95 protein-coding genes, 1 tRNA gene, 1 pseudogene and 1 riboswitch (1 of these 98 running past the window's edge) are annotated in these 115,343 nt (G+C 63.7%); of the genes and pseudogenes, 47 read left to right on the top strand and 50 right to left on the bottom strand.

Annotation, left to right across the window (positions count from 1 at the left end; translation table 11 throughout):
* The 4 genes from pabB to CKW22_RS01270 all read right to left on the bottom strand — a co-directional run.
* Positions 1–1,257, bottom strand: the 5' portion of a protein-coding gene (pabB, locus tag CKW22_RS01285) for an aminodeoxychorismate synthase component I (protein ID WP_095063640.1). It extends 87 nt beyond the left edge of the window; only the first 1,257 of its 1,344 coding nucleotides appear in the window; it begins with the start codon at positions 1,255–1,257; its stop codon lies beyond the left edge, outside the window.
* Positions 1,258–1,415: 158 nt separating this feature from the next.
* A complete protein-coding gene (locus CKW22_RS01280) occupies positions 1,416–2,396 on the bottom strand; it encodes an alpha-L-glutamate ligase-like protein (protein ID WP_033699074.1) in 981 nt (326 codons plus the stop codon).
* Positions 2,396–3,931 carry an inactive transglutaminase family protein gene (locus CKW22_RS01275; protein ID WP_033699073.1) on the bottom strand — a complete coding sequence of 512 codons (1,536 nt, stop codon included), beginning with the start codon at positions 3,929–3,931 and terminating at the stop codon, positions 2,396–2,398. The genes CKW22_RS01280 and CKW22_RS01275 overlap by 1 nt, the downstream gene beginning before the upstream one ends.
* A gap of 5 nt (positions 3,932–3,936) precedes the next feature.
* The gene (locus tag CKW22_RS01270) at positions 3,937–4,473 is read right to left on the bottom strand and encodes an ATP-dependent zinc protease (RefSeq protein WP_033699072.1); all 537 of its coding nucleotides are present in this window, start codon (positions 4,471–4,473) and stop codon (positions 3,937–3,939) included.
* Between the two features lie 293 nt (positions 4,474–4,766).
* Between CKW22_RS01270 and CKW22_RS01265 the strand changes: the two genes are divergently transcribed.
* From CKW22_RS01265 to prpD, 6 genes are all read left to right on the top strand, one after another.
* Complete coding sequence (locus CKW22_RS01265) at positions 4,767–5,483, top strand: GntR family transcriptional regulator (RefSeq protein WP_050506083.1); 717 nt, start codon at positions 4,767–4,769, stop codon at positions 5,481–5,483.
* Positions 5,480–6,370 carry a methylisocitrate lyase gene (prpB, locus tag CKW22_RS01260; RefSeq protein WP_047581107.1) on the top strand — a complete coding sequence of 297 codons (891 nt, stop codon included), beginning with the start codon at positions 5,480–5,482 and terminating at the stop codon, positions 6,368–6,370. The genes CKW22_RS01265 and prpB overlap by 4 nt, the downstream gene beginning before the upstream one ends.
* A 111-nt stretch (positions 6,371–6,481) precedes the next feature.
* Positions 6,482–7,609 (top strand): 2-methylcitrate synthase, encoded by a 1,128-nt coding sequence (gene prpC, locus CKW22_RS01255; RefSeq protein ID WP_033699070.1) that lies wholly within the window; start codon positions 6,482–6,484, stop codon positions 7,607–7,609.
* A gap of 77 nt (positions 7,610–7,686) precedes the next feature.
* Positions 7,687–10,275, top strand: coding sequence for a Fe/S-dependent 2-methylisocitrate dehydratase AcnD (acnD, locus tag CKW22_RS01250; RefSeq protein WP_095063639.1), 2,589 nt, complete (start codon positions 7,687–7,689; stop codon positions 10,273–10,275).
* 59 nt (positions 10,276–10,334) lie between these two features.
* Entirely contained in the window at positions 10,335–11,525 is a 1,191-nt protein-coding gene (prpF, locus tag CKW22_RS01245) for a 2-methylaconitate cis-trans isomerase PrpF (RefSeq protein ID WP_033699067.1), read from the top strand.
* A 68-nt stretch (positions 11,526–11,593) separates the two neighbouring features.
* Entirely contained in the window at positions 11,594–13,078 is a 1,485-nt protein-coding gene (gene prpD / locus CKW22_RS01240; protein ID WP_033699065.1) for a 2-methylcitrate dehydratase, read from the top strand.
* 128 nt (positions 13,079–13,206) lie between these two features.
* On the opposite strand, the gene acnB is transcribed toward prpD, so the two are convergent.
* Positions 13,207–15,816 (bottom strand): bifunctional aconitate hydratase 2/2-methylisocitrate dehydratase, encoded by a 2,610-nt coding sequence (acnB, locus tag CKW22_RS01235; RefSeq protein WP_033699063.1) that lies wholly within the window; start codon positions 15,814–15,816, stop codon positions 13,207–13,209.
* 404 nt (positions 15,817–16,220) lie between these two features.
* Between acnB and CKW22_RS01230 the strand changes: the two genes are divergently transcribed.
* Positions 16,221–16,700 (top strand): DUF1289 domain-containing protein, encoded by a 480-nt coding sequence (locus CKW22_RS01230; protein WP_162181144.1) that lies wholly within the window; start codon positions 16,221–16,223, stop codon positions 16,698–16,700.
* 66 nt (positions 16,701–16,766) lie between these two features.
* Here CKW22_RS01230 and queD read toward each other — a convergent pair whose 3' ends face one another.
* A complete protein-coding gene (queD, locus tag CKW22_RS01225; RefSeq protein WP_033699061.1) occupies positions 16,767–17,123 on the bottom strand; it encodes a 6-carboxytetrahydropterin synthase QueD in 357 nt (118 codons plus the stop codon).
* Positions 17,124–17,247: 124 nt separating this feature from the next.
* Here queD and CKW22_RS01220 point away from each other — a divergent pair, with 124 nt between their 5' ends.
* Positions 17,248–17,853 (top strand): hypothetical protein, encoded by a 606-nt coding sequence (locus CKW22_RS01220; protein WP_033699060.1) that lies wholly within the window; start codon positions 17,248–17,250, stop codon positions 17,851–17,853.
* A gap of 15 nt (positions 17,854–17,868) precedes the next feature.
* On the opposite strand, the gene CKW22_RS01215 is transcribed toward CKW22_RS01220, so the two are convergent.
* Positions 17,869–18,948, bottom strand: coding sequence for a hypothetical protein (locus tag CKW22_RS01215; protein ID WP_095063779.1), 1,080 nt, complete (start codon positions 18,946–18,948; stop codon positions 17,869–17,871).
* Between the two features lie 155 nt (positions 18,949–19,103).
* On the opposite strand from CKW22_RS01215, the gene CKW22_RS01210 reads away from it, so the two are divergent.
* The 5 genes from CKW22_RS01210 (at position 19,104) to CKW22_RS01190 (ending at position 23,091) form a co-directional block, all read left to right on the top strand.
* A complete protein-coding gene (locus CKW22_RS01210) occupies positions 19,104–19,409 on the top strand; it encodes a PepSY domain-containing protein (RefSeq protein ID WP_033699059.1) in 306 nt (101 codons plus the stop codon).
* Entirely contained in the window at positions 19,409–19,723 is a 315-nt protein-coding gene (locus CKW22_RS01205; RefSeq protein ID WP_033699057.1) for a PepSY domain-containing protein, read from the top strand. The genes CKW22_RS01210 and CKW22_RS01205 overlap by 1 nt, the downstream gene beginning before the upstream one ends.
* On the top strand, positions 19,724–20,392 hold the full coding sequence (locus tag CKW22_RS01200) for a response regulator transcription factor (protein ID WP_033699056.1): 669 nt from the start codon (positions 19,724–19,726) through the stop codon (positions 20,390–20,392). It abuts the gene before it with no gap.
* Positions 20,389–21,708, top strand: coding sequence for a sensor histidine kinase (locus CKW22_RS01195; protein WP_033699055.1), 1,320 nt, complete (start codon positions 20,389–20,391; stop codon positions 21,706–21,708). Before CKW22_RS01200 ends, CKW22_RS01195 begins: the two co-directional genes overlap by 4 nt.
* Positions 21,709–21,933: 225 nt before the next feature.
* Positions 21,934–23,091 (top strand): HPP family protein, encoded by a 1,158-nt coding sequence (locus CKW22_RS01190; protein ID WP_033699054.1) that lies wholly within the window; start codon positions 21,934–21,936, stop codon positions 23,089–23,091.
* Here CKW22_RS01190 and CKW22_RS01185 read toward each other — a convergent pair.
* A complete protein-coding gene (locus tag CKW22_RS01185) occupies positions 23,065–23,931 on the bottom strand; it encodes a LysR family transcriptional regulator (protein ID WP_033699053.1) in 867 nt (288 codons plus the stop codon). The two genes, CKW22_RS01190 and CKW22_RS01185, sit on opposite strands and share 27 nt — an antisense overlap.
* A 180-nt stretch (positions 23,932–24,111) precedes the next feature.
* On the opposite strand from CKW22_RS01185, the gene CKW22_RS01180 reads away from it, so the two are divergent.
* A complete protein-coding gene (locus CKW22_RS01180) occupies positions 24,112–26,001 on the top strand; it encodes a propionyl-CoA synthetase (protein WP_033700162.1) in 1,890 nt (629 codons plus the stop codon).
* Positions 26,002–26,035: 34 nt separating this feature from the next.
* Here CKW22_RS01180 and zapE read toward each other — a convergent pair whose 3' ends face one another.
* Together zapE and CKW22_RS01170 are read right to left on the bottom strand one after the other, a co-directional pair.
* Positions 26,036–27,109, bottom strand: a complete 1,074-nt coding sequence (gene zapE, locus CKW22_RS01175; RefSeq protein WP_095063638.1) for a cell division protein ZapE — start codon at positions 27,107–27,109, stop codon at positions 26,036–26,038.
* Positions 27,110–27,223: 114 nt separating this feature from the next.
* Positions 27,224–27,466, bottom strand: coding sequence for a hypothetical protein (locus CKW22_RS01170; protein ID WP_033699049.1), 243 nt, complete (start codon positions 27,464–27,466; stop codon positions 27,224–27,226).
* A gap of 272 nt (positions 27,467–27,738) precedes the next feature.
* Between CKW22_RS01170 and CKW22_RS01165 the strand changes: the two genes are divergently transcribed.
* Positions 27,739–27,813: transfer RNA gene (locus tag CKW22_RS01165), tRNA-Gln, on the top strand.
* Positions 27,814–27,939: 126 nt separating this feature from the next.
* Here CKW22_RS01165 and CKW22_RS01160 read toward each other — a convergent pair.
* Genes CKW22_RS01160 through CKW22_RS01150 form a run of 3 tightly spaced genes read right to left on the bottom strand, consistent with a single transcriptional unit; the run spans position 27,940 to position 33,067 of the window.
* Entirely contained in the window at positions 27,940–30,327 is a 2,388-nt protein-coding gene (locus CKW22_RS01160; protein ID WP_095063637.1) for a response regulator, read from the bottom strand.
* Between the two features lie 13 nt (positions 30,328–30,340).
* Entirely contained in the window at positions 30,341–30,802 is a 462-nt protein-coding gene (locus tag CKW22_RS01155) for a response regulator (protein ID WP_033699046.1), read from the bottom strand.
* Positions 30,803–30,817: 15 nt separating this feature from the next.
* Entirely contained in the window at positions 30,818–33,067 is a 2,250-nt protein-coding gene (locus tag CKW22_RS01150) for an ATP-binding protein (protein WP_033699044.1), read from the bottom strand.
* Positions 33,068–33,362: 295 nt separating this feature from the next.
* On the opposite strand from CKW22_RS01150, the gene CKW22_RS01145 reads away from it, so the two are divergent.
* From CKW22_RS01145 to CKW22_RS01115, 7 genes are all read left to right on the top strand, one after another.
* Positions 33,363–33,890, top strand: a complete 528-nt coding sequence (locus tag CKW22_RS01145) for a spore coat U domain-containing protein (protein ID WP_047581096.1) — start codon at positions 33,363–33,365, stop codon at positions 33,888–33,890.
* 30 nt (positions 33,891–33,920) lie between these two features.
* Positions 33,921–34,457 (top strand): spore coat U domain-containing protein, encoded by a 537-nt coding sequence (locus tag CKW22_RS01140; RefSeq protein WP_095063636.1) that lies wholly within the window; start codon positions 33,921–33,923, stop codon positions 34,455–34,457.
* Between the two features lie 18 nt (positions 34,458–34,475).
* The gene (locus CKW22_RS01135) at positions 34,476–35,009 is read left to right on the top strand and encodes a spore coat protein U domain-containing protein (RefSeq protein ID WP_033699041.1); all 534 of its coding nucleotides are present in this window, start codon (positions 34,476–34,478) and stop codon (positions 35,007–35,009) included.
* A 3-nt stretch (positions 35,010–35,012) separates the two neighbouring features.
* Positions 35,013–35,516: a spore coat U domain-containing protein gene (locus CKW22_RS01130; RefSeq protein WP_033699040.1), complete on the top strand. Its 504-nt coding sequence runs from the start codon at positions 35,013–35,015 to the stop codon at positions 35,514–35,516.
* A gap of 39 nt (positions 35,517–35,555) precedes the next feature.
* Positions 35,556–36,332, top strand: coding sequence for a molecular chaperone (locus CKW22_RS01125; protein WP_095063635.1), 777 nt, complete (start codon positions 35,556–35,558; stop codon positions 36,330–36,332).
* A gap of 108 nt (positions 36,333–36,440) precedes the next feature.
* Positions 36,441–38,738 carry a fimbria/pilus outer membrane usher protein gene (locus CKW22_RS01120; protein ID WP_218192456.1) on the top strand — a complete coding sequence of 766 codons (2,298 nt, stop codon included), beginning with the start codon at positions 36,441–36,443 and terminating at the stop codon, positions 38,736–38,738.
* Positions 38,735–39,703, top strand: a complete 969-nt coding sequence (locus tag CKW22_RS01115) for a spore coat U domain-containing protein (protein ID WP_047581089.1) — start codon at positions 38,735–38,737, stop codon at positions 39,701–39,703. The genes CKW22_RS01120 and CKW22_RS01115 overlap by 4 nt, the downstream gene beginning before the upstream one ends.
* A gap of 16 nt (positions 39,704–39,719) precedes the next feature.
* Here CKW22_RS01115 and CKW22_RS01110 read toward each other — a convergent pair whose 3' ends face one another.
* From CKW22_RS01110 to CKW22_RS01095, 4 genes are all read right to left on the bottom strand, one after another.
* Positions 39,720–40,868 (bottom strand): M14-type cytosolic carboxypeptidase, encoded by a 1,149-nt coding sequence (locus tag CKW22_RS01110; RefSeq protein ID WP_033699037.1) that lies wholly within the window; start codon positions 40,866–40,868, stop codon positions 39,720–39,722.
* A 171-nt stretch (positions 40,869–41,039) separates the two neighbouring features.
* A complete protein-coding gene (locus tag CKW22_RS01105; RefSeq protein ID WP_033699036.1) occupies positions 41,040–42,086 on the bottom strand; it encodes an NAD(P)-dependent alcohol dehydrogenase in 1,047 nt (348 codons plus the stop codon).
* A gap of 133 nt (positions 42,087–42,219) precedes the next feature.
* On the bottom strand, positions 42,220–42,462 hold the full coding sequence (locus tag CKW22_RS01100; RefSeq protein ID WP_033699033.1) for a hypothetical protein: 243 nt from the start codon (positions 42,460–42,462) through the stop codon (positions 42,220–42,222).
* Positions 42,455–43,222, bottom strand: coding sequence for a VacJ family lipoprotein (locus CKW22_RS01095; protein ID WP_033699031.1), 768 nt, complete (start codon positions 43,220–43,222; stop codon positions 42,455–42,457). Before CKW22_RS01095 ends, CKW22_RS01100 begins: the two co-directional genes overlap by 8 nt.
* A 168-nt stretch (positions 43,223–43,390) precedes the next feature.
* Between CKW22_RS01095 and CKW22_RS01090 the strand changes: the two genes are divergently transcribed.
* Together CKW22_RS01090 and CKW22_RS01085 are read left to right on the top strand one after the other, a co-directional pair.
* Positions 43,391–44,101, top strand: a complete 711-nt coding sequence (locus CKW22_RS01090) for a response regulator (RefSeq protein WP_095063633.1) — start codon at positions 43,391–43,393, stop codon at positions 44,099–44,101.
* Positions 44,098–45,453 (top strand): ATP-binding protein, encoded by a 1,356-nt coding sequence (locus CKW22_RS01085; protein WP_033699028.1) that lies wholly within the window; start codon positions 44,098–44,100, stop codon positions 45,451–45,453. The genes CKW22_RS01090 and CKW22_RS01085 overlap by 4 nt, the downstream gene beginning before the upstream one ends.
* 14 nt (positions 45,454–45,467) lie before the next feature.
* Here CKW22_RS01085 and CKW22_RS01080 read toward each other — a convergent pair whose 3' ends face one another.
* A complete protein-coding gene (locus CKW22_RS01080; protein ID WP_033699026.1) occupies positions 45,468–45,932 on the bottom strand; it encodes a DUF1348 family protein in 465 nt (154 codons plus the stop codon).
* 162 nt (positions 45,933–46,094) lie between these two features.
* Positions 46,095–46,898 (bottom strand): 2,5-didehydrogluconate reductase DkgB, encoded by an 804-nt coding sequence (dkgB, locus tag CKW22_RS01075; protein ID WP_033699024.1) that lies wholly within the window; start codon positions 46,896–46,898, stop codon positions 46,095–46,097.
* Positions 46,899–47,136: 238 nt separating this feature from the next.
* Here dkgB and CKW22_RS01070 point away from each other — a divergent pair, with 238 nt between their 5' ends.
* Complete coding sequence (locus CKW22_RS01070; RefSeq protein ID WP_160015145.1) at positions 47,137–51,186, top strand: leucine-rich repeat domain-containing protein; 4,050 nt, start codon at positions 47,137–47,139, stop codon at positions 51,184–51,186.
* Positions 51,187–51,286: 100 nt separating this feature from the next.
* Positions 51,287–56,524, top strand: coding sequence for an NEL-type E3 ubiquitin ligase domain-containing protein (locus CKW22_RS01065; protein WP_095063631.1), 5,238 nt, complete (start codon positions 51,287–51,289; stop codon positions 56,522–56,524).
* 72 nt (positions 56,525–56,596) lie between these two features.
* Here CKW22_RS01065 and CKW22_RS01060 read toward each other — a convergent pair whose 3' ends face one another.
* Together CKW22_RS01060 and CKW22_RS01055 are read right to left on the bottom strand one after the other, a co-directional pair.
* Positions 56,597–57,091, bottom strand: a complete 495-nt coding sequence (locus tag CKW22_RS01060; RefSeq protein ID WP_033699021.1) for a DUF934 domain-containing protein — start codon at positions 57,089–57,091, stop codon at positions 56,597–56,599.
* Positions 57,075–58,727, bottom strand: a complete 1,653-nt coding sequence (locus CKW22_RS01055; RefSeq protein WP_047581084.1) for a nitrite/sulfite reductase — start codon at positions 58,725–58,727, stop codon at positions 57,075–57,077. Before CKW22_RS01055 ends, CKW22_RS01060 begins: the two co-directional genes overlap by 17 nt.
* Positions 58,728–58,942: 215 nt before the next feature.
* Here CKW22_RS01055 and CKW22_RS01050 point away from each other — a divergent pair, with 215 nt between their 5' ends.
* Positions 58,943–60,019 (top strand): ABC transporter substrate-binding protein, encoded by a 1,077-nt coding sequence (locus CKW22_RS01050; RefSeq protein WP_095063630.1) that lies wholly within the window; start codon positions 58,943–58,945, stop codon positions 60,017–60,019.
* A 297-nt stretch (positions 60,020–60,316) separates the two neighbouring features.
* On the opposite strand, the gene CKW22_RS01045 is transcribed toward CKW22_RS01050, so the two are convergent.
* On the bottom strand, positions 60,317–60,535 hold the full coding sequence (locus CKW22_RS01045) for a DUF2970 domain-containing protein (RefSeq protein ID WP_033699015.1): 219 nt from the start codon (positions 60,533–60,535) through the stop codon (positions 60,317–60,319).
* A 107-nt stretch (positions 60,536–60,642) separates the two neighbouring features.
* A complete protein-coding gene (gene metH, locus CKW22_RS01040; RefSeq protein ID WP_095063629.1) occupies positions 60,643–64,350 on the bottom strand; it encodes a methionine synthase in 3,708 nt (1,235 codons plus the stop codon).
* A gap of 165 nt (positions 64,351–64,515) precedes the next feature.
* Between metH and CKW22_RS01035 the strand changes: the two genes are divergently transcribed.
* From CKW22_RS01035 to CKW22_RS01015, 5 genes are all read left to right on the top strand, one after another.
* Positions 64,516–66,816, top strand: a complete 2,301-nt coding sequence (locus CKW22_RS01035; protein WP_095063778.1) for a fatty acid cis/trans isomerase — start codon at positions 64,516–64,518, stop codon at positions 66,814–66,816.
* A gap of 153 nt (positions 66,817–66,969) precedes the next feature.
* Positions 66,970–68,004 (top strand): acyltransferase, encoded by a 1,035-nt coding sequence (locus tag CKW22_RS01030; protein ID WP_033699011.1) that lies wholly within the window; start codon positions 66,970–66,972, stop codon positions 68,002–68,004.
* Positions 68,005–68,062: 58 nt separating this feature from the next.
* Positions 68,063–68,647 (top strand): Fe-S biogenesis protein NfuA, encoded by a 585-nt coding sequence (gene nfuA / locus CKW22_RS01025; protein WP_012271640.1) that lies wholly within the window; start codon positions 68,063–68,065, stop codon positions 68,645–68,647.
* Positions 68,648–68,853: 206 nt separating this feature from the next.
* Complete coding sequence (locus CKW22_RS01020; protein ID WP_033699010.1) at positions 68,854–69,462, top strand: SCO family protein; 609 nt, start codon at positions 68,854–68,856, stop codon at positions 69,460–69,462.
* Positions 69,462–69,950 carry a copper chaperone PCu(A)C gene (locus CKW22_RS01015; RefSeq protein WP_033699009.1) on the top strand — a complete coding sequence of 163 codons (489 nt, stop codon included), beginning with the start codon at positions 69,462–69,464 and terminating at the stop codon, positions 69,948–69,950. The genes CKW22_RS01020 and CKW22_RS01015 overlap by 1 nt, the downstream gene beginning before the upstream one ends.
* A 33-nt stretch (positions 69,951–69,983) precedes the next feature.
* Here the strand turns inward: CKW22_RS01015 and CKW22_RS01010 are convergent, their stop codons facing one another.
* From CKW22_RS01010 to CKW22_RS00975, 8 genes are all read right to left on the bottom strand, one after another.
* Positions 69,984–70,211: a hypothetical protein gene (locus tag CKW22_RS01010; protein ID WP_033699008.1), complete on the bottom strand. Its 228-nt coding sequence runs from the start codon at positions 70,209–70,211 to the stop codon at positions 69,984–69,986.
* 74 nt (positions 70,212–70,285) lie between these two features.
* Positions 70,286–71,119, bottom strand: coding sequence for an AraC family transcriptional regulator (locus CKW22_RS01005; protein ID WP_033699007.1), 834 nt, complete (start codon positions 71,117–71,119; stop codon positions 70,286–70,288).
* A complete protein-coding gene (locus tag CKW22_RS01000; protein ID WP_047581077.1) occupies positions 71,116–71,430 on the bottom strand; it encodes an AzlD domain-containing protein in 315 nt (104 codons plus the stop codon). The genes CKW22_RS01005 and CKW22_RS01000 overlap by 4 nt, the downstream gene beginning before the upstream one ends.
* On the bottom strand, positions 71,427–72,128 hold the full coding sequence (locus tag CKW22_RS00995; RefSeq protein WP_033699003.1) for an AzlC family ABC transporter permease: 702 nt from the start codon (positions 72,126–72,128) through the stop codon (positions 71,427–71,429). The genes CKW22_RS01000 and CKW22_RS00995 overlap by 4 nt, the downstream gene beginning before the upstream one ends.
* Positions 72,129–72,230: 102 nt before the next feature.
* On the bottom strand, positions 72,231–72,932 hold the full coding sequence (locus CKW22_RS00990; RefSeq protein WP_095063628.1) for a hypothetical protein: 702 nt from the start codon (positions 72,930–72,932) through the stop codon (positions 72,231–72,233).
* Positions 72,933–73,082: 150 nt separating this feature from the next.
* Positions 73,083–74,177, bottom strand: a complete 1,095-nt coding sequence (locus CKW22_RS00985) for a hypothetical protein (protein WP_033698999.1) — start codon at positions 74,175–74,177, stop codon at positions 73,083–73,085.
* A 26-nt stretch (positions 74,178–74,203) separates the two neighbouring features.
* Positions 74,204–74,830 carry a LysE family translocator gene (locus CKW22_RS00980; protein ID WP_033698997.1) on the bottom strand — a complete coding sequence of 209 codons (627 nt, stop codon included), beginning with the start codon at positions 74,828–74,830 and terminating at the stop codon, positions 74,204–74,206.
* A gap of 2 nt (positions 74,831–74,832) precedes the next feature.
* Positions 74,833–75,609: a YqcI/YcgG family protein gene (locus CKW22_RS00975; protein WP_033698995.1), complete on the bottom strand. Its 777-nt coding sequence runs from the start codon at positions 75,607–75,609 to the stop codon at positions 74,833–74,835.
* Between the two features lie 159 nt (positions 75,610–75,768).
* Here CKW22_RS00975 and CKW22_RS00970 point away from each other — a divergent pair, with 159 nt between their 5' ends.
* Positions 75,769–76,689: a LysR substrate-binding domain-containing protein gene (locus CKW22_RS00970; RefSeq protein ID WP_033698993.1), complete on the top strand. Its 921-nt coding sequence runs from the start codon at positions 75,769–75,771 to the stop codon at positions 76,687–76,689.
* Here CKW22_RS00970 and CKW22_RS00965 read toward each other — a convergent pair.
* Positions 76,674–77,579, bottom strand: a complete 906-nt coding sequence (locus CKW22_RS00965) for a LysR family transcriptional regulator (RefSeq protein WP_033700155.1) — start codon at positions 77,577–77,579, stop codon at positions 76,674–76,676. The genes CKW22_RS00970 and CKW22_RS00965 overlap by 16 nt on opposite strands.
* A gap of 119 nt (positions 77,580–77,698) precedes the next feature.
* Here CKW22_RS00965 and CKW22_RS00960 point away from each other — a divergent pair, with 119 nt between their 5' ends.
* The 7 genes and pseudogenes from CKW22_RS00960 to CKW22_RS00930 all read left to right on the top strand — a co-directional run bounded on the left by CKW22_RS00960 (position 77,699) and on the right by CKW22_RS00930 (position 88,811).
* Positions 77,699–78,889, top strand: a complete 1,191-nt coding sequence (locus CKW22_RS00960; RefSeq protein WP_033698991.1) for an MFS transporter — start codon at positions 77,699–77,701, stop codon at positions 78,887–78,889.
* Positions 78,890–78,992: 103 nt separating this feature from the next.
* Entirely contained in the window at positions 78,993–81,353 is a 2,361-nt protein-coding gene (locus CKW22_RS00955; RefSeq protein WP_033698989.1) for a DNA polymerase II, read from the top strand.
* A gap of 80 nt (positions 81,354–81,433) precedes the next feature.
* Positions 81,434–85,957, top strand: coding sequence for an NEL-type E3 ubiquitin ligase domain-containing protein (locus CKW22_RS00950; RefSeq protein WP_095063627.1), 4,524 nt, complete (start codon positions 81,434–81,436; stop codon positions 85,955–85,957).
* A gap of 225 nt (positions 85,958–86,182) precedes the next feature.
* On the top strand, positions 86,183–86,743 hold the full coding sequence (locus CKW22_RS00945) for a DUF4174 domain-containing protein (RefSeq protein WP_033698985.1): 561 nt from the start codon (positions 86,183–86,185) through the stop codon (positions 86,741–86,743).
* A gap of 165 nt (positions 86,744–86,908) precedes the next feature.
* Positions 86,909–87,178, top strand: a pseudogene (locus tag CKW22_RS00940) (EF-hand domain-containing protein); the annotation flags it as partial.
* A 105-nt stretch (positions 87,179–87,283) separates the two neighbouring features.
* Positions 87,284–88,120, top strand: coding sequence for a DUF692 domain-containing protein (locus CKW22_RS00935; protein ID WP_033698983.1), 837 nt, complete (start codon positions 87,284–87,286; stop codon positions 88,118–88,120).
* On the top strand, positions 88,101–88,811 hold the full coding sequence (locus CKW22_RS00930; RefSeq protein ID WP_095063626.1) for a DUF2063 domain-containing protein: 711 nt from the start codon (positions 88,101–88,103) through the stop codon (positions 88,809–88,811). Before CKW22_RS00935 ends, CKW22_RS00930 begins: the two co-directional genes overlap by 20 nt.
* 60 nt (positions 88,812–88,871) lie before the next feature.
* Here CKW22_RS00930 and CKW22_RS00925 read toward each other — a convergent pair whose 3' ends face one another.
* The 3 genes from CKW22_RS00925 to CKW22_RS00915 form a co-directional block, all read right to left on the bottom strand.
* Positions 88,872–89,366, bottom strand: a complete 495-nt coding sequence (locus CKW22_RS00925; RefSeq protein WP_033700153.1) for a DoxX family protein — start codon at positions 89,364–89,366, stop codon at positions 88,872–88,874.
* A gap of 148 nt (positions 89,367–89,514) precedes the next feature.
* Positions 89,515–90,801, bottom strand: a complete 1,287-nt coding sequence (locus tag CKW22_RS00920; protein ID WP_095063625.1) for a HAMP domain-containing sensor histidine kinase — start codon at positions 90,799–90,801, stop codon at positions 89,515–89,517.
* Entirely contained in the window at positions 90,798–91,538 is a 741-nt protein-coding gene (locus tag CKW22_RS00915; protein WP_033698977.1) for a response regulator, read from the bottom strand. Before CKW22_RS00915 ends, CKW22_RS00920 begins: the two co-directional genes overlap by 4 nt.
* A gap of 219 nt (positions 91,539–91,757) precedes the next feature.
* Between CKW22_RS00915 and CKW22_RS00910 the strand changes: the two genes are divergently transcribed.
* Both CKW22_RS00910 and CKW22_RS00905 read left to right on the top strand, forming a co-directional pair.
* Positions 91,758–92,033, top strand: a complete 276-nt coding sequence (locus tag CKW22_RS00910; protein WP_095063624.1) for a DUF2790 domain-containing protein — start codon at positions 91,758–91,760, stop codon at positions 92,031–92,033.
* A complete protein-coding gene (locus tag CKW22_RS00905) occupies positions 92,023–92,559 on the top strand; it encodes a thioredoxin family protein (RefSeq protein ID WP_033698975.1) in 537 nt (178 codons plus the stop codon). Before CKW22_RS00910 ends, CKW22_RS00905 begins: the two co-directional genes overlap by 11 nt.
* Positions 92,560–92,613: 54 nt before the next feature.
* Here CKW22_RS00905 and CKW22_RS00900 read toward each other — a convergent pair whose 3' ends face one another.
* Together CKW22_RS00900 and aroQ are read right to left on the bottom strand one after the other, a co-directional pair.
* Positions 92,614–93,462, bottom strand: coding sequence for a shikimate dehydrogenase (locus tag CKW22_RS00900; protein ID WP_047581061.1), 849 nt, complete (start codon positions 93,460–93,462; stop codon positions 92,614–92,616).
* The gene (gene aroQ / locus CKW22_RS00895) at positions 93,459–93,908 is read right to left on the bottom strand and encodes a type II 3-dehydroquinate dehydratase (protein WP_033698972.1); all 450 of its coding nucleotides are present in this window, start codon (positions 93,906–93,908) and stop codon (positions 93,459–93,461) included. Before aroQ ends, CKW22_RS00900 begins: the two co-directional genes overlap by 4 nt.
* A 224-nt stretch (positions 93,909–94,132) precedes the next feature.
* On the opposite strand from aroQ, the gene CKW22_RS00890 reads away from it, so the two are divergent.
* Genes CKW22_RS00890 through CKW22_RS00880 form a run of 3 tightly spaced genes read left to right on the top strand, consistent with a single transcriptional unit; the run spans position 94,133 to position 99,761 of the window.
* Complete coding sequence (locus CKW22_RS00890) at positions 94,133–95,368, top strand: TolC family protein (RefSeq protein WP_371856373.1); 1,236 nt, start codon at positions 94,133–94,135, stop codon at positions 95,366–95,368.
* 30 nt (positions 95,369–95,398) lie between these two features.
* The gene (locus tag CKW22_RS00885) at positions 95,399–96,598 is read left to right on the top strand and encodes an efflux RND transporter periplasmic adaptor subunit (RefSeq protein ID WP_033698969.1); all 1,200 of its coding nucleotides are present in this window, start codon (positions 95,399–95,401) and stop codon (positions 96,596–96,598) included.
* Between the two features lie 16 nt (positions 96,599–96,614).
* Positions 96,615–99,761, top strand: a complete 3,147-nt coding sequence (locus CKW22_RS00880; RefSeq protein ID WP_047581057.1) for a CusA/CzcA family heavy metal efflux RND transporter — start codon at positions 96,615–96,617, stop codon at positions 99,759–99,761.
* Positions 99,762–99,793: 32 nt separating this feature from the next.
* Here the strand turns inward: CKW22_RS00880 and CKW22_RS00875 are convergent, their stop codons facing one another.
* The 7 genes from CKW22_RS00875 to CKW22_RS00845 form a co-directional block, all read right to left on the bottom strand.
* Positions 99,794–101,131: an MFS transporter gene (locus CKW22_RS00875; RefSeq protein WP_095063623.1), complete on the bottom strand. Its 1,338-nt coding sequence runs from the start codon at positions 101,129–101,131 to the stop codon at positions 99,794–99,796.
* Positions 101,132–101,386: 255 nt separating this feature from the next.
* Positions 101,387–102,154, bottom strand: coding sequence for a hypothetical protein (locus CKW22_RS00870; protein ID WP_095063622.1), 768 nt, complete (start codon positions 102,152–102,154; stop codon positions 101,387–101,389).
* Positions 102,155–102,271: 117 nt separating this feature from the next.
* Entirely contained in the window at positions 102,272–104,422 is a 2,151-nt protein-coding gene (locus CKW22_RS00865) for a TonB-dependent siderophore receptor (protein WP_033698964.1), read from the bottom strand.
* A 68-nt stretch (positions 104,423–104,490) separates the two neighbouring features.
* Positions 104,491–104,898, bottom strand: a complete 408-nt coding sequence (locus CKW22_RS00860; protein WP_047581051.1) for a DUF2946 family protein — start codon at positions 104,896–104,898, stop codon at positions 104,491–104,493.
* Between the two features lie 125 nt (positions 104,899–105,023).
* Positions 105,024–105,800, bottom strand: coding sequence for a ParA family protein (locus CKW22_RS00855; RefSeq protein ID WP_033698961.1), 777 nt, complete (start codon positions 105,798–105,800; stop codon positions 105,024–105,026).
* A gap of 122 nt (positions 105,801–105,922) precedes the next feature.
* Positions 105,923–107,500 carry a diguanylate cyclase gene (locus CKW22_RS00850; RefSeq protein ID WP_095063621.1) on the bottom strand — a complete coding sequence of 526 codons (1,578 nt, stop codon included), beginning with the start codon at positions 107,498–107,500 and terminating at the stop codon, positions 105,923–105,925.
* Between the two features lie 87 nt (positions 107,501–107,587).
* Positions 107,588–108,073, bottom strand: a complete 486-nt coding sequence (locus tag CKW22_RS00845; RefSeq protein ID WP_033698957.1) for a hypothetical protein — start codon at positions 108,071–108,073, stop codon at positions 107,588–107,590.
* A gap of 130 nt (positions 108,074–108,203) precedes the next feature.
* Between CKW22_RS00845 and CKW22_RS00840 the strand changes: the two genes are divergently transcribed.
* Positions 108,204–108,701 (top strand): GNAT family N-acetyltransferase, encoded by a 498-nt coding sequence (locus CKW22_RS00840; RefSeq protein ID WP_033698955.1) that lies wholly within the window; start codon positions 108,204–108,206, stop codon positions 108,699–108,701.
* Positions 108,702–108,832: 131 nt separating this feature from the next.
* Positions 108,833–109,156: a hypothetical protein gene (locus CKW22_RS00835; RefSeq protein WP_033698953.1), complete on the top strand. Its 324-nt coding sequence runs from the start codon at positions 108,833–108,835 to the stop codon at positions 109,154–109,156.
* 24 nt (positions 109,157–109,180) lie between these two features.
* Here the strand turns inward: CKW22_RS00835 and CKW22_RS00830 are convergent, their stop codons facing one another.
* From CKW22_RS00830 to CKW22_RS00805, 6 genes are all read right to left on the bottom strand, one after another.
* Positions 109,181–110,518 (bottom strand): OprD family porin, encoded by a 1,338-nt coding sequence (locus CKW22_RS00830; RefSeq protein ID WP_095063620.1) that lies wholly within the window; start codon positions 110,516–110,518, stop codon positions 109,181–109,183.
* Positions 110,515–110,949, bottom strand: a complete 435-nt coding sequence (locus CKW22_RS00825; RefSeq protein WP_095063619.1) for a pseudoazurin — start codon at positions 110,947–110,949, stop codon at positions 110,515–110,517. Before CKW22_RS00825 ends, CKW22_RS00830 begins: the two co-directional genes overlap by 4 nt.
* Positions 110,950–110,966: 17 nt before the next feature.
* Positions 110,967–111,755, bottom strand: coding sequence for an ABC transporter ATP-binding protein (locus tag CKW22_RS00820; protein WP_033698947.1), 789 nt, complete (start codon positions 111,753–111,755; stop codon positions 110,967–110,969).
* Positions 111,752–112,768: an iron ABC transporter permease gene (locus CKW22_RS00815; protein WP_033698945.1), complete on the bottom strand. Its 1,017-nt coding sequence runs from the start codon at positions 112,766–112,768 to the stop codon at positions 111,752–111,754. The genes CKW22_RS00820 and CKW22_RS00815 overlap by 4 nt, the downstream gene beginning before the upstream one ends.
* Positions 112,768–113,775, bottom strand: coding sequence for an ABC transporter substrate-binding protein (locus tag CKW22_RS00810; protein ID WP_047581045.1), 1,008 nt, complete (start codon positions 113,773–113,775; stop codon positions 112,768–112,770). The genes CKW22_RS00815 and CKW22_RS00810 overlap by 1 nt, the downstream gene beginning before the upstream one ends.
* A gap of 127 nt (positions 113,776–113,902) precedes the next feature.
* Positions 113,903–114,096, bottom strand: a riboswitch (cobalamin riboswitch).
* A gap of 28 nt (positions 114,097–114,124) precedes the next feature.
* On the bottom strand, positions 114,125–115,291 hold the full coding sequence (locus CKW22_RS00805) for a DUF1624 domain-containing protein (RefSeq protein WP_095063618.1): 1,167 nt from the start codon (positions 115,289–115,291) through the stop codon (positions 114,125–114,127).
* Positions 115,292–115,343 lie beyond the last annotated feature (52 nt).

Here is a 115,343-nt window from a genome sequence, read left to right as displayed (position 1 = left end):
CGCGCCACCTCCCCAACAGCTCACGTGCCCATCCTTGACCAGCAAGCTGCGAATGGCGATCGAACTGTCCATTTCGCCGCGTACGTCGATGTACAGCAGTGAGCCGCAATACAGGGCTCGGCGGGTAGGCTCCAGCTCGTCGATGATCTGCATGGCACGGATCTTGGGCGCGCCGGTGATCGAGCCGCCCGGGAAGCTGTCGCCGATCAGGTCCAGGGCATCCTTGTTGCTGGCCAGTTGCCCGGTGATGCTGCTGACCAGGTGATGCACGTTGGGGTAGCTTTCCAGGCTGAACAGCTCGGGCACCTTGACCGAACCGATCTGGCAGGTGCGGCCCAGGTCGTTGCGCAGCAGGTCGACGATCATCAGGTTTTCCGAGCGGTCCTTGGGGCTGTGCAGCAGCTCTTCGGCATTGCGGGCGTCTTCGTCCGGGTCGCTTGCGCGCGGGCGGGTGCCTTTGATCGGGCGGGTCTCGACCAGCCCCTGGCTGACGCGGATGAAGCGTTCCGGGGAAAAGCTCAGCAGTGCGCTGCCGTCGGCCAGTTGCTGGTAGCCGGAGAACGGCGTTGGGCACGCCTTGCGCAGCGCCTGATAGGCGTGCCACGGGTCGCCTTCGCAGGGGGCGCGGAAACGTTGTGTCAGGTTGATCTGGTAGCAATCGCCGGCCTGGATATACCGCTGTACCTGGTTGAACGCTGCCTCGTATTGCGCGGGTTGCAAATCGCCCTTCATGGCGGCGAGCAGGTGGAACTCGCCAGCCGCAGGGGCATCCGCTGCGTGGAACAGGGTGATCAGGCGCTCGTGCTCGTCAGCTGCAAGGTGGGGGTGGAACACCAGTTGGCTGGTGCCTAGCTGGTGATCGGTCACCAACGCCCAGTCATATAGGCCCAGCTGGGCATCGGGCAGGTTGAGGTCGTCTGCGGCGAGGCTGGGCAGTTGCTCCAGGCGGCGGCCGAAGTCGTAGCTGAGGTAGCCGATCAGGCCGCCGGCAAACGGCAGTTGCACCCCATGGGGCAATTCGGCGTGGCCGAGTTGCGCCAGCCCTGCACGCAGGCGTTGGAGGAACGCGCGGCCGTCCTCGTCTGCTTGCGCTTGCAGATAGTGCACGGGCCAGGCGCTCAACAGGTCATAGCGCCCGCGTTTGGCGCCGGGGCGGGCACTGTCGAGCAGGATCGCGCCGGGTGCCTGGCGCAGGCGGGCGAAATAGGCAGCGGGATCGGGCTGGTAGGGCAGGGGGTAGAGCGTACAGGTCGGCATCAGTGTGGACGGCGATGTAAAAGCGAGGGGGCGATTGTAGACCTGTGTAGGAAAAGCGCCTAGCGCTGGGCGCGACATTAAACCGTTCGATTGCGCGCCGGCGCCGCTATCCAGACTTTCGCAGGTGAACCCGCGAAGGTCTGTATAGCGGCAGGCTGTCAGTGCGGATGCACGTGCCCGAACAGCCCTTGCGATACGCGAACACGCTGTTCGGCATCTTCGGTCAGGCCATCCTTGGCCAGTGCTTCAATGTGCGCCTCGATGGCATGGGTGCGCTGGGTCAGCCCGCAGTCGTTGGCAATCTGAATGTTCAAGCCCGGGCGGGCATTGAGTTCCAGGATCAGCGGCCCCTTCTCCTGGTCCAGCACCATGTCGACACCGATGTAGCCCAGGCCGCACAGCTCGTAGCAGCCGGCTGCGAGCTTCATGAAGCCGTCCCAGTTGGGCAGCTGCACGCCGTCCACCGCATTGGTGGTGTCCGGGTGCTTGCTGATGATGTTGTTCAGCCAGGTACCACGCAGCGTCACGCCGGTTGCCAGGTCGACACCTACGCCGATGGCGCCCTGGTGCAGGTTGGCCTTGCCGCCGGACTGGCGGGTCGGCAGGCGCAGCATGGCCATGACCGGGTAGCCCATCAGCACGATGATGCGGATGTCCGGTACGCCTTCGTAGCTGATGCTCTTGAAGATCTGGTCCGGTGTCACCCGGTATTCGATCAGCGCACGGTCGCGGTGGCCGCCGAGTGAATACAGGCCGGTCAGGATGCTCGAGACCTGGTGCTCGATCTCTTCGTGGCTGATGATCTTGCCCGACACCGTGCGGTAACGGTCTTCGAAGCGATCGGCGATCACCAGGATGCCGTCACCGCCGGCGCCTTGCGCCGGCTTGATGACGAAATCACTGCGCCCGCCAATGATCTGGTCGAGCTTCTCGATCTCTTTCTCGGTCTCGATGACGCCGTACATTTCCGGCACATGGATGCCCGCTGCGAGTGCGCGCTCCTTGGTGATGATCTTGTCGTCGACGATCGGGTACAGGTGGCGCTTGTTGTACTTCAGGACATAGTCCGCGTTGCGCCGGTTGATACCCATGATGCCCCGGGCCTCCAGGGCTTTCCAGGTCTTGATCAGTCCGAACATCAGGCGTCAGCCTTCTTCAGGAACGCTTTGAAGCGAACGAGCTCGGTCAGGCGGTAGCCGCGGTAGCGGCCCATCGCCAGCATGAAGCCCACCAGGATCAGCAGCACCGCCGGGAAGGTGAAGACGAAGTACACCAGCTCCGGCACCATCATCAACAGGTGCGCCACGGAGGCTGCGAACAGGGTGCCGATGGCCACTTTCATGGCATGGCCGCCGCCGCGCTCTTCCCAGGTGATCGACAGACGTTCGATGGTCATGGTCAGAATCACCATCGGGAACAGCGCCACCGACAGCCCGCGCTCCAGGCCCAGCTTGTGACTGAACAGGCTGATAGCGGCGATCAACACCACCACGAAGGTCAGCACCACCGACAGGCGTGGCAGCATCTGCAGCTTGAGGTGTTCGAGGTACGAGCGCAGTGACAGGCCCAGTGCCGTGATCACCGTGAACAGCACGATGCCGAAGCCCAACTGGGTTTCACGGAAGGCCAGGGCGATCAGTACCGGGGTGAAGGTACCCAGGGTCTGCAGGCCGATCAGGTTGCGCAGGACCAGAATCACCAGCACGCCGATCGGGATCATCACCATGATCATGAAGGTCTGCTGGGTCTGCAGCGGCAGGCTGTACAGCGAGTATTCGAGGAAGTCGGCGTCGGTGTTCTCGTCGGTCAGCTTGGCCAGGCGGATGGCGTTCATCTCGCTGTTGTTCATGCTGAAGGTGACGTTGGCTTTCTTGCCGCCATCGACGCTGATCAGGTTGTCGTCACCGGTCCACCACAGCAGGCGGTCGCTGGGCAGGCCCTGCTCGCCGGTGTCCGGGTTGAAGTACAGCCAGTCGTTGCCGTTGAAGCTGCGCAGCCACAGCTCCGGGGTCTGCGGGGTGTCGGCGACCAAGCGGATGGTGTGGACCTTTTCCATCGGCACGTGGGCAATGGACAGCAGCAGGTCGATGATCTGGGCTTTTTTCATGGCCGAGGTGTCGCCGGCCAGCAGCAGCTTGACGTTGTCGTCGTTGAGATTGTTGACCCGCTTGATGGTCTCGCTGACGAAGGTCTCGACGTCGGCCGAATGCTGGCGGATCGGCGCCATCAGGGCTTCGGCGGCGATTTTTTCGGGGCCTTCGACAGCCAGGCTGTCACGGAAGGTCGGGCCTTTGACGGTGGTCTTCTCGTTGCTGTAGCGCTTGGTCAGCACCAGGCGGTAGTAGAGGGTCTGGTTGCCGCTGGCGCGGCGTGCCGACCAGGTCACCTTGCGGTTGCCGTCGGCACGGTTCACGCTCACCCCGTAGTTGTTGGAGATGAAGCTCTCGTTGAGGCTGACGTAGTCGCGGTTCAGCGGCGGCACGAACATCTGCACCTTGACCGGGTCTTTGGTGCTGGCCACGAACTCGACCTTGGCGTCGATGTTCCACAGATCGTCGGTTTCATCCTCGGTCACCGGGATGCCGAGGAAGAAGATCTGATAAGCCGTGACCGCCACGCCCAGCAACACCAGCACGGTGATCAGGACTTTCAGATGGAGGGTAAGAGAGCGCATCGGGATTACTCTGCTTTGGGAGCGTCGGTGGCACAGGCAGGTTTGCCGGCCGCGTATTTAAGGCTTGGGTCGACCAGCGCGTCGAAGTGCTTGAGCGCCTCGGAGCCGATCAGCAGCGGGAACTGGAACGCGCTGCGGTCGGTGAGGTTGACTTCGATGGTGCGCAGGGCCTGGCCCATGCAGATTTCGAGTTCGATGACCGGGCGCGCGGTATAGGCCTTGCCCGATTCGGCATCGTAGTCGCCTGCTCGTCGCTTGATCTTGCTGACACGCGCAAGGGGGCGCTCGATCGGGTGCGAGTGGGCGGCATCGATGGCCAGGTAGAAGCGTACCCAGCTCTCGCCGTTGCGCTTGAAGCGCTTGATGTCTCGGGCACTGAGCGAGGCGGTCTTGGCGCCGGTGTCGAGCTTGGCGGCCACTTCCAGGTCAAGGTCGCCCAACTGTGCGTATTCGTTGAGACCGTACACGGTCTTGCCCGCCGCTTGGCCGATGGCCGGCAGCAGGGTGAGGCATAGCAGCAATAAAACGGGTGTAAGTCTCATAGTCCTGGCGCGGTACTGTGCAGGGTTCGGGGCAAGGCGACTGGCAACGACTGCGCAAGCTTCCTCGTTCATCTGTCAACAACATGAATAGATGACAGACACGCTATCCATACTCCGTCGGAGGCGCGGCATTCTATCACGCCGACGTCTTGACGCCAGCGCGTCGCGATCTGACAGCGGCTGGGCAGGGTTAGTTCGTTCTTAGACGATTGTCGACAATGTTGATTTTGTCTTTGACTGATAGCGCTTAATTAGCTAATTTCTGGCCATGTGATTATCAGGGTGTCGACAATATGCTGGACCTTTCTACTTCCAGTCCCGCGTTGGCAGACGAAACGGAAACCTTGTCCGAAAACGTCTTTCGGCGAATCCAGGCGGCCATCGTCAAGGGCGAGATCGCCCCGGGCAGCAAGATCTCCGAGCCGGAGCTGGCGCGTACCTACGGCATCAGCCGCGGGCCGCTGCGCGAAGCCATCCACCGGCTCGAAGGCCAGCGCCTGCTGGTGCGCGTGCCGCATGTCGGGGCGCGGGTGGTGTCGCTCAACCACGCCGAGCTGATCGAGCTGTACGAAATCCGCGAATCGCTCGAAGGCATGGCCTGCCGCCTGGCCGCCGAGCGCATGAGCCAGGCCGATATCGACGAGCTGCGCCGGGTGCTCGACACCCATGAACGCGATGCGGCGTTCCAGGCCGGTGTCGGCTACTACCAGCAGGAAGGCGACTACGACTTCCATTACCGGATCATCCAGGGCAGCGGCAACCAGACCCTGGTCAAGATGCTCTGCGGCGAGCTGTACCAACTGGTGCGCATGTACCGCATCCAGTTCTCCGCCACGCCCAATCGGCCGCGCCAGGCGTTTGCCGAGCACCACCGGATCCTCGATGCCATCGCCGACCGTGACGGTGAACTGGCCGAACTCCTGATGCGCCGCCACATCGGCGCGTCCAAACGCAACATCGAGCGTCACTACCTGGACGCCAACGACAACAGCCCACGAGGTGATTCATGACTGTGAAGAGCACGCCCGGCCAACGTTTCCGCGACGCGGTTGCCGCCGAACATCCCTTGCAGGTGGTCGGCGCGATCAACGCCAACCATGCCCTGCTGGCCAAGCGCGCCGGTTTCAAGGCCATCTACCTGTCCGGTGGCGGTGTTGCTGCCGGCTCGCTCGGCCTGCCGGACCTGGGTATCAGTGGCCTGGACGATGTGCTCACCGACGTGCGCCGCATCACCGATGTCTGCGACCTGCCGCTGCTGGTGGATGTCGATACCGGTTTTGGCGCCTCGGCGTTCAACGTGGCACGTACGGTGCGTTCGATGTGCAAGTTCGGCGCTGCCGCCATCCATATCGAGGATCAGGTGGGTGCCAAGCGCTGCGGCCATCGCCCGAACAAGGAAATTGTCACCCAGCAAGAGATGGTCGACCGGATCAAGGCCGCCGTCGATGCGCGTACCGATGACAGCTTCGTGATCATGGCGCGTACCGACGCCCTGGCCGTCGAAGGCCTGAACGCTGCCCTGGACCGCGCCGCTGCCTGCGTCGAGGCGGGCGCCGACATGATCTTCCCGGAGGCCATCACCGAGCTTTCGATGTACAAGACCTTCGCTGACCGCGTGAAGGCGCCGATCCTGGCCAACATCACCGAATTCGGTGCCACGCCGCTGTACACCACTGAAGAGCTGGCGTCGGTCGATGTGTCGCTGGTGCTGTACCCGCTGTCGGCCTTCCGGGCCATGAACAAGGCGGCCGAAAATGTGTACACCGCGCTGCGTCGCGACGGCACCCAGAAGCACGTGATCGATACCATGCAAACCCGCATGGAGCTCTACGATGCCATTGGTTATCACGCCTTCGAGCAGAGCCTCGATGCGTTGTTTGCGCAGAAGAAAGGGTAAGTGAGGGTGCCGGCCACCTTTGGCAGCGGGTTTAGCCGCGAAGAGGCCGGCCCAGGCACGCCGAATTAGCCAGAAAGCAATCCATAACAAATTCAAGAAAGGAGAAACACCATGGCCGAAGCAAAAGTACTCAGTGGCGCAGGCCTGCGTGGCCAGGTGGCCGGCCAGACCGCGTTGTCGACCGTTGGCCAGGCCGGTGCCGGCCTGACTTACCGCGGCTACGATGTCCGTGACCTGGCGGCCGGTGCCGAGTTCGAGGAAGTGGCCTATCTGCTGTTGTACGGCGAACTGCCAAGCAGCGCCGAGCTGGCCGAGTACAAGCACAAGCTCAAGGGCCTGCGTGACCTGCCGCAAGCCCTCAAGGAAGTGCTCGAACGCATCCCGCGCGACGCCCACCCGATGGACGTGATGCGCACTGGCTGTTCGCTGCTGGGTACCCTGGAGCCGGAACTGACCTTCGACGCCCAGCACGACAAGACCGACCGCCTGCTGGCGCTGTTCCCGGCGGTCATGTGCTACTGGTACCGCTTCACCCACCATGGCGTGCGCATCGATTGCACCAGCGATGAAGACACCCTGGGCGGGCATTTCCTGCACCTGCTGCACGGCAAGAAGCCCAGCGAATTGCACGTCAAAGTGATGAACGTGTCGCTGATCCTCTACGCCGAGCACGAGTTCAACGCATCGACCTTCACCGCGCGCGTGTGCGCTTCCACCCTGTCCGACCTGTACTCCTGCATCACCGCTGCCATTGGCTCGCTGCGCGGCCCACTGCATGGCGGTGCCAACGAAGCGGCGATGGAGCTGATCGAGCGCTTCCAGAGCCCGCAGGACGCGACGGCCGAACTGCTGAGGATGCTGGAGCGCAAGGACAAGATCATGGGCTTCGGCCATGCCATCTACAAAGAGTCCGACCCGCGCAACGAGGTGATCAAGGGCTGGTCGAAGCAGTTGGCCGACGAGGTCGGCGACAAGGTGCTGTACCCGGTTTCCGAAGCCATCGACAAGACCATGTGGGAGCAGAAACGCCTGTTCCCCAATGCTGACTTCTACCACGCGTCGGCGTACCACTTCATGGGCATCCCGACCAAGCTGTTTACCCCGATCTTCGTTTGCTCGCGCCTGACCGGCTGGGCGGCGCATGTCTTCGAGCAGCGTGCCAACAACCGCATCATCCGCCCGAGCGCCGAGTATGTCGGCGTCGAACAGCGTCAGTTCGTGCCGATCGAACAGCGTTGAGTTGAAGGCCGTTGCGGGCTGTAACGCAGCCCCGCCGGCCAGACCTACCGACTACCGTGACCGAGCCTGATAACTATATGAACACCGCATACCGCAAGAATCTGCCAGGCACCGACCTGGACTACTTCGATGCCCGCGCGGCGGTCGAGGCGATCAAGCCCGGCGCCTACGACGGCCTGCCGTACACCTCCCGCGTACTCGCCGAAAACCTGGTGCGCCGCTGCGACCCGAGCACCCTCGACGCCTCCCTGACTCAGTTGATCGAGCGCAAGCGCGATCTTGACTTCCCCTGGTTCCCGGCCCGTGTGGTGTGCCACGACATCCTCGGCCAGACTGCCCTGGTCGACCTGGCCGGCCTGCGTGACGCCATTGCCGACAAAGGTGGTGACCCGGCTCAGGTCAACCCGGTGGTGCCGGTGCAACTGATCGTCGACCACTCCTTGGCCGTCGAGTGTGGTGGTTTCGACCCGCAGGCTTTCGAGAAAAACCGCGCCATCGAAGACCGCCGCAACGAAGACCGTTTCCATTTCATCAACTGGACCAAGAAGGCGTTCAAGAACGTCGATGTGATCCAGCCGGGCAACGGCATCATGCACCAGATCAACCTGGAGAAGATGTCGCCGGTGATCCACAGCGACCGCGGCGTGGCCTACCCGGACACCTGTGTCGGCACCGACAGCCACACCCCGCATGTCGACGCCCTGGGCGTGATCGCCATCGGTGTCGGCGGCCTGGAAGCCGAGAACGTGATGCTCGGCCGTGCCTCGTGGATGCGCCTGCCGGAAATCGTCGGCGTCGAGCTGACCGGCAAGCTGGCGCCGAACATCACCGCCACCGACCTGGTGCTGGCCCTGACCGAATTCCTGCGTAAACAGAAAGTCGTCGGTGCCTATCTGGAGTTCCACGGTGAGGGCGCCCGTGCCCTGACCCTGGGCGACCGTGCGACCATCTCCAACATGGCCCCGGAATATGGCGCCACTGCAGCGATGTTCGCCATCGACCAGCAGACCATCGACTACCTGAAGCTGACCGGCCGCGAGGATCAGCAGGTCAAGCTGGTAGAAACCTACGCCAAGGCCACCGGCCTGTGGGCCGACAGCCTGGGCGGCGCCGTCTACGAGCGCACCCTGAGCTTCGACCTGTCGAGCGTGGTGCGCAACATGGCCGGCCCGTCCAACCCGCACGCCCGCGTTGCCACCAGCGAGCTGGCGGCCAAGGGCATCGCCGGGGCCTGGGAGGAAGTGCCGGGGCAAATGCCGGACGGCGCGGTCATCATCGCCGCCATCACCAGTTGCACCAACACCAGCAACCCGCGCAACGTGATAGCCGCAGGCCTTCTGGCACGCAATGCCAACAAGCTCGGCCTGGCGCGCAAACCTTGGGTCAAGTCTTCGCTGGCGCCAGGCTCCAAGGCGGTGCAGCTGTACCTGGAAGAAGCGGGGCTGGAGAAAGAGCTGGAGCAGATGGGCTTTGGTATCGTCGCTTTCGCCTGCACCACCTGCAACGGCATGTCCGGTGCATTGGACCCGGTGATTCAGCAGGAGATCGTCGACCGCGACCTGTATGCCACTGCCGTGCTGTCGGGCAACCGCAACTTCGACGGGCGCATCCACCCTTACGCCAAGCAGGCCTTCCTGGCCTCGCCGCCGCTCGTGGTGGCCTATGCCATCGCCGGTACTATCCGCTTCGACATCGAAAAAGACGTGCTGGGGGTGGTGGACGGCCAGGAAATCCGCCTCAAGGATATCTGGCCGAGCGATGAAGAGATCGATGCCGTGGTGCGTGCGGCGGTCAAGCCGGAGCAGTTCCGCAAGGTCTACATCCCGATGTTCGCCATCGAGGAGGACCGCGGGCCGAAGGTTGCGCCGCTGTATGAGTGGCGCCCGATGAGCACCTACATCCGCCGTCCGCCGTACTGGGAAGGTGCCCTGGCCGGTGAGCGCAGCCTGCGTGGCATGCGCCCGTTGGCGGTGCTGCCGGACAACATCACCACCGATCACTTGTCGCCGTCCAACGCCATCATGCTGGACAGTGCGGCGGGTGAATACCTGGCGAAGATGGGCCTGCCGGAAGAGGACTTCAACTCCTACGCCACTCACCGTGGCGACCACCTGACTGCGCAGCGCGCCACCTTCGCCAACCCCAAGCTGTTCAACGAAATGGTGCGCAAGGAAGATGGCAGCGTGAAGCAAGGCTCGCTGACGCGTCTGGAGCCTGAAGGCAAGGTGACCCGCATGTGGGAGGCGATCGAAACCTACATGGAGCGCAAGCAGCCGCTGATCATTGTTGCCGGTGCCGACTACGGTCAGGGTTCGTCGCGTGACTGGGCGGCCAAGGGCGTGCGCCTGGCCGGGGTCGAGGCGATCGTTGCCGAAGGCTTCGAGCGGATCCATCGTACCAACCTGGTGGGCATGGGCGTGCTGCCGCTGGAGTTCAAGCCGGGGACCGACCGCAATACCTTGGCGCTCGATGGCAGCGAGACCTACGATGTGCTGGGTCAGCGCACGCCACGCGCGACCCTGACCCTGGTGGTGACGCGTCGCAACGGTGAGCGGGTCGAGGTGCCGGTGACTTGCCGCCTGGATACTGCCGAGGAAGTGTCGATCTACGAGGCGGGTGGGGTGCTGCAGCGCTTTGCCCAGGACTTCCTCGAAGCCTCCGCTTGACGGCTGGGGCCGCGCAGCGGCCCCAAGGGTTATTGCATTTCAGACAGGACGGCACAGCAATGGCACATGCAGCACAAATCAAGATCCCTGCCACCTACATCCGTGGCGGCACCAGCAAGGGCGTATTCTTCCGCCTGCAAGACCTACCCGAGCAGGCGCAGGTCCCGGGCCCAGCCCGTGATGCGCTGCTGTTGCGGGTTATCGGCAGCCCCGACCCTTATGGCAAGCAAATCGATGGTATGGGTGGCGCCACTTCGAGCACCAGCAAGACGGTGATCCTTTCGCGCAGCATCAAGCCCGAGCACGATGTCGACTACCTGTTCGGCCAGGTCAGCATCGACAAGGCTTTCGTCGACTGGAGCGGTAACTGCGGCAACCTGTCTGCCGCTGTCGGCTCGTTCGCCATCAGCAGCGGCCTGGTGGATCCGTCGCGCCTGCCGCGCAACGGCATGGCCACCGTGCGGATCTGGCAGGCCAACATCGGCAAGACCATTGTTGCCCATGTACCGATTACCGAAGGTGAAGTTCAGGAAACGGGCGATTTCGAGCTTGATGGCGTGACCTTTCCGGCCGCCGAGGTGCAGTTGGAGTTCCTCGACCCGGCTGCTGATGAAGACGGCGACGGCGGCTCGATGTTCCCCACCGGCAATCTGGTGGACGACCTGGAAGTGCCCGGTGTTGGTACCTTCAAAGCGACCCTGATCAATGCAGGGATCCCGACCATCTTCATCAATGCGGGCGATATCGGCTACACCGGTACCGAGCTGCAGGACGCGATCAACGGCGATCCGCAAGCGCTGCTGCGGTTCGAGACCCTTCGCGCCTATGGCGCCGTGCGCATGGGCCTGATTGAGCATGTCGACCAGGCGGCCGGGCGTCAGCACACACCGAAAGTGGCCTTCGTCGCCCCGCCGACCACCTACACTGCGTCCAGTGGCAAGGTTGTCGCGGCGGCTGACATCGACCTGCTGGTGCGTGCGTTGTCCATGGGCAAGCTGCACCACGCAATGATGGGCACTGCCGCAGTGGCCATCGGTACCGCTGCTGCCATTCCGGGCACGCTGGTCAACCTCGCCGCAGGCGGGGGTGAGCGCAGTGCCGTGCGTTTCGGCCACCCCTCGGGCACCTTGCGGGTGGGCGCCGAAGCGCGTCAGGTGAAGGGCGAGTGGACGGTGACCAAGGCAATCATGAGCCGCAGTGCTCGCGTGCTGATGGAAGGCTGGGTGAGGGTGCCCGGCGATAGCTTCTGACGCACCATTGGCGCTCGGCTTCAAGCGGGGCTGCACAGCAGCCCCTGTACTTCTGAAGGGAGCAGATGATGAGCGCCAACGTAGACCTCAACCAGCGCCCGGACTACGACCGGGTGCTGCAAACCCTCGCCGACTATGTCCTGACCTACCGGGTCGAATCCCCTGAGGCGCTGGACACCGCGCGCAACTGCCTGATGGACACCCTGGGCTGCGGCCTGCTGGCCCTGCGCTTCCCTGAATGTACCAAGCACCTTGGCCCGCTGGTGGAAGGCACCGTGGTGCCCAACGGTGCCCGTGTGCCCGGCACCGCGTACCGGCTGGACCCGGTCAAGGCCGCCTGGGATATCGGCTGCATCGTGCGCTGGCTGGACTACAACGACACCTGGCTGGCCGCCGAGTGGGCGCACCCCTCGGACAACCTTGGCGGCATCCTGGCCGTGGCCGATCACCTGTCGCAAAAACACGTGGCAAAGGGTGAAAGCCCACTGCTCATGCGCGAAGTGCTAGAAGCCATGGTCATGGCTCACGAGATTCAGGGTGTGCTGGCGCTGGAAAATTCCTTCAACCGCGTTGGCCTCGACCACGTGATACTGGTCAAGGTGGCCTCCACGGCCGTGTGCGCAAAGCTGATGGGCGCCACCCGGGAGCAACTGCTCTCGGCGTTGTCCCATGCTTTCGTCGACGGCCAGGCACTGCGTACCTACCGTCATGCGCCCAACGCCGGTTCGCGCAAGTCCTGGGCGGCGGGCGATGCTTCCAGCCGTGGGGTGCGCCTGGCCGATATCGCGCTGCGTGGCGAGATGGGCGTGCCGGGTGTGCTGACTGCGCCGCAATGGGGCTTTTACGACGTGTCGTTTAGCCATACCAACAAAGACCTGGCGCTTAAACCCAGCGCCCAGCAGGAGCTGCGCGTGCCGCAGCCGCTGGCCAGCTATGTGATGGAGAACGTGCTGTTCAAGGTCAGTTTCCCGGCTGAGTTCCACGCGCAGACCGCCTGCGAGGCGGCGGTGAGCTTGCACCCGCAGGTGCGTAATCGCCTGCATGAGGTAGACCGTATCGTCATCACCACCCAGGAATCGGCGATCCGCATCATCTCCAAGGGCGGCCCGCTGGCCAATGCCGCCGACCGCGACCACTGCCTGCAGTACATGGTGGCAGTGCCGCTGATTTTCGGCCATCTGGTGGCCGAGCATTACGAGGATGCCTTCCACGCTGCGCATCCGAGCATCGACCGCCTGCGCGAGAAAATGGAGGTGGTCGAGGACCCGCGTTTCACGCGTGAATACCTGGAAGCTGACAAGCGCTCCATCGCCAACGCCCTGCAGGTGTTCTTCAAGGATGGCAGCAGCACCGAGCAAGTGGTGGTCGAGTACCCGGTCGGGCACCGGCGCAGGCGCGGGGAGGGCATACCCTTGCTGGAGGCGAAGTTCAGGGAAAACCTGGCGACGCGGTTTGCGCGGCAGCGTTGTGAGGCGATTTTCGAGCTGTGCGAGGACCAGCAGAAGCTGGAATCGACGGCGGTGCACAGGTTTGTCGACCTGTTCGTGATCTGAGGTTGCCTTTGCGGGCCTCTTCGCGGGGCAAGCCCGCTCCCACTGTAAGGGAGTCGTCCCTGAGGGCCGAGCGCCCAATAAAAAACCCCGGCATTTCTGCCGGGGTTTTTGTTACTGCTTACCGCTGATTACGCCTGAACCACCGGGATCTTGGCGTTGGCCGCAGCCTCGCGGAACTCGGCGATCTGGTCGAAGCTCAGGTAGCGGTAGACGTCGGCAGCCATGCTGTCGATGTCTTTGGCGTACTGCATGTACTCTTCGACGGTCGGCAGTTTGCCGATGATCGAAGCGACAGCAGCCAACTCGGCCGATGCCAGGTACACGTTGGTCGCGTCGCCCAGACGGTTCGGGAAGTTACGGGTCGAGGTGGAGACCACGGTCGAACCGGTCTGCACGCGTGCCTGGTTACCCATGCACAGCGAGCAGCCTGGCATTTCCATGCGCGCACCGGCCTTGCCGTAGATGCCGTAGTAGCCTTCTTCGGTCAGCTGGTGAGCGTCCATCTTGGTTGGCGGAGCCAGCCACAGACGGGTAGGGATGCCACCCTTGACCTTCTCCAGCAACTTGCCGGCAGCGCGGAAGTGGCCGATGTTGGTCATGCACGAACCGATGAACACTTCGTCGATCTTCTCGCCCTGTACCGAAGACAGCAGGCGGGCATCGTCCGGGTCGTTCGGCGCGCAGAGCACAGGCTCCTTGACGTCGGCCAGGTCGATTTCGATGATTTCGGCGTACTCGGCATCGGCGTCGGCCGACAGCAGCTCAGGGTTGGCCAGCCAGGCTTCCATGGCCTGGGCGCGACGCTCCAGGGTACGTGGGTCGCCGTAGCCTTCGCCGATCATCCAGCGCAGCAGGGTGATGTTGGACTTCAGGTACTCGGCGATGGCCTTTTCCGGAAGCTTGATGGTGCAGCCGGCAGCGGAACGCTCGGCCGAGGCGTCGGACAGCTCGAACGCTTGCTCGACGGTTAGTTCGTCCAGGCCTTCGATTTCCAGGATGCGGCCGGAGAAGGCGTTTTTCTTGCCCTTCTTCTCGACGGTCAGCAGGCCGTTCTGGATGGCGTAGTAAGGGATGGCATGCACCAGGTCACGCAGGGTGATGCCGGGTTGCAGTTTGCCCTTGAAGCGCACCAGGATCGACTCTGGCATGTCCAGCGGCATGACGCCGGTGGCGGCGGCGAAGGCCACCAGGCCGGAGCCGGCCGGGAACGAGATGCCGATCGGGAAGCGGGTGTGCGAGTCGCCACCGGTGCCGACGGTGTCAGGCATCAGCATGCGGTTCAGCCAGCTGTGGATGATGCCGTCGCCTGGGCGCAGCGACACGCCGCCACGGGTGCGGATGAAGTCTGGCAGGGTGTGGTGGGTGGTGACGTCGATCGGCTTGGGGTAAGCCGCGGTGTGGCAGAACGACTGCATCACCAGGTCAGCGGAGAAGCCCAGGCACGCCAGGTCTTTCAGCTCGTCGCGGGTCATCGGGCCAGTGGTGTCCTGGGAGCCGACGGTGGTCATCTTCGGCTCGCAGTATGCACCTGGGCGCACGCCTTGGCCTTCTGGCAGGCCGCACGCGCGGCCGACCATTTTCTGCGCCAGGGTGAAGCCCTTGTTGGATTCGGCAGGCTGCTCTGGTTTCTTGAACAGGTCGGACGCACCCAGGCCCAGTTCGGCGCGGGCTTTTTCGGTCAGGCCACGGCCAACGATCAACGGGATACGGCCGCCAGCACGGACTTCGTCCAGCAGTACTTCGGTTTTCAGGGCGAAGTTGGTGACCAGTTCGTCGCTGTCGTGACGGCGTACTTCACCTTTGTACGGGTATACGTCGATGACGTCGCCCATGCCCAGGTTGGTGCAGTCGAACTCGATCGGCAGGGCGCCGGCGTCTTCCATGGTGTTGTAGAAGATCGGGGCGATCTTGGTGCCGAAGCAGAAACCACCGGCGCGCTTGTTCGGCACGTACGGGATGTCGTCGCCGAAGAACCACAGCACCGAGTTGGTGGCGGATTTACGCGAAGAACCGGTACCGACGACGTCACCGACGTAGGCGACCGGGAAGCCTTTGGCCTTGACCGCTTCGATCTGCGCCAGCGGGCCGACCGAACCTGGCTGTTGTGGCTCGATACCGTCGCGGGCCATTTTCAGCATGGCCAGCGCGTGCAGCGGGATGTCTGGGCGCGACCAGGCATCCGGGGCAGGGGACAGGTCGTCGGTGTTGGTTTCGCCAGGCACCTTGAACACGGTCAGGGTGTACTTGTCGGCGATGGCCGGGCGCGTGGTGAACCACTCGCCGGCAGCCCAGGACTCCAGCACGGCCTTGGCGTGGGCGTTGCCCGACTTGGCTTTTTCGGCCACGTCGTGGAAGGCATCGAACATCAGCAGGGTATGCTTGAGCTGTTCGGCCGCGACGGCGCCCAGTTCGGCGTCATCCAGCAGCGCGACCAGCGTTTCGATGTTGTAGCCGCCCTGCATGGTGCCCAGCAGCTCGGTGGCGTGCTTGCGGTCGATCAGTGGCGACTTGGCTTCGCCCTTGGCCACGGCGGAGAGGAAAGCGGCCTTGACGTAGGCAGCTTCGTCGACCCCTGGCGGTACGCGGTTGGTGATCAGGTCTACGAGGAAGGCTTCTTCGCCGGCCGGCGGGTTTTTCAGCAGCTCGACCAGGCCTGCAGTTTGTTCGGCGTTCAGCGGCTGGGGCACGATACCCAGGGCGGCACGCTCTTCGATGTGTTTGCGGTAGGCTTCAAGCACAGTTATTACCCTCATCAGTGGTCCCTAAAGGGAGTCCGGGACGCTCATCCAGCATTCCATGCACCCATGCGCAATCACGGCTTCTTGGGCCGCCCAGCCAGGGTCGCAGAGAATCCTTACAGAAGCTGCTTTCAAAGTTTTACGCCTGCAGAACGGGGAGCTGATGAGGGCTGGCGCGGGCATGCGAGGGTGCATGGCCCGGGCCAACGCCGTTCTACCGGATTAACTGTGCTCGTGACGCTTTGAAAACAGCTTCCAACGGACATTGTTGCCTTGAAAAGGCGGGATGATTCTACGGCAAAAAAAGCCCGAAGGTAAGGCGGCGAACATGACTTTAACGAGTGACCCCGGTTAGACAAAGGGCTAACATGGGCCCGTATTCCTCCGCAAAGCCGTTGTTTTTCATGTCCAACAAGTCCATCAAGACCCCTTGCGTCGGCCTGTGCTCCACGGTGTACGGAGACACGGTATGCCGTGGCTGCAAGCGTTTTCACCATGAAGTGATCAACTGGAACGGCTACGACGACGCGCAGAAGCGCGCCGTGTGGTTGCGTCTGGAGCAGTTGCTGGTGCAGGTGATGATGGCCAAGCTGGAAGTCTTCGACAAAAGCCTGCTGCGCCAGCAACTGGAGCAGCGTGCCATCCGTTTTGTCGAGCATCAGTCGGAATACTGCTGGGCCTACCAGTTGATCGCCCGTGGGGCGCGGATGATCCGTGACCTGGAGGCCTACGGCATGGTGTTGTTGCCCGAGTTTCGTGACTGGGAATTACCGCAGCTGCGCGATGCCATCGACCGGGAGTTCTTTCTGCTCTCCGAGGCTCATTACCAGCGTTATATCGCCCCGAGCTTCTTGCGCGATGCCCTGGAGAATAGCCAGGGCTAGCCTGTTGTCGCGCGTTTCCCGGCCTGTGCGCAGGCTTGCTGGCGAACAGGCTGGGGAAAAACCGCATTAGTCCCCGGTATATTCACACCCGCTGGTGCAGGTCTCGTGAATCCGCACCTTGGACAGCTCCGGCAGCAGCGGCTTGACCTGCTCCCAGATCCATTTGGCGATCACTTCGCTGGTCGGGTTCTCAAGGCCTGGGATGTCGTTCAGGTAGTTGTGGTCCAGTTGCTCGTAGATCGGCTTGAAGATCGCCTTGATCTCCGAGAAATCGCGGATCCAGCCGGTGTGAGGGTCAAGTGGGCCGGTCAAGTGCAGGCCGACCTTGAACGAGTGGCCGTGCAGGCGGCCGCATTTGTGGCCGGCAGGGACGTGGGGCAGGCGGTGGGCCGATTCGAATGTAAATTCTTTGAAGATTTCCACGCTAGATAACTCTGTAGGAACGGGTGCGATCGCGCAGTTTAACACTACGAGCGCCTTTCCCGCTGCGATTGGCGCGATACAGGCTTGAGCATAGTCCCCTCATCTCGACGTGAGGCATGCCTGCATGAGCGACTACCAGTTTGTTCCCGAAAATAGTTTTGTAGCCCGCCTGTTCTGGAGCGAGGGCGATGGTTCTGCACAAGAAGGCTCGGCAAACCTGCACCGGGTCGGGGTGCTGGGGCGGCCCGAATCGCGCCTTGGCAGCGATGGCTGGCTGTTTGCCGGGCCTCATGACTACAGCGCCGAACCCGTCTACAACATCACCGGCAGGTTGATTTTCCCGGTAAGGTTCTGGTTCGGCTGTTATGAAACCCAGGGACGTTATGACTTCGATATCAGGGCCTCTGCCACAGACCCTTCCTCCTATGTGTACGGGTACCGAGGGCACCGGCTTGACATCAGTCGTGGCGGTTATCTTGGCTTGTATGGCTGCAGCGACCCTGTAGGGGTCGATCCGTTGGGCGCTGGCATGATGATCTGGCGCCTGGAAGGGCTGGAGGCAGGCGCGCTGGAAAGCGGGCAATTCATCACCGGGCTTGACCTGGTCAGCCTGCACGGTCTGCCGGTCAGGCAACTGACCGAAGACGGCTTCCCTTATCTCAATGAAAAGGGCGGCGCCTCTGGAAAACTGGCGCTGCAGATCATGAGCGCGGGCGTGCCGTATCCCTAGCCCAGCCTGCTTCGCCTACAGCGGCTGCAAGCGGTCCTGCAGGGCGCCAGTGGCAATTAGCTCGAGCAGTTCGTCGCCCAGCCGCTGGCTTTCGGCAATGGCTTTGTACCAGTAGCGCTTGCGGCCGGGCGCGTCGCCCATGAAGCGCTTGAAATCGTTGCGGTCGGGCAGTTTGCCAAAGGGTAGGGCCGCCAGGTACTGCGGTGATGGGCTCATCAGCAATACGTTCTGCAGGCGCGTGGCATCCCCTTTGCGCCAGGGCATTGCCTTGTCGAACCAGCCGGGTACCACCTTGTCCGTGAAGTGCGGATACAGCACCAGGTCGTCGCCACGGTAGGGCAGGTCGAGGTGGTAGTCGAGCAGGCCGCCGTCGCGGTAGGTGCCTGCCCCCGCCCCGGGGATGTCGCGCACACCCTCCATGACCATCGGGATCGAGCCGGACGCGAGCAGCGCAGGGCGCAGGTTGGCCAGGGCCAGCGGCAGGCAGCGCGAGGGGAAATCCGTAAGCGCATCCAGCGGTGGGGCGGCACGCTCGTCGTGCAGGATGATCCGTTCGAAATGTCGGCCCAGGCGCGCGCGCCCCAACAGGTTGCTGGCGATTACCGACCCCAGGCCCATGCCCAGGCGCCCGGGGTGGTCGTGGGCGAGCTGGCCGTGGCTCTTCACCACCAGGATGTTCAGCCGGTAGTACGGGTTGGCGAGGATCTGCCCGTCGCGGCCCTGCAGCAAGTCGTCGAGCATGCGCTGGCAGCTGCGGCTGATGTCGGCCGCCGTGACCCCTTTGGCAAAGTCCTGTTCGGTATACAGCTCACCGAGGCGGCGGATGCCAGCTACCGGGTCGTCAAGGCAGGCACTGGCGAAGCGCCAGGAGCCGATCGAGGCACCAATCAGTGCCCGCTGGCGGGGTACCGATGGCAGCCACTCTCCGAACAGTGCCAGGTCCAGGCCCTGTATGCCCAAGGGCTTCGGCCCGCCGGCCGCACCCGGCAGTACACCCACATCCGCAGCCTGCAGGCCGCGCTCGCGGATTTGCCGCAACGCACGCTGGCCAGCCTTGAGGGTGAGGGCGGGATGCTTGATATGAATGGCGCTCATGGGGATCTCGGGGCCGGCAATCGAGTCATTATAAGGGCAGATCACGATGGCCGGCTGCGCTATCATGGCGCCAGCTGTTTTCAGGTTGAATTAAGGACCGCTGGGTAATCTTAACCCCGTAGACAACTTGAACATCTCTCAGGAGAGAAGACACGATGAAAACTTTGACTGCCCTGTTCACCGCCGCTGCTCTGGTTGTTGGTGCCAACGTTGCCCTGGCCGATGTGCCGGCTCACGAAATCAGCGGCCTGGAAAAAGCCGGTACCGTTCAGTCCCTGCAGAAACTGGCTGAAACGGCCAAGGCAAAACACCCGGGCTCTACCATCACCGATTCGGAGCTCGAGAACGAGTACGGCCGTTACATCCTCAAGGTCGAACTGCGTGATGCGCAAAACGTCGAGTGGGACGTCGATCTGGACGCCAAGACTGGTGAAGTACTGAAGGACAAACAGGACACCTGATGAAAGCGCTACCGCGCAAGGCTCGCTACCTGGCCCTCGCGCTGATGACTGTCTGTTCGCTGGCGGTTGCCCGTGACCTCGATCAGGATGAAGCCCTTGAGCTGCGGCAAAAGGGCGTCATCCTGCCGCTTGAGCAATTGCTTGACTCAGCCCTGGGGCGTTACCCCGGGGCGCGTCTGCTGGAGGCGGAGCTGGAAGAAAAACACGGCCGCTACGAATACGAGGTCGAGCTGCTGACACCTGCCGGGGTGGTGCGCGAGATCAAGCTGGATGCCCGCAGCGGCGTGCTGCTCAAAGACGAGGAAGACGACTGAATGCGCCTGTTGCTTGTCGAGGACAATGTGCCGCTGGCCGATGAACTGATCGCCGGCCTGCAACGCCAGGGCTATGCCGTGGACTGGCTGGCCGACGGCCGTGATGCGGTGTACCAGGGCCAGAGCGAACCCTACGACCTGATCGTCCTCGACCTCGGCCTGCCGGGCTTGCCGGGGCTCGATGTGCTGGCCCAGTGGCGCGCCGGCGGCCTGGCCACGCCGGTGCTGGTGTTGACCGCGCGCGGCTCCTGGGCCGAACGTATCGAGGGCCTGAAGGCTGGGGCCGACGATTACATGAGCAAACCCTTCCACCCGGAAGAGTTGCAGTTGCGCATCCAGGCGTTGTTGCGCCGTGCCCGCGGCCTGGCCAATCAGCCCACCCTGGAAGCTGCCGGCTTGCACCTGGATGAAAGCCGACAGTGCGTGAGCCGCGATGGGGCCGATATCCAATTGACCGCCGCCGAGTTTCGGCTGCTGCGCTATTTCATGCTGCATCCGCAGCAGATTCTCTCCAAAAGCCACCTGGCCGAACACCTCTACGATGGCGAGACCGAGCGCGACTCCAATGTGCTTGAAGTGCACGTCAATCACCTGCGTCGCAAGTTGGGCCGCAGTGTGATCGAAACCCGTCGCGGGCAAGGCTACATCTACGCCGGGAACGTCGCGTGAAGTCGATCCAGGCGCGCCTGAGCCTGGGGCTGGTGGCGGTGCTGGTGGTGGTGGGCGTGGTGCTTGCGCAGCTCACCCTGTGGTTGTTCGAGGCGGGCCTGCAGCGCTACCTGGAAAACGGCCTGCGCAAGGAAAGCGAGAACCTGTTGGTGGCACTGGTGCGTGGCCCTTCGGGGTTGCAGCTGGATGAGCGGCGTATTTCCGGCGCTTACCAGCGGCCGTTTTCCGGTTATTACTTTCGCATCGATTTTGACCAAGGTACCTGGCGTTCGCGCTCGCTGTGGGACCTGGACATGCCCAAGCCTGCTGCGCCCGGCCTTTCCGATAGCCACGAGCTAGGCCCTGAGGGCCAGCAATTGCTCGCGCTGCGCGCTGACTATCGACGCCTTGGCCAGGACATCTCGATCAGTGTGGCGCAGGATTACTCACCGGTGCGCGAAGGCTTCCGGCGCATGCAGCAGATCGGCCTGGGCATGGGGCTGGTGGCCTTGATGCTGGTGCTGGTACTGCAGCGCATCACGGTGAAGCGCTCGTTGCGCCCACTGGAGCGAGCCCGTCAACAGATCGCCCAGTTGCAACAGGGCCAGCGCTCCCAGCTGGATGCCGAAGTGCCTGTGGAATTGGCACCGTTGGTGGGGCAGATCAACCATTTGCTGAGCCACACCGAAGACAGCCTGCGCCGCTCGCGCAATGCCCTGGGCAACCTGGGCCATGCGCTGAAGACGCCGTTGGCGGTGCTGCTGAGCCTGGCGTCCAGCGAGCGCTTGCAGGGGCTGCCCGACGTGCGTGAGCAGATGCGCGCACAGCTTGAGCAGATTCAGCAGCGCCTGGCGCGCGAACTCAACCGGGCTCGCCTGGCGGGCGATGCCTTGCCGGGTGCCCAGTTCGACTGCGATGCCGAATTGCCAGGGCTGTTGGGTACCTTGGGGATGATCCACGGTGAAGGCCTGGTGCTTGAGCGGGACGTACCGCCTGGGCTGTTGCTGCCCTGGGATCGCGAAGACGTGCTGGAGCTGCTGGGCAATCTGCTGGACAACGCCTGCAAGTGGGCCGACAGCGAGGTGCGCCTGGGGATTGCGCCGAGTGAAGGGGGTTACCAGCTATGGGTTGACGATGACGGCCCGGGCATCCCTGAAGGCCAGCGTCTGCAGGTGCTGGAGCGCGGTTCGCGGCTGGATGAACAGGTCGATGGACATGGCCTGGGGCTGGGCATCGTGCGCGACATCGTGGAGGCCTGGGGCGGGCGCCTGGTGTTGCTCGAAAGCCCTTTGGGCGGGTTGCGGGTGAGTATCGAGTTGCCGCGCCGGGCTCGATAACGCCGGGGCCAGCCAGATCACCACTGCAAAAATATTGCAGTACAGCCGCATTTTTTTGAATTGGCCCTTGTAAGCCACGCCCGGCACAATCCCCTCACGAAACTTCCCAGTTTCCATCTCTCCACGGACGGAGCCCCTTGCGCTATTGCTTTGGCAATACAGGGCCCAGGCCAGCTCGGCTGGGCTTTCTTTTTCACCAGAAAAACTACGATCCCGATTATTCCAATGCCTGCCTCGCGTTCCGAAAGTCGTCTGCAGCGGCTGTTGCCTGCGCCCCTCAATACATCCCCTAAAGAATGGCTGCGTGCTGGAGCCGGTGCACTGCTCGGCCTGTTCCTCGCCGGCTGGCTGACCAGCCTGGCCTACGGCCCTGGCATCGCCTTGCACCTTCTAGGCCCCTTGGCTGCCTCGGCAGTGCTGGTATTTGCCGTGCATTCCGGCCCTTTGGCCCAGCCTTGGCCAGTGCTGGGCAGTTACGCCCTGGCGGGCGCTGTCGGCCTGGCCATGCGCCAGGGCTTCGGGCCTGAGCTGTGGGTGGCTGCCGCAGCCCTGGCGATCTCGGTGCTGTTGATGTGCCTGCTGCGCTGCCTGCACCCGCCGGGCGGTGGGGTGGCGGTGAGTGCAGTGCTGGCCGATTCGGGGCTTACGGCCCTGGGTGACCATCTGCTGGAGCCGGTGCTGCTCAATGCGCTGATCCTGGTGACAGTCGCGGTGCTCTACAACCGTTTGACCGGCGTGCGCTACCCCAAGGGCAATGCCCCGCGCAAAGAGCTGCATCACACCCATGACCCATTGCCCAGTGAGCGCGTGGGGGTCAGCGGCGCCGATCTGGACCAGGCGCTTGAAGAGTTGGGCGAGTTCGTCGACGTCACTCGCGACGAGCTGGAACGCATCATCCTTGCCACCGAGCAGCATGCCCTGCAACGCAGCCTTGGCGGTATCACGGCGGCATCGGTGATGTCCCGGGATGTGCAGTTCGCGTCACCCGACACCACCCTGGAGCAGGCGTGGACGATGCTGGCCAGTCACCACCTGAAAACCCTGCCGGTGCTGCAGCACGGCAAGTTGGTAGGCATCGTAAGCCTCAGCGACCTGGTCGGGCCGGCCATGCAGCGGGGGCAGTTCCGTTGGCGCGGCCTGTTCGGGCGCAAGGCGGTGCGCATGGCGCAGGTGATGAGCCGGCGGGTGATCAGTGTCAGCAGCCAGCACCCGCTGGAGCGCCTGTTGCCCTTGCTGTGTGAACAAGGGCTGCACTGCTTGCCGGTAATCGACGCTGGCCAATTGGTCGGGGTGGTCACCCAGACCGACCTGATCGCCGGCCTCAAGCGCCAGTTGCTCAGCGCCGCAGGCACTGCTTCAGATCACCGGGTCCCAGCGCTGTGACCAGTCGCTGACGCCGGCGGCCACCAGCTGGCGCAGTATCGCGAATGCCTGTTGCAGGGCCTCGCTGTCGCGCTTGCGCGGGTACACCAGAAATGTCGGGTAGGTGAATTCTGGTGCCTGGGGTACCCGCTCGAACACCCCGCTGTCCAGATAGGCCTGTACTACGCGGGTACGGAAGTAGCCGCTGCCGCCCTGGTCGAGGATGAACTGCAGAGCCAGGGGCCCGAGGTTGAAGCTCAGTGCCGGGCGCGCGCAGTCGGGCAGGGCGGCGTCGTGCTGGCGGCGGAATGCCTCCCCCCAGTCGATGTAGATGTACGGGTCTGGCTGGTCAACCCGGCGCACGCGGATCAACTTCTCTTCCATCAATTGCTCCACCTGCAGGCCCGGCCCGTAGGTCGGCTGATACACCAGCGCGGCGTCCAGCAGGCCCATCTCCACCTTGCGCAGCAGCGACTCGCCATCGCTCACCTCGCTGCGGATGGCATGGCTGGGCAGCTCGCGGTGCAGGGCGCTGACCCAGTCGAGCATCATCGGGTTGCCCAGGCTCACTTCGCCGCCCACATGCAGCACTTGATGGCACCCTTCAGGCAGCGGCAGGTCGCGGCGCGCCGCTTCCCACGTCTGCACCAGCTGGTTGGCATAGCTGACGAAGGCCTCGCCATCGCTGGTCAAGCTGGCGCCGTTGCGGCTGCGTACGAACAACTGGCAGCCCAGTTGCTGCTCCAGGCGCTGTACCCGTGCAGTGATCGCGGTCTGCGACACGAACAGGCGCTCAGCGGCGGCGACCAGGCTGCCGCAACGCACGATTTCCAGAAAGGTACGGGCCTGTTCGATATCCATGGGGTGCTCAGTGGCGAAAGGGGAGGCCTATTCTAGAGAGTTTGCACCGTTATGGGGCGTATAGGCGTTGTCTGCAAATTTGCAGATCGGTTGTGACTTTAGTCCCATGGCGGCCCCGGTGTGGCGGTCCATACTCAAGTTTCGCCCTTCAATAACAACAAGTACCGGGTTTTCTACGCCATGAGCTATCAGCACAGCTACGCCCATTCCATTGCCGACCCTGCCGCATTCTGGGCCGAACAGGCCGCGCACCTGGCCTGGCACCGCACGCCTTCCCTCACCTTGCAGGACAACCCGGACGGTACCCACCGCTGGTTTGCCGACGGCCGCCTGAACAGCTGCCACCTTGCCCTCGACCACCAGATCGAACAAGGTCGCGGCGAGCAGTTGGCGCTGATCTACGACTCGCCTGTGACAGGCGTGCAACAGGCGTACACCTATCGTCAGTTGCGCGACGAGGTGGCACGCCTGGCGGGCTTGCTGCGCCAGCTGGGGGTCAACAAGGGGGACGGGGTGATCATCTACATGCCCATGGTGCCCCAGGCGGCCATGGCCATGCTGGCCTGCGCGCGGATCGGCGCGGTGCATTCGGTGGTGTTCGGCGGTTTTGCCGCCAACGAACTGGCCTTGCGCATCGATGATGCCCGGCCCACTTTGTTGCTGACGGCATCCTGTGGCCTGGAGTTCGACCGGGTGATCGAATACAAGCCGCTGGTCGATCGCGCCCTGCAACTGGCCCGCCACCAGCCGCGCAATGTGCTGGTACTGCAGCGGCCCCAGGCCCGCGCCCCGTTGCAGCCTGGCCGCGACCTCGATTGGCAGCAAGCGCTGGCAATGGCCGAGCCGGTCGCCCCTGTCGAACTGGATGCAGGTGACCCGCTGTACATCATGTACACCTCCGGTACCACCGGGAAGCCCAAGGGCATCGTGCGGGAAAACGGCGGCAACGCGGTAGCGCTGTGCTATGCCATGCGCCACATCTACGGTATGCAGGCCGGTGACGTGTGGTGGGGGATTTCCGATGTGGGCTGGGTGGTCGGCCATTCGCTGATTGTGTATGGCCCGTTGATGAGCGGTTGCACCACGGTGTTTTATGAGGGCAAACCGATACGCACCCCGGACGCCTCGGCGTATTGGCGGGTGGTCGAGCAATACAAGGTCAACGCCTTGTTCTGTGCGCCGACCGCCATGCGTGCAATCCGCAAGGAAGACCCGGACGGCGCGTTGATCAAAGGGCACGACCTGAGCTCGCTGCGTCAGCTGTTTCTGGCCGGGGAGAAGCTCGACTCCAGCACCCATGAATGGCTGGAACGGGTCACTGGCAAACCGGTGCACGACCATTGGTGGCAAACCGAGACCGGCTGGCCGGTCACCGCCCCTTGCGTTGGGCTGGACGGCAGCGCCGCGCGAGCGGGCTCGAGCAACCGCGCCGTGCCGGGCTACAACGTACGTGTGCTGGACGATGAAGGCCATTTGCTGGGGCCCAACCACCAGGGCTCGATCGTCATCGCGCTGCCGTTGCCGCCCGGGTGCAGCCAGACGCTGTGGGGCGACCACGAGCGCTACCTGCAGGCCTACCTGCGCACCTATCCCGGCTACTACCACACAGGCGACGGCGGTTACCTCGATGATGACGGTTTCGTGTACATCATGGGGCGCACGGACGACGTGATAAACGTCTCCGGGCATCGTCTGTCTACCGGCGAGATGGAGGACCTGGTGGCGCGTCACCCGGCGGTCGCCGAATGCGCGGTGATCGGCGTGCATGACGATATCAAGGGGCAGGTGCCTTTGGCACTGGTGGTGCTCAAGGATGGCGAAGGCATTGCCGAGTCGCAGTTGTTGGTCGAATTGGTGGGCAACGTGCGCGAGGAGATCGGGGCGCTGGCGTGTTTCAACCGGGTGCGGCTGGTCAAGCGGTTGCCCAAGACCCGCTCAGGGAAGATCTTGCGGGCGGTGCTGCGCAAGATTGCCGATGGCCAGGACTATGTGCCGCCTTCGACCCTGGACGACCCCGCCGTGCTGGGGGAAATCGAGGCGGTGCTGGCGGACCTGCCGCGAGCGGGTTGAGGCGGGATGCTGGGGCTGCATGGCAGCCCCGGCATCAATCAGGCCCCACCTGATGCAACTGCCCCAGCCGGCTGCGCGTGCGCATCAGGTCGGTAATCGCGCCACCCAGGCTCTCATCCAGCGGACGCTGCCCGATCACCGTCAGCTGCTTGTCCTGGTCATATAGCACATCCACCAGGTTCACGAATCGCTGCTGCGCGGCCAATGAGCAGTCGGACAAATCGCCCAGCCCATCGATGACCCACGCATCGTATTGCGCCGCCAGCGCCAGGTAATCGATCACCGCAGTAGGCTGTTCGCACAGGTCGTCGAAGGCAAACATCACCTGCCGACCTTGATGGGCCAGTGCGCGCAGGCTGCGTTTGTTGATATCCAGCGTGGCAGGCTGCGCGCCCGGCACGTTCAGTGCCTGGCGCTGCTCGGCGGTGCCGGGCCACACATAGTGACCTTGGGTAAACCGCTGGTGCTCGCGGTTGGCTGGCAGGCTGCGAAAATCGGTGTCGCCGCCAACTTCCAGCACTTGCATTCGGCCGTTGATCAGGCGGATCACCGGCAGAAAACGTTCATGGTAAAGCGGGTTGGGCAACAGCCCTTCCGGTGCGTAGTTCGACGTTACCAATAGCCATATCCCACGCTCGAACAGCGCGGTGAACAGCCGGGTGAGCAGCATGGCATCGCCAATGTCATGCACATGGAATTCGTCGAAACACAGCACTCGACACGCGCCGAGCAGCTCGTCCAGGGTCGCCCCGAGGGCATCGTCCAGCGCCCGGTGGCGGTGCATGCCCTGGTGCAGTCGGGCAAAGAAATCATGGAAGTGCAGGCGCCGCTTGGTCGCAACCGGCACAGCCTGGAAAAAACCGTCGAGCAGCCAGCTTTTGCCCCGGCCCACTGAGCCATGCAGGTAGAGGCTGCGCGGTTGTCCGTTTTCCAGCTGTGCCACCTGCTTGGCCATGCATTGGATGACCCGACGCTGACCCTCGCTGAGCTGGTAGCCACGGCTGCTGGCCTTGTCCTCGAACCAGGCCAGCAATTCGCTCTGAGGGGCAGCGCTTGCGCGCAGGCGCTGGCCGAGCTGACGCAGCGGGGTAGGGATCCAGGCAGGCAAATCGGTAGCTCCTTGGTCGAGGGGGCGGGGCGCAGCTTGCGCGAAGGCCGCCATTTTGACCAATAGAGAAAGCAGTGGGCAATGATCGCCAGACGAGATAGGTTCGCGCGGCCCTCAGCCTTTACGTTCCAGTTGACGCTCGATCATGTACTTCACCGCCAGGCGGCGTTCCTTGAGGTGGCGCAGGTCTTCGTCGACGAAATTGCCAGCGGAGATCGACTCGGCGGCCAGCACCTGGTTGTCGATGTCCATGTACTCGTCCAAGAGCCGGTCCAGGGCCTTGTCCTGCTGGCGACGTTGCTGGACGATTTCGCGGGGGTAGTGCAAGTCCTGGTAAAGGTCGTGTGAGACAGGCATGGGTGCCTCCTTGGTCAATGCAGTGCGCTTATCTGATTGGAAGGGTGAAATACGATTGTGTTGACGCGGGGCAGGGGGAAAGCGACGGGTGGTTGCCGGGGATGGGCGCTTCGCGCCGATGACGAAGAGTAACTTGCTGTTTTAAAGCATTTTTTTTCATAAAGGGGGTTCACAGCTCTAAAGAATGTTGTTAAAGTGCCGCGCATTCCACGACAACAACCCAGTTGTCAGGCAGTTGGAATTGTCAGAGCAGCAATTGCTGCATCCGATACAGGGGCGTCGCCAAGCGGTAAGGCAGCAGGTTTTGATCCTGCCATGCGTTGGTTCGAATCCAGCCGCCCCTGCCATTTTCTGTTTCACATTACCTCTTCTTTTCTCGGTGCTTAGCAAGATAAGCGCCGGGTTTTGTCGTTTCCGGCGTTTGTACCTGCCCTTGTCGCCGGTAAGCCGGCGGCAAGGGCAGGGGGTGCAAACTACGCCGAGGTGCGCAGGAGTTCACTCAGCGCACGCGCCAGTTCATCGGCCTGCACAGGCTTCTGCATCACCAGGCTACCCGGCAACTCCAACCCCTCCAGCTCTGCATAACCGGTCAGAAACACCACCGGCAAACGCGGGTGCCGTTCGCGCGCCGCCAGCGCCAACTGCGCGCCGTTGAATTCGGGCATGGCAAAGTCGGTCAGCAACAGGTCAATCTCGTCATCGAGCAAGGCCAGGGCCTGCTCACCGCTGTGCGCCTGACGCACTTGATAGCCGTACTGGCGCAGCACATCGCCGAGCATGTCGCGTACCAGGTGGTCGTCATCCACCAGCAGCACCGTGCGGTTGTGGCCACTTGCACTGGTCGGCTGGGCAAGCAGTGGGGCCACCGGTTCGCTCTGCACGTGATCCTTTACCGCCGGCAGGTACACTGCCACCTGGGTGCCGCGACCAGGCTCGGTGTCGATGCGCACGCCACCGCCCGACTGCTTGGCAAAGCCGAATACCTGGGCCAGTCCCAGGCCCGAGCCCTTGCCGATGTCCTTGGTGGTGAAGAAGGGCTCGAACACCTTGGCCAGCACGTCTTCGCTCATGCCGCAGCCGGTGTCGCGGATGCTCAGCATCACGTACTCGCCGGGGTCCGGGTCTTCCGGGCGCTGAGGGCGGGCCTCGATGTGGGTGTTGCGGGTCGAGAGGGCCAGTTGGCCGCCGTCCGGCATGGCATCCCGGGCATTGATCGCCAGGTTGAGGATGATCATCTCGGTCTGGGTCGGGTCGGTCAGTGCCTGCCACAGGTTCGGGTCCAGGTCCAGGCGCACCGACACGTTGCCGCCAAGGGTGCGGCGCAGCAACTCCTCAAGGCCGGCCAGGGTCCGGTTCAGGTTCAGTGGCACCGGCTCCAGGCGCTGGCGTCGGGAGAAGGCCAGCAACTGCGAGGTCAGCTTGGCACCCCGTTCGCCCGCTTCGCGAATATGCGTGAGGCGGGTGCGTGCCTTGTTCAGGTCGGCCTTGTTCAGGTCGCGCTCAAGGAAGCTGGCACCGGTGAGGATTACTGTCAGCAGGTTGTTGAAGTCGTGCGCCACGCCAGCGGTCAGTTGGCCGACCGCTTCCAGGCGCTGCATCTGTTGCAACGCGGCCTCGATGCGCTCGCGCTCGGTGATTTGCTCACGCAGGCGGGTGTTGGCCTCGGCCAGCCCCAGGGCCGCCTCGCGCTCGCTGGTGATGTCGCGGGCCACCACATACAGCAGGGTGTCTTCCGGTACCACCACCCAGGACAGCCAGCGCTGCTGGCCGCCGGCATGCAGGATGCGCCCGACGAAGCGCGCGCTGGTGCGGCCGTGGGCGAGGGCGGCCAGTTCGGTGAGCAACAGTTCTTGATCGGGTTCGGGTAACAGGTGCAGCAGCGACGCCTGGCTCAGCCGCTCGCGGGAAAGGCCCAGGCTCGCCTCCCAGGCCGGGTTGAGCGCGACCGGGGTGAGGTCTTTGTTCAACACCGCCAGCAAGTCCTGCGACAGCTCCCAGGCACGGTCGCGTTCACGGGTGCGGCGCTCGACCCGTTCACCGAGCATCTCGTTGAGTTGCTTGAGGGCTTGGGTGGCCTGGCGCTGGGTATGGATGTCCTGCAGCACGCCGGAAAAGCGCACGCACTGGCCGTCGACGAACTGGGTCTGGCCGCTGCTGAGCAGCCAGCGCGGTTCCAGGCCGTCGAGTAGCGCGCTACGGAATTCGACCCGGTAGTGGCCGTCGCTCTCGGAGCGCATGGCATGCTGCACGGCGTCACGGACCATGGCGACGTCATCGGGGTAGATGCCGGCCAGGAACACCTCCATGCTCATCTCGGTGCTGGTGGGCAACCCGAACAAGGTTTTGCAGCGGTCGTCCCACAGCAACAGGCCTTCTTGTGGGCGCAGGTCCCAGGTGCCCATGCCGGCGGCGTCGATGGCGATGCGTGCGCGCGCTTCGACATCTGCCAGCGCTTCTTCGGCGCGGCGCCGGCGCTGGCGCTCCTGTACCTCGGTCAGGGCCCGCCGCACGGCCTTGGGTAGCAGGGGCAGGTTTTTCTTCAGCACATAGTCGGTGGCACCCAGGCGGATCATCTCCACCGCGTGCTCTTCACCGTAGATGCCGGAAAGGAAGATGAACGGGGTGTCCGGTGCCAGGCGCTGGGCAATGGCCAGCACGTCGGTGCCGGACGAGCCGGGCAGTACGCAGTCGCAGAGGATCAGATCGTAATGAGCCTCACGCAGCGCGTGCTCGACCCCTATATGGTCGAACACCAGCTGCGACTCAACGTGCAGCCCGCTGCGCTCCAGGCGCAGCAGGGTCAGCTCGGCGTCCATCGAGCTGTCTTCGACCATCAACAGTTTCAGCGGCGTTGGCAGCATCTTTGCGGTGGCCTCAATTGCTGCTGCGGCGGTTTAGGCGCAGCGAGCCGGGTGGCGGTTCGTTGAGCACGGCCCAGAACACCCCGAGGTCGGAGATGGCGGCGACGAACTCTTTGAATTCCACGGGCTTGACCACGTAGGCATTGACCCCCAGCTCGTAGGCGCGCAGCAGGTCGGGCTCCTCTCGAGACGAGGTCAGCATCACCGTCGGGATACTGCGCAGGTCAGGCGTGGAACGGACTTCCTTGAGCACTTCCAGGCCATCGACCTTGGGCAGCTTGAGGTCCAGCAACAGCACGGCGGGGTTGCCGTCGTCGCGTGCAGCATAGGCGTTGCGGCGCAACAGGTAGTCCAGGGCATCGGCGCCGTCACGCAGCACGATGACTTCGTTGGCCAACTGGCTGCGCTCCAGGGCCAGCAGGGTGAGCTCCAGGTCCCGGGGGTTGTCTTCTACCAGCAGGATGGGTTTGAGCATGATGGTACAGGGGCCTCATGTAGTCGCGGCGGGCCGCGGGAGGGTGAAGTGAAAACTGGCGCCCTGGTCGATCTGGCCTTGCGCCCAGACGCGGCCGTCATGGCGCTCGATGATGCGGCGTACGCTTGCCAGGCCGATCCCAGTGCCTTCGAAGTCTTCCATGCGGTGCAGGCGCTGGAATACGCCGAACAGCTTGTTGGCGTAGGCCATGTCGAACCCCACGCCGTTGTCGCGGATGCACACCTCGACTTCGCCCTGATGCACCTGGGCGCTGATTTCGATACGCGCCGGGTCACGCCCGCGGGTGTACTTGATGGCGTTGCCGATGAGGTTCTGCAGCGCCAGGTTGATGAACGCCGGGTCGGCAATCACCTTCGGCAGCGTGGCGATATCCCAGACGATTTCGCGGCCCTGGTAGTCCGGGGCCAGCTCGGTGCGAATGGCGTCGACCAGGGCATTGAGGTCGACATCCGACAAGCGCAGGGCCGAACGGCCCATTTGCGAGAAGTTCAGCAGGTTGTCCACCAGGCTGCCGGCAAAATGCGCCGCTTCTTCTATATGCTGCAAAAAACGTCGACCGCGTTCGCTCAGGCCCTGGCCCTCGATCTCGCCCAGCAGCTCGGTGTAGCCGGCGATATGCCGCAAGGGCGCACGCAGGTCGTGGGACACGCTGTAGGAAAAGGCTTCGAGTTCCTTGTTCGAACGGCGCAGCTCGCCTGCCAGTTGCGCCAGCTCTTCGGCCTTGCGCAGGACGATGCCCAACACGGCGGTGCGCAGTTCAACCACACCTTCGACGATCAAAGGGTCCCAGGGTTGGCAATAGCCGCGCACGTCTTCCTGCCAGCGCTCGAAGCTGTGCCGCGGGTCCAGCTGGCCTTGCGGGCCTAGCTGTTTGGCAGGCTGCCCGGCCCAGTTCACCGTGCGCACCTGTTCAGGGCGGAACCACACCAGGTAGTGCGAATGGATTTGCGAGATGGCCACCGCCAGCACACCGCCGGCATGGGCCGCCAGCTCAGGCAACTCGTCGATGTCGCGGCGTACGTTGTCGCTGTGGAATACCGTGTCTTCACCGCGCTGGGCCAACCAATGCACCAGCGCCGTGACTTGCGCTTGCGGTGGCGTCTTGCCGATCAGGTCGCAGCGGTCGGCCGAGATCACCGCAGCGCCGCAGGCGTCGGCGAACTCCAGCAAGACCTCGGGCAGGTCGCGCAGGCCGTCACTGACGCTGTCATGGTCGGCCATCGACGAAATCATGCGCACGATGTGCTGGCGCAGGTCGAGCAGTTTGCGCGTGCTGGCGTGGGACTCGCGCGATTCGATCTGCAGCGACAGCACGCTGGCCAGCAGCTCGCAGGCGGTGCGAGTAGGCAGGCCCACCGGGCGCGGCTGATCGTGGTGACAGGACACCAGCCCCCACAGCTGCCCGTCGACCACGATCGACAGCGACATCGACGCCAGGGTGCCCATGTTGCGCATGTATTGCAGGTGCACCGGCGACACGCTGCGCAGCGCAGCGAAGCTCATGTCCAGTGCCTTGCCGGTACGCGGGTTGGCGGCAGGCACCAGCGGCGAGGGCTGGTAGTTGGCGTCTTCGATCACGCGGATACGGTTGACCCGATACAGCTCGCGGGCCTGGCGCGGGATGTCCGAAGCGGGGAAGCACAGGCCCAGGTAGCTGGGGTAGCCTGGGTCGGCCACCTCGGCCAGCACCTGACCGTTGCCTTCGCTGTCGAAACGGTACGCCTTGACCCGGCCAAAACCGGTGATGCGCTTGAGCTGTTGCACCGACTGCTGCAGCAACTCCTCAAGGCTGGCAGCCAGGTGCAGGTTACCGACAAAGCTGCGCACCAGTGGGTAGTAATCACCTTGCTCGGCCGCGTTCGCAAGCCTGCGCACCGGTTCGAACTCAACGATCAGCACCTGGTCGTGACGGTGGGCCATTACGCGCAATGGCTCGGTGCAGGGGGCGCCCTGGCGCAGGCGCACATCGCCTATATGGAAAGGAAAGGCCTCGTCGTCGGGCAGGCGCGCAAGGTGCGCCCGTACATCGAAGGCGTCACTGACCAGGTCGGCAACCGTACAGCCCAGCAGTTCCCTGGCCGGCAAGCCGAGCCAGCGCTCGGTGTTCTCGCTGGCCTGGAGGATGCGCAGGTCGGTTTCGTCCAGCACCAGCAGAAACCCGTGGGGCTGGATGCTGCCAGGCACCTGGATAGGCTCCTGGGCACAGCGCTCTGCGGCCTCGGCGAATGGGTTGTCTGCAGTCATCAATGAAAACGCTCCTGTCATGCCTGTCCGTGCATGCCGCATCTGTCTGGCACGGGATGAGAGTAGCCATGCACCGTACCAGAATGTCGGCTGATTTGCCGGCTCATGGCCATTGGAGGCACTGTGCGACGAGGGGTTCGCTGATGAAGAAGATTTTTTCCTGACGGCTGTCGAGGAGTGGCCTTGAACACGCGCTATCGCTTTCTCGCTAATACCAAAAAATGGCTTGAAGCCATCAATGATATTCCAACGCGCTGCTACGCTCAGGTGAGCACACAGCGACAAGGATTATCAAGTGACGGAACGCTTTGTGGCCGCGTTGTTGGGCCTGATGTTGAGCGGCAGTGCCGTAGCGGCTGACTTTCTCGTGGAAGTACGGGTGCTGGTGCAGCGCGGCTGCATGCTCGTCAACCAGACGCGCGACGCTGGCGCACAAGCGTTGGGTCGGATCGAACTGGGTAGCGCTGCGCGTCTGGATGGCCCTGATGCGCCTTTGAGCGGTGTACTCCTCAACCAACGGCCGCCACGCCTTGAATGCAACCCTGACACGCCCTACCAGGTGCGGGTCGATGGCGGCCAGCATGGTGGCGCAGGTGAGCTGCGCTTTCTGGCCAACGACGACGGCAAGGCCCGGCCCATTCCTTATCGCTTGTACCGCGACGCCGCCTGGCGCGAACCGGTTGCGGTCGATGTGGCGCATTCGGCACGGGTGCCGGACAGCGGGTCCATTGAACTGCCGTTATACGCCCGTATCGACAAACTGGCCTGGGTACCACGCGCAGGCCTGTATGGCGACCTGCTCAAAATCACGGTCACCTGGTAGGGACGCCACCATGCACAAGGACGCGACGCCATGAACCGCACCTCGATCCTGCTGCTTACCCTTGGCCCGCTGCTGTTGCCCGGCGGTATGGCCCATGGCACCACCACCGGTTTCATCCAGGCACGGTTGGTGATCAGCGCGGCCTGCCAGATCAGCAGCGGCACCGACCAACCCGCGACCCTGGGCAACCCCGGCCTGATGGACTTCGGTGAACGCGGCCCGAACTGGGACCAGCCACTGCGCAGCCGGGTCGACGAAGTGGCTGGTGAAGGCAGCTTGCAGATCAGCTGCACGCCCGAGGTGCGGGCCTTCAATGTGCGGATCAATGGCGGCTTGAATGGCAGCGACGGTGTGCGACGCCTGAGCAACGGCCGTGAACTGATCCCTTATCAACTGGCGGTAGACCCAGGCGGCAACAGCCGCTACGGCATCGGCCAGGCGCGCGCCTTCACCATCAGCAGCACCCAGCAGATTCCGATTCCGATTTACGGTGTGGTGGTGGCGCAACCGCGCGCGCTGCCTGCCGGGCTGTACCGCGACACCCTGAGAGTGACCCTGGACTGGTAACCACGCAAGGAGACTCCGATGCGAACGAACCTCACCCACTGCATCCTCGCCGGCCTCGGTTTGGCCTTGGCTTCCCAGGCCCAGGCCGCCACGGTGACCGGCAACATCACCTCGACGCTGACACTGATCTCGGCCTGCCAGGTCAACGGCAGTTCCGCGAGTTCAGGGTTGAACTTCGGTGCCCTCGACTTCGGTACCCAGGATGCTCTGTTCGGCACCGCCAACGCACAAGTGCTTGGCGGTAGCGGTGGCGCCATGAGCATCCTGTGCTCGGCGGGCACCATACCGGCGATCCGCGTGCGGGCCGGTACCCACGATGGCCAGTCCAGCGGCGGCACGCGTGCGCTCGCCGACGGTGCCGGCAACTTCGTGCCGTATGACTTCTACACCGACACTGGGCGCACTCAGGTGCTGGCTATCGACGGCACCATCACCTTGCCGACCAGCACCGGCGTGGCGCAGACCGTCAACCTGTACGGCCAGGCACGCGGCAAGGCGGGGCTGCCGGCGGGGGTGTACACCGACACCGTGGCGGTCGAGCTGACGTTCTGAGCCATGCGCGCCTGGCTGGCAGGTGGCCTCACGGGTATCGCTGTGCTGCTGGCGACGCCCCTGGGTGCGGCGCCCACCAGCACGTTCCAGGTGTCTGCACAGATCGTCGCCGGCTGCCTGGTGGTCGGGGGCGTGAGCAATTACGGGGCCCTCAACTTCGGCACCCAGTCGGCGCTGGCCAGCGGTACCCTGAGCACCTCGCTGGGGGGCAGCACGGTGACCTTCCAGTGCACCCCAGGCGTGGCCTTGAGCATGAGCCTGGACGGCGGGCAGAACAACGCCAGCGGCACCCGCAACCTCAAACGCACGGGCGGCACGCAAGTGCTGGCCTACCAGTTGTACCGCGACGCGGCCTACAGCCAAGCCTTTGGCATCGGCCAGAGCGTGGCGGTCAGCTACACCGACCCCACGGCGATCAAGTTGCCGGTGTACGGCCGAACCCAGTTGACCGGCACGCTGCCGGCAGGGACCTACACCGATGTAGTGCAAGTGACGGTGACCTGGTGAAACAGCCGGCACCAATGACAGCAATCTAAGGAGAGTGGCATGGGGGCAGGCGCGAAGTGGGCGCATGGTTTGATCGGTTTGTTGCTGCTGGGAAGCCTGCCGGCAGGGGCCGCCACCTCGGTGCTGATCTGGCCGATTGATCCGGTGCTGGAGCCCGACCAGAAGGCCGGTGCGCTGTGGCTGGAAAATCGCGGCAGCGCCCCGGCCAACCTGCAGGTGCGGGTGTTCGCCTGGCGCCAGGGGGATTACCAGGAGCAGTTTCAGCCGCAGCGCGACATCATTGGCAGCCCGCCAGTGGCCAACATCGCCCCCGGGCAGAAGCAGCTGATTCGCCTGACCCGCACCGGCAGCTCGCCCGCCGGCCAGGAGCAGGCCTATCGCATCATCATCGATGAAATCCCCCCGGCGATACCGGCCGACCCCGCCAGCCAGGGCGCGACGGCCGCCATCCGCCTGCAGATGCGCTACTCGGTGCCGCTGTTCGTCTACGGCGAAGGCTTGTGGGGCAGGGCCGATCCCGAGGGCAAGCGCAACGCCGAGGGCGTGGGCAAGCCGCAATTGAGCTGGCGCGCGGTGACGGTGCAGGGCAAGCCCTACGTGGAACTGCGCAACACCGGCCCGGTGCATGCGCGCCTCACCGACATGGTGGTGCAGCAGGGCAGCCAGAGCAAACCATTGGCCGAAGGCCTGCTGGGCTATGTGCTGCCCGGTGCCAGCATGCGCTGGCCTGCACCACTGGCGCCGAGCGCCGGCAGCGTGCTCAAGGGGCGGGTCAATGGCCAGAGCGCGGCGGATGCCATCCGCCAAGGGCAATGAGCCAGCAATTGAATGAAGGGCAGGGGCCAGGGAGGACCCGGCAATGGTTGGAAACCGTGTGTGAACTGGCTGTCGGCGACAACGCGCCGCTGGTGCCTGGGGCTGGCCATGTTCGGCCCCTGCCTGGTGCTGGCCGACGACCTGCCGCCACCGCCCACGGAGATGTCCGCCACCGCCGATGCCACGCTGTACCTCGACCTGCTGGTGAACCAGATGCCCAAGGCTGAGCTGGTGCCCGTGCAACAACGGGCCGGGCGCCTGTACCTGGGCAGCGATGTGTTGCGGGCTGCCGGTATCAGCCTGCCGGGCGAGCCCCAGGGCGAACTGGCCCTGGATGCGGTGCCAGGCCTGCACACCGACTACGACAGCGCGAACCAACGCCTGCTGTTGCAAGTACCGCCCGCCTGGCTGCCGGGCCAACAGGTCGGCGACCGCAGCCTGTACCCGGCCAGCGATGCACACAGCAGCTTCGGCGTGTTGTTCAACTACGACCTGTACCTCAACGATACCGATGAAGGCGGCACCTACCTGGCGGCCTGGAATGAAGTGCGCCTGTTCGATAGCTGGGGAACGTTCTCCAGCACCGGTCAGTGGCGTCAGTCGTTCAATGGTGCGCAGGCCGACCAGACGCGCCAGGGCTTCCTGCGTTACGACAGCACCTGGCGCTTCACGGATGAACAACGCCTGCTCAGTTACGAAGCCGGTGATTTCGTCACCGGTGCTTTGCCTTGGACCAGCTCGGTGCGGGTCGGCGGCCTGCAATTGTCGCGAGACTTCGGCGCCCGTCCCGACCTGGTCACCTACCCACTGCCTGCATTCGCCGGTGAGGCAGCGGTGCCGACCTCGCTCGACCTGTTCATCAACGGCTACAAGTCCAGTACTACCGAGCTGCAGCCGGGCCCTTACACCCTGACCAACGTGCCGTTCATCAACGGCGCCGGCGAGGCAGTGGTGGTGACCACCGACGCCCTTGGCCGACAGGTGTCGACCACGCTGCCGTTCTATGTCACCAGCAGCCTGCTGCAAAAAGGTCTGTCGGACTTTTCGGTAGCTGCCGGTAGCCTGCGCCGCGACTACGCGGTGCGCGACTTCAGCTACGGGCCAGGCGTCGCCTCGGGCAGCCTGCGCTATGGCCTGAGTGACAGCTTTACCCTCGAAAGTCACATCGAAACCTCTGAATCGCTTTTGCTGGGCGGGCTGGGTGGCAACATGCGGGTGGGCAACTTCGGGGTGCTCAACGCGGCCTTGGCGCAGAGCCAGTTCGAGGGCGAGAAGGGCCATCAGGTCGCCCTCGGCTACCAGTACAACAGCCAGCGCATCGGCTTCAGCTACCAACGCCTGCAGCGCTATGGCGACTATGCCGACCTGTCACGGGTCGACAGCCCGGACATGCAGCTGAGCCAACGCAGCGAGCAGGCCACCGTCAGCCTCAACCTCAACGAATACGGCAGCCTCGGCGCCGGCTATTTCGATGTCCGGGCCGGGGACGGTTCGCGCACCCGGCTGATCAACCTCAGCTGGAGCAAGTCGCTATGGGGCAACACCAGCATCTACCTGTCGGGCAACCGCGAGGTTGGTGACAGCCAGTGGGCCGTGCAGGCGCAACTGGTGATTCCGTTCGACTTCAATGGCACCTTGGCCATGAGTGTGGAGCGCAGCAAGGAAGGCGAAGATCTGCAGCGGGTCAATTACAGCCGTGCGGTGCCGGTGGGCGGTGGTGTCGGCTACAACCTGGGTTACGCCACCGGTGGCAACCGCGATGCCTACCGCCAGGCCGATGCCACCTGGCGCCTGCAGTCGGTGCAGCTGCAGGCCGGTGTGTATGGCAGCAGTGGCGAGATGACCCGTTGGGCTGATGCCAGCGGCTCACTGGTATGGATGGACGCCGGGGTGTTCGCCGCCAACCGCATCGACGACGCCTTCGTAGTAGTCAGCACCAATGGCTATGCCGATGTGCCGGTGCGCTACGAAAACCAGCAGATCGGCCGCACCGACAGCAATGGCCATCTGCTGGTGCCGTACAGCAGCGGCTACTACCGAGGCAAGTATGAAATTGACCCGATGGACCTGCCGCCCGACATCCTGGCGCCGGAAGTGGAGCAACGCGTGGCGGTCCGTCGGGGCAGTGGTTACTTGCTGGAGTTCCCGATCAAACGTGTGCTGGCGGCGAGCATTGAACTGGTGGATAGCAACCAGCAGGTGATCAAACTCGGCAGCCGCGTGACCCATGGGGAAAGTGGCAGCCAGGCCGTGGTTGGCTGGGATGGGTTGGTCTACCTGGAGAACCTGTCGCCGCACAACCGCCTGCAAGTTGCGCTGGAGGGGGGCGGGCATTGCCAGGTTGAATTCGACCTGCCTGAAAGTGCAGGGTCGATCCCCTTGATTGGCCCATTGGTGTGCCGATGAAGGCCTGGCAACGAAGGTTATGGGCCAGCGCGCTGCTGCTGCCGGCAGGCGTGGCATGGAGCAAATGCACGTCAGTGCCAACCGTGCCCGCGACATTTGGCACCATCAGTTCGACCCTGGTGCGCAGCACGGTACAGACCGCCTTCAGCAGCAATTCGGGGTTGCAGTGCAACGGCTCGGTGCTCAGCGTGCTCGGCAGCGGCGATACCTTCAAAGCGACCATTCTTCCGGCCACAGGTGGCTTGGTCGGCCCCACAGGCGACGTCATTCCCTACACGTTGTATGCCGACAGCAGCACCAACTACCCGATCACCCGGGGCGTGGCCTTCGATTTCGCCCGCAACGGCATTCTCGACCTGCTCGGGTTGCTCAATGGTACGCCCAAGGCGGTACCGATCTACATGCGGACTCAGATCGGCAGTAACGTTGCGGCGGGGCTTTATCAGGAAACGCTGAGCGTCGGCTGGGCCTGGAACTATTGCGACGGCATCGGCATTGGCGGCTTGTGCATTGGGCGCGACAACAGTTCCGGCACCCAGCCGCTCACGGTCAGCCTGACGGTGAGCAACGACTGCCAGATCACCACGCCCGCCATCAGTTTCGGCAGTGCACCCGTGGTATCGGGGTTTGCCACGGTGAACCAGGGCGTAAGCCTGACATGCACCAAGGGTACCAGCTACACGGTGGGGCTGGATGACGGGCAGAACGTGTCTGGCGGGCGGCGCAGGATGAAATCTGCAGCCAACAACTACCTGGCCTACGATATTTTCAAGAGCGCCAGCGCGGTGCGCTGGGGCTCGGTCACCGGTGCCCGGCGTTCGAGCAGTGACGCCGACATCAACCCGGGGGCTGGCACCGGCACGGGCAGCCAGGTGTTCAACTACAACGCCAAGGTGTACACCGACCAGGCCACACCGCCGGCGGCCACCTATACCGACAATGTGACGCTGGATGTGCAGTTTTAGCGGTCGGCCCTTGCGATCAACGCAGGTCGTCAACCATTTTCAGCAACGTCTCCAGCACAGCCCCGGCCAATGCCTTCGACCGCGCCCCCGACCACCCGGCAACCGGATCGGGCGCATCGTCATGGTCCTTGAACGGCATCTCCAGCGTCAGTGACAGGCAGTCATGGGCCATCCCTACGGCATTGCACGCCAGCGTGGTATTGGCCTGCCCAGGCTCATCGCGCGTGTAGCCATGCACGGTCTGGAAGTCCGGCGTCACGCTGCACAGCGTGCTACGGAACTGTTCCTCCAGCTTCGCCAGGCGTGGCGTGTAACCGGGGTTGCCTTCACACGCTGCGGTGAACACGTGGGGGATTTCTTCATCCCCATGCACATCGATGAATGCATCCACGCCGTACTGCTTCATCTGCGCCTGGGCAAAGAATACCTCGGGGCTGAGTTCGACGCTGGCGTCCTGCCAGGCGCGGTTGAGGTCCTTGCCTTTGAAATTGGTGCGCAGATGCCCGAGGAAGGCACCGTCCGGGTTCATGTTGGGGATCAGGTACAGGTCGGCTTTTTCCAGGAGTTGCCGCACCTTGTCATCGTTTGCTTGCAGGCGGTCGATCACGCCCTCCATGAACCACTCGGCCATGTGTTCGCCCGGGTGCTGTTGGGCGATCAGCCACAGCTTGCGTTTGCCGGGTGCGCCGTTGCCGGCACGCAGCAAGGGGATGTCACGGCCCTGCACGCTGCGGCCGCTGGCCAGCAGCTCGACCCCCGGAATTTGCCGTGCGCGTTCGATCAGTTGGTTGTGGCGGGCGCGAGGGTAAGGTTGGAAGTAGGCGAACCAGACCTGTTCGTGCTCAGCGTTCAGCTCGAACGACAAGGCCTTGCCATCGAACTGGCTGGGTACGCGGAACCAGGCCTGCTGGTCGTAGGAGGCCACCGCGTTGTAGCCGGCCCAGGCCTGCTTGTACGAGGATTCGGAGGCGTTATCCAGGCTGAAGCGATGGACCTGCCCCGGTGTCAGCCCGCTGACCTTGAAGTGAAACCACTGGAAGTGGCCGCTGTGGGTGTCCGGGCGGATGGCCAGGTGCACCTGGGCAGGGTTGCTGGCATCCAGTACCTGGATGTTGCCGGAATCAAAATCGCAGTCGATCTGCAGGGGGGACAGCGTCACGGTCATCGCCGGGCTCCTTGACGGGCTTTGTTGTGGGGTTACTGTACACCGGTTGCGTGCTGGAGTGATGCACATAGCCTGTTGCTGCGGGTGCCAAGCCAACGCTGGCCCGCCGCGATGGCGGCGGTGCCGACGATGGGAGCCAGAACCTTGGGGCTGCTCGGCGGGCGTAGTGGGTCAGGCCAAGGTGGCGTTGTCGATCACGAAGCGGTACTTCACATCGCCTTTGAGCATCCGCTCATAACTTTCATTGATCTGATCGGCCCGGATCAGCTCGATGTCGGCAACGATCCCATGCTCGGCGCAGAAGTCGAGCATCTCCTGGGTTTCGGCGATACCGCCGATCATCGACCCGGCAATCGCTCGGCGCTTCATGATCAGGTTGAATACGTTCGGTGATGGATGCGCCGTAGCAGGCGCCCCCACCAGGCCCAGCGTGCCATCGCGCTTGAGCAGCACCAGGAATGCATCCAACTCATGCGGCGCCGCGACAGTGTTGAGGATGAAGTCGAATGACAGGCGGTGCGCTGCCATTGCGTTGGCGTCGCGCGACACCACCACTTCATCGGCGCCCAACGCCAGCGCCGCTTCACGCTTGGACTCGGACGTGGTGAAGGCCACCACATGCGCGCCCATGGCATGGGCCAGCTTGATGCCCATGTGCCCCAAGCCACCGATGCCAACCACGCCGACCTTCTTGCCCGGCCCAGCGCCCCAGTGGCGCAGCGGGGAATACGTGGTGATACCGGCGCACAGCAGTGGCGCCACGGCCGCCAGTTGCGCTTGCGGATGGCGTACGCGCAGCACATAGCGCGCATGCACGACAATCTGTTGCGAGTAGCCGCCCAGGGTCCAGCCGGGTTCGTCGGGCGTGGCGAAGTTGTAGGTACCGATCATGCCGTTGCAGTAGTTTTCCAGGCCCGCGTCACAGTCGGCGCAGTGTTTGCAACTGTCGACGATGCAGCCGACACCGACCAGGTCGCCGGCCTTGAAGCCTTTGACATGCTCACCCACGGCAGTCACCCGGCCGACGATTTCGTGGCCCGGTACGCAGGGGAAGCGGGTGCCCTCCCACTCGGAGCGCACCTGGTGCAGGTCGGAGTGACAGATGCCGCAATAGTCGATGGCGATCTGCACATCGTCAGCGCCTGGCGCGCGACGGGTGATGCGGATCGGTTCGAGGGGCTGGTCGCTGGCGTGGGCGCCATAGGCGATGACGTGCATGGGGAGATCCTCGGGTGAAGAGTCGGAACAAGCAGCATGTCCGACCCTCTCCGGGCAGGGGTAACTCGATTCAGCCGACGGATTGCCTGATTCTGTTGCCAGCGTCAGCGCGATGGCGCGCTGAAAAACGCCATCAGCATGGCTCGCCTTCTGCGCCTTCCCTGGCCATCCACTTCAACAGCGTTGCGATGGGCACGCGGCGGTGCACTTCGTGCCGCTGCTGCGCAGCTGCCTCGCCAGAGCGTTCGCGATAGCGGCTGATGATCAGGTCCCGGCCATCCTCGGAGACCCGGGCCTCCAGTTCGTGTAGCAACTGTTGCCGGGCGTTGCTCTCCAGGCGCCTGAACAGCACCACGGGTGGTTGCGCATCACGCATCGGCTGGCACCCCCTGGCAGCGCGCTGGGTGGTCAGCTTTGCCCTCGGCCACCCGCTCGGCACGCTGCTGGGCAGTGTAGTCGCGCACGGCCTGATAGTAGTCTGGCTGAGTGCGCAGCCTGTCGGTCAGCGGCAGCACGTCGGCGCGGCCATCCACCAGCCCACCTGCCGTTGCCGCGTTGCCCAGGGTGTCGACCGTGTCGCTGTTGTCGCCAAACGGCGCGACTGCAATGCCCAGCACCCTGCCGGTTGCATCGCGCAGGTTGTGCGTGCCGAGCAACGGCAGTTCGACGATCGGGCCATCGGCAATGTTCCACACACCGAAGGTCTGGCCAAAGTCCGAGGTGTGTCGGGCCAGCCCCATCTTCCCGGACACATCGACCAGGCCTGCCACGCCCAGGGTCGTGTTGAAGGTGAAGCGTGCAAGGCTGGTCAATGCCCGCTCGCCATTGCCTTGCAGCAGGTCGTTGAGAAAGACCTTGGGCTCGCCGAAGTTGGCGACGAAGTTGTGCACGCCCTGCTGGGTGAAATCAGGCAATGCGCTATAGCCACGGGCGATGGGTGCCAGCAGGTAGTCATCGACACTTCGGTTGAAGGCGAACACGGCGCGGTTGGCGGGTTCGGCGGGGTCGCTGAGTTGATAGGCCACAGGCCCGCAGGCACTGGCAGGCGGCCGCTGACTGCAGCCCGCGGCGGCGAGCAGTGACAGGGCGAGTAGGGCATTGCGGGCTGAGAACCAGGCATGGGGGAGGGTGGGCATGGGCGCATTCCTGACAAGAACTGGCGCCGATGGTGTGGCCGATTGATTGCCTGGGAATGTCCGGATTGCTTCGCGGTTGTCACTTTGTTTCCGGGTTGAAATATATGACGGCAGCTGCGCGATGGCCGTACAGTAAGCCTTTACTGTCCCTGTTCGCGGTGCCCTGGTGTGAGCCATTTGCTGATTGTCGACGATGATGTCGAAGTACTCGACCTGCTGCAGAAGTTTCTCCGTCAGCATGGTTACGAAGTCGATGTGGCCAGTGATGGCAAAGGCCTTTGGCAGGCGCTCGAACGGCGGGTGCCAGACCTGGTCATTCTTGATGTGATGCTGCCGGGCGATAGCGGCCTGGTGCTGTGCCAGCGCTTGCGTGCCGAATACAAGATGGCGGTGATCATGCTCACCGCCATGGGCGAGCTGAGCGACCGTGTGGTCGGGCTGGAGCTGGGCGCGGACGACTACCTGACCAAGCCGTTCGCTGCCCGTGAGCTGTTGGCCAGGGTGCGGGCGGTGCTGCGCCGGGCAGGCGAAAGTGCGAGCAGCCCACCCGCTGACGTGCGTACGGTACTTGAGTTCTCGGGCTGGCAACTGGAGGTACTGCGCCGTGAGTTGCGCTCGCCAGAGGGCGTGCTGATCCCCTTGTCCACGGGCGAATTCGAACTGCTGCTGGTGTTTGCCGAGCACCCCAGGCGCGTGCTCAGCCGCCAGCAATTGCTGGACCTGGCGCGGGGTGAAGCGCACGAAGCCTATGATCGAAGCATCGATGTGCAGGTGAGCCGGCTGCGGCGCAAGCTTGAGCGCGATGACGACTGCGAGCCGCTGATCCGCACCTTGCGCAACGTCGGCTACCTGTTCAGCGCCAGCGTGAACAAACGATGAGCCCGCTTGCCTGGGTGCGCAAGGCGCTGCCGCGGCCGCGGGTCACCATCGCCCGCTGGATTGCACTCACCACCCTGGCTGCCATGCTTAGCCTGCTGCTGCTCAAGTGGCTGTTCAGTGTGCTGCTCAGTGTGTGGGCGCAACCGCCGTTGCTGGAAAGCGGCCTGATCGACAAGGTTGCCTCGGTCGCCCGCATGATCGACGCCGCGCCTGCGGCGCAGCGGCCGGCCCTGGCCAGCGCAGCGGGTGATGCGGCCTACAGCGTGCAATGGCTGCGGCGGCATGCCGACGCTGGGTTGCCGACCCTGGCCGATAGCGAATTTCGCGAAGGCGCGCCGACCTTGCGTGCGCTGTTGAAGCGCCCGGATGCGCAGATCGAGGTCTTCGGACCGCAGGATCTGCCCGCGCAGGCGCAGCAGCGTGGGTATGCCCTGCTGATCGAACTGTCGGACAAGTCGTGGCTGCTGTATCGCGCGAGCGACCGCAGCTGGGGGCTGGATGAACTGCCGCGCAACCTGATCATTCTGGCGTTGATGATTGCCTCCAGCCTGGCCTTGGCGCTGCTTGCCACGCGTTACCTCGCCCAGCCTCTGGAGCGTTTCGCCGAAGGGGCGCGGCGCTTTGGCAAGGACTTCAACGCGCCACCGATACCGGTAGTCGGCCCTTACGACTTGCGCCAGGCCATCCTTGCCTTCAACGCCACGCAGGCCCAGCTCAAGCACTTTCTCGACGACCGCACGCAAATGCTCGCCGCCATCTCCCATGACCTGCGCGCCCCGCTGACCCGCATGCGCCTGCGCGCCGAGTTCATCGAGGACAGTGAACTGCAGGCCAAGTTGTTCAAGGACGTGGACGAGATGCAGGCGATGGTCGACGCCGCACTGCAGTTCTTCCGTGACGATGCGCGGCTGGAGCCGAGCACGGCGTTCGACCTGGGTGAATTGCTGTCGACGGTGGTGGATGACTTCAGGGATGCAGGCATGGACATCCGCCTCAGCGGCCCGCGCCGCTGCGTCTATACGGGCCGGCCCATCGGCATCAAACGGGTGGTGGTGAACCTGATCGACAACGCAGTGAAGTACGGCTGTGAGCCGACCGTGCAGCTGCACGTTGCTGACGAGCACCTCGTCATTGCGGTGCTTGACCGAGGGCCGGGCATTGCTGAGCCGCTCCAGGCGCGCGTTTTTGAGCCGTTCTACCGCATCGAAGGCTCGCGCAACAAGGACACCGGCGGGGTGGGCCTTGGCTTGCCGGCGGCGCGCGCCATCGTGCTGGAGCAGGGCGGCAGCGTGACCCTGAGCAACCGCCAGGGTGGCGGGCTTGAGGTCAGGGTCACACTGCCTGTCGGTTGACCGGGCCGCCGTGCTCAGAGCCCCAGGTCACTGAGGCCAGGGTGATCGTCCGGGCGCCGGCCCAGGGGCCAGTGGAACTTGCGATCCGCTTCGGCTATGGGTTGCTCATTGATACTCGAATGGCGGTTGTGCATCAGGCCATCGTCGGCGAACTCCCAGTTCTCGTTACCATACGCGCGGAACCATTGGCCGCTGTCATCGTGGTACTCGTAGGCGTAACGCACGGCAATGCGGTTGCCGGTGAAGGCCCACAGCTCCTTGATCAGGCGATACTCCAGCTCATGGTTCCACTTGCGTGTCAGAAAGGCCTGCACCTCGGCCCGGCCACGGGGGAACTCGACGCGGTTACGCCACACCGTATCGGGCGTGTAGGCGAGGGCCACCTTGGCCGCGTCGCGGCTGTTCCAGCCGTCTTCGGCGAGGCGGACTTTTTCGATGGCGGTTTCGCGGGTGAAGGGGGGCAGCGGTGGGCGGGGCATCGTAGGCACTCCTGAGGTGATTTGCACCTGTTCAGAGTAGTCACCGAGTCTGGTGAGGAGAATGGGGGCGTTTGACACTTCATAGTTGCGGGCTGCGGAACAATGCGCTGTACGGGGTAATATCGAGTTCTGGCACCGTAACGCAACCCAGGTTCAGCCGGCTCAGTCCCAGTGCGGCGCCAGGCCGTCGGGGCTGACTTCGCGGCCATTGCGCTCGAGGGTGGCAATGCGCGCCATGTCGTCGGTATCCAGGTGCAGGTCACGGGCGAGCAGGTTGCTGGCCAGGTTTTCGCGCTTGGTGGAGGACGGGATTACCGCATAACCCAGTTGCAGGGCCCAGGCCAGCGCGACCTGCGCGACGGTGGCTTTGTGCTTGGCGGCGATTTCGGCCAGCAGCGGGTCCTTCAGGACCTTGCCATAGGCCAGGGTCATGTAGGAGGTGACGGTGATGCCCTGTTCCTTGAGGAAAGCGCTCAGCGCGCTGTTTTGCAGATAAGGGCTGAGCTCGATCTGGTTGGTGGCGATTTCGCCCTTGCCCACCACTTCGATGGCCTGGCGGGCCAGGTCGATGTTGAAGTTGGACACACCGATCTGGCGGGTCAGGCCCAGCGCCTTGGCCTCAGCCAGTGCAGTCATGTATTCGGGCAGCTCGATGCCATTGCCCGGTGCGGGCCAGTGGATCAGCAACAGGTCGACATAGTCGGTGCGCAGTTTGGCCAGGCTTTCGCGCAGGCTGGGGATCAGTTTGTCGGCTGCATAGTTGTCGACCCAGATCTTGGTGGTGATGAACAGCTCGCTGCGCGCCACGCCGCTTTCGGCAATGGCCTGGCCCACGTCGGCTTCGTTCTTGTAGATCTGTGCGGTGTCGATGGCGCGGTAGCCCAGTTGCAGTGCCGAGCTGACCGAGTCGATGACGGCTTGGCCGGTAAGGCGGAAGGTGCCCAGGCCGAAAGAGGGAATGCTCATGGAGGTGCTCCTGTTGAGTGAGACTGTTCGAGTGGGCAGCAGTGTGCGGGGTTCAGGTGAAATGATTAAGGCGGGTCTGGGCGAAGGTCATTTGACTTGTAGTCACGAATGGCGGGGGTGACCGTGATCAAGTCGCGGGCAATCCATCGATTGCCGCCCTGGTTGACTTAAGTAGTGCGGCTGCCCGGCGCACCGCTGTTTAGCTGCGGGCTGAACCTCCAACCGGAAAATGCCGCCCATGACCACGCCATCGCAGCAACCCAATCTCACCGACACCCTCATCGCCAGCCTATTACCCACCTGGCTCAGCACGGCCTCACTCGATCAGCTGGGCAAGTTGCGGACAAGCCTGCAGCACCAACAGCGCACCCAGCACAGGCTGGCGACGCTGTTTTCCCGCGTTACCCCGTTGGATACCTTCGCCGAGGCGTTGCTTGACCAGGCATTGAGCGAGCGACAGGTGCCTGGGCTTGATGTGCGGCAGGTGAAGTTGCGGCGCACCACCATCCTTCCTGGTTCGTCTACCGTACCTGGCGGGTTGGGCCAGTCGCAGACCGAGGTCAGCGAGGTGACGTTGCTGGTTGCTGCGCTGCACAACTTCGCCGAACAGGAAGCCGCGCCCGCAGGCTCGCTGCAGACCCAGGTGATTGTTGACGCTGAAGGCACGGTGCAGGCGCTTGACCCGCAAACCTACGTTGCGCTATGCCGAAGCGTGGATGTCGGGGGGCAGTACCAGGGGCATCTTGAATCCATACTGCTGGCGCCGGGCGTGCCGGGTACGCAGGTAGCCGCATTGCTCGAAGAAAGCGCCCGCGCCAACCTGGAGGCCGACGTGCGCCTGGCGGCAGCCAAAGGTGAAATCGATGAGCGCACGTACTTGCAATGCCTGCCGGTCATTGCGGAAGTTGCCGTGGTGGCGTCCGACCCAACCCGTTTGCTGCCCTTCGAGCTGCGCCTGCTGGGCAAGTTGATGCGCGGGATGGTGGCGTTCGAAGCGCGCCAGGAGGGGCTGCCGAGCGCACCGCTCGAGGGGGTGGTGCTGTGGGTGCCGGATGATGTTCATGGTGCGTTGCAACGTTATGATTGCTGGGATGACCTGTGGCAGGCCCTGGGCCAAAGGTGCCGGCAGGATGGCTATCCTGCCTTCATTCAGCGCTTCGTCAGCGAGCGCGACCGGTGCGCCTTCAGCCAGACACTGCAACGTTTGTTGCAGACCCATACCAACAGCCAGACAGTCCAGCTCGATGGCCGCAGCCAGGCGATCGAAGGGCAGCTGTTTCAGCATGTACGCCAGGTGCGTATCGATACGCTGCTTGACGATGCGTGCGTGCTGGCCACACCCACTGCCAAGGCCAACCAGGCAGAGCGCGAGCGGCGCATGGGCGACTATGCCAGTGCAGGTCTTGACCTGTTGGGGCTGGCCAGCCTGTTCGTCCCCGTGCTTGGCCTGCCGTTGTTGGGTATCGCTGCGGTGCAGGCCAGCCATGAGGTTTATGAAGGGTATGCCGACTGGCAGCTAGGGGACCGGGAAGGCGCGCTGAATCACCTGTGGGGCGTTGCCGAAAACCTGGCCGCAGGGGTGGCATTGGCGTCGATCGGTTTGGTAGCAGGGCGCCTGATCGAACGGTCTGCCTACGTGGACGCATTGATGCCGGTGTTGACCGAAAACCATGGGTTGCGCCTGATCGATGCAGCTCTGCCAGGCTACGCGCTGCCAGATGGAGGACTGGCCGTTGGCGAGCGGGCCGAGGTGGTGGGACAGATGCGCTTGCGTACCCACCTGGCGACCTACCAGGTGGTCGAGGATGCTAAAGGGGCGGGCTTGCGCATCCGCCACCCCAGCAGGGCGCAGGCCTACTCGCCGTTGCTCGACGGCAATGGCGAGGGCGGTTGGCGCCATCAGTTGGAAACCCCACAGTATTGGCAGGGTTCTACGCAACTGATGCAACGCTTGAACAGTGCCTGGGCGGCGCTCGAGCCACTGACTGCCGAGCATGTCATGCGCATTACAGGCTTCGATGAAGCGCGTCTGCGCCGCTTGCACCTTGAGCATGCGCCAGCGCCTGCACGGTTGCAGGATGCTGTGCAGCGCTACCAGTTGCATGCACAGCATCCCGCGTTGCACGGTGACGCTTTCGAGCTGCACCTGAGTGGGCTGCAGGCCCCTGCAGAACCCGCCGAGCGGGTGTTGAGGCGCGACTTCCCCGGCCTGACGCCGCGTGGCGCGCGGGAGATCACCCAGCGTGCGGGGCCCGAAGTGATCGAAGCCATGAACAGCAGCCAACGCGTGCCGCTTGCCTTGGCCACCGAAGCACGCTGGCTGTTGCGTGATTGCCGCTTGGATCGTGCCTGCGCAGGGTTCTATCAGGCGGCAGCGGTGAATGCTGACACCGAGCGGTTGGCGCTGGGCCTGATCGCAGAGGCGGCACCGTGGCCGCAAACCGTGCGGGTCGAGCTGCGCAGCGAGCGCCTGGACGGCGATCTGCTCGCCCAGTCCGGTGCACAGGATGCCAGCCAAGTGAGGTACATCGTCAGGCGTGGCCAGGGTTACCAGGCTCTGCATGAGTCGGGGGCGCCACTGCCGTCGGCGAGCGAAAATGACAGCCTCTGCCAGGCGCTATGGTGGCACCTCGATGAGGCGCAGAAGCAGGTGCTTGGCGAGGGTGTAGCTACGGCTGAGCAGCTTGGCCATACCTTGGCCATTCGCGCTGGCGAACCACGGGAGCGCGCGGCAACGTTGCTTGGCATGGCGCCGGCAGAGGGGGCTGTACGCCCGCCAGTGCGCCTTGGCGATGGTCGACTGGGCTACCCGCTGAGTGGTGGCGATGCCTCGCGCCCACTGCGCGGTCAGGTATTCACCACGGCAGACCTGCGTGCCCGCCAGTCCATTCGCACTGGGCTGCACCAGTTGTTCACGCACCGCTCGGCAAGGGATGTGATGTGGTTGGCGATGCAGCTGGAGCAGAGGCCGGGCCGCACGGTCTGGACAGCGTTCAGTGACCTGGCCAGGCAGGTCGAGCGGCTAGACCTCAGCCTGCGTGGTTGGCGGGGGCAAGCCACGCCGGAAAATTACCATCGCCGCCAGCGCGTCGGGCAACTGATTCGTGAGGCGTGGGAGCCCGATTTCTATGGGCCCGGCGGTGTGGAGGAGTTGGTAGTACGCAATGAGCCAGTCGAGGGCCTGCCCCTGCTGCCAGCTGATATCCAGTTCGCGAACCTGCACCGACTGTGCTTGAGCAATCTCAGGTTGACCTCGCTGGAGGATGATTTCCTTGGCCGTTTCACCCAGTTGCGGAGCCTGCGATTGAGTGGCAACAAACTGACTGCGGTGCCTGGCTTGAGCGGCCTGCGCCGTTTGATCAGCCTGGACCTGCAGCACAACCGCTTGACCACCGTCGATGGGGTTCAGCATATGTCGTCGCTGACGCAACTGATCTTGAATGACAACGAGGTCAGTGAGGTGCCTGGGTTGGCAACGCTAACCAGACTCACCCGTCTGGATCTGCGGCGCAACCGGCTGACTGCGCTTGAGGGTGTGGAGGGCCTGACGCTGCTGACTCAGTTGGACCTGAGTGACAACCTGTTGTCTGGCCTTCCCGATCAGATTCACAGGTTGATCCGGCTACAGTATCTGAACCTGAGCAATAACCAGTTCGCGTCGTTGCCTGCGGGTGTCGAGCGCATGGTCGGGTTGACCAAGTTTGACCTTGCCGGCAATCGCCTTGACCAACTGCCGGAGGCGTTAGGCGGGCTGAGCCGGTTGTTGCAGCTGCACGTGGCCGAGAACAGGCTAGTGAATGTCCCGGCGGCCATTGGTAACCTGACCAGCCTTAAAATCCTCAATTTGCGCGGCAACCAGCTCACCGCGATACCCGAGGGCCTGGAACGGCTGAGACAGCTGACCGAACTGTACCTGGGCGATAACCAGATCGTCATCGATGTCTCAGGCGGCCAACGCCTGGAAGCGTTCAGCGCGTTGCGAACCTTCAGCTTGAATGGCAACCCGATCGGCATGATCCCGCCACTGCGTAACCTCGACCACCTGGCCCATCTGTCGCTGCGCTCGACAGGCCTGAGGGAATTTCCATTGGCTTTTCTGGAGCATCATCCGCAGCTGTACGTGGACCTTGCCGATAATCTGATCGTCGAATTGAGCGAGCGGGCCTTGATCTGGATTCGCCAGCACCCGAACCGGCTCAACATCAACAACAATCCCCTTGATGAGCAGGTGCTGGCACGTTGGCGTGCCGCGCGGGTGCAGTTCGACACGCTAAGCCAGCACGGTTGATTCAAGGGCTGCCGCTGCCAGTGGGGCGGTTTGCAATAGTTACCGCCAGCCCCCCGCTTGGCAGTGGTGCAATCGCAGCTCTCGCCATAAGGAGCCTGTGATGCAGACCCCGCCATTTCCCGAAGCGTCAACAGATGCCTTGATTGCCAGTCGCTTGCCTGCCTGGCTGACCGAGGCCCCACTCGATACCCTTTACGCGTTACACGAAAGCCAGCGCCGTCAACAGCAGGTACAGCAGCTACTGCACGACCTGCTGGCGCAGATCGCACCGCTGGACGTCTTCGCCGCCCCATTGCTGGAACACGCACTGCAAGCGCAGCATCAGCTGACGCTCGATGTGCGTCAGGCCAGATTGCGACGCAGAACCTTGCAGCGCTTCCCCTCGCACATTGCGCACGTGCCAGATGGGGTCAAAGAACAGGTTTATGAACACAGCTTGCTGCAATCGGCCTTGCATAACTTCACCGAGGGCGAAACATTCGCCAGCGCAATCATGCAGGGGACCGCGGTGCTGGATGCAACCGGGCAGCCTTGTTCGCTTGCTCCCAAGGCATTCTTCAGGCTGTGCCGCTCGCTCGACCTCGGGGGCCAGTACCAGTCGTACCTCCAGGCGCACCTGACACCAGCAGGGGAGGCCGGTTGTCAACTCGAAGCACTGATCGAGGAGGGCTTGCGTGCAAACCTGGAGGCGGCGTTGCGGTTATCGCTGGTCAACGGGGAAATTGCGCAGCACGCTTATGAACATTGTGCTGCGCTGGTTGCGTTGTTTTCATCCGAGGCGTTTTCGGCTTCAGGGCTGCGGCCCATGCAACTGCGGGTATTCGGTCAGCGGGTACGCGGTGCGGTGGCGTTTGAAATCACTCATCAGGAGGCCACTGGTGAGGTATTCGAGGGGATATTGTGCTGGATCCCCGATGACCCTCAAGGCCCCTTGACCTGGTACCCGTCCTGGGATGCCTTGTACTTGACCCTGGGCAAGCAGTTTCGCTTGCCTGGGTACGTCGAGTTCTTTCAGCGGTTCATCGGTGCACGTGACCTGCAAGCCTACGTGCGCGCCCTGGATAACGCGCTGAAAGCCACCGACCGGGATGTGCCGGTCGAGCTTGACGGGCGTCATGAAGCAATCGAGCTGCCGCTGTTCGAGCATTTGCGCACGCAGCAGATCGACACCCTGCTGGACAACGCCAAGGTGCACGGCGTGCCCACTGCAGAAGTGGATGCGCAGGTACGCGACAGGCGCCTGCATTTCTACCTGAGTTTTGCCCTTGATGCGTTGGGCCTGGCAAGTTTCGCGCTGCCCGTGCTGGCTTTGCCGCTGCTGGGCATCACTGCGCTGCAGGTGGCGGATGAGGTCTACGAGGGTTATGCCGATTGGCAACTGGGGGATCGCCAGGGCGCTCTGGAACATGTGTATGCGGTTGCAGAAACCGTGGCCATGACCGCTGTGAATGCTGGTGCAGGCGCAGCATCGCACCGGCTGGCGCGTAACGTACGGGTCGAAACGTTGGTGCCGGTGCATGCGGTTGATGGCACGGTGAAGTTGTGCGACCTCGACTTGCCAGGGTATGCCGTTCAACACCAAGGCACCGTCGGCACGGTGGTCACGGTGCAAGGCGCAGAAGTGGTGCGTACCCCCCTGGCCAGCCATGTGACCTCAGCAGACGGCGAAACCCAGCAGCGCCGTATCCGGCACCCCACGCGCAGCAATGCCTACGCACCGTTGCTTGAAGGCAACGATGCCGGTGGCTGGCAGCATGAACTTGAGACCCCACATGAATGGCACGGCAGTGTTCAGCTGTTCAAGGACCTCGCTGCAGATTGGGCGAACCTCGACGAGCAGGCCATACATAACGTGATGCGGGCCACAGGGCTCAATGAAGACCTGTTGCGCCGATTGCATGTGGAACACGCCTCGCCCCCGGCCCGCGTGTTGGATGCGCTGCAGCGGCAACAGTTGCACACGCAGTTGCCAGGGCTGCAAGGCGAGGGCTTCGAGCTGCAGTTGCTGGCGCAGCAGCCCTGGCCGTCCGAGGCCGAAACCCTGCTGCGTCGGGATTTCCCCGGGTTGTCGGTGCTGGGCGCGCGGGAGATCATCGCACACGCTGGTGAAGACCTGGTCGAGCAGTTGCAGGCACACCAGCGTGTACCGCTGGCCTTGGCCGAGCACGCGCGCTGGTACTTGCGCGATACGCGCCTGGACCGCGCTTGCGCGGGGCTGCTGCAAGCCGCAGCGATCAATCGTGATACCGAGCAACTGGCGCTGGGCCTGATCGCTGACCGTGCTCCTTGGCGCGGCGTGCGTATCGAGGTGCGCGGCGATACGCACTTGGGCGCACGGTCTGCCTGGGCCGGTGCGCAAGAGGCTAGTGAAGTCCGTAGCGTAGTCAGAACTGCCCATGGCTATCAGGCGTTGGATGCGCACGGTATCCCACTGCCATCGGCAACGGCCGAAGACTCTTTGTTCCAGGCCCTGTTGCTGCAACTTGACCCTTGGCAGAAGCGGGCGTTGGGTAACGCTGGCGACTCACCTGAGGCGCTGGCTGAGGCGCTGTCGCTGTGGGCCGGTGAGCAGCGCGATCATGCCGCAGCGCTGTTGGGCATGGCGCCGATCGGGCGTGGTTTCAGGCCACCGGTACGGCTCGGCGATGGTCGCCTGGGCTACCCGCTGAGCGGGCGTGGCGAGAGCAGCGATCGTGCGTTGCGGCGCGGTATCCAACGGCTGTTCCCCGACATTGACTCAAGTACGATGGCACGCTTCGCGCAAGACGCCCGCGCGCTTGGGCTGACCCCTTGGAACTACTACCTGCGCCTGTGTGAAGAGCTGCGTGCCCTGGATCAGGCATTGGGCCTGTGGCGGCGACAATCGTCCGGGCCGATCCAGTTGCTCAGACGGGTGCGTATGGCACGGCGGATTCGTCATGCCTGGCAACGACGCGTGCACGATGTTGAAGGGCATCCAGCACTGACGTTGGAAGGCACGCGCCTGGGCACCCTGCCGGAACTGCCAGAAACGGTGCGTTTTGATCATGTGACCACGCTTACCCTGCGTAGCCTGGATCTGACAAGTGTCGACTCGGCTTTTCTCGCCCGCTTTCCCAATGTGCATCGTCTGGATTTGTCGTCTAACCGGTTGGCATCGATACCCGAAACTGCCGCATTGACGCAGCTTCGGCAGATTGATCTGCGCGACAACCTCATCGTTGATATCAGCGAAGCGCAGGCGAACGCGCTGCGCGCCAACCCCGAACGGGTGCATTTGCTGGGTAATCCGCTATCGGCAGTAGCACGCGAGCGGCTGGCGCTGGGGGCGCCTGCAGTACCACTCGAGCAGGGCGCAGGAAGCAGTGAGCGCTGGTTCGAAGGGGTGAGCGAGCACGAAGCGGCACTGCATCGCAGCCAGTGGCAGGCGCTAGAGCATGAGGCTGGCAGCGGCGGGTTCTTCGCATTTCTCGATGCGTTGCTGGCTAGCGAGAAGTTTGCGCTTGAACCCGCAGAGATGCGGCGTCGGGTAGGCGAGTTGATAAGCGCCATGTACCACCATGCTCACATTCGACAGGCAATTTTCCTGCAAGCGGCTGTGCCTCGCAGCAACGTCGACCTTGATGCCCTCATCATCAGGTTGCAGGTTGCATTGCGTACCGATGGGGTGCACGGCCGGCGTATCGAGCGTGAGCTGCGTAGCCTTGGGCGTGAACTGTTCAGGCTCGATCAGGTGAACCGCTTTGCTGCACGTCATATGGACGGCCTGCGTCTGCGCGCCGTGTCATTCAACCCGAGTGAGATCTACCTGGCATTTCGGGCACAGCTCGCAGAGCAGTTGGGCATTTATGGCCAGCCGACGTACTTGAGTTTCAGGCACATCGAGCATGTGACGCCAGATGATCTTGTCGGGGCCGAAGCAGCTGTGTACGAGGCCGAGACGGCCGAGGCGCTCAGCCAGTTCCTGGCGCAGCAGGCGTTCTGGGAAGATCACGTTCGGGTTGCTTACGACGATCAGTTTGCCGTCATCCGTCAGGCCTACGCTGAACGACAAGCCGCACTTGCCGCAGACCAAGGCCACGATCAGGGGGCGCCAGAAGCGTTGGCGCGCATCACCGAACAGCGCCGGGAGGAGGAGCAGGCACTGACGCTGACACTGGCCCGCGGCAGTTACTGGACATGGTATCGGCTCCACCCTCCCCAGGGGCCTGGCACCCGGGCGTTTGCGCACCTGTCGAGGCGGCTTGAAACAAGCCTGGCGCTATGGCGCGGTTTGCCGGGCGAGCCAGAGCATGCAGCGCGGTCCCATGTCGCGGATGTACTGCGCACGTTCTGGCAGTCGAATTATCGCGAAGACGGGCCGTCCCTGGGCACAACCCGCACGGGAATGACCATCAGTTCTTTGCCAGTGCTGCCCGGCGGCATCATGTTCGACCGGCTACGAGCCTTGTCTCTGGGCAATCATCAGCTTTCGACCATCGAGCCTGATTTCCTGCGTCATTTCCCCAATCTGGAGGTCTTGCAGCTGTCTGGCAACCGACTGACCGAGCTTGGCGGGCTGCAACACCTGCCGCAGTTGCGCAGCTTGGACCTTGGCGGAAATCTGCTTGAGACGGTGACAGGGTTGCAGCACCTGACCCTCCTGACCGATCTGGACCTCAGTGGCAACCACCTGGAGCAACTGCCGGCCGGAGTCGAGCAGTTGGCCCAACTGGCCAGCCTGGACCTTTCGTTCAATCGGCTCAACGTACTCGATGAGCGCATCGGGCAGTTGGCAAGCCTAGAGAACCTGCAGTTGAGCGGTAACCTGCTGAGCAGTGTGCCCAGCAGCCTTGGCAACCTTGCCCAACTGAATATTCTCAACCTTGGCGCGAACCGCTTTGCCACTGTCCCGGAGCATTTGAATCATCTGGGCAGGCTGACCCAGCTGTACCTGCACGACAATGTGATAACCCTCGATGCAGCAAGCCAGTTGCGCCTGGAGTGGTTCTCCCGGTTGGAAGTCCTGGACTTTGATGGAAACCCGTTGGGTGTGGCCCCTCAGTTGCGCTACAACGTTCACCTGCAGTACGTGTCGTTGCGTGCAACGGGCTTGCGCAGTGTTCCGCTGGCGTTGATGCAGCGCTACCCGGACCTGGTCGTGGACCTGCGTGGTAACCGCATTGCGACGCTTGGCGAGGACGCGTTGAACTGGATCGAAGCCCACCCGGAAACGATCAATCTCGAACACAATCAGCTGAACGAAGAGGTCATGCAGCGAATACGCGAGGCGCTGGCACGGGTGCAGGCCGAATGGGCCAGGGCGCTAGAGCAGCAGCAAGCCACTGCGAGCAGGAAACCCCGGGGCCGTAGAGGCTGAAAAGCGGTGTTGCGTGGGTTGCGGTAAAAGAAAGGGTACGGCCCGCCGGGTGGTGGGCCGTCCTTGCAGCGGTCAGCGGCGGCGGAACAGCGGCAGCGGTTGATCGGTGGCGCCCTGATAGGTCACCGAGAAGTCTTTCAGACCTTCCAGTGCATCTTCCGGGTCCTTGTCGGCACGGATGGCAAACGCATCGAAACCGCAACGGGCCATGAAGAACAGCTGGTCGCGCAGAACGTCGCCGATGGCGCGCAGCTCGCCTTTGAACTGGTAGCGGTCACGCAGCAGGCGCGCGTTGGAGTAGTTGCGCCCATCAGTGAAGGCCGGGAAGTTCAGAGCGATGACCTGGAAGTGCTGCACGTCCTCGCCGATCTCTTCCGCTTCCTCGTCGCTGTCCAGCCACACGCCCAGGCCGCCGTCGCGGGCCTTGAGCACGTGGGCATGGTCACGCCACAGTTGCAGCGGGACGATGTAATCGTCGCAGTTGCTCAGCTCGTCGAGGGTGGTTTCCTTGGGCAGCAGGTGCCAGGTTTCGTCGACGATCTGGTTGTTCTTAATGATTCGCTGCATAGACGCGTTCCTTGAAGGGGTCGATGCCGATACGCTGGTAGGTGTCGATGAAGCGCTCTTCCTCGGTACGTTGTTCGACGTACACGGCGATCAGCTTTTCAATCACGTCGGCCATGGCGTCCTGGGCGAAGGATGGGCCGAGGATCTTGCCCAGGCTCGCGTCACGCGCAGCGTTGCCGCCCAGGGACACCTGGTAGAACTCCTCGCCTTTCTTGTCCACGCCGAGGATGCCGATGTGGCCCACGTGGTGGTGGCCGCAGGCGTTCATGCAGCCAGAGATGTTGAGGTCGATCTCGCCGATGTCGAACAGGTAGTCCAGGTCGTCGAAACGGCGCTGGATGGATTCGGCGATCGGGATCGACTTGGCGTTGGCCAGCGAGCAGTAGTCACCCCCCGGGCAGCAGATGATGTCGGTCAACAGGCCGATGTTCGGCGTGGCGAAGCCACCTTCACGCAGCTCCTGCCACAGGGCGTGCAGCTGGCGCTGCTCGACGTCGGCGAGGATGATGTTCTGCTCGTGCGAGGTGCGCAGGAAGCCAAAGCTGTAGCGCTCGGCGAGGTCCGCCACGGCGTCCAGCTGCTTGTCGGTCAGGTCGCCAGGGGCAACGCCGGTGGGCTTCAGCGACAAGGTCACGGCCACGTAGCCAGGGCGCTTGTGGGCGCGGGTGTTGCGCGAGCGCCAGCGAGCGAAACCTGGGTATTCGGCGTCCAGGGCACTGTAATCGACGTTGTCGAGGGCCAGGTAGTCCGGGTCGACGAAGTGGCGCGACACGCGCTGGACTTCATCTTCGGTCAGGGTGCTGCTGCCGCCACGCAGGTGGACCATTTCGGCCTCGACCTTTTCGGCGAACACTTCAGGCGTCAGCGCCTTGACCAGAATCTTGATCCGCGCCTTGTACTTGTTGTCACGGCGACCGTAACGGTTGTACACGCGCAGGATGGCGTCCAGGTAGCTGATCAGGTCCTGCCAGGGCAGGAACTCGTTGATGAACGAGCCGACCACCGGGGTACGGCCCAGGCCGCCGCCCACCAGCACGCGGAAGCCAAGCTCGCCGGCTTCGTTGCGCACCGGCTCCAGGCCGATATCGTGCACTTCGATGGCAGCGCGGTCTTCCTTCGAGCCGTTGATGGCAATCTTGAACTTGCGCGGCAGGTAGGCGAATTCCGGGTGGAAGGTGGTCCACTGACGGACGATCTCGCACCACGGGCGCGGGTCGATCAGCTCATCTGCGGCGACACCGGCGAACTGGTCGGTGGTGGTGTTGCGCAGGCAGTTGCCGCTGGTCTGGATCGCGTGCATCTGCACGGTGGCCAGCTCGGCAAGGATGTCCGGGATGTCTTCCAGCGCCGGCCAGTTGTACTGCACGTTCTGGCGGGTGGAAATGTGGGCGTAGCCCTTGTCGTAGTCGCGAGCGATCTTGGCCAGTGTGCGGACCTGGCGGGCGTTCAGCTGGCCATAAGGCACGGCGACGCGCAGCATCGGCGCGAAACGTTGGATATACAGGCCGTTCTGCAGGCGCAGAGGGCGGAATTCTTCTTCGCTCAGCTCACCGGCCAGGTAGCGGCGGGTCTGATCACGGAACTGCTTGACGCGGTCCTCGATGATCCGCTGATCGTACTCGTCGTATACGTACATAAAAGTCCTGTCTCAGGCTGCATGCAGCTATTCGCGCGCACGGCCGCGCACTCCGGTTCGGAGCTGGGAAACGATATCAGAGTGTGTTTATGCGCTAAAGTGATGTTTTTGCATATGAAAAGAACCAAACGAACTAAGTGAGACTGACTGGCATTTGTTCGTCAACGCGGGTCGTAGGTTTATACTCGCGGGTTTGTTGCAAGGGGTGTAACCGCATGCTCAAGGCGCTCTGCCAAAGCTTGTGCCTGAGCCTGCCGTTGGCAGCCAATGCGCAGGCTGCTTCAGTCGTGTTCCTTAACCCGGGCCTTTCGAACGAGACATTCTGGGTTGGCTATTCGCGCTTCATGCAGGCGGCGGCCGACGACCTGGGCCTGACGCTGCGGGTGGAATACAGCGAACGCAGCGCCGAACGTGCGCTGAACCAGGCACGGGCGCTGCTCAAAGGCCCGCAGCGCCCGGACTACCTGGTGCTGGTCAACGAGCAGTACGTGGCGCCGGAAATCATCCGGCTGTCCCAGGGCACCGGGGTCAAGCTGTTTCTGGTCAATAACGGCCTGACCGCCAGCCAGGCGCAGAGCATCGAGGCCCAGCCCGAGAAGTATGCCCAGGTACTGGGCACGTTGATCACCAACGACGAGCAAGCCGGTTACCAGATGCTGCACGAGATGGTCGCCCTGCTGCCGCCGAGCAACGAGCCGGTGGACCTCGTGGCGTTTGCCGGGGTCAAGACCACCCCCGCCTCGCAGCTGCGTGAAGCGGGCATGCGCCGCGCCTTGGCCGACTTCCCCCAGGTGCGCTTGCGCCAGGTGGTGTATGGCGGCTGGAACCGGCAGCGTGCATTCGAGCAGGCGCAACTGCTGTTGCAGCGCTACCCGGGCACACGCCTGGTGTGGTCGGCCAACGACGAGATGGCCTTCGGCGCCATGCAGGCGTTCGAGGCTGCCGGGCGAATACCGGGGCGGGATGCGGTATTCAGCGCCGTCAACAGCTCGCCGCAAGCGCTGCGTGCGCGCATCGACGGGCGTCTGGGCGTGCTCATGGGCGGGCATTTCACCTTGGGTGGTTGGGCCATGGTCATGCTCAATGACGATGCGCAGGGGCTGCCGATCAATCGGGACGGGCGGCGTGAGCACAGTGTGCCGGTGCTGCAGTCGATTGACCCGGACAAGGCCCGACGCTGGCTCAAGCTGCTCGGACGTGACGACTACGGCATCGACTTTCGACGCTACAGCGCTGAAGGCCGTCCATCCGATTTTCAGTATCCCTTCCTGACTTCCCCTGTGGACTATTGATCTGCCTGGCCGCGACTAACGAAAAACCCTGCTTGAGGGAAGGGCATTGCTCGTCTTTACTGCTTTGGGTGAAGTGCATTCCCATAACCACTACAAGAGGCAATGCAATGGGAAACTCAACCAAGGTCCGCAAAGCTGACAGCAGTGTCGATGCCTGGGCGATTCTGTGCTTGATCGTGCTGGTGGTCGTTACCGCCGTGTATTGGGTCAGCCACCAGTAGACTTCCCTTCAGACCGTGATGCAGCCTGAGCGCCTGCGGGGTGGATGCCTGCAGGCGTTTTCATTCAGGCTGAACGTCAGCGTGCCGTCAGGTGCATGGCCAGCTGCACCAACCCGATCAGCAGCAGAATGAACAGCAGGGTGAACACCGTGCCCATGGCAATGAAGTGGCTGGCCTTGCCGTGGGTGAAGTCGCGCGCGCGGTTCTTGCCGCTTTGCACGCCGAAGGCGGCGGCGAGGATGCTGTGCAGCATTTGCCAGAAGGTGGGGGGCTTGCCTTGGCTTGAGTCGTCCATGGTGGCTCCTGGGTTTCGGAGGCAATCAGGGACAGTGTAGGCAATGCCAGGGTAGTTGGCTTTGCTGGCCCTTTCGCGGTTAAACCCGCGAAAGGGCCAGCAGAGTCTTAGTTGTCGTACCCGAGGTTAGGTGCCAACCAACGCTCGCTCACGCTCACTTCCTGGCCCTTGCGCGCGCTGTAGCGCTCGATCTGGTCCTTGTCTACCTTGCCCACGGCAAAGTACTGCGCCTGCGGGTGGGCAAAATACCAGCCACTGACCGCCGCCGCCGGGAACATCGCGAAGTGTTCGGTCAGGAACACGCCGCTTGCGCCGGTCTCGCCAATGGCCGTGCCATCGAGCAGGCGGAACAAGGTTTCTTTCTCGGTGTGGTCCGGGCAGGCCGGGTAGCCTGGGGCAGGGCGGATGCCGCTGTACTGCTCCTTGATCAACGCCTCGTTGTCCAGGTGTTCGTCACGGGCGTAACCCCAGTGCTCTTTGCGCACCTGTTCGTGCAGCCACTCGGCGCAGGCTTCGGCCAGGCGGTCGGCCAAGGCCTTGACCATGATCGAGCTGTAGTCGTCGCCCTTGTCTTGATACGCCTTGGCCACTTCCTCGGCGCCGATGCCGGCGGTGGTGATGAAGCCGCCGACGTAGTCGGTGACACCGCTGTCCTTCGGCGCGACGAAGTCGGCCAACGACCAGTTCGGCTTGCCGTCGGGCTTGATGGTCTGCTGGCGTAGGTGGTGCAGGGTCGCCAGCGGCTGGCCGTCGTCGCCATACACCTCGATATCGTCATCGGCGACCTGATTGGCCGGCCAGAAGCCGAACACTGCGCGGGCACTGATCAGCTTCTCGTCGATCAGCTTGTCGAGCATCTCGCGGGCATCTTTGTACAGCGCTGTGGCCGCTTCGCCGACCACTTCGTCGGTGAGGATGCGCGGGAACTTGCCGGCCAGGTCCCAGGAGATGAAGAAGGGGGTCCAGTCGATGTACTCGGCCAGGGTCCGCAGGTCGATGTCCTGCAGCACCTTGACGCCGGTGAAGGAGGGCACTGCGGGCTGGTAGCCGGCCCAGTCGTACTGCGGCTTGGCGGCAATCGCCTTGGCGTAGCTCAGGCGCTCGGTACGGGCACTGCGGTTGGCCGTGCGCTCGCGGACATCGACGTAGTCCAGGCGGGTCTTTTCGACGAAGCCGGGTTTGAGCTCCTTGGACAGCAGTTGGGTCGCAACGCCGACGGCGCGCGAAGCGTCGGTGACGTAGATCACCGCGTCGTTGCTGTACTTGGGCTCGATCTTCACGGCCGTGTGCGCCTTGGACGTGGTTGCTCCACCGATCATCAGCGGCAGGTTGAAGCCCTGGCGCTGCATTTCGCGGGCAACGTGGACCATCTCGTCCAGCGACGGGGTAATCAGGCCGGACAGGCCGATGATGTCGCATTTCTCGTCGCGTGCGGTTTGCAGAATCTTCTCTGCCGGCACCATCACGCCGAGGTCGACGATGTCGTAACCGTTACAGCCCAGGACCACGCCGACGATGTTCTTGCCGATGTCGTGCACGTCGCCCTTGACCGTGGCCATCAAGATTTTGCCCTTGGCCTCGGGCTTGTCGCCTTTTTCGGCTTCGATGAACGGGATCAGGTGGGCTACGGCCTGCTTCATCACGCGTGCCGACTTGACCACCTGGGGCAGGAACATCTTGCCGGCACCGAACAGGTCGCCGACCACGTTCATGCCGCTCATCAGCGGGCCTTCGATGACCTCGATGGGCCGCGCGCATTGCTGGCGGCATTCTTCGGTGTCTTCGACGATGTGCGCAGTGATGCCTTTGACCAGGGCGTGTTCCAGGCGCTTGCCCACCGGCAGTGAGCGCCAGGCCTCGTTCTCGACTTCCTTGGTGGCGCCGCCGCCTTTGTAGTCGTCGGCAATGGCCAGCAGTGCATCGGTGCCTTCCGGGGTGCGGTTGAGCACCACGTCCTCGACCTTGTTGCGCAGGTCGGCCGGGATCTCGTCGTAGATCTCCAACTGGCCGGCGTTGACGATACCCATGGTCAGGCCGTTGCGGATGGCGTGGAACAGGAACACCGAGTGGATCGCTTCACGCACCGGGTTGTTGCCGCGGAACGAGAACGACACGTTGGACACCCCGCCCGAGCTCAGCGCGTGCGGCAGGTGGTCACGGATGTAGGCGCAGGCTTCGATGAAGTCGACGGCATAGTTGTTGTGCTCTTCGATGCCGGTGGCGACGGCGAAGATGTTCGGGTCGAAGATGATGTCTTCCGGCGGGAAGCCCACTTCGTTGACCAGGATGTCGTAGCTGCGCTTGCAGATTTCTTTCTTGCGCGCGGCGGTGTCGGCCTGGCCGACCTCGTCGAAGGCCATCACCACCACGGCGGCGCCGTAGCGTTTGCACAGGCGGGCGTGGTGCTTGAACTGCTCGACGCCTTCTTTCATGGAGATCGAGTTGACGATGCCCTTGCCCTGGATGCACTTCAGGCCCGCCTCGATCACTTCCCACTTGGAAGAGTCGATCATGATCGGTACCCGGGAGATATCCGGCTCACCCGCGATCATGTTGAGGAAGCGGACCATGGCGGCCTGGGAGTCGAGCATCCCTTCGTCCATGTTGATGTCGATCACCTGGGCGCCGGCCTCGACCTGCTGCAGGGCCACTTCCAGGGCTTCGGTGTAGTTCTCTTCACGAATCAGCCGGGCGAACTTGGCCGAGCCGGTGATGTTGGTGCGCTCGCCAACGTTGACGAACAGCGACTGACGATCGATGGTGAAGGGTTCCAGGCCCGACAGGCGGCAGGCCTTGGCGATTTCCGGGATCTCGCGGGGTTTGTACTTGGCCACGGCTTCGGCGATGGCCTGGATGTGGCCCGGGGTGGTGCCGCAGCAGCCGCCGATGATGTTGAGGAAGCCGCTGGCGGCGAACTCCTCGACCACTGCGGCCATCTCGGCCGGGGTTTCGTCGTACTCGCCGAAGGCGTTGGGCAGGCCGGCGTTGGGGTGCGCCGAGACATGGGTGTCGGCCTTGGTCGACAACTCTTCCAGGTACGGGCGCAGGTCCTTGGCGCCCAGGGCGCAGTTCAGGCCCACGGAAATCGGCTTGGCATGGCGCACCGAGTTCCAGAAGGCTTCGGTGGTCTGCCCGGACAAGGTCCGGCCGGAGGCGTCGGTGATGGTGCCGGAGATCATGATCGGCAATTCGACCTGGTCATCCTCGAACACCTGCTGCACGGCGAAGATCGCCGCCTTTGCGTTGAGGGTGTCGAAAATGGTTTCGATCAGGATCAGGTCGGCACCGCCCTCGATCAGGCCGCGGGTGGCCTCGACGTAGTTTTCCACCAGTTCGTCGAAGGTGACGTTGCGGTAGCTGGGGTCGTTGACGTCCGGGGAAATCGAGCAGGTGCGGCTGGTCGGGCCAAGCACGCCGGCGACGAAGCGCGGTTTGTCCGGCGTCTCCAGGGTCTTGGCATCGGCGACCTGGCGGGCGATGCGCGCGCCTTCGACGTTCAGCTCGTAAACCAGCGACTCCATGGCGTAGTCGGCCTGGGAAATCTGCGTGGCGTTGAAGGTGTTGGTTTCGAGAATATCGGCGCCAGCATCCAGGTAGGCTTTTTCGATGGCGGCGATGACATCGGGGCGGCTGAGCAGCAACAGATCGTTGTTACCCTTTACATCGCTTGGCCAATCGGCAAAGCGCGTGCCACGATAGTCGTGTTCCTCGAGGCGATAACTTTGGATCATAGTACCCATGCCGCCGTCGAGGATCAGGATGCGCTCTTTGAGTGCGTGCTGGAGTGCTTGGAGACGAGCGCTGCGGTCGGACATAGGAACTACCTGGTCGGGCGATATCAGAAGGTGCCGAATCATAACAAAGCTGCGCGGTTTTTAGGCGCATCGCCCATTTGCATGAATTTTGCTCATGTTGGCGCACAAGCACCCAGGCGCGACCAGGCAATCGTGATGGCTTTCAGGAACCAGGACTTTTCGCACATGCTGCAACGTATTCTTGCCGGCGTCTTCGCCTTGCTCATCAGCGGCGTGGCGTTCGGGCAAGCCCCCCAGTCGAGTCCGGCCATTTCCTACACCCGGGACATTCAGCCGATCTTCACCGAGAAATGCGTGGCCTGCCACGCTTGTAACGATGCGGCCTGCCAGCTCAAGCTGGAAAGCCCCGAAGGGGCCGTGCGCGGGGCCACCAAGGTACCGGTGTACCAGGGCGACCGAAGCAAGGCGGTGCCCACCACGCGGCTGTTCTACGACGCCCACAGCGAGGGCGAGTGGCGCAAGAAGGGCTTCTACTCGGTGCTCGACAGCCAGGGCAGCCAGGCGGCGCTGATGGCGCGCATGCTCGAACTTGGGCACAAGACACCGCTCACGCCCAATGCCAAGTTGCCCGAGGACATCGTCCTGGGGATCAGCCGCAACAACATGTGCCCGTTGCCCCATGAGTTCGACGCCTACGCCGGCGCGCACCCCAGGGAAGGCATGCCGCTGGCGGTCACCGGCCTGACCGACCAGGAGTACAGCACGCTGCAACGCTGGCTGGCCACGGGGGCGCCGGTAGAGTACCAGCCGGTCCAGCCGAACCCGGCCGAGGCCAGGCAGATTGCCGACTGGGAAGAGCTGCTCAACCGCCCGGGCTCCACCGAAGCCCTGGTCGGGCGTTGGCTGTACGAGCACCTGTTCCTTGCGCACATCTACTTCGTTGGCGGGGAGCAGGGCCACTTCTTCCAATGGGTGCGTTCGCGCACGCCCAGCGGCCAGCCGGTCGACCTGATCGCTACCCGTCGCCCCAACGATCCACCGGGCACCGACTTCTATTACCGGCTGATTCCGGTGCAAGGCGTGATCGTGCACAAGACGCACATCACCTACCCAATGGGCCCACAAAAGCTCAAGCGGGTGAAGCAACTGTTTTACGCCGGTGACTGGCACGCTGCGGCGCTGCCCGGCTATGGCCCGCGTCATCGGGCCAACCCGTTCGAGACCTTCGAGGCGATCCCGGCGGTGGCGCGCTACCAGTTCATGCTGGACAACGCCGAGTACTTCGTGCGCACCTTCATCCGCGGCCCGGTGTGCCGTGGGCAGATTGCGACCGACGTGATTCGCGACAACTTCTGGGCGCTGTTCCAGGAGCCGGCCCATGATCGCTACATCACCGATGCCCAGTACCGCGGCGCCGCCACCCCGTTGCTGGCCATGCCGGGGCAGATCGATGACGTGGGCAGTGTGCTGAGCCTCTGGCACGCCTACCGCGACAAGCGCAACGAGTACGAAAAACTGCGCCGCGAAGCCTATGCCGAAATGCCGGCGCCGGGCTGGTCGACGTTGTGGGCGGGTAACGACAATGCGCTGCTGAGCATTTTCCGCCACTTCGACAGCGCCTCGGTGAGCAAAGGCCTGGTCGGCGATGTGCCGCTCACGGTGTGGCTGTTCGACTACCCGTTGCTGGAGCGCACCTATTACCAGTTGGCGGTTAACTTCGATGTGTTCGGCAACGTCTCGCACCAGTTGCAGACACGCCTGTACTTCGACCTGATCCGCAACGGTGCCGAGGTCAATTTCTTGCGCCTGATGCCGGCCGATCAGCGCGGTGCGATCCTCAGCGACTGGTACCAGACCAGCGGCAAAGTGAAGATGTGGCTCGACTATGAAGACATCGACACCGATACCCCGAGCGGCATCAAGCTCGACCCTGGCAACCCCAAGCGCGACTTCGGCCTCAAGCTGTTGCAGCGCACTGGCAGCCTGAATGCGGCGCCCGACCCGATCAACCGGTGCCAGGGTGCCTACTGCTCACGGCCGCAAATGAGCGAAGAGTTCCGCAATGCCGAGCAGTCGCTCAGCCGCCTGGTGTCGCGCCCGGCGGCGGGGCTCAAGGTCATCAACCAGCTGCCTGAGGCAAGCATGCTGCGCATCGAAGGGCAGGGCGGTCAGCGCCAGGTGTACAGCCTGCTGCGCAACCGTGCGCACAGCAACGTCGCCTTCCTGCTGGGCGAGGCTTCCCGCTATCAGCCAGGGCTGGACACACTGACCTTGTACCCGGGCGTACTCAGCAGCTACCCGAATTTCATCTTCAACATACCGACCCAGGATGTGCCGGAATTTGTCGAAGACATGGAGTATGCGCGTGATGACCCGAGCAAGTTCGAGCGCATCGTCATGCGCTGGGGTGTGCGCCGTAGCCATCCGCAGTTCTGGCAGTACTTCCATGACGTGAACAGCTACATCAAGGAGACCCAGCCGGTGGAAGCGGGTGTGCTGGACATGAACCGCTACGAGAACCTCTGATCGGTTGGCCTGACCTTTCCGGGGTAGCTGCGGTCGGAAACGGTGGGTGGTCCTGATCGACTGCAGGGGGGGCTGCTGGGCAGCCTTTCGCGGGTATTGCCCCCTCTGCGCTCGGTCACCGGCCTCAATGCACCGGCAATCGCAGGGTATTCCATGCTGTATTCGCTTCAGGCACTGCGGGCGTTCGCCGCCTGGGTGGTGGTTTGCCACCATTTCATGCAGATTTTCTTCGACTTCCACGCCAGCGGCCCGATCGGCCAACTGCTTACCGACCGGGGCGCCGTGGGCGTCGATATCTTCTTCGTCATCAGTGGGCTGGTGATCTACCTGTCGACCCGTGACAAAACCATCGAACCGCGTCAGTTCCTGCTCAACCGGGTGCTGCGCATCGTGCCGGCGTATTGGTTCTACAGCTTGCTCATGGCGGGCCTGCTGCTGGCGGCCAGCCGCTGGATGCCGCACCAGCAGTTCGACTGGCAGCACCTGTTGCTGTCGTTGCTGTTCGTGCCAGCGGAAAACCCCGGGGGGTACGGGCTCTACCCGACCTTGAACGTGGGCTGGACGCTGAATTTCGAGATGTTCTTCTACCTGCTGTTCGGCCTGGCGTTCCTGGTGCGCCAGCGCCATCACCTGTGGCTGGTGAGCGCTGCGCTGTTGCTGGTCAGTGAAGTGCTGGGCCGGCTGGGCGTGCTCAGCCATTTCTACAACAACGACATCATCTATGAATTCCTGCTCGGCATCGGCCTGGGTGTGCTGTATCGCCGGGGCCTGATTCGCGAGGGCGTGTGGATGCCGCTGGCGTTGCTCGGGGTGGCGGGGTACGCCCTCTATCACCTGGACGCTTCCCAGCGTCTGTTGCACTGGGGCGTGCCCAGCGCCCTGGTGGTGCTGGCCTTCATTGCCCTGGAACCGTGCTTCAAGGGTAACCAGGTGCTCAAGGCACTGGGCGACTGCTCGTATTCGGTGTACCTGATCCACGTGCTGGTGCTGTATGCCGGCTGGTTTGCCAGCCAGCGGCTGCACTTGAACCCGTATCTGGTGTTTGCCCTGTGCGTGCCGTCCATTGGACTAATGTCGTGGTTCAGCTACCAGTGGCTGGAGCGTGGCTTGTACCGGCGAATGCAGGCCTGGCTGGCGGCCCCACGGGGGCAGGCCCCGGCTTACGTGCTTTCCCGAGTCAAATACTAGGACTTTGTGCCGGGGCCAGGTTGGCGTACACTTGGCCGCAAGTCTGTGAGGAACTTACATGAGCGCTATAACCATTACCGACGCCGCCCATGATTACCTGGCCGATCTGCTCTCCAAGCAGAATACGCCCGGCATCGGCATTCGCATTTTCATCACCCAGCCAGGCACCCAGTACGCAGAGACGTGCATTGCCTACTGCAAGCCGGGCGAAGAGAAGCCCGACGACACCGCCGTGGGTCTGAAGAGCTTCACCGCTTACCTCGATGCGGTCAGCGTGCCCTTCCTTGAAGACGCGCTGGTCGACTACGCCACCGACCGCATGGGCGGCCAGCTGACCATCAAGGCGCCAAACGCCAAGGTGCCGATGGTCAACGAGGACAGCCCGATCAACGAGCGTATCAACTACTACCTGCAGACCGAGATCAACCCCGGTCTGGCCAGCCATGGCGGCCAGGTGAGCCTGGTGGACGTGGTCGACGACGGCATTGCCGTGCTGCAGTTCGGCGGCGGTTGCCAAGGCTGCGGCCAGGCTGACGTGACGTTGAAGGAAGGCATCGAGCGCACCCTGCTCGAGCGCATTCCCGAGCTCAAAGGTGTGCGTGACGTGACTGACCACACCCAGAAGGAAAACGCGTACTACTGACGAGTACGCGCCCTTAGCAACAAACTGTTACGGATTCAACCCCTGCGACAACAGGCCGCAGCCCGTATTCAAAGGGCTGCAGGCCAACACCGCCTTCATCGGGTAGAAGCACTTGGGGTGTCATGTAAGAATGCCCCGGTTTTTCGACCGGCCCCTCCCTGGGTCGGCACCTTTCCTGTGAAGGATGGCCTGTAAAGGATGGTTCCATGAATGATCTGTATACCCGGCGCGCGGTTGTCGCTGGGATGGGCGTTCTCGGGCTTGGCCTGCTGGCCGGCTGCAGCCCGGCCCGGGGTCTCGAGTTCAAGTACGGCAAGAACATGAGCAACGAAATCCTTGGGCGCAAGTTCAACCTCAAGGACCCCCAAGGCAACCCGCGTACCCTGTCGAGCTTCTACGGCAGCATGCCGATGATCTTCTTCGGCTTCACCCAGTGCCCGGCGGTCTGCCCGACCACGCTGGCGCGCGCGGCGCAAATCAGGCAAATGCTCAAGGGCCGTGACCGTGACCTGTTCCAGGTGGTGTTCATCACCCTGGACCCGGAGCGCGACACCCCCGAAGTGCTCGATGCCTACGTCAAGGCGTTCGACCCGTCGTTCACCGCCCTGACCGGTACCCCTGAGGAAATCGCCGAGGTGGCCAAGGAATTCAAGGTGTTCTACGAGAAGGTCCCGGCCGGTGACACCTACACCATCTCTCATTCGTCCACCAGCTACGTCTACGACACACGTGGCACTCTGCGCCTGAGCCTGGGCCATTCCCTGAACGCCAAGGAATGCGCCGAAGACCTGGTCACCCTGATGGAGATTTGCTAATGGCTGTTTCACTGCAACCGTTCAAGCGCGGCCTGGCCGCCATCGCCCTGCTGGGCCTTGCCCTGCCAGCGTTGGCCGAGACCACCGTGAGTGATGCCTGGGTCCGTGCCAGCGTGCCGCACCAGCAGTCCACCGGTGCCTTCATGACCTTGACTGCCAGCAGCGACAGCAAGCTGGTAGGGGTCGAGTCGCCAGTGGCCAAGACCGTGCAGGTGCATGAAATGACCATGAACGGTGATGTGATGGGCATGCGTGAGGTCAAGGCAGTCGAGTTGCCGGCTGGCAAGGCGGTAACCTTGGACCCGAATGGCTTGCACGTCATGCTGATGGGCTTGAAGCAGCAGGTGAAGGAGGGTGAACAGGTACCTCTGACCCTGTTCATCGAAGACACCAAGGGTGGCAAGCAAACGCTGCAGGTGCAGGCGCCGGTGCGCCCGCTCAACGCCGAGGCTGGCGGTGGGCATGACCACATGCACATGAATCACTGAAATACCGGGGGCCGCATAGCGGCCCCAGTTCATTCAGCTGCGAAAGCGTGGCAGCGGCCTGTCCAGGGTCAGCGAGGTCAAGGTCTTGCGTACCTGGGCTTCGTCGGCCTCCAGGGCCTTGAGGCTCGCGCGAATCTTGCCGGCGACGGGCACATCGCCCTGCCGGTCGATCCAGTCGGCGATCTCCTTGCAAGCACTGCTCAGGCAGGCCTGACGCTGGTTCATCAGCGATATGAGGGTGGTGAGCTCTCTTTCGGACATGGCAGGATCCTCCAATTCAGCCCTGTCAGTGTAGCAGTGCCTGACCCGTTTGCCCGGCCAGTTCCGCGGCCTGCCTAGCTGTGCAGGCAGGCCTGTCGATAGGCCCCCGGCGTCACGCCATAGGCCTGCTTGAACTGCCGGCTCAGGTGGCTTTGGTCAGCGAAGCCCAGGCTGAATGCCACCTCGGACGCCGCCAGGCCGCTTTTCAAGAATTCCCGGGCTCGGGCCAGGCGCCGTTGCTTGAGCCAGGCATGCGGCGGCAAACCGGTGGCCTGGCGAAACACCCGGGCGAAGTGGAAGGGCGACAGGTTGACCGCAGCCGCCAGGGCTTCAAGCGAGGGCGGGGCGGCCAGTTGGCTCTCCAGCAATTCGCGCGCACGCGCCACCGCCAGGGGCTCGAGGCCGGGTGCTGATGGCTCGGCGCACTGCCCGTGGCGTTGCACCAAGGCCAGCACGGCATGGCGCCAGGCGGTCTGCTGCTCCAGCGCACTGGCAGCCGATTCGGACAGCTGGTGCAACTGGCTGAAGGCCAGCGCCAGGGCCGGGTCCTGGATCACACTGTCCTTGAAGCTGGGCCTGCCGTGCCGGCCGAGCTCCAGCTCCTCCAGCACGCCGGTGACCCGTTCATGTTCCGGGTAGAAGCCGCGATAGCGCCAACCGGCTTCATGGGCAGTGGCGCCGGTGTGCAGCTCGTCGGGGTTGATCAGCACCATGCTGCCGACCGGGGCCAGGTGCTCGCTGCCACGATGCCAGAAGCGCTGGGCGCCGGACTCGATCACGGTGAACACATAGCCTTCGTGCACGTGCGGGGCGAAGCGTTGCTGAAAGTACCGCGCGTGCAGCATCTCGACGTCGCCCAGCGCCGGCGCCTGCCACAGGTGTGTCTGTTCACGCAGGGGCGTGGTCATGCCAGCCAGCTGCGCAGGAGGAAGAAGATCAACATGCTCACCAGCATGCTCAGCAACACGCTGCGGGTCAACAGCACCAGGGCGACGGCCACCACTGAGCCCAGCAGATACGGGTTGAGCAGGCTCAGGTTCAGGTGATGGTCAGGCATGAAGATGATCGGCCCGCAGATGGCGGTGAGCATGCCCGGCACCGCAAACCCGAGAAACTGCCGGGCGTTGGAGCTTAGGCGCAAAGGCAGGCGCGGTTCGAGAAACGCATAGCGGTTGAGGAACACGATGGCGCCCATGGCGAATATCAGTAACCAGGTCATGCACGGCCTCCAAAGCACTTCTGGCAAACGAAACCGGCGCTCATGCCGAGCAGGCCTGCCGCCACCAAGGCGGTTTCCCAGTGCCAGGCACTGAACAGCACCGAGCAGAACAGCGAAACGGCCACACACACTACCGTTGCGAGGTTGCGCACCAGGGGCGCGATCAGGGCGACGAAGGTGGCGACAATGGAAAAGTCCAGGCCCAACTGGTCGAGGTGCGGAATGTTCTGGCCAAGCACGATGCCGGCCAGGGTGAACAGGTTCCAGGCGACATAGAAGGTCAGGCCCACGCCCAGCGCGTACCAGCGGTTGAACTGTTGCTGGTCGTAATGGCTGGTCATGGCAAAGAATTCGTCGGTCAGCAAAAAGCCCAGGCCCAACCGCCAGCGCAGTGGCTGGTTCGACAGCACGGGGCGCATGGACAGGCCGTACAGCAGGTGCTGCGAGGTCAGCAGCAAGGTGGTGAGCAGGATCGACGCCAGGTTGGCGCCGCCCTTGAGCATGCCAATCGCCACCAGTTGCGCGGCACCGGCAAAGACGATAGCCGACAGGCCTTGGCCTTCCCAGGCACTGAGGTTGGCTTCAATGGCCATGGACCCGGCCAAAAGGCCCCAGGGGGCCACGGCCAGGGATAGCGGGAGGATGGCGATGGCGCCACGCAGAAAGGCTTGGCGGGCAATGTGTGGGCTGTGGGGCATGGTGGCTGCAACGCGTGTACTCGGTTGCGCAGCATGCCAGAGTGGTAATAGGGATGGCTTGAACGATCTTGCTGGTTTGGGCCCTGTTCGGGCTCAAGGGCGTTAGCGATGGCTGGCCAATCCGTGTTGCGCTGTCACGCACCCGTTGATGTCCACGGCCTTCTGCAGCAAGGTCTGACGCTGTTGCGAGTCCAGGTCTGCCAGCAGCCGGTACACCTCGGCCTGGTAGTCGCGCTGACGCCCCCACTGCATTTCCAGGCCCTGCGGCTGGCTGCGGCTACAGGCCAGTCGCGTGGCAGGTTGCGGGTAGTAGGGGGCGTACTGGGTGGCCATGCTCGGGATCGCCTCCAGTGCAGCGCGATACTCCACGCTGGCGTTGTAGGGCGGGCACCAGGTGGCGATGGCCGCTGCCGGAGCCGCGAAGCCTTGCTTGAGGCTGGCTACCAGCAAAGGGCAGGCCGCGTCGGGGATCTGCCCGGCGGGCAAATAGGTCATGTAGTAGAGCGCCAGCCGGTACTGCGCCACCGGGTGGCCCAGCGCCACTGACTTTTTCAGCAGTGCCACCGCGGTAGGCAACGTGTGGGCAAGGGCCTGGCCCTGACGGGTGAGTTCCGGGTCGCTGCCCAGGGCAGTGCGCAGTGAACTGGCGCTGTCATCTTGGCTGTCGGCCTGTTCCAGCAGCGGCAGGGCCTGGCGGTAGAGCAGGTCGGCATGAGGGTCGATGCGCACGTCAAGCGCTTGCGCAGCCAACGGCATCAGGGCGATCAACAGCGGGGGCAGGATGACCGCGCGACTCACAGGCATGCCTCGTGAAAAGCGCAGTCACGGCAGGCGGCCAGTTGTTGATGGACGGCTTCGATGTTCATGACAGGTACAGGTGCGCCTCAGGCGGATCGGAACGACGACGTATTCTAGCCACCCAAGGGCCCTCGCCGAAAGACCAGCAGGCAACTGTCAGACGAGCTTGATGGGTGTGACCTTGCGCTGAGCGTGTTTTTCCTGGGCCAGGCCCAGCTTGGCGGTAATGACCTTGGCCAGGGCATTGTTGCCCAGGTCGTTGAGGTGCAGGCGGTCGACGAACAGGTCGGCGCCGAATACCGGCGAGCTGCTGAGCATGCTGTTCATGTCGTAACAGGGTACCGGGTCGGCCTGGCTTTTGATGCGGCGAAAGAAGGCCATGTGCAACTGGCTGTCAAAGACCCCGTCGAGCAGGCGGTCGAAGTTGGCCGGCTGTTGCTCCAGCGCCGTCAGCATGGCCTGCTCACCCTCAGGCAGGGTTTCGCGGCACCAGGGCAGCAGTGGCTGGAGTATGAAGGTGAGGGTGGCATGGCTGTCTGCCAGCAGACGCTCCCATTGGCGCAAGGTGCGGCCGATGGTGTCGGCCGCGCGGGCCAGTCGCTTTTCAGGGGGCGATAATGGCCTGGCGACAGGCGCTACGGGCGGGCGCGTGGTCAAGGCTTGGCCAAGCCGTCGCCAGAGCGATTGCGGGCGCGGGGCCACAGCAGGCGGCATGCCGTCGCTGTAGCTGTTCAGCGTGTCGCGCAGGGCCGTGGCGTGAAGCGGGTCGTGGGGGCTGGCGAGGACTTCGCCAAGGGCTTCATGGGCCAGTGTATTGAGGCCGCTGAGCACCACCACATGGCCCAATTGGCCGAGCCGATGCTGGTGGGTGAGGAACATCAGCAGCTCCTGGCCGGCATTGAGCCCGCAGCCGGCCAGGTTCAGCCAGACTTCACCGGTCAGCATCGACAAATGTGAAGCCACCGTATGTTCGTCGCAGCTGGCGCCTATACCCAAGGCGGTAGAGCCCCCCACCAGCAAGTTGATGCGCGGCGCCGCGCCGCGCTCGGCCGCCGAGAAACGCTTGCCCGCACAATGGCTGTAGCGCAGGCCAAGGGCATCGGTGTTGATAGTGCCGGAGCGATAACCGCGCTCGTGCACTTGTAGGGTGTGTGGCGCACGGTGGTTGCCTAGTAACAGAAAGCGCTGGTAGTCCTGTTGCAGCGGCGAAGGAGGGCCCGGGACAGGCGTGCTGGTGTCGGTCGATCTCATGGGCACTCCTTCGCGTTGTTGCTGGCTCAGGCCGCCAGTTCCTTGAGGTTGTAAAGCAGGCCGCCCGCTGCGATCAGCAACAGGGCGACGCCCGAAGCCAGGCTGATCAGGCGGTTGCTGCGTTGCGATGCGATCTTGCCGATGGCGAAGATGTACAGGCTGAGCACGGCGAAATCGATGGCCACCCACAGCAGCGACAGCACCACCATGCTCTTGCCGAACGACTCGGTGATCTGGATGAACTGGGGGAAAAAGGCGATGAAGAAGATGATGTCCTTGGGGTTGGAGATGCCCACCATGAAGCCTTGCAGCAGGCCGCCGCGCCCAGGCCCTTGTGTCTCGTTCGCCGCGTCCGACGCCGGCGCCTGCAGGGCTTCCTTGAGGGTGCACACGGCGATGTAGCCGATGAACAGGCAGCCCATCAGGCTCATGCCGCTGAGCCAGGCCTTGTCGATGGCCGCGCTGGTCAGGATGATCCAGGCTGCCGCGCCTATCAGTACCAGGGACGCCCAGTTGGTACCCACGGCGGTGAACATGGCCTTGCGCGAGCCGGAGGCGGCAGCGGTGTTGACGATCAGTGCTACCACCGGGCCAGGGGTGGCGATCAGCAGCAGCACGGTCAGTGCATAGGTGGCGGTCAGTGCGGTATTCACGGTCAATTCTCGATCAGTGTGTCGGCGGGTACATGGGCGTGGAACGGGCAGCGTGACGGGTTGAGCGAACCTGCCTCCTGCAGTTGGTACTGCTTCCACTCGTAGTTGTCGGCATCGCCGAATGCGCCAAGGGTGTCGGGCATGACGCCGTCGTTATAGTGGGCCACGCGCTCGCGGATGCGGGCACGAATACGCTTGCCACTTTCAGTGCTGGCGTTGGCCACTTCGTCGAAGTTCTCCCGGGGGTTGATGACGAAGGTGATGTGCGGGCCCAGGTTGCGGCTTTTCATCTGCCGGTGGCCCGGGAAGTTCATGTTGATGAACAGCGGCATGCCGGCGTAGCAGAACGACCAGCCGTTATCGTCCGGGTCGGAGGGTATGGCCTGCGGCCAGGGATGTGGGTCGCGGGCATGGACCCCACGCAGCACCTTCCAGGCCAAGGCCTGTTGCTCGGCAAGGGTGTAGTCGCCAGGGGTTTCGAGAAACACCACCAGTGGGCTGCCGATGCGCTGCTTGAGCGGAATCGGTGCGATGGTGCGCACATAGTCGGCCAGGCCCTGAGCGATGTCATCGGCCAGCTGCTCGGCGCGGGCGAAGAGGATGTGGCAGGTCTCGCTGGCGACCGCCTTGCGCCCGAACAGGCACGGAAAGTCGGGGCTGGCGAGAATGCCGCGAAAATGCTGTATGGTTTTGTACGTCCAATGCTGCGTGTTCCGGACATGTTCAGTGGCCAGCTCTAGCGCATCCAGGCGATAGCAGTTTCCATAACCCGTAAACATGATTTCCCCAGGTTTCCAATTAAGTAACGTTCCAGGCATATGCAGGCAGAATCTTGGTTATCTTTATTATTTACATGCATTTTCTGAGACGGACTTAACGTTGTAAAACGCGTGGAACTATGACCTACTATTAGTCTTACTCATGCTTCGGACGTCGCCATGTCGGAACGGATTCAGGCTCTGCACGCCTTGCGTGCTTTCGAGGTGGCCTCTCGTTATGGCTCCTTTACCCGTGCGGCGGAGGAGCTGGCACTGACCCAAGGGGCAGTCAGCCACCACATCAAGACCCTCGAGGCCATGTTCGGCTGCGACCTGTTCGAGCGCCGTGGCCCGAAACTGAGCCTGACCGAGCACGGTCGCCTGTTGTCCCAGGAGCTCAAGGTCGGCTTCAAGATCATCGAGAATGCCTGCGCGTTGCTGCGCCAGGACCGCTACGGCCTGCGCCTCAAGGCCCCGTCCACGCTTACCATGCGCTGGCTGCTCAGGGCACTGGACGGGTTCAAGAAGAACGACGACAGCTGCAGCGTGCAACTGTCGAGCGTGTGGATGGACATCGACAGCGTGGATTTCTATTCCGAACCCTACGACTGCGCCATCCTGCTGGCCAACGGGCGTTTCCCCGCCGACGTCGAGAGCTTCAAACTGTTCGATGAATGGCTGATCCCGGTCTGCCACCCCGACTACATGGCACAACCGCAGCCCGACCTGGGCGACCTGCGCCAATGCGAGTTCCTTCACCCGTCCCCAGACCGGCGCGATTGGCGGCGTTGGCTGGCGCGCATGGATGCGCTGGACATCAGCATCGACCAGGGGCAGGTGTTCGACACCCTCGACCAGGGCATCTCGGCGGCTCAGCAAGGGTTGGGCATCTCGGTGGTGGACCTGGTGCTGGCCACGACCGATCTTTCGGCAGGGCGCCTGGTCACACCGTTCAAGTACGCGGTAGCCACGGGCGACGGCTATTACATGACCTGGCTCAAATCCAGCCCCAAGGCCCGGCAGATGCACAAGCTGCGTGATTTCCTGTTCGGCCAGGTACCGCCGCTGGCCTACAAGGACATCAACTACTTGTATGGCTGAGGGCCGCCAGGCAATACCCGTTCGAGCATGAAGTCGATGAACACTCGCAGCTTGGGCGGCACGTGGCGCCCCGACGGCCACAGCAGGTAGAAGCTGCCACGCCGTTCCATGAAACTCTCGAGCACGCTCACCAGTGTGCCTGCGGCCAATTCGCGGCGCACGCTGAAGTCTGGCAGGCAGGTGATGCCGCGGTGGTTTAGGGCAAAGCAGATGCGCGTCTCGACGTGGTTGCACACCATCGAAATGGGGATGTCATAGCCCTGGTCGGGGTGCTCCTGGCGCAGCGGCCAGACCTCCAGCTTGCCGTTGCTGGGGAAGCGGTAGTGTAGGCAGGTGTGTGTGCTCAAGTCACGCGGGTGGCTGGGCGTGCCGCGCTCGCGCAAGTATTCGGGTGATGCCACCAGGCGGTGCTGGAAGTGGCCGAGGAATTTGGCATTGAGGCGTGAGTCCAGCGGCTGGCCACCACGCATGACCACATCGAAACCCTCTCCGACGATATCCACCATGCGGTCGGTGAACTCCAGGTCCAGCTCAACCTGGGGGTACAGCGCCATGAACTCGGCCAACGCCGGCATCACCAGCCCGGTGACCTGGGGCAGGCTCACGCGCAGGCGGCCGCGCGGGGTTTCGCTGGCCTGGGACAGCGCCTGCTCGGTCGCTTCGATTTCCGCCAGGATGCGCCGGCTGCGCTCCAGAAACAGCGTGCCTTCGGCGGTCAGGGTGATGCTGCGCGTGCTGCGATGGAACAGGCGCACACCCAGGCGACTTTCCAGCCGTGCCACGCGCTTGCCCACGGCCGAGGCAGTGATGCCCAGTGACTGACCGGCAGCGACGAAGCTGCGGGTTTCGGCAACTCGGTTGAAGACCACGAAGCCGCTGAGGCTGTCCATGACGTGTTCCTGATTGCGGACATTGATGTCCGGGGTGAGCGGCATTGTAACCGTCTTTTTCCGTAATGCCGCCGCCGTGCACACTGTCGCCCTCGATTTCCACTTCAAGGCACCCTGCAATGTCCCAGATATCTTGCGCACCGCCATTGGTTGAGCGCGCCGAGCGCCTGCCCCTGAGTGGCCTGCTGGCGCTGGCTATGACCGGCTTTATCGCCATCCTCAGCGAAACCCTGCCTGCCGGTTTGCTGGACCAGATCGCCGGTGGCATGCACATCAGCCAGGCCATGGCCGGGCAATGGGTTACGGCCTACGCACTCGGATCGTTGTTGACTGCCATTCCCTTGGTGACCCTGACGCAGGGCTGGTATCGCCGTCGCGCTTTGCTGCTGGCGATCGGCGGCTTTGTGCTGTTCAACGGCTTGACGGTGTTGTCGTCGTCCAACGCTCTTACCCTGGTGCTGCGCTTTTTCACCGGTGCCGCTGCCGGCTTGGCCTGGGGGCTGATCGCCGGCCATGCCCGGCGCATGGTACCGGTGGCCTTGCAGGGGCGGGCGATGGCCGTGGCCATGCTTGGGCAGCCGATAGCGTTGTCCCTGGGGTTGCCTATTGGTACCTGGCTTGGGGCAATGCTGGGGTGGCGTGCGACCTTCGTCGTGGTCACCCTGGTGGCGCTGTTGCTGGTGGTCTGGGTATTGCGCGCGGTTCCGGATTACCCGGGGCAGGCCGCCGGCAAGCGCCCTGCGGCGTTGCAGGTGTTGCGCACACCGGGCGTGGCGCTGGTGCTGCTGGTGATCCTGACCTGGGTCCTGGGCCACAACATCCTCTATACCTACATCGTGCCGCTGTTGGCGGCGGCGGGGATGGCCGCCGAGATTGGCCAGGTGTTGATGGTGTTCGGCCTATCGGCGCTGGCGGGCATCGGGCTGGTCGGGTTGTTGGTCGATCGGCATCTGCGCAAGCTGGTACTGCTGAGCCTCGCCGGGTTTGCCGTGGCCACGCTGGTGCTGGGGCAGGCGTCTTCGTGGGCGATGTACCTGAGCATTGCGCTGTGGGGCGTGACGTACGGCGGCGCGCCAACGCTGTTGCAGACGGCCTGTGCGGATGCGGCGGGCGAGGGCGGTGATGTGGCGCAGTCGATGCTGGTGACGGTGTGGAACAGTGCGATTGCGTTGGGGGGGATTATTGGCGGTTTGCTGCTGACCGGGGCCGGTGTCGCGTGGTTTGCGCCAGTGGCGTTGCTGTTGATCGGCTTGGCGTGGCTGCTGGCGTGGGCAGGGCGGCGTAGCGGGTTCGTCGCCGGCTCCCGCTGAAAACAGCGCTGAGTTGCCCCGGCAAGACATGCAAAGCCACAGGCTGCCCTGCAAAGGGTAGAATCGTCACTTCAGGCACAACAGACAACCAGAGGTCGACGCGGTGGATTTGCAGCAGGGCTTTGTCCTGACCCGGCATTGGCATGACACACCCGAAGGCACGTGCGTGGAGTTCTGGCTGGCTACCGACCAGGGGCCGCGGCAATTGCGCCTGGCGCCGCAGGTGTCGGTGGCGTTCCTCCCCCAGGCGCAAGCCGAGCATGCTCGCGTGCTGCTGGCCAACGAGCCGGGCGTCGAGCTCAAACCCTTGCAACTGCGTGACTTCGATCAGCGCCCGGTGCTGGGCCTTTACTGCCGCCAGCATCGCCAGTTGATGCAGGTGGAGCAACGCCTTCGCAACGCCGGCGTTGAGGTGTACGAGGCGGACATCCGCCCACCCGAGCGCTATCTCATGGAGCGCTTCATTACCGCCCCAGTGCAGTTTACCGGCCAACCCGACGGCCACGGCGTGCTCTGCGATGCCCAGCTCAAGCCCCTGCCGGACTATCGCCCGCCACTGCGCCTGGTGTCGCTGGATATCGAAACCAGCCAGCGCGGTGAGCTCTACAGTATTGCCCTCGAAGGCTGCGGCCAGCGCCAGGTGTACATGCTTGGCCCGGCAAACGGCGACAGCAGCGCCGTGGACTTCGACCTGCATTACTGCGACGACCCTGCCGCGCTGCTCGCGTGCCTCAACCAATGGATGGCCCGGCACGATCCGGATGCGATCATCGGCTGGAACCTGGTGCAGTTCGACCTGCGCCTGTTGCACGAACACGCCAAGCAATTGCAGGTGCCTTTGGCCCTGGGGCGCAACGGCGCGCCCATGACCCTGCGCGCTCACGCCAGCGGTGGTCACGTATTCGCCGATGCCCCCGGGCGGCTGCTGATCGACGGTATCGAAGCCTTGCGTTCGGCCACCTGGAGCTTCCCTTCGTTCAGCCTGGAAAACGTGGCGCAAACGCTGCTGGGCGAGGGCAAGGCCATCAGCACGCCTTATCAGCGCATGGACGAAATCAACCGCATGTTCGCCGAGGACAAACCGTCGCTGGCACGCTACAACCTCAAGGACTGCGAACTGGTCACGCGCATCTTCGCCCATACCCGCCTACTCGAATTCCTGCTTGAGCGTGCCAGCGTCACGGGGTTGGCCGTGGACCGAAGCGGTGGCTCGGTGGCGGCGTTCTGCCATTTGTACATGCCTCAGATGCACCGCCTGGGCTTTGTCGCGCCCAACCTCGGCAGCCGCCCCGACGAGGCCAGCCCCGGTGGCTTCGTGATGGACTCACGCCCTGGTCTCTACGATTCGGTGCTGGTGCTGGACTACAAAAGCCTGTATCCCTCGATCATCCGCACCTTTCTGATCGACCCGGTCGGCCTGGCCGAAGGCCTGCGCCAGCCCGATGACCAGCACTCGGTGGCCGGCTTTCGCGGCGCTCGCTTCTCCCGTAGCCGGCACTGCCTGCCAGCCATCGTCGAGCGTGTGTGGCAGGGCAGGGAGGCGGCCAAGCGCGCGGGTAACGCGCCGCTGTCGCAGGCACTGAAAATCATCATGAATGCCTTCTACGGTGTACTGGGTTCCAGCGGCTGCCGCTTCTTCGACCCGCGCCTGGCGTCGTCGATCACCCTGCGCGGCCACCAGATCATGCGCCAGACCCGTGAATTGATCGAAGCGCGTGGTTTTGATGTGATCTACGGCGATACCGACTCCACCTTCGTCTGGCTCAAGGGCGCCCATGACGAAGACGCCGCCGCGCGCATCGGCCGTGAGTTGGTGGCAGAAGTGAACCTGTGGTGGCGCCAGCACCTGCACGATTCGATGGGGCTGGACAGCGCCCTGGAGTTGCAGTTCGAAACCCATTACCGACGCTTCCTGATGCCCACCATTCGCGGCACCGAAGAGGGCAGCAAAAAGCGTTACGCCGGCCTGGTACAGCGCGCCGACGGCAGTGAACAGATGGTGTACAAGGGCCTGGAGTCGGTGCGCACCGACTGGTCGCCGCTGGCGCGGGAGTTCCAGCAGGCGCTGTACGGGCGTATCTTCCGCGGCCAACCGTACCGCGACTACGTGCGCCAGTACGTGCAACAGACCCTGGCCGGTGAACTGGATGAGCTGATGGTCTACCGCAAGCGCTTGCGCCGCCCGCTGGCCGACTACCAGCGAAACGTACCGCCGCACGTGCGTGCGGCGCGCCTGGCCGACGCGTACAACAGCCGCCTCGGCCGTCCACGGCAGTACCAGAACGGTGGCTGGATCAGCTACCTGATCACCACTGCCGGCCCTGAACCCTTGGAGAACCTGCAGGCGCCCATCGACTACGAGCACTACCTGAGCCGCCAACTGCAGCCGGTGGCCGATGCCATCCTGCCCTTTGTCGGTGATGATTTCGCGGCGTTGACGGGCAGCCAGTTAGCGTTGTTCTAAGTGCGGGCATTAGCTATCTAACGCCTCGACCAACCTCTTCTGCCTAGGCTGGCCTCTTCACTGAACAGGAGGCTTTGAGCATGGGCACTACCGTAGGCAATGATGTCGAGTCAGGCTTGCCGCATCTGGACACGCTGCAGCGCGACAGCGAGGCGTTTCAGGATGACATCATCGGCCAGCGCTTGCCCCGCTGGCTGCGCCAGGCGCCGGTTGAGCAGCTGCCGGAGATCAGTCGCGCACTGGCCAAGAGCCTTGAGTGCCGTCAGCAACTGGGCGCGCTGCTGGCGCGCATCGACGGGATCGATCATTTCGTCGTATCAGCGCTGCAGAACGCGCTCACCGAGCGCTATGGCGTCACGGGCAATCCACGCCGGCTGACGTTTCTCGAAGGGCGCCGTGAGCCGGTAATCAACGCTCAACCCGTTGGGGCCCACCTCACCGAGGTGGTGTACGAAGAAAAACCATTGCTCGAGGTGGTACTGCGTAACTTCACTGCCGAACAGGCCAGCACGGGCGGCCAGCCTGTCGGCAACCGGCTGCTGGTACCGCGTGCAGGCACCCACAACCTCCCCACCGCCATCGCCTTTGCCGCATTGTGCCGCGAGCTGGACCTGGGCGAGGGCTATCAGCGTCATCTGGATGCCATCCTCAAGCCCGACGAGAACCCAAAACGCATCGAGTCGCTGCTGGTCGATGCAATCCGCTATGCCATGTTGGTGGACGGGTACAAGGCCAGGCAAGAAGAGGTGCTCGATGCCAGCGACCTGAAACTGTTGGTGAGCATGTGCCTTGAGGGCAAGCTGTTGCGCCTGGCAGGTGACCTGGTGGTGGCCAGGCAACTGAGGCTGCTCGGGTGCGCCATTGAGCAGGTCGTGGTGCTCGAAGTGATCGATCAAGGGCCCCTGTTCAACACTACTCGGCGGTTGTTGATGCATGTGCCGGGTGACCCGGTGGCGGCCTGGAGTGCATTCGACAGCCTCGATGACCTTAACCGCGCGCTGGGCCATCGCCTGCGCCTCAAGACGTATCAACGGTTCTTCAGCCGTTTCGTGCTCAGGCGCGACAGCCAGGCATTTTTCGCCAGGGTAGTGCCGGCTTTTGACGACCTTCCAGACTGGGCCAGTTTTGACCTTAAACCGTATTTGCAGGCGTATCCGTCACCGCTGTTCAACAGCCTGGCGCAGGCGCGCATCCGCCAGATCAAGGAGGACGCAGCGATGATCGCGGTGCCGGTGGCTCGGCTTGATCGCGAGCTTCAGCGTGCCCATGACGAACGGCTGGCCGCAGAAGGGTGGGCGCTGCTCAACCTGGCGTCGTTCTTTGTACCGGGCTTGGGGCTGGTCATGCTCGCGGTGACCGTATGGGAGTTGCTGGGCGAGGTCTACCACGCTATCGAGGCCCTGCATGACGGTGACACCCAACAGGCACTTGATCACCTGACCCACGTCGCCACCGACCTTGCAATTGTCGCGGCCACGGCGGCGGGCGTCTCGCTGACCAAGCGGCTGTGGGCACGTTCGGCGGTGGTCGATGCGATGGTGCCTGCGCGGCTTGAAGACGGTAGCACCAAGCTCTGGCAGCAGGACCTGGCAGCGTATCGCAGCATCGCGCCGAGCAGTGCGGCGGCCCAGGACGCCTTGGGTATTCGGCGCTACGGTGGCCAGGCCTGGGTCGAAATGGACGGGCATCACTACCCTGTGGTCGAGCCGGCTGGCGATGGCCAATGGCAACTTCGCCCACGCGGTGGCAACGGGCCTGCGCTACGCCACAACGGCGCTGGCGCCTGGCGGGTATGGACCGAGCAGCCCGCGCAATGGGACGACACCTACCGCATGTTCCGCCGTCTTGGCGCACCGCTGGACAGCATGAGTGACGAGCAGATCGACCAGGTGCTGGGCTTTCATGAACTCAACGCCGATCACCTGCGGGCGCTGCATATTTACGGGCGTGCGCCGGAGCCTGGGATGCTCGACAGCGCCGAGCGCTCCAGGCTTGACTGGCGGATCCGCCAGGTGGTCAGCCATTTGCGCGCGGGTGAGCAGGTTGAGGATTTCGCCGTGCTCCAGCATGCCCGGCGCCTGCAAGGTGCCTCCGGTGCGTCAGACCAGGCGTTGGCCGAACTGGCATGGGCCCAGCGCAGGCACTTGCTGGGGCAGTTGTATGAGGCCGTGCAGCCCCGCGACACGCCCGGTTCTGTCTTGCTGCGCAAGGTGTTTCCGGGGCTGCATTCGCGTGCCGCACGAGCGCTGCTGGCGGCAGCCAACGGGGATGATCGGCGGCGGTTGATGCAAAGCGGTCGCGTGCCATTGAACCTGGCCGAAGCGGCCAGGCGCAGTGTCTCGGACATCCGCAGGGTTCGAGTGCTTGAAGCGTTGACCCTGGATACCCCACAGAACGCCGACCTGGCACGAGTGGTACTGGGGTTGCTCAAGTACCTGCCTGGCGCTGGCCAAGGTGTACGCTGGCGTCTTTTCGAAGGCCAGCGCGGTGGGCCACTGCTGTCATCGGTTGAGGAGGGCACCCACGGTTTCGATCTCTTGCACCAGCGTGGCGCCTTCCAATTGCTCGATTCGCAAGGCGTACCGCACGGTCAGGCCGGTGAGTTGTTCGAGGTGATGACTGCTGCCTATGCACCGCATCAGCGCGCGGCCATGCAGGTGAACGAGCCTTTCGCCCATAACCTGAGGGTCACGCTGGCGCGTGAGGCCATGCGACGGCACGCTGAAGTCGAAGGCCTGCTGGGTGTACCGCGCCTGGGCTTTTTCCGGCCACCGCAGCGATTGGCTGATGGCCGTTTGGGCTACCCCTTGGGCGGCAGCAACTCGGGTGGCCCTGGACGGCCCGAGCGGGCGCTGGGGGCGGCGGTGCGTGACCTGTTTCCGTCGTTCAGTGATGAGCAGGTGGCGGCATGGACCGACAATGTGCGGCGCTCGGGTCGACAGCTGGATGCGGTACTGGCCGCGCTGCGCACAGAGTACAGGGCGCTGCGCAACAGCCTGGACGCATGGGTTAGGGAGGCCGTAGGTGAAACCAGGGAGGACCGGGCCTGCTTGCGCGACACGCTGATCGATTGTTGGCAGCGCACCACCGACGCCGGGCAAGCCCACCTCAACACCGACCACAACTATCGCATGGTCTTGTACAACATGAACCCTGAAGGGCTGCCGGAAATACCGGCCCAGGTCAGCTTCGCTCATGTTTCCGATCTGTCCCTGCTGCGCTTGGAACTTCGAGACGTTCCTGCGAGTTTCCTGCTCGCCTTCTCGCGCCTGAGCATGCTGGACCTGGGCGGGAACCTCCTGACTCAATTGCCGCAGCCCTTGTTGCAGCTACCGTACTTGCGTCAGCTTACCCTGACCAACAACCGAATCGTGTTGAGCACCAGCCAGGCGGCTACCTTGGCAAGCGCCACAAACTTGGAGTACATCGACCTGTCCCACAACCCATTGGGGCGCACCTTTACCCTGAGTGGGTTGACTACGCTGCGCTGGTTGAACTTGCGCAACACTGGCCTGACGCATTTTCCCCATGGTATGGCCAGCCGTTCAAACCTGGTTCTCATGGATATGCGTGAAAACCGCATTACCCAGATCCCCCACTGGTTCTATCAGCTGCCGCCCGGGGTTCGGCGGCGCACCAGGTTGGCCGGCAATCCGCTGGAAGGCGACGAGCTGGTGCGTCTGCAGGCTTCGTTCATGGCACCTCTCGTGCCGCTGGACGAGGCCTTGCTGCGAGAACAGTTTGTCCGTAGCCGGGAGGTTTGGGGGGATGCTGTCGGTCCGCAGCACCGTGGCCTGCTGATCGCTGCATGGGAGGCGGTGGATGTAGGCGAGCCTGCAGAGCGTTTCTTTCGCGTGCTGCAGCAGTTGCTGCAGTCTGCGGATTTTCACATCAATCCCCAGGCACTCGCGCAGCGGGTACTGGCTGTGCTGCAGGCGATGTCCAAGGAGCCAGCTCTGCGTCAGGCATTGTTGGACATCGCCAACGACGAGTGGGGTTGTCAGGATGGCGCTACCTGGTGCCTCAGCAACCTTGAGTTGAATGTGCTGGTGTGGCAAGCCCGTGCGGATGCGCAAGGTAATACGGAGCATGCCTTGCTGGCGTTGGGTCGGCGTTTGTGGCGTCTGGATGAAGTCGACCGCCTTGCCGTGCGCGACATTCTTGATCGCGGTGGCAACCCGGATGAAAGCGAGGTGGGGCTCGCCTATCGCCTTGGATTGCGTGATCGTCTGGGCTTGCCCATTCAAGTGGGAGACATGAGTTTTCGGCCACTGGCAGGGGTGACTGAGGCGCACCTTGCACGGGTCGAAGCGCAAGTGCTTGAGGCCGAGACGCAAGAGCAGGTCGCCCGTTCGCTGGTGGACCGAACCTTCTGGCAGGCGCACCTGGAACGCACTCACCCGGAACGTTTCGCGCAAGTCGACAGGCCGTTCCGGCGCCGGCTCGACAGCGTACTCGATGATGAGGCGCTGACCGACGGGACCAGACAGGCACAGTCCGATGCCATACTTGGCGAACAGCGCGCAGCACGGCGGGGGCTGATGCTCGACATGACGCTGGCGGCACTCGAAGCCGGGCCCACGGATGCGGGTATCGATGTGTAATGGCCCCGACTGGCAGGGCACAGCCGTGTCTGCAGCGGCTTTGGACTATGCTCAGTGACAGGGCGGCGTGTTCGGTAAAGGCCGTCATCCTGTTCTGACGCATGGCTGGAAATTGCCCGTTACTTTTCCCTGACACACCGGGTGTTTGAAGTGGTTTAGGCTCCAGGTCGGATTTTTCTCCGTGATCTGCAGTCATTGGTTTATCGAGATATTAAGGAGATGTGTATGCTCGTTCGGTCACTGACCCTCGCCACCTTGCTCGCCGTCACCAGCCCACTGTTCGCCGCAGACAGCGACGCGCCTTTGGCCAAGGAGTTGGGCAAGGCACGGCCTTTGGTGATCATCGCCCCCAGTACAGCCGACCCGACACTGCGCGGGTTGAATAAAGCACTGGAAGACCCTGCCATTCAGGCGGCCTTCAAGGAGCGCAGCCTGGTGCTGTACAGCGTGGCCAAAATGGTGGGCAAGCGCGAGGACAAGAACCTCGAGCAGCAGACCACCATGGCCCTGATCCGCGAGCTCAAGCTCGGCGCGAGCGCGGGTACCAAGGTGATCCTGGTGGGCAAGGACGGTGAACGGCACATGCTCAAGGATGACGCGACCGGCGAGCCGATCGACCCGCAGGCCATCCTCAAGGCGGTCGATGAACTGCCGGCGAGCGAGAAGGCCGTGACGGCGCCGGAGCCTGTCGCGGCAGCGCCTGAAGCCAAGGGCAAGGACAGCAAACCGGCCAAACCGGTCAAGCCGGCCAAGCCAGCTGCACCGCCCAAACCGCTGGAGGACTGATCGCCTTCGCCCGCTCCCTGGCCGCAGGGGCGGGCGCTCTGTATCGCACTGTATCCTGCACGGCTGCAGACCCATTTCTGTACAAAATTCGGACATCGGCGATACATCCCCGACACACCCACGCGGCCTAATGGCTCCACACCCCAACCACAGTGGAGCAACACCATGACTCATGCACGGAACACCCTCGGCCTGCTCGGCGCCGCACTGCTCGGCAGCATGGCCTTTGGCAGCAGCGCGTTCGCTCTCGAGCCCCTGTCCCAGGGTTATCAACTGGCTTCGGCTAAGGTTGCCGGCGAGGGCAAATGTGGCGAAGGCAAGTGCGGGGGCAGCAACAAGGCCAGCCAAGGTGAAGGCAAATGCGGTGGCGACAAGAAGGCCAGCGAGGGCGAAGGTAAATGCGGTGAAGGTAAATGTGGCGCCGCTGGCAAGGCGGGTGATGCCAAGGTGACCGGTAAGTCCTGACTTCAATCTTTGAAATGCCACAACGCCCCGCCTGCTGGTCAGGTGGGGCGTTGTGCATGTTGCGGAGACTTATCGATGACTACCTCTCGCTTGTTTACAGGCCTTGGCCTGCGCCGTGGCCTGATGCCCGAGTTGTTGACCCTTGAAGAGGGCGCAGTGGACTTTCTCGAATGTGCGCCGGAAAACTGGATCGCTGTCGGCGGTGCCTATGGCCGAGGCTTGGCGCAACTGACCGAACGCTTTGCCCTGGCCTGCCATGGCCTGTCCCTGTCCCTTGGCGGCAGCCTGCCGCTTGATCGAAGCTTTCTGGACCAGACCCGTGACTTCCTCGATCGCTACCAGGTACGCCTGTACAGCGAACACTTGAGTTACTGCAGCGATGACGGCCACCTTTATGACCTGTTGCCGATGCCTTTCACCGAAGAGGCGGTACATCACGTTGCCGCCAGGATCCGACAGGCCCAGGACCACCTGCAGCGGCGCATCGCCGTGGAAAACATCAGCTACTACGCAGCGCCTTACCAGGCGATGAGCGAGTTGGATTTCATCCGTGCGGTGCTCGACGAGGCTGATTGCGACCTGCTGCTGGACGTCAACAACGTGTTCGTCAACGCGTGCAACCATGCTTACGATGCGCAGGCGTTCCTTCAGGGGTTGCCACAGGCGAGGGTCATCGGCATGCATGTGGCGGGTCACTACGATGAGGCCCCCGACCTCAAGGTCGATACCCACGGAGCACCGGTAAAAGAAGATGTGTGGTCGTTGTTCGCGATGGCCTGCAAGTGTTTCGGTGCCAAGCCGACGGTGCTTGAGCGTGACTTCAATTACCCGCCATTGGTCGAACTGCTCGACGAGCTCGCCCGCATGCGTGCTGTGCAGCAGGAGGTGGCGCATGCGCGAAGTGTTGCGTGAACAGCAGTACACACTGGCGCGGCATTTGCGCGATCCGGCCCGGCATGCCCCACCGCCTGGCATCGAAGCGCGCCGCTTGAAGGTTTACCGTGAACTGTTCTATGACACCATCGAGGGTCTGTTGGCCGGCAGCTTCCCGGTGATGCGGCAAACCCTGGGCGAGCCGCACTGGCATGCCCGGGTGCGTGATTTTTATGCCAACTACCGCAGCCAGACACCTTTGTTCACCGAAATCGCCGAGACGTTCATCGACTACCTCCAGGGTGTCGAGCTCGATGCTCCGTGGCAGCTGGAGCTCGCCCACTACGAGTGGGTCGAAGCCCAGCTGTACCTGAGCGATGCCCAGGACCCGGCGCATGATCCGCAGGGGGACCTGCTGCAGGGCGAGCCGCTGCTGTCGTGCATGGCCAGGGTGTTGGCTTACCGTTGGCCTGTCGAGCGTATCGGCCCTGGCTATCAGCCGCAGGCGGCGCCTGAGGCGCCCACGTTGCTGCTGGTCTACCGAGATGTCGGGTTGCAGGTGCGCTTCGCCCGTCTGGCGCCCATGGCCTATCGCTTGCTGGCCGAGGTGGGGGGCACGGGGCGGGAGCGCCTGCAAGCACTGGCAGCGGACCAGGGGCAGGGCTTGGCACTGCTGGAAAGCTTGCGCGCGCAAGGGGTTGTTATCGGTACGGTTGTCGGGGCAGGCTGAGGCAGGCAGGGGATAGGGTTGGGGTTACCAACCTATCCTGAATAATCATTTCATTGCTATTCAGCCTCTGGCCGCGAGCCGTGCCCGGAGCCAATGGTCAAGGCTCAGACGGCCGGCGCCCTGGAGCAGCAGTGGCAGCAATGCCACCAAGTAGATCACTGGCAACTTGAAGTTGCCAAAGCCCTGGTCGGTGATCGCATACCCCTGTGCCAGCTCCCCAAGGCCCGACCACTGTGCCGGCCAGTGCACCGCCGCGATGGCCACCACAGTAACGACCATAAGCCCGGCCGAGGCCAGCCGCGTACCCAGGCCAAGCAGCAGAAGCACAGGCAGCACCAATTCGGCCCACATCGAGAGTTGCCAGTTCAGTTCTGCCGGCAGTGCGCTGAAGGGAAACGGCAAGTTCGACTGCAGGTGACCGAACCAGTTGTAGCCGGTGAATTTCTCCCAGCCAGACTCGAAGAACTCCCAGGCCAGAAACAGCCGCAGGGGCAGGTCGGCGCTCCAGCTGCCGATACGGTCGATACGGGTGAACGCGTGGGTGATTGCCGTCATGCTTAGCGGTTTCATCGCTGTAACTCCTGGTGTGCCATTGTGTGGCCAGGAGTGTGTAGCGGTGGCGTATCGGCAGTGTGTCGGTGGATGCGTCAGTGTGTATCGGACTGTAGCTATCGGTTGTGTAAGCCACGAGTAGGGCCCGAACTCACCGCAGCTCGATTTCTGCACACAGTCCGCCGCCTTGGCGATTGCTCAGGGTCAAGCGCCCGCCCATGGCCTGGGTCAATTGCTGAGCAATCGCCAACCCCAGCCCTGTGCCCCCGGTACTGCGGTTGCGCGAGCTTTCTACCCGGTAAAAGGGCTTGAGCACCTCATTGAGCTCATCGTCCGGGATACCGGGGCCGTCATCGAGTACCCGAATTCGGGTGCAGCCCTGTTCACGGCTGATCTCCAGTTGTGCTTTGCCAGCGAACTTGAGGGCATTGTCCACCAGGTTGACCAGCACCCTGCGCAGTGCATGCGGGCGGGTTTCCAACAGGCCATCGGCGTTGCCGTGGCGTTCGACCTGGGCGCCGCTGTCCTGGTAATCGAACACCAGGCTGTCGAGGAACGCGCCGAGGTTGATCCGGCACGGGGCCTCGGTGTTGATGTCCATGCTGCGGGCATACGCCACACCTTCGCGTACCAGGTGCTCCATGGCACTCAGGTCATGCCACAGCTTGTCTTTCTCGACCCCATCGTCCATCACTTCGACGCGCAGCTTCATGCGGGTGATGGGGGTTTGCAGGTCGTGGGAAATCGCTGCCAGCAGCTGCATGCGCTCCTTGAGGTAGGCCGCGATGCGCGCTTGCAAGGCATTGAAGGCGACGGCGGCGTACTTCACTTCGCGTGGGCCGCTTTCGTCCAGTTGTACACCGGGCTTGTCCGGGTCGAGGTTGTCCACCGCCTGCGACAGGCGGGTGAGCGGGCCGATGGCCAGGCGCACTGCCAGCCAGGTGCACAGCAACAGCAAGGCCAGCTGGATCAGCAGCACCACAGGCAGCCAGCGGGCCACCGGTACGCTTGCCGGGGTGACGTCGAGGGTCAGGGGTGCGCCGTCGGCCAGGGTCAAGTGCACCTGAAAGTGCGCATTCGGGCCAGGGATCTCCTGGAACGTAAGGCGATAGTCGTCGCCGATGGCCTTGACGATCGACTCGGCGGCCATGGGCGGGTCGCTGGTCGGCATCGCCTGGCCTTGCAGGCCCTGGTCAAGGTGGTAGCGGTAGGTGCGCCGTTCCAGGCGTGGCAGCCAGGCAGCGCGTTCGGCTGCGGGCAGGCGGTCGAGGATGGCCACCGACGTGGCGACGTCCTGCTCCAGGTTGCTGAGCATCATCGAACGGCTGCTGATGTAGCGTTCATAGGCTTGCAGGCCGAACGAAAGCCCATAGGCCAGCACCAGGCCCGTGAAGAAGATCAGCGCCAGGCGCGAGGCCAGGGTCCGTGGCCATTTCATGAGGGCGACTCGAGCAGTTGCACCGGCAGTGAGAACACATAGCCTTCGCTGCGCACGGTCTTGATGCAGGCAGGTTCGCGGGCGTCGTCCCCCAGGCGCTGGCGCAGGCGGCTGACCAGCAGGTCTATGGAGCGGTCGAAGATGTCCGCCTCGCGGCCCTGGGTCAGGTTGAGCAGTTGTTCGCGGCTGAGTACCCGCTGCGGGTGGTCGAGGAATACCCGCAACAGCCGATACTCGGCGCCGCTCAGGGCCACCAGGGTATCTTCGCTGTCGAGCAGGTGGCGTGCGGTGGTGTCCAGGCGCCACGGGCCGAAGGCAAGCAGGCGGCTGCTTTCACTGATGGTCAGGTTGGGCGGCAGCATGCGCGTGCGGCGCAGCACGGCATTGATGCGGGCCAGCAGTTCGCGTGCGGAGAACGGTTTGGTCAGGTAGTCGTCGGCGCCCATCTCCAGGCCGATGATGCGGTCGGTTTCATCGTTGCGCGCAGTCAGCATCAGCACCGGCGTGTTGCGGTGCTTGCTGGCGCGCAGTTCACGGCACAGCAACAAGCCATCGTCGCCGGGCATCATGATGTCGAGGACGATCAGGTCGACGCTGTTGGCTTCGAGAAAGGCGCGCATCTGCCGGCCATCGGCGACGATGCTGGTGCGCAGGCCGTTCTTCTTCAGGTAGTTGCCGACCAGTTCGCGGATCTCGCGGTCGTCGTCGACGATCAGGATGTGATCGACGTGTTCCATGCGCAGCGTACCTGTGTGGAAGGGTGTGGGCGCAGTGTACCGAGCGTTATCGGGCTTGCCTGCGGGGCTTTGTATTGCAGTGTATCTGCTGCGGGTACAGATACAGGAGGAAGCAGATCACAGGCTCAGGTGACACATACGGGATACCTGGCGGACGTGTAATGGCTCTCGACCGGGGAGCAATCCTCCCCACCCCCAGCGTTCCACAGGAGAGTTGCCATGAACCTCAAATCCATTGCCAGCGCCAGCCTGCTTGCCGTGCTCAGCTTCGGCGCCTTGACCGCCCAGGCCGCCATGGCGCCGATGAACGATGCCAGTGTCATGCAGTACCGTTACGGTGATCACCTGGATGTGAAGAAAGTCTTGTCGGTGCAGGGTGATCAAAGCAACACCTGCGGCCTGGTCAACACCCGCATGGACTATCTCGACTCCAAAGGGCAGCAGCAGAGCGTGGAATACCGCTCCTACGCCACCGGCGGCTGCCATGAGAATTGATCGGCGCCTGGCGCTGAAGGTGGGCGGCCTGGCGCTGGCGCTGACAAGCCTGGGCCTGGCCGGTTACCTGAATGCAGGCGACAGTTACGGCGCCATGCCTTCGCTGGTGGGCGCCAGCCAGTGGCTGAACTCCCCGCCACTGGATGCGCCGGCACTCAAAGGCAAGGTGGTGCTGGTGGACTTCTGGACCTGGGACTGCATCAACTGCCAGCGCAGCCTGCCGCATGTGAATGACTGGGCACGGCGCTACGCCGACCAGGGCCTGGTCGTGGTGGGCGTGCATACGCCTGAATACGATTACGAGCATGATGTTGCAACCTTGCGCGACAAGGTGGCCATGCTGGGGATCGCTTACCCCGTGGCAGTGGACAACGACCATCAGGTGTGGAATGCATGGGGCAACCAGTTCTGGCCGGCGCATTATTTTGTCGACCGCAAAGGGCAGGTACGCCATGTGCATTTTGGCGAGGGGGACTATGGCGCGCAGGAACAGGTGATACAGGCATTGCTGGATGAAAAGGCTTGATCGGCCTGTGCCGGCACTTTCGCGGGGCAAACCCGCGAAAGTGCCGATGCCGGTTCAGCTAAAACTGGCAAAGTGGGCCTGCATCCGCCCCGCATCGGCCTCGCGCCCGCTGAACAGTTCGAACGCCTTGACCGCCTGGAACACCGCCATGTTGCTGCCGTCCAGCGTACGGCAGCCCAGCGCTCGCGCTGCCCGCAACAGTTCGGTTTCCAGCGGGAAGTAGATGATCTCCGCCACCCATAAACGTGCGTGCAGCAGCGCCACCGGCAACGGCGTCCCCGGCAGCTTGGCCATGCCCACTGGCGTGGTATTGACCAACCCGTCTGCCTCGGCCACTGCCGCGCTCAAGTCTGTACCGACCACTGCTCGGCCTGCGCCGAAGTGCGCGTTGAGGTTGTCGACCAGTGCTTGCGCCCGCGCAGTGTCCACCTCGAACAGCACCAGCTGTTCCACGCCGCCACCCAACAGGGCATGGGCCACCGCTGAACCGGCGCCACCAGCTCCCATCTGCACCACCTGCCGGCGTGCCACATCTGGCAAGCCGCGGCGCATGCCTTCGGCAAAACCCAGGCAGTCGGTATTGTGGCCAACCCGCTTGCCGTCCTTGAGCACCACGGTGTTCACCGCGCCGATCCCGCGCGCTTCATCCGACAGGTCGTCGAGCAGCGGCAGAATCGCCTGCTTGAACGGGTAGGTGATGTTGAGCCCGGTGAACCCGGTGTGCTGTGCGGCATCGAGCAGGCCGGGCAGGGCGCTGTCGTCCAACTGCAACTGATCGGCATCGATCAGGCGATAGAGGTAGCGCAGCGCCTGAGCGTCGCCTTCGTGCTCGTGCAGCGCCGGGGTGCGTGACAGCTGGATGCCACGGCCGATCAGGCCGGCGAGGATGGCTTGTTTGCTCATGCTGCCTGCTCCCGCAGCATGTCTGCGAAATGGCTCAGGGCCAGGCGGTAGCCATGGCTGCCTAGGCCGCAGATCACGCCAACGGCAATCGACGAGACGAACGACAGGTGGCGGAAGGGTTCGCGTTTGTGCACGTTCGACAGGTGCACCTCGATGACCGGCAGTTCACTGGCAACCAGGGCGTCGCGGATGGCCACCGAGGTGTGGGTCCAGGCGCCGGGGTTGATCAGGATACCGGCGCAGCGGCCACGGGCCGCGTGGATCCAGTCGATCAGTTCGCCCTCGTGGTTGGTCTGGCGAAATTCGATATCCAGGCCCAGGTTGTGGGCGCTGTCGGCGCAGCCCTGGGCGAGGTCGGCGAGGGTTTCGCGACCATACTGGGTAGGCTCGCGGGTGCCCAGCATGTTCAGGTTAGGGCCGTTCAGCACAAGAATAAGGGGCTTCATGACAGGCATCGCTTTGTTGTTTTTGGTTGCGCTTATATTTGTACCACCTGGTTAGTTTCGTCAATTGCATGGAGCCGCTGCGGCCGGATAGTGGGCGATAACCGGACGTTTTGCGCCATGGCCGGCATTCTTCGGATGACAGAATTGTAATGTTGCCGCCACCACCCCGATAAGCACGCCACCCTACAGTCCCTCGCCAACGCTCGCCGACGAGGACCTGTTTCGTGCCCCGCACCCATGCCATCCCCCGCAAGATCGCCTTGCTCAGCCTGCTATTGGCGGCCATCGGCAGTGCCCAGGCCAGTGCCGGTCTGAGCCTGCCTGAAGCGCTGGCCGCCGCTTTTGCGCAAAACCCGGAACTCGCCGCCGCCGGCCGTGAAGTGGGTGTCGCCGAGGGCGAGCGGCGCCAGGCGGGTTTGCTGCCCAACCCGGAGCTGTCCTGGGAGGCCGAGGACACTCGCCGCGATACCCGCACTACGACCATCACCCTGAGCCAGCCATTTGAACTGGGTGGCAAGCGCGGGGCGCGCGTCGCCGTGGCCACCACCGGGAAGGCCATCGCCCAGCTTGAGCTGGAGCGACAGCGCAATGGCTTGCGCGCCGATGTGGTACAGGCCTTTCACACGGCGCTGCGTGCGCAAACGGCGCTGGAACTCGCGCAGCAGTCGCAGGCGCTGACCGAGCGTGGGCTGCGTGTGGTGCAAGGGCGTGTTACGGCCGGCCAGGCTTCGCCGGTGGAGGCTACGCGCGCCCAGGTTCAACTGGCCCAGGCACAGTCTGAGGTAGGCCGCGCCGCTTCGCAGCGCAGCGTGGCCTACCAGGCCTTGGCGCGGCTGACAGGTAGCCCGCTGGCGACCTTCGACCACCTGCAGGCCGCCAAGCTGTCGCCGGGTGCCGCGCCCACGGCCGAGGCCCTGCTCGACAAGGTCGAGCAAACCGCCGAGTGGCGCCTGGCAGCGGCGCAGGTCGAACGCGGCGAAGCGTCGCTGGGTTCGGAAAAAGCCCAACGCATCCCCGACCTCACCGTCAGCCTTGGCAGCCAGTACAGCCGCGAGGACAGGGAGCGGGTCAATGTGGTCGGGCTGTCCATGCCCCTGCCGTTGTTCGACCGCAACCAGGGCAACGTGCTGGTGGCCGCGCGCCGGGCCGACCAGGCACGTGACCTGCGCAATGCTGTCGAGCTGCGCTTGCGCAGTGAAACCCGCAGCGCCCTCAGCCAGTGGGCCACGGCCATGCAGGAGGTGCAGGCCTACGACCGCACCATCCTGCCCTCGGCGCAGCAGGCAGTGGACACCGCCACCCGCGGCTTCGAGATGGGCAAGTTCGCCTTCCTCGATGTGCTCGATGCCCAGCGCACGTTGATCGAGGCGCGCGGGCTCTATCTGGCTGCATTGGCCGCGGCGACCGATGCGCGGGCCCAGCTCGAGCGGGTCTATGGCGACCTCGAAGGCAGTTTGTGATTCGCAAAAAATCCTACAGCAGGAGCAACAATGGATAACCCACGCAAGATTGCCATGCTGGTTGTCGCCTTGGCCGTGCTTGGCCTCGGTGGCCTGGCCTGGACCGGCAACCTCGGCCAGGCCAGCAGCGGCGAAGCCCAACATGACGGGCATGGCGAAGACAGCCACGGCCACGCTGATGAACAGGCCGGCGAAGACCACGAAGACGAGGCGGGCCAACTGCACCTGTCCGACGCCCAGATCGAGGCGGCAGGCGTGCAGTTGGCGGCGGCCGGCCCCCGTGAGCTGGGCACCGCCATCAACTTCCCGGGTGAAATTCGCTTCGATGAAGACCGCACCGCCCACGTCGTACCCCGTGTACCTGGCGTGGTGGAGTCGGTGCAGGCTGACCTTGGCCAGGCGGTGAAGCGCGGCCAGGTACTGGCGGTGATCGCCAGCCAGCAGATTTCCGACCTGCGCAGCGAACAACAGGCCGCGCAGCGCCGCCTGGAGCTGGCACGCCTGACCTTCCAGCGCGAACAACAGCTGTGGCAGGAACGCATCAGTGCCGAACAAGATTACCTGCAGGCTCGACAGGCGTTGCAAGAGGCCGAGATCGCCTTGGCAAACGCCCGGCAGAAGGTCGCGGCAGTCGGCCCGGCCGGCGCCGGCAACCGCTATGAGCTGCGTGCCCCCTTCGATGCGGTGGTGGTGGAAAAGCACCTGACCGTGGGCGAGGTGGTCGACGAGACCAGCAATGCGTTCACCTTGTCCGACCTCGGCCGTGTCTGGGCGACGTTCGCCGTGGCCCCGCGCGATTTGAACAGAGTGGTCACCGGCCGCAGCGTCACGGTCAGTGCACCGGACCTGGGGGCCGAGGTCGAGGGCAAGGTCAACTATGTCGGCAGCCTGCTCGGTGAGCAGAACCGCGCCGCCACCGTGCGTGCCACCCTGGCCAACCCCAATGGCGCCTGGCGCCCTGGGCTGTTCGTGAACATCGCGGTCAGCGTCGAGCGCGCCGGCGCCGCCGTGGTGGTGCCGGAAAGCGCTCTGCAGACCTGGGAAGCGCAAACCGTGGTGTTTGTCCGCACCGAGCAAGGCTTCGAAGCGCGCCCGGTGCAGACCGGCCGGCGCGACGCAGGCCAGGTGGAAGTCACCGCCGGGCTGGCGGCAGGCACCCAGGTTGCCACCGCCGGCAGCTTCGTCCTCAAGTCGGAGCTTGGCAAAGGTTCTGCCGAGCACAGCCATTGAAACCGGGAACGCACCCATGTTCGAACGTCTGATCCAATTCGCCATCGAGCAGCGCCTGGTGGTGATGCTTGCCGTGCTGTTGATGGCCGCAGTGGGTATTCACAGCTACCAGCAACTGCCGATCGATGCAGTCCCGGACATCACCAACGTCCAGGTGCAGATCAATACCGCCGCGCCCGGCTACTCGCCGCTTGAGACCGAGCAGCGCATCACCTTTGCCATCGAGACGGCCATGGCCGGCCTGCCTGGCCTGAAGCAGACCCGTTCGTTGTCACGTTCGGGTTTGTCCCAGGTCACGGTGATCTTCGCTGATGGCACCGACCTGTTCTTCGCCCGGCAACTGGTCAATGAGCGCCTGCAAGTGGCGCGGGAGCAGTTGCCCGAGGGCATCGAGGCGGGCATGGGGCCGATTTCCACCGGACTGGGGGAGATCTTCCTGTGGACCGTCGAGGCCGAGGAGGGCGCGCTCAAGGACGACGGTACGCCCTACACCCAGACCGATCTGCGGGTCATCCAGGACTGGATCATCAAGCCGCAGTTGCGCAACGTGCCCGGGGTGGCCGAGGTCAACAGCATCGGTGGCCATGCCAAGCAGTACCTGATCGCGCCCGAGCTCAAGCGCCTGGCCGCCTACAAACTCACCCTCAATGACCTGATCGCGGCGCTGGAGCGCAACAATGCCAACGTCGGTGCTGGGTATATCGAGCGCAATGGCGAGCAGTTGCTGATTCGCGCACCGGGCCAGGTGGACTCCGCCGAAGACATCGCCAACATCGTTATTTCCAGCGTCGATGGCACCCCCATACGCGTCAGCCATGTCGCCCAGGTTAGCCTCGGCCAAGAGCTACGCGCGGGGGCGGCGACCGAAAATGGCCGGGAGGTGGTATTGGGCACGGTGTTCATGCTGATCGGCGAGAACAGCCGCACGGTCTCCCAGGCGGTTGCGGCCAAATTGGTCGAGATCAACCGCAACCTGCCCAAGGGGGTGGTTGCGGTCACCGTGTATGACCGTACCAACCTGGTCGAAAAAGCCATCGCCACGGTAAAGAAAAACCTCATCGAAGGCGCGATCCTGGTCATCGCCGTGTTGTTTCTGTTCCTGGGCAACATCCGCGCCGCGCTGATTACCGCCATGGTCATCCCGTTGTCGATGCTGTTCACCTTCACCGGCATGTTCAGCAACAAGGTCAGCGCCAACCTCATGAGCCTTGGCGCGCTGGACTTCGGCATCATCGTCGATGGCGCGGTAGTGATCGTCGAAAACGCCATTCGCCGCCTGGCCCACGCGCAGCAACGCCATGGCCGCATGCTGACCCGTGCCGAGCGCTTCCACGAGGTGTTCGCCGCCGCCCGTGAAGCACGCCGCCCGCTGATCTACGGGCAGTTGATCATCATGGTGGTGTACCTGCCGATCTTTGCCCTGACCGGGGTCGAAGGCAAGATGTTCCACCCTATGGCCTTCACCGTGGTCATTGCCCTGCTGGGCGCGATGATCCTTTCGGTGACCTTCGTGCCCGCAGCAATTGCGCTGTTCGTGACCGGCAAGGTCAAGGAAGAAGAAGGCCTGGTCATGCGCACCTCGCGCCAGCGCTATGCACCGGTGCTGGGCTGGGTACTGGGCCGCCGCAAGCTGGCGTTCAGTGCGGCGGCGGTGCTGGTGCTGTTGTCCGGGGTGATGGCCAGCCGCATGGGCAGCGAGTTCATCCCCAGCCTCAGCGAGGGCGACTTCGCCCTGCAAGCCCTGCGTGTGCCAGGCACCAGCCTGACGCAGTCGGTGGACATGCAGCAGCGCCTGGAACGGGCGATCATTGCCCAGGTCCCGGAGGTGGAGCGCGTGTTTGCCCGTACCGGTACCGCCGAAATCGCCTCCGACCCGATGCCGCCGAACATCTCCGATGCCTACGTCATGTTGCGCCCGCATGCGCAATGGGCTGACCCGGGTAAATCGCGTGAAGCATTGATTGCCGAGGTGCAGCGCGCCGCCGCCAGTGTGCCGGGCAGCAACTACGAGTTGTCGCAACCGATCCAGTTGCGCTTCAACGAACTGATTTCGGGCGTGCGCAGTGATGTGGCGGTGAAGATCTTCGGCGATGACATGGACGTGCTTAACCGTACCGCCGCAGAGGTCGCCAGCAGCCTGCAGAACGTACCAGGTGCTTCTGAGGTGAAGGTCGAGCAGACCACGGGCTTGCCGGTGCTGACCATTGACATCGACCGCGACAAGGCTGCCCGGTATGGCCTGAACGTGGGCGACGTGCAGGACGCCATCGCCATTGCCGTGGGCGGGCGCACGGCCGGCACGTTGTATGAGGGCGACCGGCGTTTCGACATGGTGGTGCGGCTGTCCGAGGCCTTGCGCACCGATGTCGACGGGCTTTCCGGTCTGTTGATTCCGGTACCGGCCAGCAGCGCAGCCGGTGCTGCCCAGATCGGCTTCATCCCGCTGTCGCAGGTGGCCTCACTGAACCTGCAGCTGGGGCCGAACCAGGTCAGCCGTGAGGATGGCAAGCGCGTGGTGGTGGTCAGTGCCAACGTGCGCGGGCGCGACCTTGGATCGTTTGTGCGCCAGGCCGAACAGGCCCTGATCGAGCAGGTACAGATCCCGCCCGGTTACTGGACGCGCTGGGGTGGCCAGTTCGAGCAGTTGCAGTCGGCGGCCGAGCGTTTGCAGGTGGTGGTGCCGGTGGCCTTGCTGCTGGTGCTGGCGCTGCTGCTGATGATGTTCAACAACCTCAAGGATGGCTTGCTGGTGTTCACCGGTATCCCGTTTGCCTTGACCGGGGGGGTACTGGCGTTGTGGCTGCGGGATATCCCGATGTCCATTTCGGCCGGGGTGGGATTTATCGCCCTGTCGGGGGTGGCGGTGCTCAATGGCCTGGTGATGATCGCCTTTATCCGCAGCCTGCGCGAGGAAGGGCGTTCTTTGCGCACGGCGGTCGAAGAGGGCGCGCTGACGCGCTTGCGGCCAGTGCTGATGACCGCGCTGGTGGCATCGCTGGGGTTCATTCCGATGGCGTTGGCGACCGGGACCGGAGCAGAAGTGCAGCGGCCGCTGGCGACCGTGGTGATTGGCGGGATCCTGTCGTCGACGGCGTTGACGTTACTGGTGCTGCCGGCGTTGTACCAGTGGGCGTATCGGCGCGATGAGGAGCAAGAAGGCTGAGAATGCCGGGGCCGCAGGGCGGCCCCATAAGCTCAAACGTTACTACGCGCTGTAATCTGCACGCCGTCGACGCCTGCCTCATCATGCAGAGAAATCCGCGACGTCTCCGGCAGCGCCAACCCGCCCACCAGCGCCACCAGTGCAATCACCACCAGGTAGAATGCCGGTGCCAGGCTGCTGCCGGTCTGCCCGATCAACCAGGTAGCGACCAATGGCGCAGTGCCGCCAAACAGCGTATACGCGACGTTGTAGGTGATCGCCGAGGCGGTGTAGCGGGTTCGCGTCGGGAAGCTTTCCGACAGTAATGCCGCGGTCACCACGCCACTGCACAGCGCACCCACTGCCAGCAGAATCACCCCCAGAAGCGCCCCGAACAGCGAACCGGAACTGGCCAGCCAATACGCAGGGAACACGCAGATCATCACCCACAGGCAGGTAAAGCCAATGGTCCTGCGCCGCCCCACCCGGTCGGAAAACGCCCCAGCCAGCGGGCAGCCGACGGCGGCGAACAGCAAGGCCACGGTGGTTACCAGCAGCGACTGGGCGCGGGTCAGGTTGCCGACCAGCTGCAGGTAGGTGGCAAAGTAGGTGGTGAACATATAGAACGACAGCGCCGTCAGCGAGATGAACGCCCCCAGGTTGCGGATGGCCCGGCCATGGTTGCGCAGGGTCTCCTTGAGCGGTGAATGCTCATGTTCTTTGCCCTGTGCCACGGCTTCGCGGAACGCCGGGGTCTCCTCCATGCGCCAGCGCAGGTACAGGCCCACCAACCCCAGCGGGGCGGCGATCAGGAAGGGCACGCGCCAGCCCCAGCTGCTCATGGCCTCGGCCGTCAGGCTTGCTTCCAGGCCATAGGCGATCACCGCCGCGCAGGCAAAGGCGGAAAAGGTCGAGACCGGCACGAAGCTGCCGTAGAACGCGCGCTTGTCGTTGGGCGCATGTTCCATCAGGTAGGCACAGGCACCGGCGTACTCGCCGCCTGCCGAGAAGCCTTGCAGGCAACGGGCCAGGGTTAGCAGGACGGGGGCCGCGAGGCCAATGCTGGCATAGGTCGGCAGCAAACCGATCAAGGTGGTGGAGCCGGCCATCAACAAGATGGTCAGCGACAGAATGCGCTTGCGCCCAAGGCGGTCGCCCAGCGCGCCGAACACGATCCCGCCCAGCGGGCGCAGGGCAAACGCCACGGCAAACACGGCGAAGGTCTTGAGCAAGGCCACGCTGGCATCTTCACTGGCGAAGAACTGGCTGGCGATAAGGGTTGCGAGAAAGCCATAGACGGCGAAGTCGAACCACTCGACGAAGTTGCCGATGGCCGAGGCGGCGATTACCCGGCGCAGGGTGGCGGGGGATACCTCATGAGGTGCGGACATGCGGATGCTCTCCGGTTTCCATTGGCAGCCTGAATGAACGTGACACGGTCGGGCCGCGTCATCATTGTTGTGCTGTCCAGTAGAGCGGCGAGCGCCTGCGGGTGCTTCGTCGAGGGCGACATCGGGATACCTGTTTCAACCGTTCTGTAGGAGCGGCCTTGCGTCGCGAAAGGGTCGCGCAGCGGCCCCGGCGATTTTTGCTGCGCCACACAACCTGGGGCCGCTGCACGACCCTTTCGCGACGCAAGGCCGCTCCTACAAACCAACCATCCACGGGGCATAGTCGACTTCGCTGTAGCCTTCGGCCTTGCCCTGCTCGTTGCTGCTGAAGCCTGGCATCTTGCTCAGGTCGAGCTTCATGCAACGGCTGTTGAGTTGCGCCTGCAGGTTGCCGTCCAGGCGGAAGGCGTCCTCGCGCAGCGGGTTGGGGGAAAGCTGCACCAGGCAGCCGTCGACCTTGCCTTGTGCGTTGGCCTGGTAGAACACCGAGGCCTTGCCGATGCTGGTGACCGGCAGATCGCGCAGCAGTTGTTGCCAGAAGTACTCGCGTTGGGCAATGGCCCGGTAGCGGGCGGTGCCGGGGGCCTGAACCGCGCGAGGCAGCTGGACGATGATCGGCGCCCGCACTTCGACGGTTTCATCGTCGTTGTACAACGCCGCCGGTACGACGGGGTAGATGGTCTTCCAGCACAGGGCTTCGACCAGGCTCGCCAGCGCCTGATGGTCGGTGGGCGTTACATCGGCAGGCAGCAGCGCGCCATACTTGAACGGGGCTTTTTCGGCGTTGCAGGCGACCGGCGCGCTTTGCCGGTCGAAGGTGACCTGTAGCGTTACGGCGCCCATCTGCTCGCCGGTTGGGGCGAGGGCGATGCTCCGCTGCAAGGCTTGCTGCATGTTGACGGTGAACGTTTTCAGGGCTTGCGGATCGACGTCTGCCGGTCGGTCGGCGGAAGGGGACGATTGGCACCCAATCAAGGTAATCAGGGCCGCGCCGAGAAGCGCGGGGGGCAGTGTCTTGTACACGTGAACGTCCTTGCTGAAGCGGTAGCCGGGTGTCTTCGTGAGCCGGCTGATCATGAAGGTGGAAGCTTATCACTGGCGGCCCTGTCGCGAGGTAACCCCCGCGCCAGAGCCGGTTGGTCAGAAGCGCATATCCAGCGCCAGCTCGAAGGTGCGCGGGGCACCCATGTAGTACTGGCTGCTGTAGGCCTGCTTGGCATACACCTCGTCGGTCAGGTTGCGCACCCGCCCGGTGACCGTGGTGTACTCATCCAGCCGGTAGCGCGCGAAAGCGCCGAACAGCGTGTAGGCCGGTGCCTTGAGGGTGTTGGCGTTGTCGGCATAGACCGAGCCCACGTAGCGCCCATCGACCCCTGCCGACCACGCCTGGGTGAAGCTGTAGGTCAGCCACAGGTTGCCGACGTTGGCCGGGACATTGACCGGGGCATTGCCCTTGCGCGATACCGATACCCCGTTGACTGCTTCGTTGAACGCATCGTACTGCGCATCGACGTAGGCGTAGTTGGCCTCGGCTAGCAGCTTGGGGGTCACCTGCAACCGCCCGGACAGCTCGACACCGCGCGAGGTCTGCTGGCCGGCCTGCACCGTCAGGTTGGCATCGTTGGAGTCGCGCACGGCAAAGTCCTTGCGCACGATCTGGTACAGCGCCAGGGTGGCGGCGGCGCGGCCGTCGAGGAAGTCGAACTTGCTGCCGACTTCCCATTGCTCGCCTTTGGACAGGTCGAACAAGCCCACGTTGGAATAGGTCGCCGCCGCCAGCGAACCGGCCGGCAAATCCGCAGAGCTGCTGTACTGGGCGTATACGCTGGCGGTGGGGGTCAGCGCGTAGGTCAGGCCGATGCGCCCGGAAAGCGGCTCCCAGCGGCGCTCGAAGAACGCCGGCGAAGTCGGCGAGACCGCGCCATAGTTGGTCACTTGCATGTCCAGGTAGTCGTAGCGCAGGGCAGTCAGCAAGGCCAGGCGATCGGTCAGTTGCAGGCGGTTTTCGGCGAACACCGCGCGGTTGGTGACTTCGTGGCGGCGCTGTTTGGTCAGCCCGGCATTTACCCCTGGGATATCGTCGAAACTGCCGGGGTCGAAATGGTCGGCGTCGACGACGTCGCTCCAACTGCTCGACGTCGGGTAGAGGGTCTGGCGCATGCGCGAGTACTCCAGCCCCAGCGACCACTGGCTGGCGAAGCCGAACAGCGTGTTGTCATGGCGCAACTCGATGCGATCGCCCAGCAGGTTCTGGTCGTGGCTTTGCAGGTAGGGGCTGCTGCGCTGCACCTTGCCATCAGGGGTGTAGCTGTAGCGTTCGACGTTGCGGTAGTCGCGCTGGGCATTGTAGTGGTACAGCGTATTTTGCACGCTGGTGCTGTCGCTGAGCTGGTAGTCGAGGATCGAGCGCAGCCAGCGTACCCGCTGTTCGTAGCGACCGTCAGCGACGTTGTAGTTTTCAAAGCGGCGGCTTTTGTCGATTTTCATCGTGCTGCGCCCGGGCAGGATCGGCGAGCCCCAGTAGGGGCTGTCCTCGCGGTCTTCCTGATACTCCAGCGCCAGGGTGTGGGTCAGGTTGGGCGCCAGGTCGCTCAGCAGCGAGAATGCCAGGCTGTCGCTGTGTCGCTGGTTGCGGTCGATGTAGCCATTGCCCTGGCCCCGGCTGAAATCCAGGCGCATGAAGTGGCGGGCATCGGCGGGGTTGCTGGCCAGTGCCTGATTGATGCCGAAGGCCACCTCCGAGTCATCGTAACTGCCATAGCGTACGCGCCCGTCGAGGGTCTGCTGGTCACGGCTGGCAAGCTTGGTGATGTAGTTGATCGAGCCGCCCACGGCACCTGCGCCGTGCAGGAAGGATGACGGCCCGCCAATCAGCTCGACCCGGTCGAGCACCCAGGCATCCACGGGCCGGGTGGCACTGCTGTAGCCCAGGTTGATGCCGTTGTAGAGCTGGGTAACCTGGTTCTGGGTGAAACCCCGGTAGGCGACGAAGCCGCCGTAACCTGGGTTGGCCGAGGCGTTGACGCCAGTCATGGCGTTGATCACGTCCTGGCTGTCCTTGGCGTCGCGCGCCTCGATCAGGCGGCGGTCCGAGACGCTGACCGACGCGGGGGTTTCCCGCGCGGTGAGGCCCAGGCGCGAGCCAGTGCGGATCGGCTCGTCCAGTCGTACGCCGGAGGGGGTGTCGCGTTCGCCATCGATGGTGGTGGCGTTGAGTTCGAGCGGGGCGGTTTCGGCCCAGGCGAATGTGCAAGTGCCCATGAGGAGCACCAGGGAGGTATTGCGGATCATGTTGTCGTGTCTTCCACGCAAAGGTCATGGCTGACCACCCGCGCGCACTGAGGCGCGCCGGGTCGAGGTCAGGCGAACAGAATGGCGGCGTGAAGCACAGCGGGGGAGGCGCGGGGGTTGAGGGCGGGGCGTAGGTAGCGTGGCGGCGGTTGTGCCCAGCTGCGCACGACGATGGGCGCGTTGGCCCCGGCCTGGGTGGGCATGAACGCCCAGCTGGAATGGGCAAGCGGCACCGCCAGGCCGAACGAGGAGCATACCGGGCAGTCGAGCTGGGCCATGTGCTGGTCACCACCGGCGTGATCCAGGTCGATGGCCGGGCCATGCTCACTGCTGATCGAGCAGAAACCACCTTCCAGGCCAGCCAGGCGCAGGCCGCCCATCTGGCCGTGGTGCAGGCCGCACAGCAACAGGCTGAACAGGACGCTGGCATAGAGCGTCCATGCGGTCAGCGTGCGGGTCTGCCGGGTGGTTTTCATGGCGGCGAATCTATCACCCGGATGAGTGATCGGGTAGCCCTGATCACCCAAAATGCTGGGTCTGTAGGCAATTGCCCACACAGTCCTCTACTAAAGCAACGAGGTAGGGTGTGCTCCAGGTCCGCTCAAGCCGCCCGCTCCAGCACATCCAGCAGGTCGGCAAATTCCAGCGTCAACTTGTGCCGCGGCGCCAGATGCACCAACGGTACCGACACCTGATGCGACTCGCGCATCTTGATAGAGCTGCTCAAGTACACCGGCAGCACCGGCACGCCTTCCCCCCGCAATTGATCGACCAGGGTCTGATGCAGTGCAGTGCGCCCGGCGAACTGATTGACGACAATCCCTTCCACCTGCAGCGTCGGGTTATGGTCCTGACGCAGTTCTTCCACCTCGGCCATGACGCTATGCAGCGCCTGGCGCGAGAAGCTGTCGCAATCGAACGGGATCAGCAGGCGTTCGGCGGCCACCAGCGCGCTGAAGGTGTAAAAGTTCAGCGCCGGTGGCGTGTCGATATAGATCCGCTCGTAGTCTTCGGCCAGTTCCACCAGCAGCTTGCGCAGCTTGTTGATCTTGAACTTGCTCTCCAGCTTGCTTTGCAGGTCGGTAAGGTCAGGGCTGGCGGTGATCAGGTGCAAGTTGCTGTAGCGGGTCTCGGTGATGGCCACGCGGTGCTTCTTGCCGTGCGCGGTGGCGGGGGACAACGTCTGGCGGAAGAAATCGGCAATGCCCGAGGGGATGGCGTCATTGACCAGCCCGGTCAGGTAGTAGGTGGCATTGGCCTGCGGGTCGAGGTCGACGAGCAAGGTGCGATAGCCTTCAGCGGCACTGGCGGCCGCCAGGTTGCAGGCAATGCTTGATTTGCCCACGCCACCTTTCTGATTGAAAACCACACGACGCATGAGACGCTCATCCATGAAGAGTGAAAATGTCAGGTTGGGGTCAATCCTATGACTGAAGCACGACAGTTTTATGACAAGGCTTGTAACAACTCATGGGGCGAGCGGGCTGTATGGGTTCAGCGCTATAAACCCTCGACGCACACCCGATTGCGCCCCTGCTGTTTGGCGCTGTAAAGCGCCCGGTCTGCCTTGCTCAATGCATCGCCAGGCTCGCTGCCTGCAGGGCCAGGCCAATGCGCCACGCCCAGCGACACGGTTACCGCCCCCACCGGTTCCACCGGCGTATCCTGCACCGCCACCCGCAGCCGCTGCGCCACCGCTGCGGCAACCTCCAGGCTGGCCCCCGGCAGCAGCATGAGAAACTCCTCGCCGCCGGTGCGACACAGCAGGTCGCCTTCGCGGCAACAACGCCGCATGAGCTCGGCTAGCCGCTGCAGCACCTGGTCGCCGACCTCATGCCCATGCCCATCATTGACCCGCTTGAAGTGGTCGATATCCAGCACGATGGCCGAAAATGCTCGCCCTTCGGCCTCCAGCAGCGACAGGCTGAAATCCAGGCTGCGGCGGTTGCCCAGCCCGGTCAGCGGGTCGGTCTGGGCATCGCGGTTCAGCCGGCCGATGCGCTCTTGCAGCAGGTTGAGCCCGAATAGCAGCGCACGTTTGAGTTCGGCCGCCTCGAAGTACCAGGCCGGCACCCGATGCAGGCGCTCGGCGGTGCCCGCGCGGTCCATCGACCTGGCCCCGGCCGCCAGTTGCCAGAGTGGCCGGGCGATGGTCATTGCCAGCCACCACAGCACCAGGCTGCCGACCAATGCCAGCGGCGCGGAGGTGCCCACCACGTTGAGCACAAGGCGGCTCAGCGGTGCCACGGTCTGTTCCAGCGGTTGCTGCGCCACCACCCCCCAGCGAGCGCTCGGCACCGTGGCGAAGCCTGCGAGCATGGGCACGCCCTGGCTGTTGGTGAGCTGGCGGGTACCGCTGTCCAGTGTCGCCAGTTGATCGATCAGCGCGTTGCCTTCCACCACCGTGCCTACTCGCTGGCTGTCCGGGTGATAGAGCAGGCGGCGATTGCGGTCGACCACATAGAGGTACGAGCCATCCTTGTAGAAGTGCTCGCCCAGCAGGCTGTTGAGGATGTTGCGCTCGCGCAGGTACAGGCTGCCGCCGACGTACCCCAGGTAGCGGCCATTGCTATCGAAGATGGGTTGCGACAGTGCCACCACCAGGTTGTTGGCGGCTGACAGGTAGGGTGTCGAAACCAGCGCCCTGCGCTCATGCAAGGCCTCCTGAACACCGGGTGACTGCACCTTGGTGTTCAGGTAGTGGCGCAATGTAGCAGGGGATATGGCCCGCAGGATGCCTTGGGCATCGACCACGAAGGTCGAGTTGAAGGCCATGCCCTGGTGCAACACGCGATCGGTTTCTGCCTGCAGGGCGTCGGCATCGGCCAATTGGTTGGCTTGTACCCCGGCGCTGAACGCCAACTGCCGCAAGGCGCTGGCGATGAAGGTCTCGGTGATCGAGGCCAGTTTTGCTGCGTACACCCGGTTGGCCTCCAGGGCGTGGTCGATCAGCAACTGGCGCTGAACCCGATAGCTGGCGAAATAACTGGCGCAGAGCATGACCAAGGCGGTCAGGGCGCAAAGCACCAGAATGAGCGAGCGTAGATCCATGCGCAATCCATGCTTGGTGTGTGTCAATCCTGACCTCGCTGGTACGAAAAGGGAGTAACCCTGCTTTTTATAGGTGTAGTGGGCTATTGTCGCCGCAGCCGCGTGTAACGTCGATCAGGAACCTGACTTTTCCTTTGCCAGTGCATCCAGCTCATTCTCGACGTCTTGCATGCGCTGCTCGACCAGTGCCTGTACCTTCGCGTCACGGGCGGTTTCGCGCATCAGGGCGGTCAGCTTCTCGCTCAGGCGTTTGCCAGCCTCGGTGTCTTCCATGGCGCGGGCCTTGGCTGGGTCCTGCATGGCTTCGACGATGCTGGCGAATTCGGCGTCGCTGAAGTTCTTCTCGCTGTAGAGCTTGAACAAGTCCTGGCGCTGGTCGTCGACCGTCAGGTGCTTGCGCAGGACATCCCGGATGCTCGCTTCGGGCACTTGCGGGTAGCGGCGTGACAGCAGCGCCGCCATGCGGTCGATGTTGTGCTCATAGGCGTCCTGCAGTGGCAGTTGCGCCAGTATCTGTTCTTCGCGAGAGGGTTTCTGGTCGCAGGCGGCGAGGGCCGCGGTCAATAGCAGTGGCAGCAGCAACGTCTGGAAGCGGGGCATGGAATGGCCTGGTGGGCGGTCAAGACCTCGGATTATAGCGAGGTCGGCCAGACCGCGACGACCCCTGAATTTGCCAGGGGCGGCCCGCTGCGGTAGAACCTTTGCCCTCACTCCCAAAGCCTTTGCCCACATGCCGAACTGGATCATCCAAGCCGTCCCGCAGGCAGCCATCGACGAAGTCGTGGCTTTCGTCGACAGCGCCCGCCGCGAGCTCTTCCCCCTGCTCGCCGCTGCACCGTTGCCCAATGACCTGGCGCGTTTTGCCGAGACCTACCTGGACGGCGAAGGCGTGTTCCTCGAAGCCCGCGATCAGGGCCGGCTGGTGGCGGTGATTGGCTATGTCCCCTATGACCATCGCTTTGCCCAGCTTGCGTATCAGCGCATGCACGTGGTCGAGGTGGTGCGCCTGTTCGTCTTGCCGGCGTATCGCCGGCATGGGCTGGCCGCGGCGTTGTTCGCCACGTTGCGCCAGGCGGCCGAGCAGGCGGGCGTCGAGTGCCTGTACCTGCACACGCACCCGTTTCTGCCGGGAGCGATTACGTTCTGGCAGCGCCAAGGGTTCGCGGTGATCGATGTGGAGCAGGACCCAATCTGGCAAACCACCCATATGCAATTGCAGCTGGCATGAGCTGCGCGTATCCGTTCAGAAACCCCCTACAGCTGGCGTTCTGCTGTGCTCAACGCGTTCATTTCAAAAGCACGCCAGCTTGCTTACCTTCCCGCTCACAGCTCGACAATGCACAAGCGGGAGAATCGCCGATGCCACACATGGCCTTGTACAAGCTCAAACTGCTCGATGAATTCGAAGACCGTAGGGACCTATGGTCATTCGGCCACTTCGAAAACAGGCTGATGGACTTGTGGCGGGGTGCCACGCGCCACGACGCCAAGGGCATCATCAATACGGCGCACAAGGAAGGGCGTTGGCCCAGGACCGTGAAGCGCTACCTGCTGACCAACTACAAGGCATTCGGCAATGTCAGCGCAGAGTTGGGCCAGACGTTTGCCGAAGTGCTTGTGTCGATGACGGCGCAGGAAAAGGCCGAGTGGGGGTTGCAGGCGCAATCCGCTGCGGCACCTTGACCCTGGGAGCTGCTTCGAGGCGTGTCAGAACCCGCCCCCCAGCGGCCACTCGACTGCCAGGCGAATCTGATCACCGTCGAGCTCCGCCTGCGCCGTGTTGCCCCGGTGTGCATTATGGCGAATCGAGAACGTGGTGCCCTTGGCCTTGCCACTTTGCACCACGTACCGCGCCTCAAGGTCGCGCTCCCAATGCTTGCCGCCCTTGCCGTAGCCCAGGTACGCATAGCCGCCAGCGGGGTCGACATGCGTGCCATCGATATCGAACCCGCGCACATACAGCGCCGTCAGGTTCAAACCCGGCACCCCGTAGGCGCCCATGTTCAGGTCATACCGCGCCTGCCATGATTTCTCGTTTGGCGCGTTGAAGTCCGACATCTGCACGGCGTTGGCAATGAAGATCGCGCCGCGCGTCACATAGTCGAACGGGGTATTGCCGTCCACCTGCTGCCAGCCCAGGCTGAAACCGTGCGGCCCCTGGTTGTAACGCGAGACCAGGCTCCAGGTGGTGTTGTCGATGCGCCCGGACAGCGCCTTGCCGGTGTCGGTGGTGCGGTACAGGTTGAGGTCCAGGCTCAGGCTGCGGCGCTCGTCCAGGGCGTGGGTGAGGGTGCTGCCCAGGTAGTGCTGGTTCCAGCTGTCCTCGTAACGTGAGGTATACAGGCTGGCGTTGAAGGCCGCGCCGGGGTTCCAGACCACGCCGGCCAGGTCGAAGCTGTTGCCCTGGCGGCCATTGGAGTAGTTCACCACGAACCCCTGATCGTGGCTTGAGGCGTTGCGGTCCGTGCTTTCGTTGAAGTGGCCGGCGACCAGCCGGAGCGTGTCGATCTCGCTACTGTTGAGGAAAAAGCCGGTGGCGGTCTCGGGCAGCAAACGGCTGTCGGACGAACTGAACACCGGGGTCTTTACCCGCTGCTCGCCGTAGGACAGCACCGTGTTCGACACCCGCACCTTCAGCGCAGCGCCCGCTCGGCTGTATTCGTTTTTTGGGTGCCCATCGTTGGCGACACCCAGCAGGCGCGCCTTGCCGACACGGCCACCGCCACTGTCGAGCTGTACGCCCAGGTAGGCATGGGCATCGACACCGACGCCAACCAGGCCCTGGGTGAAGCCGGACTGTAACGTGCCCATCAGCCCGTAAGCCCATTCCTCAGCCTTGCCGCTGCGTTCGCTTCGGGGCTTGTAGGCATTGCGGCCACTGCTGTTGCGCCCGCCGTGCCGGTAATCGCGCTGGTCGAATACGCTGCGATTAAGCAGGCTCCAACTGCCGTCTTCAATGAAGCCCTTGCTGTTGGACTGGGCAGAGTTAGCCGTTGCGAAAGGAGTAAGCGCCACCAGTGGAAGCGCCAACAACAGGCGCTTCATTGCCCAGCCCCCAGCTTCTGCAGTTGCGCAGCAAAGCGGGCTTGCGCCCGTGCAGGTAGGTTGGCAGGCAATTCGGCAGGCGCCGCGTCACCCACCTGAATGACCATCACCATACCCATCGCCAGGTGCGGAATGCACTGGATGCCGTACACGCCCGGCACGCTGAACTGGTGCTCGTAAGGCTGGTTCAGTTTGCTCTTGAACGCCTGCGCCCCCTGTGGCAGCAACCCTGGCACGCTGGCAGCGTTATGCCCACTCATGGTCGGCAGAAAGCGCACCGTGTCACCGGCTTCGATGTGCAGGTGATCGGGCTCGTAGACCATCGCACCCTGCGTGCCCCGGTTGAGCATCTTCACTTCGTGCACCTCTGCCAGCACGGCAGGGGCAAACAGGGTACTGGCGAGCAGCAGGGCGACAGGGCGCAACAGCATGGTGGGAACTTCCTGGTTCAGGGGGCGCGAAAACGCAGAATGCGCGCGCCGTCGAAGGGGTCGGTGAGGTAGTGGGCGTGCACGCCGAAGGTACTCAGCAGGCGTTCGGGGGTGAGCACGTCGAACGGCTTGCCGAGGGCGACCAGGTGGCCTTGGTCGAGCACCGCGACGCGGTCGCAGGTCAGCGCCTGGTTGAGGTCGTGCAGGGCCACCAGGGTGGTGACCGACAGCGCCTGGACCTGTTGCAGCAGGCTCAACTGGTGCTGGATGTCCAGGTGGTTGGTTGGCTCGTCGAGCAATAGCACCTGCGGGCGTTGGGCCAGGGCGCGGGCAATGTGCACACGCTGGCGTTCTCCACCTGAAAGCGAATGCCACAGGCGCGTGCGCAGGTGAAGGGCGTCAAGGTCGGCCAAGGCCTGCTCGACGATGGCACGGTCCTGGCTGGCGAACGGCGCCAGGGCCGACAGCCAGGGGGTACGGCCCAGGGCAACCGCGTCGTATACGCTGATCGCATCAGCTGTGTCCGCCTGCTGCTCGACCAGTGCCAGGGCCTGGGCAATGCGCCGGCGTGGCAGCTGCGCCAGGGGCTCACCCAGCAGGTCGACACGGCCACTGCCAGGCTTGCGCAAGCCCGCCAGCAGTTTTAGCAGGGACGATTTGCCAGAGCCGTTAGGGCCGACGATGGCCAGCGTTTCGCCCTGGATAGCGGCCAGGTCGATGTCGCGCAGCACGCTCCTGCCGCCCAGCTGCAAGCCCAGGCCCTGACAGGCAAGCGGGGCGATCTGCAGGTTGGCCATGACGGTCATGGGCGCCCCCGTCGGCTGACCAGTATCAGCGCGAACACCGGAGCGCCGATCAGCGCGGTGACCACGCCCACCGGGATCACCTGGCCTGGGATCAGCGTGCGCGACAGGATATCCGCAGTGATCAGAAACAATGCCCCACCCAGGGCGCTGGCCGGCAGCAGGCGGCTATGCCCGGGGCCGAGCAGCAGGCGCAGGGCGTGGGGAATCACCAGCCCGACAAAGCCGATGGCGCCGACGATGGACACCATCACTGCGGTCACCAGCGCGGCGCAACTGATCAACAGCAATTGGGTACGCCGCACCGGGATCCCCAGTGACGCCGCCGAATCGGTGCCGAAGGTAAAGGCATCCAGTGCGCGGCGATGCCACAGGCACACCACCAGCCCGAACAGCGCCACCGGCAATGCCAGCCACACCGACGGCCAGCGCACGCCGCTGAGGTTGCCCAGCAGCCAGAACAGAATGCCGCGTGCTTGCTCGGCGGTGGCCGACTTGGTGATGAGAAAGGCGGTAAGGGCGGTGAACAGCTGCGAGCCGGCAATGCCGGCAAGGATCACCTGAGCATTGTTGTTGCTCGGCCCGGCAGCGCGGGCTAGCACCAGCACCAGCGTGAAAGCCGCCAGCGCGCCGATGAAGGCACCGCCTGACATGCTCAGGGCCACGCTGCCCAGCCCCAGTAGGCCGACCAGCACCGCGCCGGTCGAGGCGCCAGCGGACAACCCCAGCAGGTAGGGTTCGGCCAGCGGGTTGCGCAGCAGCGCCTGCAGGATCACCCCGCACGTGGCCAGCCCGGCGCCGCAGGCGGCCGCCACCAGGGTGCGGGTCAGGCGGTAGTTCCAGACGATCCCGGCGTCGATCGGGTCGACCGGGTAACCGGCCTGCCACAGGTGATTGGCCAGCACCTGGTAGACCACGTTCGGCGCCAGGTCGCTCTCGCCGATCGCGGTACCGGCCAGCAGCGCGGCGCACAGGGCTGCCAAGGCCAGGACGCTGTAAGGCAACAAGCGGCTCATCACTGTGCCGCTTTACCGCTGGCGAACGCCGCAGACAGGGTCTGCAGGCCTCGGAACAGGCGGATGCCGGCCTGCATGGCGTCGGCGTCAAGGACGATGATGCGGTCGTGCTTCACCGCGTCCATGTTGCGGGTTACCGGGTCGTTGTGCAGGAACTCGAGTTTTTTCTGGTAGTCGTCTGCGGGGAAGCGGCGGCGGTCCATGCGGGCGATGATCAGCCAGGTCGGGTTGGCCTTGGCCAGGGTTTCCCAGCCCACGGTCGGCCATTCTTCGGTGGACTCGACCACGTTGCGTACGCCCAGGGTGCGCAGCATGAAGTCGGCGACGCCTTGGCGGCCAGCCACATAGGGGTCGATATCCAGGTCGGCGCTGGAGAACCAGAATAGTGCCGAGGTGTTGGACAGGTCCTTGCCGGCCAGTTGCGCCGTGGCGCTGTCCAGGCGGCCCTTGAGGTCGGCGTTCAACGTCGCACCGCGGTCTTGCACGTCGAAGATCTCCGCCAGCTGGCTGACGCTTTTATAGATGCTGTCGACCTGGAATGCCTGCAGGCGGGTGCCATCGGCACCCACCAGGTTGTCCTTGCCTTCGCAGTCCGAGGGCAACAGGTAGGTCGGGATCTTCAACTCGTCGAACTGTTCGCGGGTACCCACCACGCCTTGAGCGCCGACCATCCACTCGAATTGCACCGCCACCAGCTGCGGACGCTTGCCCACCACAGCCTCGAAGCTCGGGTCGTTGTCGGCCAGGCGCTCGACCTTGTCGTTCATGGCCTTGAACTCGGGCAGCACGTTGTTGAACCACAGCGACGTGCCGGCCAGCGTGTGGCCCAGGCCCAGTGCATAGAGGATTTCGGTGCCGGCCTGGCCGATGGTGACCGCACGCTCGGGGGCGTGGGCGAAGGTCTGTGGCATGCCGCAGTTGTCGACCGTGAGCGGGTAGTGGGTGGCAGCCTGGGCCAGGCCAGTGAGGCCGAGGCCAGCGATCAGGGCGGCAATACGGGGCAGCATGGTGGGGCGATCTCCTATCGAATGGTTCACGGCATGAACGCACGGACAGGCATCGCCAATGCCCCTTGCGCAGGGCAGGGGGCAGCACCCGCAAACGGGTGGAGATGGCCATCCCGGACACCCCGCCGGTTGGTGGATTTTCGCCGGCAGGTCTCCTGACTGGTGCGTCATGGCCCGGCTCCAGCCTTCCCGGATTGATCCAGTGGCATTGATGGAGCAGGCTCGGCACCTACAGTTGCGGGGGCAGTTCCGTTTGGCCCGGTGACGGGCCTGGGATTCCCTATTGATTCCGTGGTGGAAACCGGCGGCCCGCATGGTAGACCATCAGGCAACCGGGTGAAAACGCTTTTCAGAAGTACTTCAGCCAGGTGATGTCACGCCGCCGCGCCTTCATACGGGCGAACCCGCGTACCGGCAGGTACAGCGACACGGCCAGCAACGCGGCACTCAGCCACACCGCGGTGATGCCGTCGAAGCCGAAATAATCACCCTGGTTGTGACCGAACAGGGCGACGCAGGCCAGGTACAACAGCTTCAGCACATACAGGTGCAGCAGGTAGAAAAACATCGGTGCTGCGCCGTACACCGCAAGGGCGCTGATCCAGCGCGTCTGGCCGACGCGCTCGAAGCCGCGCAACAGCAGCAGGCCGCAGCCCAGGGTGAGGGCGAGGAACAGCAAGCTGGGCGGGTACTTGGTGATGTTGAAGAAGCTCATCAGTGTCTGCGTCAACGTCGGGTACCCGCTCCAGGGGGCTTCGCCATAGCCGTTGAGCATGCGCAGCACGATAAAGCCGAGCAGCGCGATCGCCCCGGCCAGCAACAGCCGGTGTTGGCGTTGACCTGCATCGCTGTTGCGGGCGAACCAGGGGCCGAGGCCGTAACCCAGGGCGATTACGCCGATCCAGGGCAACACGGGGTACGAGGTGCGCAGGCGCAGGGTGTCGGAAAACGCCAGCCAACCGCGGTCATGCAGGATCGCCCACGGCACGTGCATGGCCGATTCTGTGCCGAAGTGCAGGGGGTCGAGCAGGTTGTGGCCACCGACGATGATTGCACCCAGGGCGATCAGCGCCGCACGTGGCAACCACACCAGCAGCGACAGCGCGATCATGCTCACGCCGATAGCCCAGATCACCTGCAGGTAGACCACGCTGGGGGGCAGCTGGAAGGTCCAGGCGAAGTTGACCAAGGTGAACTCCAGCACCACCAGAAACAGCCCGCGCTTGAACAGGAAGGCGCAGACGTCGCTGCGGCCCTGATACTTCTCGCCATACAACCAGGCCGACAAGCCAGTCAGCAGGACGAACACCGGCGCACACAGGTGGGCCAGGGTGCGGCTGAAGAACAGCGATGGGTCGGTGGCGTCGATGGCCATCGGGTCGCTGACCTGGCGATGGAGGAAAAAGGTCTCGCGGACGTGGTCCAGGAGCATGAACAGGATCACCAGGCCGCGCAGGGCATCGATGCTCTGCAGGCGCTGGGTGAGGAGAGTGGGGGTTGCGCTGGCGCTGGTCATGAGGGGTCGCTGGTAGGAATGGAGTGTTGTTATGAAATGTTATCTTATATCT

It is taken from the genome of Pseudomonas sp. Irchel s3f19 (genome assembly GCF_900187555.1).
GTDB classification, from domain to species: domain Bacteria; phylum Pseudomonadota; class Gammaproteobacteria; order Pseudomonadales; family Pseudomonadaceae; genus Aquipseudomonas; species Aquipseudomonas capeferrum.
The sequence above is the reverse complement of the archived record's forward strand: the minus strand, read 5'-3'. Positions and strand labels throughout refer to the sequence as shown.

Excerpts from the sequence above, each read along its gene's own strand:
- CKW22_RS00845 (WP_033698957.1), bottom strand. The coding sequence starts at position 108,073 with ATGCCCCGCTTCCAGACGTTGCTGCTGCCACTGCTATTGACCGCGGCC.
- aroQ (WP_033698972.1), bottom strand. The coding sequence starts at position 93,908 with ATGAAGCCCCTTATTCTTGTGCTGAACGGCCCTAACCTGAACATGCTG.
- CKW22_RS01275 (WP_033699073.1), bottom strand. The coding sequence starts at position 3,931 with ATGCGCTCTCTTACCCTCCATCTGAAAGTCCTGATCACCGTGCTGGTG.
- CKW22_RS01005 (WP_033699007.1), bottom strand. The coding sequence starts at position 71,119 with ATGACCACGCCCCTGCGTGAACAGACACACCTGTGGCAGGCGCCGGCG.
- CKW22_RS01100 (WP_033699033.1), bottom strand. The coding sequence starts at position 42,462 with ATGCGTGATGCGCAACCACCCGTGGTGCTGTTCAGGCGCCTGGAGAGC.
- CKW22_RS01035 (WP_095063778.1), top strand. The coding sequence starts at position 64,516 with ATGCTGCAACGTATTCTTGCCGGCGTCTTCGCCTTGCTCATCAGCGGC.
- CKW22_RS00830 (WP_095063620.1), bottom strand. The coding sequence starts at position 110,518 with ATGAAGCGCCTGTTGTTGGCGCTTCCACTGGTGGCGCTTACTCCTTTC.
- CKW22_RS01215 (WP_095063779.1), bottom strand. The coding sequence starts at position 18,948 with ATGAGCGCCATTCATATCAAGCATCCCGCCCTCACCCTCAAGGCTGGC.
- acnD (WP_095063639.1), top strand. The coding sequence starts at position 7,687 with ATGAACACCGCATACCGCAAGAATCTGCCAGGCACCGACCTGGACTAC.
- CKW22_RS00985 (WP_033698999.1), bottom strand. The coding sequence starts at position 74,177 with ATGAGATCGACCGACACCAGCACGCCTGTCCCGGGCCCTCCTTCGCCG.
- CKW22_RS01220 (WP_033699060.1), top strand. The coding sequence starts at position 17,248 with ATGAGCGACTACCAGTTTGTTCCCGAAAATAGTTTTGTAGCCCGCCTG.
- CKW22_RS01210 (WP_033699059.1), top strand. The coding sequence starts at position 19,104 with ATGAAAACTTTGACTGCCCTGTTCACCGCCGCTGCTCTGGTTGTTGGT.
- CKW22_RS00880 (WP_047581057.1), top strand. The coding sequence starts at position 96,615 with ATGTTCGAACGTCTGATCCAATTCGCCATCGAGCAGCGCCTGGTGGTG.
- prpB (WP_047581107.1), top strand. The coding sequence starts at position 5,480 with ATGACTGTGAAGAGCACGCCCGGCCAACGTTTCCGCGACGCGGTTGCC.
- CKW22_RS01115 (WP_047581089.1), top strand. The coding sequence starts at position 38,735 with ATGAAGGCCTGGCAACGAAGGTTATGGGCCAGCGCGCTGCTGCTGCCG.
- CKW22_RS01105 (WP_033699036.1), bottom strand. The coding sequence starts at position 42,086 with ATGCACGTCATCGCCTATGGCGCCCACGCCAGCGACCAGCCCCTCGAA.
- CKW22_RS01065 (WP_095063631.1), top strand. The coding sequence starts at position 51,287 with ATGCAGACCCCGCCATTTCCCGAAGCGTCAACAGATGCCTTGATTGCC.
- CKW22_RS01280 (WP_033699074.1), bottom strand. The coding sequence starts at position 2,396 with ATGTTCGGACTGATCAAGACCTGGAAAGCCCTGGAGGCCCGGGGCATC.
- CKW22_RS01120 (WP_218192456.1), top strand. The coding sequence starts at position 36,441 with ATGTTCGGCCCCTGCCTGGTGCTGGCCGACGACCTGCCGCCACCGCCC.
- CKW22_RS01135 (WP_033699041.1), top strand. The coding sequence starts at position 34,476 with ATGCGAACGAACCTCACCCACTGCATCCTCGCCGGCCTCGGTTTGGCC.
- prpF (WP_033699067.1), top strand. The coding sequence starts at position 10,335 with ATGGCACATGCAGCACAAATCAAGATCCCTGCCACCTACATCCGTGGC.
- CKW22_RS01030 (WP_033699011.1), top strand. The coding sequence starts at position 66,970 with ATGCTGTATTCGCTTCAGGCACTGCGGGCGTTCGCCGCCTGGGTGGTG.
- CKW22_RS00995 (WP_033699003.1), bottom strand. The coding sequence starts at position 72,128 with ATGCCCCACAGCCCACACATTGCCCGCCAAGCCTTTCTGCGTGGCGCC.
- CKW22_RS01000 (WP_047581077.1), bottom strand. The coding sequence starts at position 71,430 with ATGACCTGGTTACTGATATTCGCCATGGGCGCCATCGTGTTCCTCAAC.
- CKW22_RS01055 (WP_047581084.1), bottom strand. The coding sequence starts at position 58,727 with ATGTACGTATACGACGAGTACGATCAGCGGATCATCGAGGACCGCGTC.
- CKW22_RS01095 (WP_033699031.1), bottom strand. The coding sequence starts at position 43,222 with ATGCCCACCCTCCCCCATGCCTGGTTCTCAGCCCGCAATGCCCTACTC.
- CKW22_RS01200 (WP_033699056.1), top strand. The coding sequence starts at position 19,724 with ATGCGCCTGTTGCTTGTCGAGGACAATGTGCCGCTGGCCGATGAACTG.
- CKW22_RS00815 (WP_033698945.1), bottom strand. The coding sequence starts at position 112,768 with ATGAGCCGCTTGTTGCCTTACAGCGTCCTGGCCTTGGCAGCCCTGTGC.
- CKW22_RS00855 (WP_033698961.1), bottom strand. The coding sequence starts at position 105,800 with ATGCGTCGTGTGGTTTTCAATCAGAAAGGTGGCGTGGGCAAATCAAGC.
- CKW22_RS01110 (WP_033699037.1), bottom strand. The coding sequence starts at position 40,868 with ATGACCGTGACGCTGTCCCCCCTGCAGATCGACTGCGATTTTGATTCC.
- CKW22_RS00805 (WP_095063618.1), bottom strand. The coding sequence starts at position 115,291 with ATGACCAGCGCCAGCGCAACCCCCACTCTCCTCACCCAGCGCCTGCAG.
- CKW22_RS01205 (WP_033699057.1), top strand. The coding sequence starts at position 19,409 with ATGAAAGCGCTACCGCGCAAGGCTCGCTACCTGGCCCTCGCGCTGATG.
- CKW22_RS00930 (WP_095063626.1), top strand. The coding sequence starts at position 88,101 with ATGCGCGAAGTGTTGCGTGAACAGCAGTACACACTGGCGCGGCATTTG.
- CKW22_RS00970 (WP_033698993.1), top strand. The coding sequence starts at position 75,769 with ATGTCGGAACGGATTCAGGCTCTGCACGCCTTGCGTGCTTTCGAGGTG.
- CKW22_RS01190 (WP_033699054.1), top strand. The coding sequence starts at position 21,934 with ATGCCTGCCTCGCGTTCCGAAAGTCGTCTGCAGCGGCTGTTGCCTGCG.
- CKW22_RS00885 (WP_033698969.1), top strand. The coding sequence starts at position 95,399 with ATGGATAACCCACGCAAGATTGCCATGCTGGTTGTCGCCTTGGCCGTG.
- CKW22_RS00820 (WP_033698947.1), bottom strand. The coding sequence starts at position 111,755 with ATGACCGTCATGGCCAACCTGCAGATCGCCCCGCTTGCCTGTCAGGGC.
- CKW22_RS01125 (WP_095063635.1), top strand. The coding sequence starts at position 35,556 with ATGGGGGCAGGCGCGAAGTGGGCGCATGGTTTGATCGGTTTGTTGCTG.
- CKW22_RS01265 (WP_050506083.1), top strand. The coding sequence starts at position 4,767 with ATGCTGGACCTTTCTACTTCCAGTCCCGCGTTGGCAGACGAAACGGAA.
- CKW22_RS00950 (WP_095063627.1), top strand. The coding sequence starts at position 81,434 with ATGGGCACTACCGTAGGCAATGATGTCGAGTCAGGCTTGCCGCATCTG.
- metH (WP_095063629.1), bottom strand. The coding sequence starts at position 64,350 with ATGTCCGACCGCAGCGCTCGTCTCCAAGCACTCCAGCACGCACTCAAA.
- nfuA (WP_012271640.1), top strand. The coding sequence starts at position 68,063 with ATGAGCGCTATAACCATTACCGACGCCGCCCATGATTACCTGGCCGAT.
- prpD (WP_033699065.1), top strand. The coding sequence starts at position 11,594 with ATGAGCGCCAACGTAGACCTCAACCAGCGCCCGGACTACGACCGGGTG.
- CKW22_RS01010 (WP_033699008.1), bottom strand. The coding sequence starts at position 70,211 with ATGTCCGAAAGAGAGCTCACCACCCTCATATCGCTGATGAACCAGCGT.
- CKW22_RS01180 (WP_033700162.1), top strand. The coding sequence starts at position 24,112 with ATGAGCTATCAGCACAGCTACGCCCATTCCATTGCCGACCCTGCCGCA.
- CKW22_RS01130 (WP_033699040.1), top strand. The coding sequence starts at position 35,013 with ATGCGCGCCTGGCTGGCAGGTGGCCTCACGGGTATCGCTGTGCTGCTG.
- CKW22_RS00900 (WP_047581061.1), bottom strand. The coding sequence starts at position 93,462 with ATGAGCAAACAAGCCATCCTCGCCGGCCTGATCGGCCGTGGCATCCAG.
- CKW22_RS01085 (WP_033699028.1), top strand. The coding sequence starts at position 44,098 with ATGAGCCCGCTTGCCTGGGTGCGCAAGGCGCTGCCGCGGCCGCGGGTC.
- CKW22_RS01150 (WP_033699044.1), bottom strand. The coding sequence starts at position 33,067 with ATGACTGCAGACAACCCATTCGCCGAGGCCGCAGAGCGCTGTGCCCAG.
- CKW22_RS00905 (WP_033698975.1), top strand. The coding sequence starts at position 92,023 with ATGAGAATTGATCGGCGCCTGGCGCTGAAGGTGGGCGGCCTGGCGCTG.
- CKW22_RS01270 (WP_033699072.1), bottom strand. The coding sequence starts at position 4,473 with ATGAGACTTACACCCGTTTTATTGCTGCTATGCCTCACCCTGCTGCCG.
- dkgB (WP_033699024.1), bottom strand. The coding sequence starts at position 46,898 with ATGAGCATTCCCTCTTTCGGCCTGGGCACCTTCCGCCTTACCGGCCAA.
- CKW22_RS00875 (WP_095063623.1), bottom strand. The coding sequence starts at position 101,131 with ATGTCCGCACCTCATGAGGTATCCCCCGCCACCCTGCGCCGGGTAATC.
- CKW22_RS01080 (WP_033699026.1), bottom strand. The coding sequence starts at position 45,932 with ATGCCCCGCCCACCGCTGCCCCCCTTCACCCGCGAAACCGCCATCGAA.
- CKW22_RS00865 (WP_033698964.1), bottom strand. The coding sequence starts at position 104,422 with ATGATCCGCAATACCTCCCTGGTGCTCCTCATGGGCACTTGCACATTC.
- CKW22_RS00965 (WP_033700155.1), bottom strand. The coding sequence starts at position 77,579 with ATGGACAGCCTCAGCGGCTTCGTGGTCTTCAACCGAGTTGCCGAAACC.
- CKW22_RS00925 (WP_033700153.1), bottom strand. The coding sequence starts at position 89,366 with ATGACGGCAATCACCCACGCGTTCACCCGTATCGACCGTATCGGCAGC.
- CKW22_RS01050 (WP_095063630.1), top strand. The coding sequence starts at position 58,943 with ATGCTCAAGGCGCTCTGCCAAAGCTTGTGCCTGAGCCTGCCGTTGGCA.
- CKW22_RS01230 (WP_162181144.1), top strand. The coding sequence starts at position 16,221 with ATGTCCAACAAGTCCATCAAGACCCCTTGCGTCGGCCTGTGCTCCACG.
- CKW22_RS01140 (WP_095063636.1), top strand. The coding sequence starts at position 33,921 with ATGAACCGCACCTCGATCCTGCTGCTTACCCTTGGCCCGCTGCTGTTG.
- CKW22_RS00810 (WP_047581045.1), bottom strand. The coding sequence starts at position 113,775 with ATGCTGCCCCGTATTGCCGCCCTGATCGCTGGCCTCGGCCTCACTGGC.
- CKW22_RS01155 (WP_033699046.1), bottom strand. The coding sequence starts at position 30,802 with ATGCTCAAACCCATCCTGCTGGTAGAAGACAACCCCCGGGACCTGGAG.
- CKW22_RS00915 (WP_033698977.1), bottom strand. The coding sequence starts at position 91,538 with ATGGAACACGTCGATCACATCCTGATCGTCGACGACGACCGCGAGATC.
- CKW22_RS01015 (WP_033699009.1), top strand. The coding sequence starts at position 69,462 with ATGGCTGTTTCACTGCAACCGTTCAAGCGCGGCCTGGCCGCCATCGCC.
- CKW22_RS00935 (WP_033698983.1), top strand. The coding sequence starts at position 87,284 with ATGACTACCTCTCGCTTGTTTACAGGCCTTGGCCTGCGCCGTGGCCTG.
- CKW22_RS01060 (WP_033699021.1), bottom strand. The coding sequence starts at position 57,091 with ATGCAGCGAATCATTAAGAACAACCAGATCGTCGACGAAACCTGGCAC.
- CKW22_RS01170 (WP_033699049.1), bottom strand. The coding sequence starts at position 27,466 with ATGCCTGTCTCACACGACCTTTACCAGGACTTGCACTACCCCCGCGAA.
- prpC (WP_033699070.1), top strand. The coding sequence starts at position 6,482 with ATGGCCGAAGCAAAAGTACTCAGTGGCGCAGGCCTGCGTGGCCAGGTG.
- CKW22_RS00975 (WP_033698995.1), bottom strand. The coding sequence starts at position 75,609 with ATGTTTACGGGTTATGGAAACTGCTATCGCCTGGATGCGCTAGAGCTG.
- CKW22_RS01045 (WP_033699015.1), bottom strand. The coding sequence starts at position 60,535 with ATGGACGACTCAAGCCAAGGCAAGCCCCCCACCTTCTGGCAAATGCTG.
- CKW22_RS00920 (WP_095063625.1), bottom strand. The coding sequence starts at position 90,801 with ATGAAATGGCCACGGACCCTGGCCTCGCGCCTGGCGCTGATCTTCTTC.
- CKW22_RS01160 (WP_095063637.1), bottom strand. The coding sequence starts at position 30,327 with ATGCTGCCAACGCCGCTGAAACTGTTGATGGTCGAAGACAGCTCGATG.
- CKW22_RS00835 (WP_033698953.1), top strand. The coding sequence starts at position 108,833 with ATGCCACACATGGCCTTGTACAAGCTCAAACTGCTCGATGAATTCGAA.
- CKW22_RS00960 (WP_033698991.1), top strand. The coding sequence starts at position 77,699 with ATGTCCCAGATATCTTGCGCACCGCCATTGGTTGAGCGCGCCGAGCGC.
- CKW22_RS00945 (WP_033698985.1), top strand. The coding sequence starts at position 86,183 with ATGCTCGTTCGGTCACTGACCCTCGCCACCTTGCTCGCCGTCACCAGC.
- CKW22_RS00840 (WP_033698955.1), top strand. The coding sequence starts at position 108,204 with ATGCCGAACTGGATCATCCAAGCCGTCCCGCAGGCAGCCATCGACGAA.
- CKW22_RS01185 (WP_033699053.1), bottom strand. The coding sequence starts at position 23,931 with ATGGATATCGAACAGGCCCGTACCTTTCTGGAAATCGTGCGTTGCGGC.
- CKW22_RS01070 (WP_160015145.1), top strand. The coding sequence starts at position 47,137 with ATGACCACGCCATCGCAGCAACCCAATCTCACCGACACCCTCATCGCC.
- CKW22_RS01020 (WP_033699010.1), top strand. The coding sequence starts at position 68,854 with ATGAATGATCTGTATACCCGGCGCGCGGTTGTCGCTGGGATGGGCGTT.
- CKW22_RS00825 (WP_095063619.1), bottom strand. The coding sequence starts at position 110,949 with ATGCTGTTGCGCCCTGTCGCCCTGCTGCTCGCCAGTACCCTGTTTGCC.
- CKW22_RS00860 (WP_047581051.1), bottom strand. The coding sequence starts at position 104,898 with ATGAAAACCACCCGGCAGACCCGCACGCTGACCGCATGGACGCTCTAT.
- CKW22_RS00990 (WP_095063628.1), bottom strand. The coding sequence starts at position 72,932 with ATGCCTGTGAGTCGCGCGGTCATCCTGCCCCCGCTGTTGATCGCCCTG.
- CKW22_RS00910 (WP_095063624.1), top strand. The coding sequence starts at position 91,758 with ATGAACCTCAAATCCATTGCCAGCGCCAGCCTGCTTGCCGTGCTCAGC.